The organism is Lentzea sp. NPDC003310 (assembly GCF_040610935.1).
Taxonomy (GTDB): Bacteria; Actinomycetota; Actinomycetes; order Mycobacteriales; family Pseudonocardiaceae; genus Lentzea.
Map to the genome: position 1 here is coordinate 57672 of NZ_JBEXNC010000016.1, position 114477 is coordinate 172148.

Sequence of the window (114477 nt, forward strand, 5' to 3'; positions counted from 1 at the left end):
CCTCCGCTCATCATCCGCTCACATGGCGTAATACGGCCTGATCGGAGCTGTGGTTCAGAAGTGCTTCCGCAGCGAATGCGAACGGGTCAGGCGCTCGCCCTGCGGACCAGCGACGTCGGCAGCAGCATCTGCTGCGGCAGCTTCTCCTCGCCGGCCAGTTCGGCGAGCAGCCGCCAGGTCATCGTCCGGCCGAACCCCTCGACGTCCTGGCGCACGGTCGTCAGCGGCGGCACGGCGGTCGAGGCGAGCACGGAGTCGTCGAACCCGACGACCGCCACGTCCTCGGGGATGCGGTAGCCGCGCGTCTGCAGCACCCGCAACGCGCCCAGCGCCATGATGTCCGCGGCGACGAAGACCGCGTCGAGGTCGGGTGCCCTGCGCAGCAGCTCCTCCATCGCGAGGGCGCCGCTCTCGGGCGTGAAGTCGGTGCTGTGCGCGACGAGGTCCACGGGCATGCCGTGCTCGGCGAGCCCGCACCGCCAGCCGCTCAGGCGGTCCATGCCCACTGCCATGTCGTGGGGACCGGCGATGGTGGCGATCTTCTGCCGTCCCAGGGAGATCAGGAACCGCACGGCGCCCAGAGCGCCGTTGAAGTTGTCCGCGTCGACGAACGGGACGGTGCCGCCCACGAGCGGGCGGCCGCCCACCACCGTGGGCAGCCCCGTCTCGTGCAACGTCCTCGGCAACGGGTCCTCGCCGTGCAGGCTCACGACGAGGGCGCCGTCGACGTGCCCGCCGGTGAGGTAGGCGACCTGGTCCTCACCGTCGAGCGGCTGGTTCATCATCAGCAGGAGCTGGACGTGCCGTCCCGCGAGCTCGGCGTGCACCCCGCGTAGCACGCCGGCGAAGAACGGGTCGGCCAGCACCTGGCTGCCCTGCTCCGAGATCACCAGCGCGATCGCGTTCGCCTTGCTGCCCGCGAGGGTGCGCGCGGCGTGGTTGGGGCTGTACCCGAGCATCGCGATCGCGCGGTGGACCTCCTGGCGCGACCGCTCGCTCACGTACTTCTCGCCGTTGATCACCCTGGAGACGGTGGACTTCGACACCCCGGCCACGCGCGCGACCTCCTCGATGCGAGGGCCGGGGCGCCGACTCCTGCCTTCGGTCATGAGACGGCGACCAGCGCGTTGTCGCGAGCCACCCTGCTGTACCACCTCGCACTCATCTTCGGCGTGCGGATCTGGGTGTCGTAGTCGACGTGGACGATGCCGAACCGCTTCGCGTACCCCTCGGCCCACTCGAAGTTGTCCAGCAGCGACCAGCAGAAGTAGCCGCGCAGGTCGACGCCCGCCTCGATCGCCGCGTGGGCGGCGCGCAGGTGGGACGCGATGAAACCGGTGCGGTCCACGTCGTCGATCGCACCGTTGCCCGAGAAGTCGTCGCGGAACGCGGCGCCGTTCTCGGTGATGTAGAGCGGCAGCTTCGGGTAGTCGTTGTGCACCCGCAGCAGCACGGTGGTGAGCCCGTCCGGGCGGACCTCCCAGCCCATGTCGGTGATGGGGGCGTCCCGCGGCGGGAACGACGCGCTCCGCACGCCGACCCACGGCGACGGCCCGGCCTCGCCGTTGGGCGACGAGCTGACGTAGTGCTCGGTGTAGTAGTTCACGCCGAGCATGTCCATCGGCGCGGAGATCACGTCGAGGTCGCCGTCGTGGATGTGCCCGGAGAACCCGAACGGCTCGAGGTCCTCGAGGATGTCGGCCGGGTACTCCCCGCGCAGCAACGGGTCCAGGAAGATCCGCTGCTGCAGGCCGTCGAGCCGGCGCGCGACATCGATGTCGCCGGGGTTCGAGGGGTCCACGGGGATGATCGGGTACATGTTGAGCGTGATGCCCACCTTGGCGTCCGGCTGGGCGGCGCGGATGGTGTCGGTGGCGAGCCCGTGCGCGAGCAGCAGGTGGTGCACGGCGGCGACGGCGGCCTCCGGCTCCGTGCGGCCCGGCGCGTGGATCCCCCCGGCGTAGCCCAGGAAGGCCGAGCACCACGGCTCGTTCATCGTCGTCCAGGTGCCGACCCGGTCCCCGAGCGCCTCCACGGTGGCGGCCGCGTAGTCGGCGAAGCGGAACGCGGTGTCGCGGTTCGCCCAGCCGCCGGCCTCCTCGAGCTTCTGCGGGAGGTCCCAGTGGTAGAGCGTTGGCCACGGCACGATGTCGTGCGCCAGCAACGAGTCGACCAGCCGCTGGTAGAAGTCGAGGCCCGCCTGGTTGACCTTGCCGCCGTCCGGCCGCACGCGCGGCCAGGCGATCGAGAAGCGGTAGGCCTTGATCCCCAGGTCCGCCATCATGGCGACGTCCTGCTCGAAGCGCCGGTAGTGGTCGGCGGCGGGTTCACCGCAGTCGCCGCCCACCACCTTGCCGGGCTGCCGGCAGAACTCGTCCCAGATGGAGTCGGTGCGGCCGTCGACGTCGGTCGCTCCTTCCACCTGGAACGCGGCGGTCGCGGCTCCCCACAGAAAACCCTGCGGGAAAACAATGTTCTCCATTTTCACCCCTTGACGGCGCCCTGCATGACACCGGCGACGATCTGCCGCCCGAGAACCAGGAACACGATGAGCACCGGAACCGTGGCGAGCGTGGTCCCGGCGAGGACGAGCGAGTAGTCGACGTAGTAACCGCTCTGCAGCTTCTCCAGCGCGACCTGGAGAGTCGGGTTGTCGGCGTTGAGCACGACGAGCGGCCACAGGAAGTCGTTCCAGGACTGCATGAACGTGAACACGCCCAGCATCGCGGCGGCCGGCCGGGCGGCGGGCAGCGCGACGTGCCAGAACGCGCGCCACAGGCTGCAGCCGTCCATCCGGGCGGCCTCGACGAGCTCGTCCGGGATGGCGTCGAGCAGGTACTGCCGCATCCAGAACACGCCGAACGCCGTGACGAGGTTCGGCACGATCACGGCTTCCAGCTCGCCAGCCCAGCCGAACTCGGCCATCGCCATGTAGAGCGGGATGATGCCGAGCTGGGTCGGCACCGCGAGCGTCGCGACGACGAACAGGAACAGCACGCCGCGGCCGCGGAACTTCAGCTTGGCGAACGCGAAACCGGCCAGTGTGGACAGCAGCACGACCGAGAACGTCACCGTGCCGGACACGATGAAGCTGTTGCCCAGCGCCTTCCAGAACGGGACGGTGTCGAACACGCGCACCGCGTTCGACCAGAAGTTCCCGCCGGGGATCAGCGTGAAGTCCCCGGTCAGCACCGAGTTGTCGCGGCTCGCGACGAGGAACGACCAGTAGAACGGGAAGGCGGAGCCGAGCACGAACGCGCCGAGGATCCCGTAGATCGCGAAGGACGGTCGTTTCATCATTTGACGGCCCTCCTGGTGAGGAAGAAGTTGAGGCCGGCAACGGCAATGATGATCATGAACAGCACCCAGGCGATCGCAGAGGCGTAGCCGAGGTCGGAGCCCTGGAACGCGGACTGGTAGAGGTAGAGCACGACGGTCTGGTACTGGTGCTCCGCGCCGCCGCCGCTGCCACCGGAAGGCTCGAACAGCTTCGGTTCGGTGAAGATCTGCAGACCACCGATGGTCGAGGTGACGACCACGAAGATCAGCGTCGGCTTCAGCAGCGGGAGCGTGATGCTGAAGAACCGCCGCAGCGCGCTCGCGCCGTCCACCAGCGCGGCCTCGTAGACGTCCTTCGGGATCGCCTGCATCGCCGCGAGGATGATCAGCGCGTTGTAGCCCGTCCACCGCCAGTTGACCATCGACGCGATGGCGACGTGGCTGCCGAACGTGCTGGCCTGCCAGTCGATCGGGTCGATGCCGATCAGCCCGAGCACGTCGTTCACCAGGCCGTACTGCGGCCCGAAGAGGTTGCCGAAGATGATCGTCAACGCCACGAGGCTCGCCACGTACGGGAGCAGCACGCCCATCCGCCAGCCGGTGCGGGCCCGCAGGTTCGCGTTCAGCAGTGCCGCGATCACGATCGCGACGACGATCTGCGGTGCGCTCGAGAGCAGGAAGATGCTGAAGGTGTTGAAGAGGGCGTTCCAGAACTGGTCGTCCTGGAACAGCGTGCTGTAGTTCTCGAACCCGATGAACGGCGTCTCGTCGGCGCCGATCTCCCAGTCGAACAGGGAGACGTAGGCCGTGTAGAGCAGGGGGAACAACCCGATGGCGAAGAACAGCACGAAGAAGGGCGCTACGAACAGGTACGGCGACACCTTGGCGTCCAGGTTGGACATCCGGTACCGCCGCGGAGGCCGCGGGCGAGCCTCCTGCGCTCGCCCGCGGTCGACCTTGGAGAGAGTGGCGGTCACTACTTGGCCGCCTTCTGAGCGCCTTCGACGGCGGCCTTCCACGCCTCGTCAGACGACTTGCCCTGTTCGACGGACAGCAGCGCCGGGCTGAAGACCGTCTCCTGGATCTGGCCGTCGGCCGGACCCTTGTACTGCGCGGCCTTGATCTTCTTGGCCTGCGTGGCGAACAGCGCGCCGGCCTTGACGTCACCGAAGTAGGCGTTGGTCTGGTCCAGCAGTTCCGGCGCGTCGAGCGCCTTCACCTGGCTCGGGAACGTGCCCTTGGCCTTGAACGCCTTGATCTGCTGCTCCGGCGCGGTCAGCCAGGCGGCGAGCTCGGCGGCCTTCTTGGCGTTCTTGCTCTGCTTCGGCACCGTCAGGTAGGAGCCACCCCAGTTGCCGCCACCGTTCGGGAACGCGTCGGTGACCGCCCACTTGCCCTTGTTCTCGGGGCCGGCCTGCGACTCGACCACGCCGAGCATCCACGAGGGGCAGGTCTTGGTGGCGAACTTGCCGAGCTTGAAGCCGGTGTTCCACTCGTTGCTGAACGCACCGAGCCGAGCCGACTGTCCCTTGGCGACAGCGGCGGTCACCGTGGTCCAGTTCTTCTTGATGTCGGCGTTGCTGTCCACGACCAGCTTGTCGGACTTGTCGTAGTAGCCCGTCTCGAGCTGGTTGTGCATGGCGTTGTAGACCTGGGCGGCGCTGTCGAACCAGCCGACACCGGGAACCTTCGCGATGAACTGGTCACCGGCGGCGAAGTAGCTGTCCCACGTGGCGAAGAGCGCCTTCACACCCTCGGGGTCGGACGGCAGACCGGCCTGCTCGAACAGGTCCTTGCGGTAGCACATGGCCAGCGGACCGATGTCGGTCCCGTAGCCCATGAGCTTGCCGTCCTTGGTGGTGATCGCCTCGGTCTTCCACTTCAGCCAGCGGTCGTCCTCGACCTTCGGGCCGATCTCCTTGAGATCGTTGAACTGCCCGGACTTCGACATGAACTGGCTGAGGTAGCCCTCTTCGACGCCCTCGATGTCCGCGAGGCCGGAGCCGGCGCCGAGCTTGGTGAAGAGGTTCTGGTGGTGGGGCTGGCCCTGACCGGTCTTGCGCTGCGTGATCTTGACGTCCGGGTGGGCCGCCTCGTACTCCTTGAACAGCTCTTCGTAGCCGAACTCGTTGAACGTAGCGATCGTCAGCTCGGTCTTGCCATCGGCGGACTGACTGGCCCCGCCTGACCCGCACGCTGTGGTGACGGCGGCTGTGGTGGCGGCACAGATCAGCGCACTGATCCAACGGTGTCGCACGGGAGAACTCCTCTGGTCTCGGCGGCGGGTTCTGGGAGCGCTCCCAGACGGGGCAGAGTGTCGTCCCGCTTTCGAACGTGTGTCAAGACACACTTCGGGCTGGGCCTGCGACTTTGCGGTGCGGTCGGGCGGGTGACCTCGTTGTTCATGGCTCAGGTCACAGTTTTGAAACCTGGGAGCGTTCCCGGAAATGTGGCCGTTGGGTTAACACTGCGTGCGGTGCTCGGTACTCAGCGCGTCGAGTGGGTGGGTTCGCGCTGGCTGGGTGGGGTGCGGGAACGGGGGGTGCGGTGGTGCGGCCGAACGGAGGTGTGGGCTCCGGCGGATGCGTTGTGGAGGGTGGTGGCGCGTCCGCGCGGAGGTGCCGGTTGTGGCGGTGCGCTGCGGAGGGTGGTGGCGCGGAAAGGGAAGTGCCGGCACGTCTGGCGAGGCGCGCCAGTGGCGCTCACCCGCATCACCGCCTTGGTCGCGCATCGCCGCCTCGGCCGCGCGTCACCGGCGGTGGCCGCCTCCAGCGGTTGCCCGCGCCCCACCGCGCCCGGCTGGACGTGCCGCTTCCCCGCGCGCCCGCGTCGCCTCAGCGGGCCGTCGCCCGACCGCAGGTCCGACCGGCAGCGTCAGGCGCTCGCCCGCCGCACCAGCGACGTCGGCAGCAGCAGCGACGGCGGCAGCCCCGAGTCCCCGGCCAGCTCGCCCAGCAGCCGCCACGTCATCGTGCGCCCGAGCTGCTCCACGTCCTGCCGCACCGTCGTCAGCGGCGGAGTGGCGGTCGACGCGAGCAGCGAGTCGTCGAACCCCACCACGGCCACGTCCTCGGGCACGCGCCGGCCGCGCGCGTGCAGCACCTGCAGTACGCCCAGCGCGATGATGTCGGCGGCGACGAAGACGGCGTCGATGTCCGGTGCCCGGCGCAGCAGCTCCTCCATCGCGAGCGCGCCGCTCTCCGGCGTGAAGTCGGCCTCCGCCACGAGGTCCGCGGCGAGCCTCGCCTCGCCCAGGCCCCGGCGCCAGCCGCTGAGGCGGTCGAGGCCCGCCGCCATGTCGCGCGGGCCCGCCACGGTGGCGATCCGGGTGCGGCCGAGGGAGACGAGGTGCCGGACGGCGTCGAGGCCGCCGGTGAAGTTGTCCGAGTCGACGAACGGGACGGTGCCCGCGGCGAGCGGGCGGCCGCCGACCACCACCGGCAGGCCGATCTCCTGCAGGCGGCGGGGGAGCGGGTCGTCGCCGTGCAGGCTCACCAGCAGCGCGCCGTCCACGTGGCCGCTCGCGAGGTAGGCGATCAGGTCGTCGTGGTCCTCGGGGCGGCTCAGCATGAGGAGCAGCTGGATGCGGCGGCCGGTCAGTTCGGCGTGGACACCGCGCAGGACGCCCGCGAAGAACGGGTCGCCGAGGACGCGGCTGCCCTGCTCCGAGACGATCAGGGCGAGGGCGTTCGCCTTGCTGCCCGCGAGGGAGCGGGCGGCCTGGTTCGGGCTGTAGCGCAGGTGGGTGATGGCGGTGTGCACCGCGTCGCGCGCCTTGGCGCTCACGTACTGCTCGCCGTTGATCACCCGGGAGACCGTCGACTTGGACACGCCGGCCAGCCGCGCGACCTCCTCGATGCGCGGGCCTGGCCGTCGGTGCCGGTCGATCTCCGTCATGTCGCCCATCGTAGGAGTCGGCGGGCGCCAGATCGAACGTGACGAAACGCCCTTGTGAGAGCGCTATCACATTGTGGGAACGGGGCGGGACGCCTGTGCCGCGCAGAACGTCCCGCCCCGAGGTCGGTCAGGGCTCGGTGCCCCACGCCAGGGACCCGCCGCTGTGGGCGGTGGTCCGGTCGAAGTTGGTCAGGGTGGAGCTGACCCGGTAGCTGTGGTCGTCGGCCTGGTTGAACGAGGACCAGTCGGACTTCGCCGCCCGCACCTGGACCTCGCCCGTGCTCGCGCCCGCGGCGAGGGTGCCGGACGTGAACGCGACCTCCAGGTACGCGTCGGCCCCGGTACGCGCCGCGGCGAGCCGGACCACCCGGACCTGCACGTTCGCGCAGCCGATCTGCGCCCAGTCGCACCACGTCTGGAAGTTCGCCGACGGCGCGTCGCCGGTGAACCAGTACCTGATCGTCGTGCCGGTGAGGGCGACCGGTGCCGTGCCGCGGTTCGTCAGCGCCAGGGTGGCGCCGATCTGGTTCGAGGTCGCGGCCCCGGAACCCCGGTGCTGCACGGCGAGACCACCGGACGGGCCGGGCAGCGTCCGGACGGCGACCGGCGTGCTCGCGGCCGAGACGTTGCCCGACGCGTCCCGCGCGCGGACCGCGAACGAGTACGCCGTGTCGGGCGTCAGTCCGGTGATCCGCAGGCTGGTCGCCGCGGTCGAGCCCGTGACGGTAGTGCCGTTCAGGACGTCGTAGGCGGCGACCCCGACGTTGTCCGCGGCCGCCGTCCAGCTCAGCGTGACGCCGGTGGCGTCGGCACCCGAGGCGGTCAGTCCACTCGGGATGGACGGCGGCTCGGTGTCGGCCACGCCGCCGCCGGGCTCGGTGCCCCACAGCACCTTCCCGTCCTGGCGCAGCACGATCCGGTCGGTCTGCACGACCGCGTTGCCCGTGCCGAGTCCGGTGATCGACCAGTCGTTGGACGGGTCCCACGTGCCGGTGCTGGTGATCCGGAACTGGACCTCCTTGCGGTACGCGGACTGTCCGGCCGGCGCCACGCCGGTGCACGGGATCTCCACGTAGTACACCGATCCGCTGTGCTGCACGGGCGCACTGGCCGCGCCGCACTGGTTGTAGTTCGTGGTGACCGCGATCTGGCTTGCCGTGGTGGCGCCGTCGAGCGTGAAGTAGTAGCGCAGCGTGCCGTTGAACGTCCGCGCGGGCCACGCGCTCTTGTTCAGCACGAAGGCCTTGATCTCGGTGAACTGGGCCGCGCTCTGGTTGACGGAGGCCTGCACGGTCAGCTCGGGGCCGTCCGGGGTCTCGGCCACCGGGAACGAGGTCAGGGGTGTGCCGCCGTACTCGCCGTACAGGCGCGCCAGCGCACCCGTGAAGCCCGCGTTGTAGTCGAGTGCGACCTCGTTCATCACGTAGTCGCTGCGGCTGTCGGCGTAGGCGTCGTTGTTGGTGCTCGGCCCGCCGACCAGCGCGCCGTGCAGCACGTGCCGGCTCACCGCGGGCTCCTGGATGCTGTCTGCCCACGACCCGTGCGCGCCCCGGTGGTGCGGGTTGCGCGGCGGGTTCACGCCGAACCCGACGACGTAGCTCGCGCCGCGCGGGTTGTCGCCGAGCGCGTAGTCGATCTGCCGGACCCCGAAGTCGTGGTAGGTCCTCGCCCGCGCACTGTCGCGTGTGGACAGCCAGTCCGAGTAGGTCAGCGCGGCGAACGCGGTGTTGGCCGCGTACCGCAGCGAACCCCAGCTGTCGAGCACGGCTTGGCCGCCGGGGGAGTAGCGCACCCGGTTGCCGTTGTAGCCCGTGGTCCAGAAGTCGAGCCAGCGGTTCGCGTCGGTGATGTAGGTCTGCTCGCCGGTGAGCTTGGCCATCAGCACGTAGGCGCCGTAGGACTTGTCGTCCCACGCGATGGTCCACTTGTAGGAGCGTTCGGAGCTCTGCGGCTCGGTGCCGAGCTTCTGGTACTCCGCCTTGGCCTTCGTGAGGTAGCTCGCGTCACCGGTGGCGCGGTGCAGCCAGATCGCGCCCCAGACCAGCTCGTCCTGGTAGCCGCTCCAGGAGTTGTAGAAGCTCGCGGCGTCGGTGATGCAGGAGCTGTACTTGCCGCGGTAGGTGTCCGCGAACGAGTAGAGCTGCTTGGCGTGCGTGAGGAGCGTCGCCGCGTAGGTCGGGTCGGTGGCCTGGAAGACCATCGACGCCGACGCCATCGCCGCCGCGTACTCGCCGGCGAGGTCGGAGCCGGGGCACGAGGCGTCCACCTTGTACGACGGACGGGCCATCGGCATCACCTCCGCCGACCCCCACCAGGCGTGGTCGGGGTTGCCCGCGCCGACCTGCCCGTAGACGACGTTCGGCGACGGGTGCGCCTTGATGATCCAGTCCGTGCCGTGCCGCAGGTTCGCGAGCAGGTGCGGGAGCTGGCCGGAGCTCGCGTACGCGGCGCGGTTCTCCACCGCGCCCCACGCGAGCATCGACATGCTGAACGCGAACGGCAGCCCGAACTTCACGTGGTCGCCCGCGTCGTAGAAGCCGCCGGACAGGTCGAGCCCCACGTCGGAGCCGTCGCGCAGCGCCGAGTCCGCCCGCCAGCTCACCCGGTTGCCGCTGGGCAGCCGTCCGGACCGCTGGGCGTCGTAGAACCAGACCGACTTCTGCAACGCCTCCCCGTAGTTGAACGCGGGCGCCGCGGCGGCAGGTGCCACCACCGGACCGGCCACCATGACGAGCACAGCGGCGAGCACCGCTCTCAACGCGCGACCCTGCACGACGGCCTCCGATGCCCGAGACAACTCTGGGAGCGCTCCCAGATTCAGCGACTGTAACGGTCACGAAAGCGTTGCGGCAGAGCGATTTCGCGTTCGACGTCGAATCGACTGCGCGGCCTGTCCGCTCCGGATTGCGGTGGCTACAGTGCGGCCCTCTGGGAACGCTCCCAGAATCGGGAGGTGAGTCGTGCTTGGACGACGTTTCGCCGCGCTGACAGCGGGTTTCGCCGCGGTGGCCGGGAGCATCGGGCTGGCGGTCGTGGCCCCGGCCGCCGCGGCGCCGGGCTGCAAGGTCGACTACGCGGTGCCGAGCCAGTGGCAGGGCGGGTTCACCGCGAGCGTGGCCATCACGAACGTCGGCGACCGCGTCGACGGCTGGCGCCTCACCTGGACGTGGCCGTCCGGGCAGCAGGTCACCCAGGCGTGGAACGCCACCGTCACGTCGTCCGGTGGCCAGGTCACCGCGGCGGACGCGGGCTACAACAAAGTCATCGAACCGAACGCCACGGTGTCGTTCGGTTTCAACGGCAGCTGGTCTGGCGCCAACACCGCGCCGCAGTCGTTCGCCCTCAACGGCGTCACCTGCACCGGCAACCCCGGCACGACCACGACCACCACCACGACGACGACCACGGGCAACCCGGTGCCGGGCGACGCGATGGCACAGGTAGCGGCGATGCAGCCGGGCTGGAACCTCGGCAACACGCTCGACGCCACCGGGAGCGACGAGACCTCGTGGGGCAACCCGCGCGTCACGGAAGCGTTGCTGGACAACGTGAAGGCGCAGGGCTTCAAGAGCATCCGCATCCCCGTCACCTGGGGGCAGCACCAGGCGGCGGACCACACCATCGAGGCGGCGTACCTCAACCGGGTCAAGGAGGTCGTTGGCTGGGCGCTCGCGGACGGTTTCCAGGTGATGATCAACATCCACCACGACTCGTGGCAGTGGATCTCCGCCATGCCGTCGAACCGGGCCGGCGTCCTCACCCGCTACAACGCGATCTGGACGCAGCTCGCGACCGCCTTCCGGGACTCGCCGAAGCAGCTCGTGTTCGAGAGCGTGAACGAGCCGCAGTTCACCGGCAGCTCCGGTGACGCCCAGAGCGCCCAGCTGCTGCACGAGCTCAACTCGTCGTTCCGCGACATCGTGCGGCGTTCGGGCGGCACCAACGCGACCCGCCTGCTCGTGCTGCCCACCCTGCACACGTCCGCGGACCAGGCGCGGCTCGACGAGCTGGCCACGTCGATGAGCGGCTTCAACGACACCAACCTGGTCGCGACCGTGCACTACTACGGCTACTGGCCGTTCAGCGTGAACGTGGCGGGCGGCACGCGCTACGACGCGACCGCGCAGAAGGACCTGACCGACGCGTTCGACCGCGTGTACGACACCTTCGTCGCGCGGGGCGTGCCGGTGGTCCTCGGTGAGTACGGGCTGCTCGGCTTCGACCGCCACACCGGCACGATCGAGCAGGGCGAGAAGCTCAAGTTCTTCGAGCACCTCGGCTACTACGCGCGCATCAAGAAGATCACCACGATGCTGTGGGACAACGGCCAGCACCTCGGCCGCACGTCGTTCCAGTGGAGCGACCCCGAACTGGCCGCGCAGATCAAGGCCGGCTGGAGCACCCGGTCCGGCACGGCGTCGACCGACCAGGTGTTCAGCGCCCGCTCCAGCGCCGTCACCGCGAAGACGATCACGTTGAACACCAACGGGACCACGTTCACCGGCCTGCGCCAGGGCAGCACGGACCTGGTGCGCGGCACCGACTACACGGTCTCCGGCGACCAGCTCACCCTGACCGCGGCGGCGATGACCCGGCTCAGCGGATCACGGGCCTACGGCACGAACTCCGTGCTGCACGCCCACTTCTCCGCGGGCGTGCCGTGGCGGATCAACCTGATCACCCACGACGTCCCGGTGCTCGCGGGCGCGACCGGCACCACCGCGGCGTTCGCGATCCCGACGACCTTCCGCGGCGACCTGCTCGCCACGATGGAGGCGAGGTACGCCGACGGCTCGAACGCCGGGCCGCACAACTGGACCTCCTACAAGGAGTTCGACCGGGCGTTCGCGCCGAACTACACCACTGGCGTCACGACGCTGACCCCGGAGTTCTTCGCCGAGGTCAACGACAACGCGCGGGTGACGCTGACGTTCCACTACTGGAGCGGCGCCACCGTCACCTACTACGTCACGAAGTCGGGCAGCGCGGTCACGGGAACTACGTGACCTTGAGGCCGCGGCGCAGCGCCTCCACCTCGTCCGCGAACATCCGGCGGGAGATCTCCGCGCTCTCGACGAGCGAGGACCCGTGGAACGTGCCGGGGTAGAGGCGCAGCTCGGTCGGCACGCCGGCGTGGGCGAGGCGGCGCGCGTACTCGACGCCCTCGTCGCGCAGCGGGTCGTACTGGCAGGTGGTGACGAACGCCGGCGGGAGCCCGGAGAGGTCGGTCGCGCGGGCTGGGGCGGCGTACGGCGAGACGTCGTCGCCGCCGGGTTCGGTGCCGAGGTAGGCGGTCCAGCTGTAGATGGCGTTGGGGCGGTTCCACAACGGGGTGTCGACGTAGTCGCGCATCGAGTCGGTGTCGAGCCGGTCGTCGAGCTCCGGGATGCCGAGGAGCTGGAACGCGAGCTCGGGGCCACCGCGGTCGCGGGCGAGCAGCACGGTCCCGGCGGTCAGCCCGCCCCCGGCGCTCTCGCCGCCGATCCCGAGCCGGGCGGGGTCGATGCCGAGCTCGGCGGCCTTCGCCGCGGTCCACTGCAGGGCGGCGTAGCAGTCCTCGACGGGTGCGGGGAACGGGTGCTCGGGCGCGAGCCGGTAGTCCACGGAGACGATCACGACGTCCAGTGCGTCGACGAGCTTGAGCACGTGCGCCTCGAACATCTCGACGCTGCCGACGATGAACCCGCCGCCGTGGATGTAGACCAGGCCGGGCACCGCGCCCTGCCGTTCGGCCCGCCGGTAGACCCGCACCCGCACGTCCGGGGCGCCGGACGGGCCGGGCACCGTCTCGTCGCGCACGTCGATCCGGTTCGCCGGTTCGTAGGACGGCATGAGGCCCGCGAGTTCCGCCTGCTGGCCGCGAGCCGCGACCAGGGCGTCGTAGTCGGTCATGGTCAGCTGCGGCAGCATGTCGAGCCAGGGCAGCAGTTCGGGATCCAGGTCGTAGCTCATGGACTCCATCCTCGGCGCGGGGCGGCGGTGCGGGCAGCCGACACGTGGCGGGCGCTTCGGCCGTCCGGCCAGCCACCTGTCGGGGCTATGGTGACGGGATGAAGGGCCTGCTGCTGAGGTTGTCCGGGCTGGACGCCGACGCCGAGAGCGCGGTGCGGGTGATCGGTTTCTTCGACCGCCTGATCACCGAGCGATCGGGCCTGGACGCGTTGGTGCGCAGCACGTCCGAGCTCGCCGGGTGCCCGGTCGGGCTGCACGCGCCCGGTCAGGGCCTCTGCCTGCGGGCCGACGCCGGGGGAGCGGTCACGACGGGTCCCGTGCCCGCCAAGGCCTCGGTGCGCGCCCTCGAAGGCGGCGTGGAGGTCTGGGTCGACCGTCCCGGCCCGCCCGCGCCGCTCGACGACATGCTGCTGGAACGGTTCGCGATCGCCGCCGCCGTGCTGCTCGAGCACTCCAGCGTGCCGCTGCCGGAACTGGGCGACCCCGCGCTGATCGAGCTCGTGCTGTCCGAGGGCGTGGGCACGGCGGAGCGGTCCCGCGCGCTGCACCTGCTCGGCATCGCCGCCACGGCACCGGTGCGGGTGCTGGCCGCCACCGGCGAGGTGCCCGGCCGGTCGGTGGTGCTGGGCGACGTGCGCGCGGTGCTGGCGACCGAGGTGCCCGAGGTGGCGGGCCGGCTCGGTATCGGGCCGCTGCTGCCCGCGATCGACGCGGCGAGGTCGTGGCAGGGCGCGCGCACCGCGCTGAGGTACACATCGGACGGTGAGCCGGTGGTGTGGTTCGACCGGCTCGGCAGCCTCGCACTGCTCGCCGAACGGGTCGGCAGGGCGGACGTGGCGGCGTTGCCGGACGTGCGGGCGCTCGACGGGCTCGCGGTGGACCCGGACCTGATCACGGCGCTGGACGCGTTGTGCGCCACCGGGTCGGTGCGCGGGGCCGCGGCGGTGCTGCACCGGCACCACAGCACGATGACCACGAGGCTCGCCCGCGCCGAGGCCGCGCTCGGGTTCGGTCTCGACGACGCGTCCGGGCGGTTCCGGCTGCACCTCGCGCTGATGCTGCGGCGACTGCGGGACAACACCGCCGACTAGGCCCTACGCTCGCCAGCATGATCGACTTGACGGTGGAGTCCTCGCGGCAGCTGACCGAGGGCTGGCGCGCGATGGTGCTGGACCGCGACCCGGACGCCGACGTGCGCGACCTGCCCGGAGTGGCGGTGCGGTGGGCGGACTGCCGGTTCCCGTTCTGGAACTGCGTCACCCTCACCGAGTCCGGCATCGGCGCGGACCTGCTCGCCGAGCGCTTCGCGACCGCGGCGGAGGTCATGCGCGCCAAGGAGAACTTCGGCTTCCTCTGGGTGTTCGAGGACCTGGCACCGGGCGCGGACCTGGACGAGCTCGCGGGCCGCGCCGGGTTCGAGTTCGCGTTCCCCGGCACCGGGATGGCGGGCGACCTGCTGCCGCTCCCGGAGCCGGCGCACCCCGAGCTGACGTTCGAACGGGTGACGACGGACGAGCAGCTGCTGGCGTACGCGGACATCAACTCGCGCGCGTACGGGTTCGAGCCGGAGGCCGGGCGGGACGGCATCGCCGGGTCCGCGCTGTGGAAGAGCGGCGTGCACGCGTACCTCGGGCTGCGGGACGGCGTACCCGTCACGTGCGCGGGCGCGGTCGAGACGGACGGGCGGCTGTTCGTCGTGCTGGTCGCGACCGATCCCGGCCAGGAACGCCGCGGCTACGGCGAGGCGGTGACGCGCAAGGCGCTGCACGAGGCGTGGCGCGCCACCGGCATCACCCGTGCCACGTTGCACGCCACGGAAGCGGGCGCGCCGGTCTACCCGCGGCTCGGGTTCGAACCGACCGCGCCGATGCGGTTCTACGCGCTCAAGAGCTGACCGGCGCCTGCCACAGCCCCACGAGCGCGTCCACCAGCCCGGTCGCCGTGTCGTGCCAGCTCGCGCGCGGCGTCCGGGTGCCGTCGGCCAGGGCGCGCTCCCGTTCGGCGATCATGTGCACGAGCAGCTGCCGGGCCATGTCGTGCCGCTCGGCCCGCACGTCGTCCGGCAGGTCGGTCAGGCACGCGTTGAGCCCGGCCAGGATCCGCATCTGCGCGGGGGACGACCGCGTCTCCTCGACGATGATCGGCCGCAGCGTCGGGTCGGTCATGACCTGGGCGCCGAACCGCGCGAACCACGTGGGGCTGCCCGCCGCCTCCAGGTGCTCGGTGATCGGGTGGACGAGGCAGCGCAGCCAGTCGCGCAGGCCGGGGTCGTCGCCGAGCTCGGAGACCAGGCGCTGCCGGATCTCCTCGACCTGCGCGAAGTGCTTGCGCGCGATGGCCCGGACGAGGTCGGCCTTGGTGCCGAAGTGGTAGCCGACCGCCGTGTTGTTGCCCTGGCCCGCCGCCTCGCTGACCTGCCGGTTCGACACGGCCAGCACCCCGTGCTCGGCGAACAGGCGCTCCGCGGCGGTCAGGATCAGCTCACGGGTGGCGTGGGCGCGCTCGGCTCGCGACGGGTTGTCGACCTTGCTCATCACGTCCCCATCTTCCACCGGGAGCGGTTCCGGACATCACGGACATCATCTGGCCGCTCCAGATTAAGTCAAGTGACTGACTTAGACTCGATCACGTGCTCCTCGAAGAAACGCGTCCGGTGACGCGCCCGAACCTCGTCGTGGCGGTCCTGGCGCTCGGCGGCATCGTCGTGTCGCTGATGCAGACCCTCGTCATCCCGCTGCTGCCGAGGTTCCCGCAGCTCCTGGGCTCGTCGCCGGGCGACACGACGTGGGTGATCACCTCGACGCTGCTCGCCAGCGCCGTCGCGACGCCCGTCATCGGCCGGCTCGGCGACATGTACGGCAAGCGCCGCATGCTGCTGATCAGCCTGCTGATGGTGGTCGCGGGCTCGGTGATCGCGGCACTGAGCTACTCGCTGGCGCCGCTCATCGTCGGCCGCGTCGTGCAGGGCATGGCGGTCGGCGTGATCCCGCTCGGCATCAGCATCATGCGCGACGAGCTCCCGCGCGAACGGCTGGCGGGCGCCACCGCGCTGATGAGCGCCTCGCTCGGCGTCGGTGGCGCGCTCGGCCTGCCCGCAGCGGCGTTGCTGGTCGAGCAGAGCGACTGGCACATGCTGTTCTGGACGTCGGCCGGAGCCGGGATCGTGGCACTGGCCGCGGTGCTGGTCTGGGTGCCGGAGTCCCCGGTCCGCAGCGGCGGCCGGTTCGACTTCCCGGGCGCGCTCGGGCTGTCGGTCGCGCTGATCTGCCTGCTGCTCGGCGTGTCGAAGGCGTCGGTGTGGAGTGGCGGCGCCGTCACGGGCCTGTTCGTCGTGTCGGCGTTGGTCCTCGGCCTGTGGGGCTGGTGGGAGCTGCGCTCGCCCCAGCCGTTGGTCGACCTGCGCACCACGGCCCGCCGCCAGGTGCTGCTGACCAACATCGCCTCGGTGTCGTTCGCGTTCGCCCTGTTCGCGCAGTCGCTGGTGCTGCCGCAGGTCCTGCAGTTGCCGGTCTCGGCCCACGGCCTCGGGCAGTCGCTGCTCGTCACCGGCCTCGTGCTGGTGCCGTCCGGTCTGGTGATGATGGCGACGGCACCGGTGTCCGCGCGCATCTCGAACGCGCGAGGCCCGCGCGTCACGTTGATCCTGGGCGCGCTGGTGGTCGCTTTCGGGTACGCCGCAGGGGTGTTCATGCTGACCGAGATCTGGCAGCTCGTCGTGGTCTCGGCCGTGATCGGCGCCGGCATCGGCCTCGGCTACGGCGCGATGCCGGCCCTGATCATGGGCGCCGTGCCGACGTCGGAGACGGCCGCGGCCAACAGCCTCAACACGTTGATGCGCGCGATCGGCACCTCGGTGTCGAGCGCGGTCGCGGGCGTCGTGCTGACGCAGGTGGGCGTGCCGCTGAGCTTCCAGCTGATCATGGGCCTGGGCGCCGCGACCGCGCTGCTGGCAGTCGTGGTCGCGGCGTTCATCCCCTCGGCGAGCCGGGTCAGCTGAAGAAGCGCGTGATCTCCTGGGCGACGAAGTCCGGCTGCTCCTCGGCGAGCCAGTGGCCGGACCCGTCCACCCGCACGACCTCGAACTGGTTCGCGACGTTCGGCAGCGCGCCCAGGAACTGGTCGTACGACGAGATCGAGGCGAGCCCGAGCACCGGAGGCGTCAGCTTGGCGTAGGTCTTGCCGTCCGCGATGTCCTGGTGGAAGGCCTGGTACCAGCCGTTGCTCGCACGGATGGCCTCGGGCGAGTTGTAGTTCTGCGCGTAGATCCGCCGCGCCTTCTCGTCGATCGCGGCGGGGTTGAACGCGGTGTTCGCGAACAGCCAGTCGACCAGGTACCGGAACCGCCCGGCCAGCAGCTGCTCCGGCAGGCCCACGACCTGGTTGAACGCGAACCACCACACGCTGAACATGCCGGGAGGCGGCAGCAGTGGGATCTGGTAGAAGCTCTCGTCCGGGTGCAGCACGTCCATGAAGGCGACCTTCTTCGTCGTCTCGGGGAAGTTGGCCGCGAAGGAGAACGCGGTCATGCTGCCCAGGTCGTGCCCGACGACGTTCACCTTGGCGTACCCGAGCTTCTTGACGAGCTCGTGGATGTCGGTCGCCATCGTCTTCTTGTCGTAACCGCCCGCGGGCTTCTCCGACCCGCCCTGCCCGCGCAGGTCCACCGCGATGACCCGGAACTTCGTCGCGAGCGCCGGCATGATCTTGCGGTAGAGCCACCAGGTCTGCGGCCAGCCGGGCAGCAGGAGCAGCGGCTCGCCACTGCCACCGGTGACGTAGTGCAGGCGCACCCCGTTCACCTTGGCGTAGTTGTGCTGGAAGCCGGGGAGGTCCGGCTCGCGCGCGGTGGTCCCGTCCGCCTGCGCCGCGCCCGTCCCCACACCCGCGGCGAGCGCGGCGCCCGCACCCAGTGCGAACGCTCTGCGCCTGTTCAGCTCCATGTCCCTGTGCCCCCTGTCGTCGCTCGGCGCGGACATCCGAACAAGCGGCACTTGAGGTCGGGTGGAGGTCAGGGAACGAGGTGGTAGGCGACGGTGGGCCAGACCTCGCCCTTGACCTCACGGTCCTCGTCGCGGGCGGGGTCGCGGACGAACCCGGCCCGTTCGGCCACCTTGCGCGAGCCGGTGTTGTCCCGGTGCGTCCACAGCCTCAGCTCGCGCACCGGCCGGTGCGCGAGGATCCAGGCGACGAACTCGCTGAGCGCCCTGGTCGCGAGCCCGCGGCCGCGGGCCTGCGCGGCCACCAGGTAGGAGACGTGGCCGACGCCGTCCGCGATGTCGACGGCGACGTTGCCGCAGCGCTCACCGCCGTCCTCGATGCAGAACGACGCGGTGGAGGGGTTTCCCGGCAGTGCCGCGATCGCCTCCGCGACCTGCTCCGCGGTGATCGTGGGCGGGTCGGTGGTGTAGCGCTGGACCTCGGGGTCCCTCGTCGTCTCCGCGTACCAGGCCGCGTCGTCGGCGGTCCACTCGCGCAGCCTCACCCCAGTTCCGCCGAGTCCGTGAGCCGCAGCTTGCGCCGCGCCCGCTGGTAGAACGTCGTCATCCCGAGCCGCACCACCCGCGCGGCGGCGGCCCGGCCCCGCAGCGACACCCGCTGACCCGGCTCCACGTACCCCGCGACCATCCCGTCCACCTCGACGGCCAGGCGGCCGCTCGACGGCAGCAGGTCGAGGTCCACCTCGTCGTGCACCGACAGGACGACGCCGCGGTTGTAGGCGGAGTGCGGGGAGGCCGGGGTGACCAGCAGCGCTTCGACGGACGGGCTGGTGATCGGGCCGCCCGCCGAGAAGCTGTACGCGGTGGAGCCGGTCGGGGTGGCGACGATGACGGCGTCGGAGGCGTAGCTGACGAACGGCTGGCGGGCCACGTGCACCGCCACCCGCGCGCTGCCCTCGCCCGGGATGCGGACGACGGCGATGTCGTTGAAGGCGGTGACCTTCTGGCCGAGGAACTCCGCGTCGATGGCCAGGCGGGGTTCCACGGTGAAGTCGCGGGCGTCGATGGCGGACAGGGCGGCGGGCAGGTCCGGCACGTCGACCTCGGCCAGGAAGCCGAGTTTGCCCAGGTTGACCCCCAGCACGGGGGCTTTCTCGCCGTCCGCGAGGCGCATGGCGCGCAGCATCGTGCCGTCGCCGCCGAGGCTCACCACCAGGTCGGCCCTGCGGCCCAGCTCCTCGGGCGAGACCGGGGTGGCCTCGCAGCGCAGGCGCTGGATCTCGTCGGAGATGCCGAGGATCTCGACGCCTCGGTTGGCCGCCCAGCCCAGGACGGCCTCGACGGCGTCGGCGGAGTCGCGTTGCGGGTGCAGCACCAGTCCGGCGGCGTGCACGTCAGGTCGTCCTCAGTCGGGTCACGGACGCCAGTCTGCCGAATTCCGGCGCGGCGTGTCGGTTGTCAGCCGAACGGCCGATGTTCACGTCCTCGAACCGGCCGTTCGGCGTGCCGGGGCGGCCTGGAGGAGGAGTCCCAGGTGGACGCTCGTTCCTAGGTTGGCCGCATGACGATCCTGCTAGCCGACCCGATCGTGCGTGCCGTGCGCGTGCTCGACAACGGGGATCCTTTGGTGGCACTGGACCACGCGCCCGGTGTGCTGGTGCGCGAGGGGCTCGCGCGGCGGCTCGACGTGGCCCGCGCGCTGCTCCCGTCCGGTGTGGACCTGCGGGTGGTCGAGGGGCACCGCAGCGTCGCCGACCAGAACGCGATCATCGAGCGCTACACCGCCGAACTGCGCGAGCTGCACCCGGCGGCCGACGCCGTCGAGCTCGGCCGGCTGTCGAGCCGGTTCGTGGCACCGCTGGCCGTCGCGCCGCACGTCGCGGGCGCGGCCGTCGACCTGACGCTGGTCACGACGTCGGGCGCGGAGCTGTGGATGGGCACGGCGGTCGACGCGACGCCGGAGGAGAGCGGCGGCGCGTGCTTCTTCACCGCGCCGGTCGACGAGGAGGCCCGCCGCAACCGGACGGTGCTGGCCGCCGCGCTCGGCGGAGCGGGCCTGGTCAATTACCCGACCGAGTGGTGGCACTGGTCCTACGGCGACCGCTACTGGGCGTTGCTGACCGGAGCCGACCACGCCGTCTACGGACCAGTGGAGGTGCCTGCGTGGGCGCGCGCGTGACGAGCCTGCGCCAGCGGGCAGCTGAACCCTCGCTGTGCACGGACCTCGCGGCGGTGGCCGAGAACACGAGGCGGTTCGTGGCGCTGGCGCGCGGCGAGGTCATGGCCGTGGTGAAGGCGGACGGGTTCGGGCACGGGCTCGGCGACGTCGCCCGCACGGCCGTCGCGGGTGGAGCGACGTGGATCGGGGTCACCTCGCTCGCGGAGGCGGTGCGGGTGCGGGAGTCCGGTGTGGACGTTCCGGTGCTCAGCTGGCTCAACCCGGTCGACGCCGACGTGCGGACGGCCGTGCGGCACGGGATCGACCTGAGCGTCCCGAGCCTCGCGCACCTGGCCGCGCTGGACGGCGGGGTGCGCGTGCACCTGCAGCTGGACACGGGGATGGCGCGGGACGGGGCCGCGCCGGAGTCCTGGCTGTCGCTGATGTCGGCGGCACGCCGGGCGGAGCTGGCCGGGAGGGTCTCGGTCGTCGGAGTGATGGGACATCTGCCGTGTGCGGACACTCCTGGAGCGAGTGAACCCGGAAAGCGTGCGCTGGCCAGGGGAGTCGCGATGGCGCGCCAGGCGGGCCTGCGGCCCTCGGTGCGGCACCTCGCGGCCACCAGCGCCGCGCTGACGGACCCCGGCGCCCACCTCGACGTCGTCCGGATCGGGGCCGGACTCGTGGGGATCGACCCGTCCGGCACCACCCGGCTGCGCTCCGCCCTGCGGTTCACGGCGCCGGTGGTCCAGGTGCGGCGCGTCGAGGCGGGGACCGGCGTCGGGTACGGCCACGCGCACGTCACCGACCGCGCGACGACTTTGGCGCTCCTGCCGGTGGGGTATGCGGACGGCCTGCCGCGCACCGCGTCCGGACGCGCGCAGGTGTGGCTCGCGGGACGGCGGCGGCCGGTCGTCGGGGTGATCTCGATGGACCAGGTCGTGGTGGACGCGGGGGACGACGTGGTGGAGCCGGGGGACGAGGCGGTCGTGTTCGGGCCGGGGGAGCACGGTGAACCGACGGTGGCGGACTGGGCGCGGTGGGCGGGCACGATCCCGCACGAGATCGTGACGGGCATCGGGGCGAGGGTGCGGAGGACCGTGCGATGAGGAGGATCCGCGTCGCCGTGATCGGCGGCGGGCAGAACTGCGAGCACGACGTCTCCGTGGCGTCGGCGGCGTCGGTGCGCCAGGCGCTCGACCCGGCGCGGTACGAGGCCGTGGCGCTCACGATCGGCCGCGACGGGCGGTGGCACGGGCCGGACGGCCAGGTGCTCGACACGCTCCCGTCCGGCAGCCTCGCCGCCGCGCTCGACGTGCTGGCGTCGTGCGACGTGGTGCTGCCGCTGGTCCACGGGCCGTTGGGGGAGGACGGCACGCTGGCGGGCCTGTGCGCGCTGGCGGGCGTGCCGTACGTGGGCTCGCCGCTGCGGGCCGGCGCGCTCGCGATGGACAAGTGGGCCACGAAGCTCGTCGCCGAGGCGGTCGGGGTCCGCACGGCCAGGGGAACTCTGGTCACCAAAGCGTCCACTGTGGACTTCACCGGCCCGGTCGTGGTCAAGCCGGTGGCGGCGGGGTCGAGCTTCGGCGTGCGGCTCGTCGACCGCGGGGAGGACCTCGAACCCGCTGTGCGCCAGGCGCTCGACCTGGACGACCGCGCGCTGGTCGAGGAGGTCCTGCAGGGCCGGGAGATCGACATCGCGGTGCTCGACGACCCGGACGAGGGCCGCCGGACGGGGCCACCGCTGGAGATCCACGTGCCCGGCCTGTTCGACACGACCGTGAAGTACGACGGCAGCGCCCGGTTCGTGATCCCGGCCCCGCTGGCCGACACCGAGCTCAAGGCCCTGGAGGACGCGGCGCTGCGGGTGTACGAGGCGCTGGGCTGCCGCGGCCTCGCCCGCGTCGACTTCTTCCTCACCGCGGACGGGTTCGTGCTCAACGAGGTCAACACCATGCCGGGCATGACGGCGGAGTCGCAGGTGCCGAAGATGTTCGCCGCCGCCGGACTGTCCTACCCGGACCTGCTGGACAAGCTCGTGCGGGGAGCGATGCGGTGAGGCGGATCGCCGGGCTGGACGTCTTGCGCGGCGTCGCGATCCTCCTCGTGATGCTGCGCCACGCGTTCCCCGACGTGTTCCCCGGTGCGGGTGTCGTCGGCGTGGTCGTGTTCTTCACGTTGAGCGGCTACCTGATCACCGGGGTCCTGCAGCGGGAGCTCACGAACACCGGCCGCGTCGACTTCAGGCGGTTCTACGCGCGCCGGGCCCGCAGGCTCCTGCCCGCGTTGCTGGCGCTCGTCGTGGTGTTCGTCGTCGTGACGCTCGTGTTCGACCCGCTGGGGGAGCGCGGCAAGCTGCTCAGGACGGTGGTCGTCCTGGTGACCTTCACCGGGAACCTGCCGATCGGCGGTGTGAGCCCGGCGGCGTTCCACGGCTGGACGCTCGCGACGGAGGAGCAGTTCTACCTGCTGTGGCCCGCGCTGCTCGCGTTCGCGTGGGTGCGGGGCCGCACCGGCGCCGTCCTCGTCGTCACGGCACTGGGCGCGCTCGCCGCGTGCACGGCGACGCTGGTCTGGCTGTGGCCGCACGCCGACAACGCCTACGCGCTGCCGACGTCGTGGTTCGTGTGCTTCGTGATCGGTGCCGCGACCAGGTTGAAGCTGACCACCGCGCCGCGCTGGGGCGTACCGGTCGCGCTGACCGGTCTCGCCGTGCTGTCGGTGGTCCCGCTGCGGGGCCACGCGGTGACGTACCTCGGCGCGGGACCGGCCGTCGCGGCCTGCACGGCCGTGCTGCTGCTGGTCTGGTCGGGGTGGGAGACCGTCGCGACACCGTTGCGGCCGCTGGTCGCGCTGGGCACCGTGTCCTACGGCGCCTACCTGTGGAACTACCCGCTGACGCTGTGGCTGCGCCCCGAGCTGGGCGCCGCCGCCGGACCGGTCGCGGCGGTGCTCACGATCGCGGCGGCGGCGCTCAGCTGGCGTTACGTCGAGGAACCCGTCATGCGGCGAGGTAGCCGTTCACCAGCGCGAGCCACGCCGGCTTGAGGTGCCAGCCGTCCGGCTCGGACGGGTCGGCGTAGTAGATGCCGTGCGTGTCCGGGTTCAGCCCGCTGATCCGGTAGGTCCACCACGCCCAGCCGATGCCGTTGTCGTCGAAGGCCTGCAACACCTTGCGGGCCTTCGCCTTCGCGTCGATGTCGCCGCTCTCGATGCCGACCTGGTTGATCCACACCGGGACCGTGTGGGCGGCGCGGAAGTTCGTGATCGTTCCGATCCGGTTCAGCGGTTCGCTGAAGATGAAGTAGTTGCAGGTGTAGACGACCTTCGGGTCCACCGTCGTGTACGCGCCCTCGAGGTGCGCGCAGCTGTAGTTGTCGTTGGGACCCACGACGATCGGCATCCGCCTGTCGACCGCGCGGATCACGCCGATCATCTCGTCGTAGAACGCCTTCACCCCGGCGTCGTCCACGCCGACCGGCTGGGGCTCCGGCAGGATCTCGTACATCCCCATGAACGCCTTGGTCTTGTAGCGCTTCGCGAGGAACTGCCAGACCTCCTTGAACTGCTGCTTCATCTCCGGCTTCGTCCAGAAGTTCTCGGTGTGCCCACCGGAGCCCTGGCCGTAGTCGGAGTCGACGAACAGCGTGATCCACAGGCCCGCCGCGCTCGCCCGGTCGACGGTCTCGTCGAGCAGGGTGAGATGACCCGGCTTGATGTGGCTGGGGTTCGTGGGGTCCGGGTCGCGGCTGTCGACGCCGTCCTTCCACTCGCCCCACCAGCGCAGCGGGATCCGCACCGAGTTGGCGCCCGACGCCCTGTTGGCGGGCCCGTCCTGCGCCTGGACCGTTCCCCACTGCCCCCAGTTGTAGCCCCGCAGCACGATCGGGTTCCCCGCCGGGTCGACGACGTTCGCCCCGGACACCGACAGCCGCGCGGGTGCGGTCGCGCTCGCCGGCACGCTGCCGAGCAGCAGCGCGACCGCCGTGGCTAACCCGAAGACCACCTGTCTGAGCTTCACGAGATGTCCCCTCTCAAGATCGGCAAGAACCGTTCGGGGCGATACGGTGCCGCAGCGAGGTCCGGGCGTGGTTCGGGCATTGTTCGGGGAACGTCAAGATCGTCCCGTCAGGAGCAGAAGGCCGTGATCGTGCCGGTCAGGACGTCGGTGAGCCGGTCGAGGGAGGCGAGGTCGACGTACTCGGTGGCCGCGTGCGCGCCCGCGCCGTCGACGCCGAACAGCAGGCAGGGGATGCCGGCCCGGTCGAGCAGCGCGCAGTCCGTCCAGAACGGCTCGGCGCGGATGACCGGCGGGGCGCCGAGGTGCGCGATCAGGGTGCGGACGAGCTCGGCGTCCGGGTCCGCCTCGAACGGGTCCCTGGCGAGGCCGCGGGTCAGCGTGGCCCGGAAGTCGGGGACGGTCGCGGTGAGGTGGTCGAGGATGGCGCGCAGCTCGTCCTCGGTGCGCTGCGGGGTCTCGCCGGGGGCCGTGCGGCGTTCGAGGGTGATCCGGCAGGCCGACGGGTAGGTGGAGGCCTCCTCTCCGCCGCTGATCAGCGACGCGTGCACCGTGCCGGTGCCGAGGAGGTGGTGGCGCGTCCCCTCCGCGAGGTCTCTGCCGAGCTGTTCCAGCGCGACGAGGAAGTGGCCCGCCTTGGCGATGGCGTCGACGCCGAGTTCCGGCCGTGAACCGTGCGCCGCCCTGCCCTCGATCTCGACGTCGAACCAGACGAAGCCCTTGTGCGCCAGCGTGACTTCTAGGTGGCTGGGCTCGGTGACTATGGCGGCGTCGGCGGTGAAGTGTTCGAGAACCTCTTCCGTGCCGAAGCTGCCGTGCTCCTCGTCGGCCACACACGCGACGATGACGTCGCCTCGCAGCGGACGTTCGGTGGCTCGGGCTGCGGCGACCATCATGGCCGCGATGCCGCCTTTCATGTCGAACGTGCCGCGGCCGTACATCCGGCCGTCCTCGACCCTCGGCTCCAGCGGGTCACCGTCGTAGCCCGCGAGGCCGACGGTGTCGACGTGACCGTTGAGCATCACCGACTTCCCGCCGCCGGTGCCCTTGTGCACCGCGACGATCGACGGCCTGCCGGTACGGTGTTCCAGGCGGTGCACCTCGAAGCCCCGCTCGCGGAACCAGCCGGTGAGGAAGTCGGCGATCGCCGACTCACCGGCGCCGCCGGGGACGAGGTCGGGGTTGACCGAGTCGATGGAGACCAGGTCGGCCAGCAGGTCACGTGGGTTCACGGGCGTCCTTCGGTGCTGATGAGAACGACGGTGTCGAGGTGGTCGTAGTCGTCGCGCATGGCACGCAGTCCCGCGAGAGAGGCGGCGCCGCACGGTCCGGAGTGGACGTTCAACGCGTGGAGGTCCCTCATCGCCGTGGCGCAGTCGGCTTCGGAAATCGCCACGGCGGCGTCCAGGCCGTTGCGCAGGTACGGCCACGCGGTGGCGGACGGTGTGCCGCAGTTGAGCCCGGCCATCATCGTGTCGCCGGTGGGGATGGTCGTGAGCTCGTCGGCCTCCAGGCTTTCGAGCACGCAGGCGGCGCTGTCGGGTTCGACGGCGAGGAGGCCGGTCCCGGTGCCGCGGGCGCGGTAGTGCGTGATCACGGCCTGCGCGAACGATCCGACCCCGACCGGGACGACGACCAGGTCCGGTTCCGCGTCGAGCTGCTCGTCGATCTCGTGGCAGAGCGTGCCGTAGCCCTCGACGATCCAGGCCGGGACCTCCTCGTAGCCGGGCCACCCCATGTCCTGCACCAGGACCCCGTCCGCCCGCGCCGCGGCCGCCACCGCGTCGTCGTACGTGCCGTCGACCACCGTGACCTCGGCGTTCTCCGCGCGGATGGCCTCGATCGCCGGGGCCGGCACGGTGCGGGGCACGAAGACGTGAGCCCGTCGGCCGTGCAGCCGTGCCATCCTCGCGACCGCCCGGCCGTGGTTGCCGTCCGTCGCGGTGGTGAGCGTGACCTGGCCTTTCCGGCCCTCGAGCACCCGGTGCACGGCCCAGGAGGCACCCAGAGCCTTGAAAGCGGGCAGGCCGAGCCGGGAGGATTCGTCCTTGACGAACAGGCGGCCGATCCCGAGCTCCGCCGCGAGGGCCGGCAGTTCGGTCAGCGGCGTGGGTGCGTAGCCGGGCAGTCCGGCGTGGAAGTCACGCACCCCGGCGGGTGCGGGCGGACATCGCCAGGTGCGGGCCTCTGGCCGCGAGAACTTCATGGTGGACAGCGTGCGGGTGGCTCGGATCGTCGGTCCAGCGCATGTTTTCGACGTGTACCGGTGGGAAGAACCGATGAGTGGGGGAGGTAGACGGTGACCGACGAGGAGCTGATCGTCGAGTTCGCGCTGGTCCGCCTCGACAACCCGGCCCTCGACCTCGAGGAGGTCGCCGCGCTGGTCGTGCGGCGGGTGGGGCCGGAGCGGATGGTGGAGTTCGCCGGGCAGACCCTGGTGCACCGCGACGAGCTGCGGGGAGCGGTGTTCCCGGCGGCCGTCGAGCACGTGCTGCGGGTCGTGCTGACGTTGCGCGGGCCGCGGGACTAGGCCCTGACCAGTTCGATGAACCTCGTGGCGAGAGGCGCCAGGGTCCGGTTCGCGGGCCACGCCAGGTAGATCTCGCGCGGCGGCAGGGCCGGGTCGAGGTCGTGCGCGACCAGGTCGTCCGGGCACTGGTCGAGCGCGAGCTCGGGCAGCACGGCCACGCCCAGGCCCGCGCGGACCATCGACAGCACCCCGCGGTTGTCGGAGGTGCGGAACACGATGCGCGGGACGATCCCGGCCTCGGCGTAGAGGCGTTCGACCCTCGCCTGGTCGCAGATCGGCGGCTGGGCGACCATCTGCGCGTCGTGCAGGGCCTCCAGCGGGACCGGCCCGCCCGGGAACCGGCCGCGCGGGGCGACCAGCCGGTACGGGTCGTCGCGGATCTTGACCTGCTCGACGTCGCCGTCCAGCCGGCCGTCGTAGAAGAGCAGGTCCAGTCCCTCGATGCCGGGCTGGTCGGGCTCCTCCTCGGACAGGCGGACGTCGGCGCGGGGGTGTTCGGCGAGGAGGCGGCGCACGACGGCGGGGAGGATCACGTTGGTGACGCTCTGGAACGTGCCGATGTCGATGCGGCCCTCGCCCGCTTTGAAGCGTTCGACGGCGTCCTCGGTGGCGGCGGCGCGCGCCAGCAGTTCGCGGCCGTGGGCGAGCACGACCTCGCCGAGCGGGGTGAGGCGGACCGGCCTCGGCCCTCCCGGCCGGTCGAACACGGCCCCGCCGACGGTCTTCTCCAGCGCGGCGACCTGCTGGCTCACCGCCGACTGCGTGTAGCCGAGGCGCTCGGCGGCGCGTCCGAACGTGCCTTCGGCGGCCACGGCGTCCAGCGTGGCGAGGTGGCGGAGGTCCATCACGGGCTTGATGATAAGCACGGCTTGTCGTTATGAGCAGAATCTATCGCTTTTGTTAATGCTCTCCGGTTCCTAGCGTTGGTCACATGAAACCGAGATGCGCACTGTGGCTGCCGCTGTTCGACGCGCTCGCCGACCCGTCGCTGGTCGCCCGGCTCGCCGCCGAGGCCGAGGAGGAGGGCTGGGCCGGGCTCTTCGTCTGGGACCACGTCCGCTGGCGCGAGCCGGTGACGCACGTGGCCGACCCGTGGATCACGCTCGCCGCCGTCGCGGCCGCCACCTCGGCGCTGCGGTTCGGGCCGATGGTCTCCGCGATCACCCGGCGCCGGCCGGTCAAGCTCGCCCGCGAGACCGCGTCGCTCGACCTGCTCGGCGGCGGGCGGCTCGTGCTCGGCGTGGGCCTCGGCAGCGACCGGTTCGCGGGCGAGTTCTCGCGGACCGGCGAGGAGTGCGACGACCGGGTGCGCGGCGCGATGCTCGACGAGTCGTTGCAGGTCCTGCGGGCGGCCTGGTCGGGTGAGGTGGTGCACCACCGCGGCACCCACTACACAGTGGACGGTGTGACGTTCCTGCCCCGGCCCGTGCAACGCCCCGGCGTGCCCGTGTGGGCGGCCGGCTTCCCCGGCAAGGCGCGGCCGATGCGCCGGGCCGCCGGGCTGGACGGGTTCTTCCCGGTGAACCTGGCGTCCGCCGGCGAGTTCGCCGAGGTCGTGGGGCGGATGGAGGAGCTGCGGACGGGGGACGGGCCGTTCGACTACGTCTGCGAGGTCGAGCCCGGTGCCGATGTCACGCCGTTCGCGGAGGCGGGAGCCACGTGGTGCCTCACGGCGTTCGACCCGGCCTCTCTCTCGGTGGATCACGTGCGCGGCGTGCTGCGCGATGGACCGGCGGTGCGGTGATGGACGTCAACGGAGTGGAGTTGGGTGTCGAGACGTTCGGGTCGCCGGACGATCCGGCGGTGTTGCTGATCCACGGCGCGTGCGCGTCCATGTTGTGGTGGGAGGCGGAGCTGTGCACGGCTCTCGCTGCCCGTGGGCGGTTCGTGATCCGTTACGACAACCGCGACACCGGGGTCTCGGTCAGCTATCCGCCCGGCGAGCCCGGCTATGCGCTGTCCGACCTGGTGTTGGACGCCGTGGGGATCCTCGACGCGTTGGGCGTGCAACGCGCGCACGTCGTCGGACGGTCGATGAGCGGGGCGATCGCGCTGGGGCTGGGGGTGGACCACGCGGATCGGGTGGCGTCGCTGACGTTCGTGGCCACGACGACGGGGGATCCCTCGTTGCCGCCGATGACCGAGGAGTTCCTGGCGGCTTCCGCCCAGGAATCGTCATCAGAGGTGGAGAGCATCGTGTCGGCGCTGCGCGCGTACGCGGGTGCATCGCCCTACTTCGACGAGGACGCCGTGCGGGCGTTGGCTGTGGAAGACGTCGCACGGACCGTGAACGTCGCGTCGGCCATGACCAACCACTTCTGCATCGAGTTCGACGGGCCGCGTGGTGGTGGGTTCGGTGACGTCGTCGCTCCGACGTTGGTCGTGCACGGCGCGATTGACCCCGTCTACCCGTTGGAGCACGGGGAGGCGTTGCGCGATGCCGTGCCTGGTGCCTCTCTGCTCGTGTTGGAATCCGTGGGGCATGACCTGCCACGGCCCGTGTGGCCTCTTTTCGTGGACGCGTTGATAGCGCACACGAGTTCATGACTTCGTCGGGACTGGTCCGTTCGGCTGATCGCCCGGCGCCGTTCAACGGCTCCAAACGACCTGTCGTCGCGCGCGACCCCATGGCCGGGGTGGATCACTGATCGACTTGGTCGGGTGGGTGGGATGAGTGTCGACTTCCAAGTCGTCGTGCCGGCGGAACCGGGCGTCCGGTCGGGGCTGCGCGAGTACCTGGCCGGGCGCCCGGCCTCGGCGCGGCCCCTGGTCGTGCTCGGTCCGGGCGCGTCGGTGCCGGTCGCGACGCGGGTCGACCTGTTCTCGGTCGTGACGGCCGCGGACCTGCCGGGGGACGGCGACTCGGTGCTGCTCCTCGACGGGTACGACGAGGCGTCGCCGGAGGTGCGGAGCGCGCTGCCGGAGTACGTGCGGGCGGTGGGCCGTCCGGTGGTGATCACCAGCCGCACGTGGGTGCCGCTGGACGCGGACGTCGTGCGGCTGCTGACCTCGCCGGACCAGGACGCCGAACTGCACGCCGAACTGGTGTGGTGCGCTCTTCGCGAGCGTGCGCCCGAAGGTCGTCTACGCGCGTTGCTGTCGCTGGCGCCGTTGTCCCTCCGGGTCCTGGCGGACGGGGTGGAGCACGCGGACGGGCTGGTCGACCTGGTCCGGGAGATGTTCGCGCGAGCGGGGGCCTTCGAGGCGGTCCACCGCCTCAACTTGGTGCTGCTGCACGTGGTGCTCGCGCCGTCCTGTGCCGCGCGGGACATCGGCGTGCGGGACTGGCCGCGGCTGGCGACGTTCTGGAAGTCGCAACTGTCCTCTGAGGAGTGGCGTTCGCTGATCCGCACGCTCTCCGTGCGGTGGGACGTGCCGTGCGCGCCCGTGCTGAGCGTGACCACTGTGGACAGGAAAGTGCCTGAGGCGGTGCTGGAGGCTCGTTTCACCGGTGACCCCGTGAGTTCCGAGATCAGCTCTCTGGTCGAGGCGCTGCCACCGGGCCGTTGCGACGTGGAGTACGCACGGGCCGTGTTGCAGTTGGCAGCGTCACCGGTTGCGCCGTGGGAACGCGCGGCGCACTACCTGTGGTGGGCCGACAAATACCCGGACCTGGTGCTGGACTGCCTGCGCCGGGACGTGACGGTCGGTCCGGAGACCCTGGCGAAGCTCGCCAAGACGCCGCTGGGGGAGAGCAGTGCGTTCGCCGTGCAGGTCTACGACCGGATCGGCAGGGGAGGGGCCGACGCGGAGCTGCTCGGCGTGACCGAGGTGCTGCCGCGCGCCGGTGGCCCGGCCGAGATCGCGATGCTCGACGCGTGGCTGCGGCTGCACGAGCAGGGGCACGAGCACCGGCGGGACCTGCGGGCGGTGCTGGGGTCGGTCGACTTCGCGGTGCTGCGCCGGCTGCGACCCGATCTGGTGTACCGGTGCGGGACGGTCGCTCACGAGATCGGGTTGTTCGGGTGAGTTCGAGCGGGACTCCAGCGCGGCTCCAGGCCCGACCGTCCATTTTTGTCGGTGGTCCCCGGTAACGTCCCGGCCATGAGTGCTGCTGGGGATCGGATTCAGGAGCTCGCCGCCCGGATCGTCGAGCTGCGTGACGCGTACTACCAGGGTGAGCCGCTGGTGGCCGACGCGGAGTACGACGCGATCGAGGACGAGTTCCGCGCGCTGGTCGCGGAGCACCCGGACCTGGCGCCGGCGGACAACCCGCTGGACCACGTGGGCGCGCCCTCGGTGCTGCACGCGCCCGTGCGGCACTCGCGGCCGATGCTGTCGCTGGAGAAGGCGAACAAGCCGGAGCAGGTCGAGTCCTTCTTCGCGCGCTTCCCCGGCCAGCCCGTGGTCGTCATGCCGAAGCTCGACGGCCTGTCGCTCGCGCTGGTGTACGAGAACGGCCGCCTCGCGCGCGCCGTCACCCGAGGCGACGGCACGACGGGCGACGACGTCACGTTCCTGACGCGCGCGTTGTGCGACGGCGTGCCGGACAAGGTGGAGGCGCCGGGCCGCGTCGAGGTGCGCGGCGAGTGCGTGATGCTGCGCTCGACGTTCGACACGTACAACGCGGCGCACCCGGACAAGCCGTTGATCAACCCGCGCAACGCGGCCGCGGGCACGTTGCGCGCCAAGGACCCCAAGGCCGTCGAGGGCCGCCGGATGCAGTTCTTCGCGTTCGACCTGACGACCGAGCCGGAGAGCGCCGACTCCGACCTCGACGCGGGCCTGCGCAAGCTCGGCTTCAGCGTCGCGGAGATGAAGCACTGCACCTCGGCCGCCGAGGCCCAGGAGCTGATCGGCGGCATCGAACAGGCCCGCAACACGCTCGACTACGACCTCGACGGCGCCGTGCTGCGCCTGGCGAACCGCGACGCGTTCGCCGCCGCGGGCACCCGCTCGTCGTCCCCGCGCGGCGCCATCGCGTACAAGTTCGCGGCCGAGGAGAAGACGACGGTCCTGAAGGACGTCGTGTGGGACGTGGGCAAGACGGGCAAGATCGCACCCGTCGCCTGGCTGGAGCCGGTGTTCGTGGGCGGCACCACGGTCACCCGCGCCACGCTGGCCAACCAGGAGGTCATCCGCTCGCGGGGCATCAAGATCGGCGACACGGTCCTGGTCCGCCGCGCCGGCGACGTGATCCCGTTCGTCGCGGGCGTGCTCGACGAGTCGAAGCGCACCGGCGCCGAACAGGAGATCGTGCCGCCGTCGGAGTGCCCGTCCTGCGCGCAGCCGCTCACCGAGCAGGGCAACAGCCGCGAACTCTTCTGCACCAACGCGGCCTGCCCGGCCCAGACCGTGCGCCGCCTGATCCACTGGTCGTCCCGCGCCGCCGCCGACATCGACGCCATCGGCCAGGTGTGGATCGAACGCCTCGCCGAGACCGGCGACCTGGTGAACCCGTCCGACTTCTACACCCTCACCAAGGAACGCCTGCTGGAGTTCGACCGCGTCGGCGAGGTCTCCGCGACCCGCATGATCGAGTCGATCGACCGCAGCCGCTCCGTGGGCCTGCGCCGAGCCCTGATCGGCCTCGCGATCCCGATGGCCTCCGAAGGCACCGCCGCCCGCCTCTGCCGAGCGGGCTTCGGCTCCCTGGAGGAGGTGGCCGACGCGGGCGTCGAGAAGCTGGTGGCGGTCGAGGACATCGGCCAGAAGGTGGCCGAGTCCCTGACGCACCACCTGGCCCGCCTGCGCCCGGAGATCGAACGCCTGCGAGACCGAGGCGTCTCCCTCGAAGTCCGCGACGAGGACCTGCCCCCGGTGGTCGTCGCCGGCGCACCCCTGGAAGGCAAGTCGGTCGTGATCACAGGCTCGATCAGCGACCCCCGCTCCGGCGAGAAGGTGACCCGCCCGACGTTCCAGAAGATGTGCGAACGGGCAGGCGCCACCGCAGCCTCGTCGGTCTCGGCCACCACCGACCTGCTGATCACAGGCGAGGGAGTGGGCGCGAGCAAGCTGACGAAGGCGGAGAAGCTCGGCGTCGAGGTGGTGGACCAGGGCGAGATCTGGACGAAGCTGATCGCGGCGGGCGTGGCCTGACAGCGGAGGCAACGCGAGCGGTTGGTCTGCTGCGGCCTCGCAGCTGGGAGACGGGGCTGGCTGTGGTGCGAAGCCTCAGGAGCGGCCTGGCCGGCACGGGGAGTGGCCTGACAGCCCAGAAAGCGGGAGTGGCCGGGCAGCGGGAGCCCGCGCTGCGGATCACACGGCGCACCAATTGGGGTGCGCCGTGTGACGCATCGCCTGGGCCGCATCGGCGGAGGGCTGTGTTCGGGTGGCGCGGCGCACAGGAACCCGACTGCGCTGCAGGCCCGCGTGGTCGGTACGCCGCACGAGACGCGGGATGGTGTTGCTGGCACACCGCACGCGACGTGCGGCTTCCTGCGGACCTGCCGGCCTCTCCGGCGACGCTGACCGCAGAAGCAGGAAACCGTTGTGCCGCAGCGTCCCCCGCGCGCACCTTTCCGCCTGAAGGTCGGCACCACGAGTCCCAGAGTCGCGCACCAGCGTCCCTCGGCGCCTGAAGGCCGGCACCACGGGTCCGAGAGTCGCGCCACCAGCGTCCTTCGGCGCACCTTCTACCCGAAGGGCGGCACCGCGGGCCCCAGAGTCGAGCGCCCCGGCGGTCCTCATACGCGGAAACCCCGGCATGCGAGAAGCCCCCACGCTGCCTGGGGGAGGCCGGCAGCCTGGGGGCTCGGAAGGCCTCGCACCCACCTGGGGGGTGTGTGGGCACGAGGCGTGGTCTGGGTGGTCGGCACGGCGGTCGCCTCTCGGCGGGTGGCTCGACGCGGCTCCAGCCGAACGGTGTTCCGCGAAGGCAGTGTGTTGGGGCCCGGGGACTCGTTCCGTGCCGACCATCTCTTACAACGGTGCGGGGTTCCGTTGTGTTTCCTGGTGATCTGTGTGGTGGCTCACCAGGTGTTGTTGCGGTGCAGGGTGTTCGTGGTCGGTGCGGCGGTCGCCTCTCGGCGGTGGGCACAACGCGGTTCCAGCCGAACGGTATTCCGCGAAGGCGGTTCTGTTGGGGCCCGGGGACTCGTTCCGCACCGACCACCCCGTACAACGGACCGGGGATCCGTTGTGTTCCAGGGAAACCTGTGCGTCACGTCACCGCGAAAAACCGGAAAACCAGGCAACCACAAGGGAAGCAGGTGGTCGGCGCGGCAGGAGAGGCCCGCGCCGACCGGACGTCCTCCAGCCGCCTGTCGGGGAGGCTGACGGCTGGAGGACGAGCTTGAAGGGCCGGAGCGATCGGTCGCCTCTCGGCGAAGAGCTCGACGCGGTTCCTGTGGTGTTCCGCGAAGGCGTTGAGGTGAGGCCCGGGGGACACGGATCGCACCGACCAACCTGTACAACGGTGCGGAGCGCCGCGGTGTTTCAGGAACGATCTGTGTGGTCGCTCACCGCCCGCCGGAAACGTGCGAAACCCTGGCCCCGCAGGAGAAGAGTCGCGCCGATGGGTGTGACGCCGCCGACACAGCGGAGTGGGAACCTCGTGGTGGGGTGATGTGCGTTCGTCGTGGGGGCGAGAGCACGGCCCACACGGTGGCCGGGCCAGGCGGCTCGGTATCAGACATCGGGCCACAAAGGCGTTGCGGGCGACCGACAAGGCGGACGTCGGCGCGTTCCTCCGCCCGCCGACCTGCTCGCCGCCTCCGAGGGCGTGCGGCTCTAACCCCGGCGCGCCGGCACCACCAGGCCGGACTCGTAAGCGATCACCACGAGCTGCGCTCGGTCGCGGGCGTGCAGCTTGGTCATCGCGCGGTTGACGTGCGTCTTGGCGGTGAGCGGGCTGATCACCATGCGAGCGGCGATCTCGTCGTTCGACAGGCCGCGCGCGACCAGTGTGACGGCCTCGCGCTCCCTCGACGTCAGGTCCGTGAGGGTGTGCGGCGGCTGCGGCGGCTGGCTCACATACCGGTCGATCAGCCTGCGCGTGATCGACGGGGCCAGCAGGGCGTCGCCGCGTGCCGCGACCCGCACGGCGTGCAGGAAGTCCTCCGGCAGCACGTCCTTCACGAGGAAGCCCGCCGCGCCGGCCTTCAGGGCGTGGAAGACGTGCTCGTCGAGGCCGTAGTTGGTGAGGATCACGACGTGTGTGCCGGTGAGGGACGGGTCGGCGGCGATCTGCCTGGTGGCCTCGATGCCGTCCATCTCGGGCATCTGGACGTCGACCAGGGCGATGTCCGGGTGGTGCAGGCGGGCCTGGGCGAGGCCCTGCGTGCCTGTCGCGGCTTCGGCTACGACCTCGATGTCGTCCTCGGCCTCCAGCAACGCGCGGAACCCGCTGCGGATCAACGGCTGGTCGTCCACCAGCAGGACGCGGATCACGGTTGTGCCACCGGGAGTTCGGCCTGCACGCGGAAGCCGCCCTCGGAGCGGGGCGCGGCCCTCAGGGTGCCGCCCAGCGCGGTGACGCGTTCGCGCATGCCCAGCAGGCCCACGCCCGGCTCCGGGTTCGCCTGCTGGGTCGCGCCGTCGTCGTCCACCTCGATGACCAGCGCGTTCTCGCGGTAGCCGATGCGGACCCGCGCGGACGCGGCGGCGGCGTGGCGGGCGACGTTCGTGAGCGACTCCTGCACGATCCGGTACGCCGTGCGCTCCACCGCTGCCGGGACGTGGTCCGGGCGGCCCTCGACGGTGAGCTCCGCGTCCAGGCCGGTGGCTCTGGCGCGGTCGACCAGGCCGGGGATGTCCTTGATGCCGTGCGGCGGGTTCTTGTCGTCGTCGCGCAGCGCTTCGAGGGTGGCGCGGAGTTCCCTGGCGGCCTCCCTGCCCGCGTCGCGGATCGCCAGGAGGGGTTCGGGCACGTCCTCGCCGCGTTTGCGGGCCAGGTGCACGGCGACCTCGGCCTGCAGCTTGATCACCGAGATCTGGTGCGTGAGCGAGTCGTGCAGCTCGCGGGCGATGTGCAGGCGCTCCTCGTTCGCGCGCCGCAACGCGGTCTCCTCCCTGGTGCGCTCGGCTTCGTCGGCCCGCCGCTCCGCCTGCCGCAGGGCCTCGCCCGCGGCCGCGGCGGCGATGAGCCACGCGATCTGCAGGACGTCACGGGTCTGCGCGAACGCCTCGTACGTCGTGAGGTCGCGCGGGGAGAGGAGGGCGGCGAGGGGGAGCGTGGCGAGCATCAGGACCGAGCCGGCGAGCGTGAACCACCGGTGACCGGCGCGCATGGTCGCGTAGACGGCGAACAGGAACGCGATCACCGGCACGTCCGCGCCGGTGGCCTGGTAGCCCAGGGCGAGAACGCCGGTCGCCGCGAGCACGGTCCTGGGCGCGGTCCGGCGGGCGGCGAGCACCAGTCCGCTCGCGGCCAGCAACGCGTACCCCGGTGCCGTGGCGGGGTGTCCGGCCGCGACGAGGCTCGCCGCCACCCCCGCAGCGATCGCCCAGTCCAGCCAGCGCTTGCTCATCCGTGCAGCCTAAACCGCTGTTGGTGCTGGTAGATCGTGCGCCGGGAGCATTTCCGCACTACCGCGGCCGCAGTAGTGCGGTGTCTGCGCGCGCACGACGACCGGAGGCACGCCGCCGGGTTGGCTGGTGCCCATGTTGCTCTCAGCTGCTTATGACATGACGGCCGGTCGCGTGTGGTCACTGATCGGTGTCGTCGCGGGTGTGGCAGGACTGCTGGTGCTGATCCGCCGCCGCGGGCTCTGGGCGGTGGTGCTGGGCGCGGCCGGCGCGGTGATCGGGGTGGCCGTCGTGCTGATGGCGAAGGGCGGTCCCGGGACCGGCTACGGCATCGTCGGCGGGTACGTCTCGGCCGTGGTGGGGGTGGCCGCGGTCGCGCTCGGCGGCCTGGTCATGCGAAGAGGCGCTCGGGCTGCTGCACCGCGCGCCTCGTGACGAGGCCGGCCGCGCCGCGCACGACGGCGAACTCGCCGAGCGGGGAGGCGAGCAGCCGCGTGTGCCGTTCGCCGCCCGCGAGCACCCGTCCGTCCATTTCGGACCGCACGGCCTCGTGCAGGTGGTCGTACAGCACGGCGTAGCTGCCGCCGAGCACGACGGTGGGGACGTCGAAGAGGTTCGTCAGCGTCGCGATGCCGACCCCGAGCGCCTCCCCGGCCTTCCGCACGGCGTCCAGGGCCTTCGCGTCACCGGCTGCGAGCGCCCTGCGCAACGAGTCGAGCCGCCGCCGGCCCGCCTCGCGCAGGATGACGTCGAGCCCCGCGTACCGCTCGACGCACCCGCGGCTGCCGCAGGTGCAGCGGATGCCGTCGCGCTCGATCACGACGTGCCCGAGCTCACCCGCGAACCCGCTGACGCCCCGGTAGACCTCGCCGTTCAGCACGACGCCCGCGCCGATGCCGACGTCGGCCGTGACGTGCACGAAGTCCTCGCCCGCCAGGTGCCGCGGCCACAGGTGGGCGAGGGCGGCGAGGTTCGCCTCGTTGTCCACCTGGACGTCGAGGCCCGTCTTGCGGCCCAGACCGTCGGCAAGGCGGACGCCGACGAGCTCGGGCAGGTTGGGCGTGCGGATGACGACGCCGTCGTGCACCACGCCGGGGACCGCGAGGCCCGCGCCGAGCACCTTGCGGTCCGTGGTCGCGGTGACCTCGCGGATCAGCGCGGCCACCTGGTCGAGCACCTCGTCCGCCGTCGCGCGGCGCATGTCCGCGGGCACGAGACGGCGCTCGAGCGTCTCGCCGTCGAGCCCGAGCGTCTCGACCGCGAGGTGGCTGACGTTGATCTCGGCGCCCACCGCGATCGGCCCGCCGGGGTGGAACCGCAGGGGCTTCGACGGCCTGCCCATCCCGGCCAGCGTGGCGGGTTCCTCGACGAGGATCCCGCCCGCCAGCAGCGGTTCGGTCAGGTTCGTCAGCGTCGCCTTGGTGAGGCCGGTGCGCGCCGCGAGGTCGGCCCGCGAACCGGGGCGGTCCACCAGCGCGAGCAGCACCGTGCGGAGGTTGCCGAGGCGGACCTGGCGCAGGTGGTCGACGGAGGTCATCGAGTCAGGTACCGCTGCGCCGCATCCGCGTAGCGAGCCCGGATCTCCGGCACCGCGTCCGCCTCGTACCGGGTGCTGTCCGCGAGCGTCCACGAGGGCGGGGTGGCGCCGCCCGTGAGCGTCCAGGCGGCCTGCCGCGCCGCGCCGTCCGCGACGTACTCGCCCGGCGCGGGCACCGTCACGGGCACACCGAACACCGTCGGCGCGATCTCGCGCACGGCCGGAGAGACCGCCGCTCCACCGACGAGCCGCACGCCGCTGACGTCCGCACCCTGTTCGGCGAGCGCGTCCAGCCCCACGGCGAGACCGCACAACATGCCCTCCACGGCCGCACGCGCGATGTTCGCGGGCGTGGCGTTGGTGAGCGTCAGCCCGTGCAACGCTCCCGTCGCGTCGGGCAGGTTCGGCGTCCGCTCGCCCTCGAAGTACGGCACCACCACGAGCCCCTCGGCGCCCGGCTTGGCGGACAGGGCCAGCTCGCTCAGGGTGGTGAGGTCGACGCCCAGCATGCGGGCGGTCGCGTCCAGCACGCGGGCGGCGTTCAGCGTGCACGCCAGCGGCAGGTAGCGGCCGGTGGCGTCGGCGAAGCCCGCGACGATGCCGGACGGGTCCTCCGCGCGGACGTCGGCGGTCGCCGTCACGACGCCCGAGGTGCCGAGCGACACCACGACGTCCGCGCCGCCGCCGACACCGAGCATGGCCGCGGCGTTGTCGCCCGCGCCCGCCCCGAGCCGCACCGGGCCGTCCACGAACTCCGCCGGCCCCAGCACGCGCGGCAGCACCACGTCGGAGCGGCCGAGCGCCAGCGACACCAGGTCCGGCGTGTACTCGTTCGTCGCCGAGTCGAAGTAGCCGGTGCCCGACGCGTCCGAACGGTCGGTGACCAGGTCGGCGAGCTCGCCGGTGCCGCGCAGCCGCCACGTCAGCCAGTCGTGCGGCAGGCAGACGGCGGCGGTGCGCTTGGCGTTGCCCGGTTCGTTCTCGGCGAGCCAGCGCAGCTTGGTGATCGTGAACGACGCGACCGGCACCAGGCCGATGCGCGACGCCCACGCGGCCGCGCCCAGCTCGTCGGTCAGCGAGGCCGCGGCCGCCGCGGAACGGGTGTCGTTCCACAGCAGCGCCTCGCGCACGACCTCGCCCGCCTCGTCGAGGCAGACCATGCCGTGCTGCTGACCGGCGACGCTGAGCGCCGCCACGTCGGACAGGCCGCCGGCGTCGGCCAGCGCGGACTGCAGGGCCGACCACCAGTGCGAGGGGTGCACCTCGGTGCCGTCCGGGTGGGTCGCGCGACCCTCCCGGACGAGCTCACCGGTCTCGGCGTCGCGAACCACGACCTTGCACGACTGCGTGGACGAGTCGATGCCGGCGACGAGCGTCATGTCAGCGTGCTCCCGTGAGGTGCTCGAGGGCGAGCTGGTTGAGCCGCACGAAGCCGTAACCCCGCTCACCCGCCTGGTCCGGGTCGAACCCGGTGTCCTTGATCAGGTCATCGTAGGACTCGCCGGCGTTCAGCGTGGGCTGCCCGAGCTCGTGCACGCCCGCGGTCTCCAGCGCCTCCTGCACCTCGGGGTCCGCGCGGAAGGCCTTGGCGCGGTCGCGGAGCAGCAGGTAGGTGGCCATGTTCGCCTTGGCCGAGTCCCAGACGCCGGTGTAGTCCTCGGTCCGCGACGGCTTGTAGTCGAAGTGCCGCGGTCCCTCGTACCCGGCGGTCTCCAGCAGGTCGACCAGCGCGAACGCGTTCATCAGGTCGCCGTGCCCGAACACCAGGTCCTGGTCGTACTTGATGCTGCGCTGGCCGTTGAGGTCGATGTGGAACAGCTTGCCGTGCCACAGCGCCTGCGCGATGCCGTGCACGAAGTTCAGCCCGGCCATCTGCTCGTGCCCGACCTCGGGGTTCAGGCCGACCAGCTCGGGCTTGTCGAGCGAGCCGATGAACGCGAGCGCGTGCCCGATCGTGGGCAGCAGGATGTCGCCGCGGGGCTCGTTCGGCTTGGGCTCGAGCGCGAACCGGATGTCGTAGCCGCGGTCGGTGACGAACTGGGTCAGCAGGTTCATGCCCTCGCGGTACCGGTCGAGCGCCGCTCGCACGTCCTTGGCCACGTCGTACTCCGAGCCCTCGCGCCCGCCCCAGAGCACGAACGTCTTGGCGCCGAGCTCGGCCGCCAGCTCGATGTTGCGCAGCACCTTCTGCAGCGCGAACCGCCGCACGCCGCGGTCGTTGCTCGTGAAGCCGCCGTCCTTGAAGACGGGGTGGGCGAACAGGTTCGTCGTCACCATCGGGATGACGAGTCCGGTCTCGGCGAGCGCGCCCTGCAACCGGCTGATCTGCTGGTCGCGGTGGGTCGCCTCGAACCCGAACAGGTCGTCGTCGTGGAACGTCAGCCCGTACGCGCCGAGCTCGGCGAGCCGGTGCACCGCCTCGACCACGTCGAGCTCGGACCGGGTGGCCTCGCCGAAGGGGTCGCGGCCCTGCCAGCCCACGGTCCACAGACCGAAGGAGAACTTGTCCGCCGGAGTGGGCGTGCTCATCATCCACCTCATTCGTTCAATGCTTGAACTTAGTCTGGACAGTACGACGCCAGGGCGTTGATCGCAATCGGTCAGCGCCGGGCGGCGACGGCCTCGACGGCAGGGGCGAGGGCCTCCGCGATCGCCCGGTAGCCCTCGGCGGACGGGTGGAAGCGGTCGGCGGCGAAGAGCGACGGGTCGGCGGCGAACCGGGCCGAGACGGCCTGCTCGACGTGGGCCACGACGCCACCCGCCCGGATGACGGCCTGCTGCTGCGCCAGGGCGTACTGGCGGCTCGCGGCCGACACGACGTCCCGCAGCGCCGGTGGCACGTGCGAGACGATGCTCAGGTCCGGCGCGGTCGCGACGACGACCTCGGCGCCCGCCGCCCGGAGATCGGTCACGGCGTCCTGGAGCTGTCGCGCGCCGACCTCGGGCGGGACGAAGCGGGTCAGGTCGTTCGCCCCGATGACGATCACCGCGACGTCGGGACTGCCCGCCGCCCGCACCTGGGCGCGCAGGTCGGCCGAGCGCGCGCCCGGCACCGCGTGCACACCGAGGTCGACCCGGTGGCCCGCCTTCCGGAGGCCTTCGGCGAGCAACGGGCCGAGCGTGTCCTCCCGGCGCGTGCTGCCCACTCCCGCGGCGATCGAGTCGCCGAGCAAACACAAGCGCATGACCTGCTCAACGTCGAGCATGGTGGAGGTGTTCCGCGGTAAAGCCGTTGTCGGGAACCGTTCGGGTGTCTACACTCCACGATCATCATCACCGAGACGAGAGGGGACCGGCCGTGCGTACCGCCGTTGTCGTCCTCCCGTCCCGTTTCGACGTGATCCTCGTGTCCCCGCACCCCGGTCGCCTGCTGCGCGCCGGGCGCCGGAGTGTCTGACGAACCCCTCGAAGGTGTTCGCCGGGTCATCGCGCTGACCCCGTAATTCCTTGAAAGCAAAGGCACAACAGCCATGCGCACGATCACGTTGAACGCTGTCCGCAACCTCGGCATCCTCGCCCACGTCGACGCGGGCAAGACCACGCTCACCGAACGCGTCCTGTTCGCCACGGGCAGCACGTACAAGCGCGGCGAGGTCCACGACGGCACCACCGTCACGGACTTCGACCCGCAGGAGCGCGACCGCGGCATCACGATCTTCGCCGCGGCCGTGAGCTGCACGTGGGACGGGCACCGGATCAACCTCATCGACACGCCGGGGCACGTCGACTTCGCCGACGAGGTCGAACGGTCCCTGCGCGTGCTGGACGGGGCCGTCGCGGTGTTCGACGGCGTGGCCGGCGTGGAGCCGCAGAGCGAGTCGGTGTGGCGGCAGGCGGACCGGCACGGTGTGCCGCGGATCGCGTTCGTCAACAAGCTCGACCGCGCGGGAGCCGATCTCGACCACGTCGTCGAGTCGATCCGCGCGCGGCTTCACACCGTGCCGCTCGTCGTGCAGCTGCCGATCGCCGTGGAGGACGGGTTCCGCGGTGTCGTCGACCTGGTGCGCCTGCGCGCGCTCTTCTGGGACGACGGGATGACCGAGGGTCCTGTGCCGGAAACGCTGGTGGCGGAAGCACTGCGGCGCCGCCGACTGCTCGAGGAGGCGGTGGCGGAACTGCATCCCGAGGCGTTGGAGGAGTTCTTCGGAGGAGGCCTGTCCGAGCAGGCGCTGACCGGTGCGTTGCGGGAACTGACGCAGCGCGGTCAGGCGACCGTCGTGCTGTGCGGCTCGGCGTACCGCAACCGCGGTGTCGAACCGTTGCTGGACGCGGTGATCGCGTACCTGCCGTCCCCTGTGGACGTCCCGCCGGTGCGCGGTGTCGACGGCCAGGAACGGGAGCCGGACCCGGAGGCGCCGTTCTCGGCGTTGGTGTTCAAGGTGAACGCCACCGCCACCGGACGGCTCGCGTACGTGCGCGTCTACTCCGGAACCCTCCACAAGGGACAGACGGTCCAGGTGGGCGGCCGCACCGAGCGCATCGGGCGGATCCTGCGCGTCCAGGCCGACCGGCACACGCCGGTCGACCAGGCCGTCGCGGGGGACATCGTCGCCGTGGTGGGCCTGAAGGCGGCCCGCATCGGCACGACCCTGTGCGCACCGGACGCGCCGGTGCTGCTGGAACCGCCGGTGTCGGCCGATCCGGTCGTGTCCGTGGCCGTGGAGACGCGGAGCAGCGCGGACAACGCCCGGCTGACCGAGGCGCTGGCGCACCTGGTCGACGAGGACCCGTCCCTGCGGTTCGGGACGGACTCCGAGACCGGCCAGACGGTGCTGTCCGGCCAGGGCGAGCTGCAGCTGGAGGTGGCGGTCGAGAAGGCGCGCACGGCGTACCGGATCGAGCTCGTCATGGGACGGCCGAGGGTCGCCTACCGCGAGACCGTCGCCAGCGGTGTCACGGGATTCGTCTACCGGCACGTCAAGCAGGACGGAGGTCAGGGTCAGTTCGCTCACGTGGTGCTCGACACCGAGCCGCTGGAGACCGGGTTCGAGTTCCGCTCGGCCGTCACCGGCGGGCGCGTGCCGCAGGAGTTCGTCCGCGCGGTCGAACAGGGCTGCCGGGACGCGCTGGCCGAGGGACCCCTCGGCCACCCGGTGACCGGCGTGCGGGTGACGCTCACCGACGGGTCCACGCACGTCAAGGACTCCTCGGAGATGGCCTTCCGCACGGCGGGACGGCTCGGGCTGCGCGAGGCGCTGAAGGCCGGCGCCATGACGTTGCTCGAACCGATCGCCGAGGTCGCGGTGACCGTGCCGGAGGAGTACCTGGGCGGCGTGCTCGGTGACCTGGCGTCGCGCCGGGGCAGGATCCTCGGCTCCACGGCCAGGGGCGACACGGCCGTCGTGACGGCGAGCGTGCCGATGGCCGAGATGTTCGGGTACGTGACGAGGTTGCGGAGCCGGACGCAGGGCCGCGGCTCGTTCACGAGCACGCCGACCGGCTACGCGCCGGCGTGAAGCAGCAGGTGGAAGCAGGGCCGTCCTCGGCGAGGGCGGCCCTGTGCCATGCTCGGCACGGTGTCGACCTTGAACGTCATGTCCCTGAACCTGAGGTACGCCTCGACCGCCGAGCCGAACTCGTGGCCGGTGAGACGCCCGGTGATGGCCCAGCTCCTGCTGCAGGAGCTGCCCGCCCTCATCGGCACGCAGGAGGGCCTCTACGGGCAGATCGGCGACATCGCGCACGACCTGCCCGACCACTACGACTGGATCGGCCTGGGCCGGCTGGGCGGCAGCCACGACGAGTTCATGGCGATCTTCTTCGACACGCTCCGGCTACAGCCGCTCGAGTTCGACCACGAGTGGCTGTCCGACACGCCGAAGGTCGTCGGATCCCGGTCGTGGGGCAACAACGTGGTCCGCATGGTCACGTGGGTGCGGTTCCTCGACCGCGTGACGGGCAAGGAGTTCGTGGCCGTCAACACGCACTTCGACCACGAGTCGGCCAACGCCCGGCTGCGCAGCGCCGAGGTCGTGCACGAGCGGCTCCAGGCGCAGCCGCTCCCGGTCGTCGTCACGGGCGACTTCAACGACGTCCCCGGCTCGCCCGCGCACACGACGCTGACGGCCGGGCTGGCCGACACGTGGCTCACCGGGCCGCAGAAGACGCCGGCGTACGGGACGTTCCACGGGTTCGGGCCGCTCGTGCCGGACGGCCCGCGCATCGACTGGATCCTGACGCGCGGGGTCACGGTCGAGGCCGCCGCCATCAACACCTTCCAGCGGGACGGGCAGTTCCCGACCGACCACCTGCCCGTCCAGGCGCTGGTCAGCCTTTAGGCGGTGCCCATTCGGGCGGCAGGTCGTGCGCACAGGTCGGCGCTCCAGCTGCCCGTGCCTGCCGCATCTCCAGGTACGGTCCGGCGATCTGCTCCCGCGGCACCGGGGCCAGCGCCGTGATCGCGTCGCCCGCGGCCAGCACCTGGCGCCGCATCCGCTCGTGGTCCACGGCTGCCGCGCCGAACGAGGGCGCCCAGAGCGTCCACGGCCCGGAGATCATCGCCATCGTCGGGACCAGGTGCGAGTGGAAGTGCGTGCCGATGCCGCCGAACGAGCACTGCGGCGGCACCCGGCCCGGTACCGGCGGATCGGTGCCGGGCAGGACGAAGGTGCGGTCGACCGCGCGTCCGGCCAGGGCCGTGAACGCGGCCTGAGTCAGCGCCGGACTGCCCGCGAACCAGCCCGACAGCTCGGCGAGGCCCGTCGGCCGCAGCGCGCCGTCGAGGGGCAGGTACTCGCGCGTGCCCAGGTGTTCGAGGACGAACGCGAACGCGACCGACCCCGTGTCGTACTCGGCGTCGAGGGCGCGGGCCCGGAACTCGCTGCCCTCGGCCGGCCGGTGCAGGTGGCCGGTGGCGAACACGAACTCGATCGTGCGCGGCCGGCAGCGCAGCGGCAGGCGGGCGAAGTGCTCGGCGAGCGCCAGCAGCGCGACGGTGCCGTTCTCCTGCACCCAGCCCACGCCGTCGGTGTTGGTGTCGAGGACGATCCGCTCGCTGCTCCGGCCGGGCAGGGTGGCGACCAGCGACCGGGTGACGGCCGGGAGCCGTGCCGCCAGGACGCCGATCGTCGTGCGGGTGCCGGGGACGAGCACCGCCGCCGCGTCCGCGCCGACGAACACGCCCGGCACGCGGTAGTGGGTGCCGAGGTGCGGGTCCCAGTAGCCCTTCACCTGCTCGTGCGGGAACGGGAACGCGACGACGACCCCGGCGGCGCCGGCGAGGCCCGCGTCGACCATGTCCCGGTCCAGCAGGGGTTCGGCGAGGTAGCCGCGGTCGAGGGCCGGGAAGTCGCGCAGGACGACCTTGCCGCGCGCGTTCGCGGCGGTGATCGGCGTACCGGCGGGCAGGCGGACCAGCTCGCCGGTGGCCAGTCCCGGCTCGGAGTAGGGGATCGGGCCCGCGACCGGCACGAGGCCGCCCGAGACCAGGAGGCCGGGTCCCGGTTGCCAGCGCTGGATCGCGAACGGCTCGGACCGCACGGACACGTTCGGCAGCCGGTCGACGCGGCGTTCGAGCCAGGAGATCAGGCGGTCGTGGTTCGGGCTGCCGGTGGCGCGGACGCCGAACCCGGCGACGGTCGCGTTGAGGGCGCGGAGCTCGGAGGCGGTGGCGAAGGACTGCTCGTCGACCGCGGGGGAGCAGTCGGCCGCGGCAGTGGCCGGTGCGGCCAGCTGGACGGCGAAAACCGTTACGACGCTTATGAATGCGATGCATCTGGCGGGATCCACGCAGCACACTGTGACCCTGATGCGGAGTCCTCACAATCCGCTGGCCGGGTTGCCAAGTGAGACCGGTGTCAACGGTGAAGAGAAATGGTTTATACCAATTTCCGCTACGGTCCGCCAGATGCGCCTGAAATCGACGTTCGGTCGCGTCGCGGTGTCCGCGTGCGCGCTGCTGTTCCTGGTCAGCTCGACGTCCGTCGCGAACGCCTCGCACGGCCGCGAGTGCGCCACCCCGTCCATCGACCGGTTGCAGCAGTGGATCGCCAGTGGTGAAGGTGCCACGGAGCCCGCGACCGGCAGCATCCTCGTGCCGCGGGGACGGCACGACTACTCGGCGAAGATCAAGTTCCTCGCCGACGACTGGGCCGTCATGGTCGTGTGGCTGGGCAACAAGTTCGAGGCCGAGGCCGACCTGACCGACTCGCGCGGCTTCTGGATGACCTACCGCGCCACCAGCGACCTCTACATCCAGCTGCGCCCCGCGTCGTTCTGGAGCGGTGGCGACAAGTGGGTCACCAAGGTGCCGTCCACCGGCGGCAAACTGGTGCAGCGGTTCTTCAGCTTCAAGACAAAGAACTGGACATATCTGCCGGCTCTCGGCAAGCCCTCCTACCCGTTCTCCGAGGCGCTCGACGACGCCCGTGGCCTGGTGTTCGTCGGCAACACGAAGAACGACCTGGAGTTCCGGAGCCTGGAGATCGACGGCTACCGGCCACCCTGCGTTTACTAGGAACCGGTTAGTGTCCCGGGACGTGAGAGCGCTCCCGGTCTTCCTGGTCACTGTCCTCACCGCCACGCTGGCGACCCCCGCGAGCGCGGCGGTGAGGGACGACACCCGGTTCGTCGACCCGCTGATCGGCTCGGCGGGCGGCGGCAACACCTACCCCGGCGCCGTGCGTCCCTTCGGGATGATCTCCTGGAGCCCGACGTCGACGCGCGGCGACCAGACGAACACGGGCGCCGCCAACGGGTACGCCTACGACGCGACGCGCGTGCGCGGCTTCAGCCTCACGCACGTCAACGGCGCGGGCTGCCACCCCGGTGCGGCGGGCGACGTGCCGATCATGCCGCACGCCGGGGAGATCACGTCCTCGCCGACCGCGGACACGAAGGACCAGATCTTCGCGAGCGACTTCGCGCACGCCGACGAGAAGGCCGAGGCCGGGCGCTACCGGGTGGGCCTGAAGTCGGGCGCCACGGCGGACCTATCCGTGACGACCCGCGCGGGCATCGGCGAGTTCACGTTCCCCGCCACCGGTTCGCTGCTGTTCCGCACCTCCAACTCGCTCAACGGCAGCGAGGACGCCGACATCACGATCGACCCGGCGACGAACTCCGTGTCGGGATCGGTGCTGACCGGCGCGTTCTGCGGCCGCCGCGCGAACGGCGGCACGAACAACCAGAAGACCTACTACCGGCTGCACTTCACCGCGTCGTTCGACCGCCCCATCGCGGCGTACGGCACGTGGGTGAACAGCGAGCTCAGGCCGGGCACCACGACGGCGAGCGGTGGCGAGGGCTATCTCACCGGAAGTGCCCGCGCCGGCAAGGGGTCCGGCGGGTATGTGTCCTTCGCGGACAGTTCGGTGCGGATGCGCGTCGGCATCTCCTACACGAGCCTCGACGCGGCCAAGCGCAACCTCGCGGCGGAGATCCCGAAGCGCGCCACGGTGGACAGCGTGGCCAAGGAGGCCCGCAAGGCCTGGGCGAAGCAGCTGCGCGCGGTCGAGGTCGACGGCGGCACGGCCGACGAGCGCACGGTCTTCTACACCGCGCTGTACCACTCCTTCCTGCAGCCCAACGTGATCACCGACGCCGGCCAGCCCACCCGCTACGGCAACTTCTCCGGCTGGGACCAGTACCGCGCCCACACCCAGCTGCTGGCGCTGCTGGCACCGGACGTCGCGAGCGACTACGCCCAGTCGTTGCTGGAGATCTCCAGGAAGAACGGCGGGATCTGGGACCGCTGGGTGCACATCACCGGCCCGACGCACGTCATGACCGGCGATCCGTCCGCCCCGGCGATCGCGGGCATGTACGCCATGGGCGCCAAGGATTTCGACGTCAACGCGGCCTACGACTCGTTGCTGCGCCAGGCGACCGTCCCGCACCCGGACGGCCTGTCCGACAAGGGCTGTCCCGGCCAGTGCGAAGGCCAGCGCCCGAACCTCGCCGAGTACATGCGGCTCGGCTACGCGCCGCACGACACGTGCCACTGCTGGGGCGGCGCCGCCGAGACGCTGGAGGACTCCGTCGCCGACCAGGCGCTCGCCGACCTGGGCCGCCGCCTCGGCCGCCCGAGCGCGGAGATGGAGCAGCGCGCCGGGTGGTGGCGCAACACGTTCAACCCGGCCACCGGGTACCAGCAGGCCCGCAAGGCCGACGGCACCTGGGTGACCCCGTTCAACCCGGCCTCGGACCAGGGTTTCGCGCAGGGCAGCAGCGCCACCTACACGTGGATGGTGCCGCACGACGTCCAAGGTCTCGCGGAGGTGATGGGCGGTCCCGAGGCGGCGACCGCCAGGCTCGACGCGTTCTTCAAGCGCGCCGACGGCTCGTGGGCCACCGGCGGTGACGCGCTGCGCTACGACCCGACCAACGAGCCCGGCATCCACACGCCGTGGATCTACAACGAGCTGGGCCAGCCGCGCAAGACGCAAGAGACCGTGCGCGCGATGGCCCGCCTGGTCTACAAGACCGGACCGTCGGGCCTGCCCGGCAACGACGACCTCGGCACGATGTCCGCCTGGTACGTCTTCGCCGCGCTCGGCCTCTACCCGCGCACGCCGAGCAGCGCGGAGCTGCACGTCTCCAGCCCGATGTTCCCGAAGGCGCGCATCACCGCGAAGAACATCACGGTGCTCGCCACGGGAACACCGGGCGTCCACGTGAAGGACACGCGCTGGAACGGGCGACGCCTCGACCAGCCGTGGCTGCCCGAGGCGTTCGTCCAGCGCGGGGGAGTGCTCGTGTCACGTCTTGAAGGGTGACCCGGCGCCCTCGGCACGGGTGTGGCTGCGTCGCGCGGTCGCGGACAGCGGCAGCGCGATGTCCTCCAGCGACTTGTTCTCCGCGTCCACCGCGAGGAACCGCGCGACCAGCCCGCCCGCGATCATGACCACCGCACCGACCAGGTAGCCGACGAACAGCCGCACGGGCTGGTCGCCGGTGCCGATCAACGCGCCGTAGATCACCGGGCCGAGCGCGCCGAAGCACTGGGCGATCGCGAAGAACACGCCGATCGCCTTCGCCCGCACCTCCAGCGGGAAGATCTCGCTGACGGTCAGGTAGGCCGCGCTCGCGCCCGCCGAGGCGAAGAAGAAGATGACGCACCACGCGATGGTCTGCGTGACCGCGTTGAGCACGCCGCTGTAGAACAGCACCGCCGTGACGGCCAGCAACGCGCCGGAGACCGCGTAGGTCAGGAACAGCATGCGGCGGCGGCCGATCGTGTCGAAGAGGTGCCCGATCGTGAACGGCCCCACCAGGTTGCCGACCGCGAACGCGATCAGGTACAGCGGCGTGACCTCCGACGGCACGCCGTAGAACTTGCCCAGCACCAGGGTGTAGGTGAAGAAGATCGCGTTGTAGAGGAACGACTGGGTGATCATCAGCGTCGCGCCCAGCACGGCCCGCGACGGGTACTCCCGGAACAGCACGCGGGCGAGCGCGAGGTAGCCGATCTGCTCGGCCGGCGCGACCTCGATGGCCTTCTTCTCGTCGACGGCGGGCAGCGCCGAGCCCGACTCCTTCTCGACCTCCCGCTCGATGCCCGTGATCGTCTTCTCGGCCTCGTCGGTGCGGCCGTGCATGATCTGCCAGCGCGGGCTCTCCGGCAGGTGCCGGCGCACCACCAGGATCACGAGGCCCAGCACCGGTCCGATGAGGAACCCGAGCCGCCAGCCCAGCGAGAGCTCCACCTGGTTGAGCAGGATGTACGAACCGAGCGTGCCGAGCACGGCGCCCGCCCAGTAGGTGCCGTTGACCGCGATGTCGACACGGCCGCGGTAGCGCGCGGGGATCAGCTCGTCGATCGCGGAGTTGATCGCCGCGTACTCGCCGCCGATGCCCATTCCGGCGATGAACCTGGTGAAGTACAGGAAGACGACCCAGCCGGTGTCGTTGCCGAGGGTGAACGCCGTGAGCCCGGAGCCGATCAGGTAGACGCCGAGCGTGATCATGAACAGCTTGCGGCGGCCCAGCCGGTCGGACAGGTGGCCGAACCACAGGGCGCCGACGACCTCGCCGATCAGGTACACGGTGGCGAGCAGGCCGACCGCGGTGGACGACAGCCCCAGCGTCTCGGGTTTGGTGAGGGTGTCGGCGATCGCGCTCGCGACCGTGATCTCCAGGCCGTCGAGGATCCACGCCACGCCCAGCGCGACGACCATCCGGGTGTGGAACGGGGACCAGGGCAACCGGTCGATCCTCGCGGGGATCAGGGTGCGCACACCGTCAGCCATCTTCAGCCCTTCGCCACGATGAGCGCCTGCGGAGCGCTCTGCTTGATCCGCGTCTTCAACCACGCGAGCTGCCGCGCCGTGTCCTGCTCGCAGGCGCTCACGACGTCCACGAGTTCCTTGTCGCGCAGGCCTTGTGCCGCCTGACCGACGACCGTCCAGGTGATGTCGGTGAACGACGCCAGCGCGTAGAGGTCCTGGAGGTCGCGCAAGAGCCCGACGCCGCCGCTGCGGACCTGCTCGAACTCGGCCGCGTGCAACCGTTCCGGCTCGGCCTCGCGGTGTTCGCCGTACCGTTCGACGACCGGGGCGAGCCGCTCGGCCTGGCGGTCGATGCGCGCCGCGAGCACCTCGCACGTGTGCCGGACGTCCGGTTCGTCGCCGTGCCCGTCCGCGACCTCGCGGAACGCGCCGGCCAGCGTGCCCAGCGAGGTGTGCAGCAGTCCGAGGTAGGTGGCCAGGTGCATCTCACACCTTCCTGATCCGCACGGTGCTGAGCTTGAACAGCGGCTGCTTGGAGACCGGGTCCCACTCGGTGGGCGTCAGCTCGTTCGCCGCCTGGAAGCCGTAGTGGAACGGCAGGAACACCACGCCGTCGCGGCACCGTCCTGTCCGGACAGGCACCTCGACGCCACCCTGTGCCGACTCCACGCGGACCACGTCCCCGTCGGCCAGCCCGAGCGCGGCCGCGTCACCGGGGGACATCTCGACCCACGGGTCCGGCGCGGCCTTCTCGAGTTCGGGGGCGCGGCGGGTCTTGGTGCGGGTGTGGAAGTGGTAGACCGAGCGCCCTGTCGTGCACAGGAACGGGTACTCGTCGCTCGGCTGGTCCGGCGGCGGCGCGTACTCGGCGGCCTTGAGGAACGCCCGCCCGTCCGGGCGCCGCGCCCGGTAGTCGGTCGGTGTCGTCGAGGCACCGGTCAGCAGGTCGTGGCCGTAGTCCTCGCAGTAGCCCGCCGCCGTGGGGAAAACGCCCTCGGCGTACAGCCTTTCAGGACCCCAGGGGATGCCGCTGCCGCCGCGCAACCGGTCGTACGACAGGTCCGTGTAGTCGCAGGGACGACCGCGGCTGCACTCGCGCCACGCGTCGAACGCGCCCTCGGAGTCCTTCCACTTGAGCAGCGGAGCCCCGTCCCGGTCGCGGAAACCCATGCGGTGCGCGTAGTCCAGGAAGATGTCGAGGTCGCTGCGCGCCTCTCCCGGTGGTGCGACGGCCTGCTCGGACAGGTGCACCACCCGCGACAGGTTCGTGAACGTGCCCTGCTTCTCGCCCCACAGCGCGGCCGGCAGCACGACGTCGGCCAGGTCGGTCGTCTCGGTCCGGAACGCGTCCTGCGCGACGACGAACAGGTTCTCCTGCCGCAGGATCCGCCGGATCCGGGAGAGGTCCGGCAACGACACCGCCGGGTTGGTCGCGGAGATCCAGAGGAACCGGATCGAGCCCTGCTCGGCGTACCGCCAGATCTGCATCGCGTGCGTCGGCGGCGCCCAGTGCGGGATGGTCAGCGGGTCGACGTTCCAGAGCGCCGCGAGCTCCTCGACGTGCGCCGGGTTGTCCCAGTTGCGGAAGCCCGGCAGGTCGCCGTCGGCGCCGCACTCCCGCGTGTTCTGCGCGGTCGGCTGGCCGTTCATCTGCAGCACCCCGCTGCCGGGCCTGCCGATCAGGCCGCGCAGCAGGTGCAGGTTGTTGACCTGGCACGCCGCCGCGGTCGCCTGGTGCGACTGGTAGAAGCCCTGCAGCACGGTGGAAAGGACCCGGTCCGACGTGCCGAAGATCTCGGCCGCCCGGCGGAGGTCGTCCGGCGCGACGCGGCAGATCTCCGCGACGTGCTCCGGCGTGTACGGCTCCACGGTGGCCTCGAGCTCGTCGAAGCCGAGGGTGTGCCGGTCGACGTACTCGCGGTCGACCCAGCCGTGCTCGATCACCAGGCGCAGCAACCCGTTGAGCAGCGCCTGGTTCGTGCCGGGCAACGGTGCCAGGTGCACGTCGGCGGCCTCGGCGGCCGGCGTCGTCCGGGGGTCGACGACGACCAGCCGAGGCCTGTCCGGTCCCTCGATCCGGTCGAGCACGCGGGCCCACATCACGGTCTGCGTGGCGGGCATGTTGTGCCCGTACAGGAAGAGGGCGTCGCAGAGGTCGATGTCGGCGTGGCAGGCGGGCTGGCCGTCCGACCCGAACGACTCCTTCAGCGCCGCGGCCGCCGTGGCGGTGCAGAGCCGGGTGTTGCCGTCCATGTGCGGCGTGCCGATCCCGGCCTTGCCGATCACGCCGAGCGTGTAGTACTCCTCCAGGAACAGCTGCCCGCTGGTGTAGAAGCCGTGCGACAGCGGTCCGTCCTCGGCGAGGAGGTCCTGCGAGCGCCGCACGACGGCGTTCATCGCGGTGTCCCAGTCGGTCTCCTCCAGCACGCCGTTGCGGCGGATCAACGGTGTCGTGAGGCGATCCTTCCCGTGCGCCTGCCAGGAACCGTAGAGCCCCTTGGGGCCGAGCCTGCCGCGGTTGACGAGGTCGTCCGCACGGCCGCGCACGCCGACGATCCGGCCGTCCTTGACCGCGATGTCGCAGCCGCAGCCGTTGCTGCACAGAACGCACGCCGACTGGACCCAGCGGTCCACATCGGACTCACCGACGCCGTCCGCGAGCTCCTGGTCCACCCGGACCGGCCAGTGCGTCCCGCGCTCGTGCGGAGTGCGGGCTCCCCATACGTCGGCGATGCGATCCACGAGGGGGCAGTACCCGGCGTCGCCCCGACAAAACACCAGGTAGGGCGCTTTGTCCGTTCTACGTGCCATCGTCCCGAAAGCTCAGTCGAACGGGGCGTGCGGGTTCGCTCCGGTTCTCCGGGGAAACCAGTCCACTCACGGGAGGAGCGGACATGAAGGCTGTTGTGTGGCACGGCACGGGCGACATCCGGCTCGACGAGGTGCCCGACCCGAAGATCCAGGAACCCACCGACGCGGTCGTGAAGATCACCCGCAGCGCCATCTGCGGCACCGACCTGCACATGGTGCGCGGCACCATGCCGGACATGGTCGAGGGCACGGTCCTCGGCCACGAGGCCGTGGGCGTCGTGGAGGAGGTCGGCACGGCCGTGCGCGGGTTCCGGCCGGGCGACCGCGTGGTGGTGACCTCCACGATCGGCTGCGGCACGTGCTCCTACTGCCGCGCCGGGTACTTCGCCCAGTGCGACGGCGCCAACCCGAACGGCCCGGCCGCCGGCACGTGCTTCTTCGGCGGCCCGAAGTCGACCGGCCCGGTCGACGGGCTGCAGGCCGAACGCGCGCGCATCCCGCACGCGACGATGACGCTGGTGCGGATCCCGGACGGTGTCAGCGACGACCAGGCCATCCTGCTCTCCGACATCTTCCCGACGGCGTGGTTCGGGGCGCGGCTGGCCGAGATCGGCTCGGGGGACACGGTCCTCGTGCTGGGCGCGGGCGTGGTCGGGCAGTTCGCGATCGCGTCGGCCAAGCGGCAGGGCGCCGGGCGGGTGATCGTCGTGGACGGCATCGAGTCCCGGCTGGACATCGCCCGGGAGCAGAACGCGGAGACCGTCGACTTCAACGCCGAGGACCCGGTCGAGGTCGTGAAGGACCTGACCGGTGGCATCGGCGTGGACCGCGTGATCGAGGCGGTCGGTGTCGACGCGGAACAGCCGGGGGAGCGGACCGCCGAGCAGTGGAAGCCCGGCGACGGCCCGCGCCAGGCACTGGACTGGGCTGTCGAGCTCGTCGCGAAGGCCGGCACGATCGGCGTCATCGGGGTCTACCCGCCCGGCTTCGACGAGTTCCCGATCGGCCAGGCGATGAACAAGAACCTGACGCTGCGGATGGGCAACTGCAACCATCGCCGCTACGTGCCGCGCCTGCTCGACCTCGTGCTGACCGGCGTGGTCGACCCGCTCCGGTTCATCACGAAGCACGAGGAGCCGACCGCCGCGATCGACGCCTACAAGTCGTTCGACCTGCGGGAGGACGGCTGGCTGAAGACGGTTCTCGACGTCGCCTGAGGGGTATCCGGCCAGGGCAGGTCCCCACGCGCGGAGGAGAGCCATGCCCGGACGCAAGGTCGTCGTCACCGGAGCGAGCGGCAACGTCGGAACCGCGTTGCTGCGCCGGCTCGCGCAGGAGGCGGACGTCGAGGTGCACGGCATCTCCCGGCGCCCGCCCGCGGACGCCCCGCCCTACCGCGGTGTGCGGTGGACGCCGGTCGAACTCGGCCGGGCGGGCGCGGAGGAGGTGCTGCGCACCGCGTTCGAGGGTGCGGACGCGGTGGTGCACCTCGCCTGGCTCATCCAGCCCAGCCGGGACGAGAGAGCGTTGTACCGCACCAACGTCGCGGGCTCGGCCCAGGTGTTCGGCGCGGCGGTGAAGGCCGGGGTGCCGCACCTGGTCCACATGTCGTCGGTCGGTGCCTACTCGCCCGGCAGCAAGGACCGCCGCGTGGACGAGTCGTGGCCCGTCGACGGCGTGCGGACGTCGTTCTACAGCAGGCACAAGGCCGCCGTCGAGCACATGCTGAACAAGTTCGAGTCCGACCTGCTGATCACCCGCGTGCGGCCCGGCCTCGTCCTGCAGGCCGACGCCGGAGCCGAGATCCGCGACTACTTCCTCGGCAGCCTCGTGCCCAAGGCCCTGTTCCGGCACCGGATCCCGGTGCTGCCGATCCCGCGCGACCTCGTCCTGCAGTTCGTGCACGCCGACGACGTCGCCGACGGTGTGGCCCGCGTCCTGAGCAGGCGCCCGCACGGCGGGGTGAACCTCGTCGCCGACCCGGTCATCACGCCCCGCGCGCTGGCCGAGGTGCTGGGAGGCCGGCACGTCGCGGTGCCGCCGAAGCTGCTGCGGTCGGTGGCGAGCGCGTCCTGGGGTCTTCGCCTGCAGCCCACCCCGCCCGGTTGGATCGACCTGGCCCTGAAGTCGCCGCTGCTGGACGCGTCCCGGGCTCGGGACGAACTCGGCTGGCAGCCGAAGTACGACGCCCAGGAGGCCCTGCAGGCCATCGTGCGGGGCATCGGAGAGGGCAGGGAGGTTCCGGCCAGCCCGCCGCTGGGTAGCTGAACCGCATGACAGGAGAGGACGAGCTCGACGAGGACGCGTTGCGGGACAGCGAGGTCCTGCCCACCAGACGCCCGCACCCGGTCGTCATAGCCGCCAGCGTCACCGCTCGCGGTGGCGCGTTGTGGTTACCCGTCGCGGGACTCATGGCGTTGTCCGGCAAGGAGAAGGCGGCGAAGCGCGCGCTCGCCGCCGCCGCGTTCGCCATGCCGCTCGGCCACCTCGTCAGCCTGGTGGTGCACCGCCGCAGGCCCCCGGCCGCGACCATGCCGGCGCGGCGGGCGCTGCCCGAGCACCCGGACTCGTCGTCGTTCCCGTCCAAGCACGCGGTGACCGCGGCGGCGTTCGGCACCGCCACCGCCCTGGAGGACCGCGGCGCGGCGGTGTTCGTGACACCGATGGTGCTGCTGGTCGCGTACAGCCGCCTCAGGACCCGTGTGCACTGGCCCACGGACGTCCTGGGCGGCCTCGCGATGGGCGCGCTGGTCGCGCTGGCTCAGGCCGGGATCGGGCGCTCCGCCAGGGCCAGGGCGACGGCGTGCAGGTTGGCGGCCATGGTGCGACCGGTCTTCTCCGACCACTCGTGACCCTCGTCGGTGTCGGAGTAGCTCGGGCCGGGGCCGGGGCCGCGGTTCCAGTACGTCCAGGCCTGACCGGGGATCGTGTAGCCGATGTCGCCGAGCCCGCCGCAGATCTCGCTGATCACGTGGTGCGCGCCGTCCTCGTTGCCGGTCACCACGACGCCCGCGACCCGGTTGTAGGCCACCGGCCGGTCCTGGTCGTCGGTCTCGGAGATCATCGCGTCCATCCGCTCCAGCGCCCGCTGCGCGAGCGAGGACGGGCGGCCGACCCACGTCGGCGTGGCGAACACCAGGATCTCGGCGTCGAGCAGCAGCCGGTGGATGTTCGGCCACTCGTCGCCGCCGCCGAGGTCGGTCACGACGCCGGGCGGGATCTCGTGGTCCGCCAGGCGGAACGACGTGACCTCGACGTCCTTCTTGGTCAGCTCGTCGATCACCACCTGGGCGAGCAGGTCGGTGTTGGACTGGTCGGGCGACTTCTTCAAGGTGCAGTTCAGCACCACGGCACGCATCAGATCTGCCTCCACTTCTCGTCGGTCATCAGCTGGCTCGCCTGCGGCCCCATCAGGGACATCCCGCCGTCCACGACGATCGAGGCGCCCGTCAGGTAGCTCGCGGCCGGCGTCGCGAGGAACGCGACCACCGCGGCGACCTCCTTCGCGTGTCCCGGACGGCCGAGCGGGACGCCGTGGCGGGGTTCGGTGTGCGGGTCGACGTCCTCCTGGCCGGTCATCGGCGTGGAGATCTCGCCCGGTGCCACGGAGTTCACCGTGATGCCGTGCTCGGACAGCTCCAGGGCGAGCACCTGGGTGAGCGCGCCGAGGCCCGCTTTCGCGGCGCAGTACGGCGCCGCGCCCACGCGCGGCAGGTGCTCGTGCACGGAGGTGATGTTGATGATCCGCCCGCCGCGCCCGGCCGCGATCATGCGCCTGGCCGCGCGCTGGGCGCACAGGAAGGCGCCGTCCAGGTCGACCGAGAGCACCGAGCGCCAGGTGGCGTAGTCCATGTCCAGCGCCTTCTCGCTGCTGCCGGTGCCGGCGCAGTTCACCAGGACGTCGACGCCACCCAGTTCGTCGGCCAGCTCGTCCACGACGGCGGCCGCGCCGGGCAGGTCGGTGAGGTCGAGTTGCCGCACGGCGCACCGGGCACCGGCCTGGCGCACCTCCTCGGCGGTTCTGATGGCTCCGGCGGAGTCCTGGTGGTAGGTGATGCCGACGTCGACACCGCCACCGGCCAGTGCGACGGCGATCGCTTTGCCGATGCCCGAGTCCGAGCCGGTCACCACGGCGTAGAGGGGTGCGTTCATGAGACGCGAGTACCCGTCGGTTCGGCCCGCATGCGAATGCCGAAGTGGTTCAGCGTGCCGGGGAGGGGCTCCCTGAGCACCGGGAACGAGAGGTGCTCGCTCAGGGTGTCGAGCATCGTCGCGGCCGTGGTCAGCACCAGGTCGCGGCCGGGGCACTCGCCGGGCCCGGCGCTGAACGGCACGATCGCCGGGTCGCGCGGGCCGTCCCACAGCTCGGGGGTGTAGCGGTCGGCGAACGGCAGCCGGTCCGGGTCGCGGTGGAAGAACGGCGTGAACACGACGAACTCGGTGTCCTCCGGCAGCCACGTGCCGCTCCAGCGGGTCGCGATGGTGCTCTCCCGCAGGATCACCGGCGTGGTCGGCCACAGCCGCGCGGACTCGAGCACGCCGTTGACGCCGCGGGCGCCGATCGCCAGCGCGCGCAGGGTGACGATCCCGGCGGCGTCGAACGCGAACAGCCAGTGCGGCACCTGCCCGGACAGGTCACCGGGCTGCGCGGCCAGGCTGCCCTCCTCACGGCGGGCCAGGTGCTCGTCGAGCCGGCGCTGGAAGCGTTCGCGCAGGTCGCGGCGCTTCGGGTGGAGGAACGCCCAGTTGGCGTCCTCGCGCAGCGCCAACAGGTCGTCGGTGAGCTGGTCGTCGCCGCGGGCGCCGTCGCCGAGGACGATCCTGCGCACGATCCGCCACCACGTCTGGTTGAAGGACGCCCAGGTCAGCTCGCCGGTGCTCATCACGTGCCGGGTGAGCAGGTCCGCCTCGTCGCGCACGATCGCCTCCGCCGGGACGTTCTCCGGCCGCAGAGCGCGTTCGTTGAGGGCGCGCAGCCGGTCCCGCTCCGGTCCGTCGGAGATGAGCACGCCGTGCGGCTGGAAGTGCCGCAGTGCCGCCTTCTTCTCCCTGGTGGCCAGGGCGAACGGCTCGGGTGAGCCGTCGAGCAGCCGGCCGACGTCGGCCGGGTCGAGCACGACCGCGACGCTGCGGCCGGTGATGCGCAGGCGCAGCGGCTCCGGGCCGTAGCGGTCGCGCATCTTGCGCATGGTGTCGATGGCGCGCGTGTCGGACTGAACCTTCTCGGCGGCCGCCATCACCCCCGGCCTGCGGACGATGACGCCCTTGGCGAGGGTGGGCAGCAGCACCGTCGCGAGCACGCGGGCGGTGTCGAGTCGGGATGAGATCGCCATGCCCCCGGCTACCCGGTCACCCGTGTGTGAACCTCCCTGAAAGGGGTACTCGCGGGACAGCACCGAGTCAGGAGGTCGTGATGCCCGCGGGATCGAACGCGAAACGGGAACGCCAGTACGAGCACATCAAGGACTCCGCCGAGGAGCGCGGCGCGTCGCCCAAGCGCGCCAAGGAGATCGCGGCCAGGACGGTCAACAAGAACCGCGCCCGGGCCGGTGAGTCCAAGACGGCCAGCAAGTCGTCCACTCAGGACATGTCACCGCAGAAGCGTGGCGGGCAGCGGTCCGGTACGAACCGCCCCAAGGGTCTCACCAAGGAACAGCTCTACAACGAGGCCAAGAAGAAGAACGTCAAGGGCCGGTCCACGATGACCAAGAAGGAACTCGCCGACGCGCTCGGACGCTGACGTGCAGGACGTGGACAAGGCCTCGGCGCTCACGATCCTGACCATGGAGCACAACACGCTGCAGATGATCCGCACGGCGACCATCACCGACGCGACCGGCCGAGCGGGTCACCTGCTGACGTCGATCTCCGCGTCCATGATCGCGCTGGGCTTCGTCGCCCAGGTCGTGCCGCTCACGGTGCTGCTGACGCTGGTCCTGGTCATCTTCACGGCGCTGTTCCTGATCGGGCTCGCCACCCTCTTCCGCACGGTCGAGCTGACGATCGAGGACGTCCAGGCGGGGCTGGGGATCAACCGCATCAGGGCCGTGTACGCGGAACTGGAGCCGTCCACCAGGGACGTCTTCGTGCGGCAGCTGCACGACGACACGCTCGGCGTCGAGGTCGACGGCGGTCAGACCGGCTGGCGCCACGCCCGGCGCCCGCGGTTGTTCGGCACCACGCTCGGCGTCGCCGGCCTCGTCAACCTCGTCAACGGACTCGTCGCCGGCGTCATCGCCGGAGCGGCGGCCGGCCTGCTCGGTGCCGCACTGCCGTGGGCGATCGCCGTCAGCGTGCTCGTCGGCATCGTCGTGTTCAGCGGTTTCGGCATCGCGCTCGGCCGGATCGGACGGCGCGGCATCGCGCCCATCACCACGCGCTATCCGAGAGAACACCCGAACTGAAGGAGAACCACCACCATGCAGTACGACGTCGTCGACCTGATCATGCAGGACCACCGCGAGGTGGAGCGCCTGTTCGACGAGCTCAAGAACCACCCGGAGAAACGACCTCTGCTCACCCCGGTCCTCTGCGGCCTGCTCGTCGCGCACAGCCGCGCCGAGGAGTCCGAGGTCTACCCGGCCGCCAAGGACGCCGGCGGCGACGACGAGGTCGAGCACAGCCAGGAGGAGCACGCGGAGGCCGAGCAGCTGCTCGCCAAGCTGCTCGACTGCGAGTACGACTCGCCCAAGTACGACAAGGCGTTGCAGGACGTCGTCGACTCCATCACCCACCACGTGGAGGAAGAGGAGAAGACGGTGCTGCCGGGCATGCGCCAGCGCCTCAGCGCGCAGCGCCGCTACGAGCTCGGCGAGGCGTTCGCCCGCAGCCGGGCCGACCACCTCGGTGAGATGCCCGGCCAGGCCACCCGCGAGGAACTGCTGCAGCAGGCGAAGAACATGGGCCTGGAAGGTGCGTCGAGCATGTCGAAGGAGCAGCTGCGCCGCGAACTGCAGAAGGCGGCTTCCTCCTAAGCGTCGTCCGTTCGCACTGTCTGGATGTGCACGGTGCGGGCGCCCGTGTGGGCGTCCCTGCCGTGCCAGCAGCGGTAGTTGTCGAGGACCAGCAGGTCGCCCTCGTCCAGTCGGATCCTCGGCAACGTCCGCTGCGCCCGTTCGACTTCCTCGTCGAGACGGGTGAGCATGTCGGAGACGTGCTCGGCGGCGGGGTCGCGGTGCAGGGCCGCGACCCCGTCCGTCCGCCGGGTGATGCGCCTGCCGGTGCGCGTGAACTCGATGTGGCGCCCCACCCGCGGCGTCGCGGGCAGGCCGCGCGTCTGCGCCCACTTCCCGTACAGGTCGACGTCCACGCCGGTGAGGAAGCTCCTCAGCTCCGCGTCCAGCGAGTCGGTGAACTCGTGCGCGTCGAGCACGAAGGACTGACCTCCGTACGGGGCCTGGGACGCGAGCAGCACCAGGACGTGGTCCTCATCGGGATATGCCTGCGCCGCACGGTTTTCCCGGCGATGTCGACCACCACGTCGAAGCTGTCCGCGTGCGGGCCGACGATCCCGCCGTCCACGGACCGCCGGGTCCGGTGCGGGTAGAGTTCGCGCAACGCCGTGCCGAACAGCAGGGCCGCGGCTACCGGCAACGAGCTCGGGGAGTTCGGCAGGCCGGTGAGGATGACGGCACCCTGGTCCGCCAACGCTTCGCGCGCGGCGGGGTCGAGGACCTGGTGGCGCGCGACGATCACCGGCGCGGTCCGAAGTCGCGGGACGACGGCACGAGCGCGGCCAGTGCCGGGGCGGCGAAGCAGATCACCGCGCAGGCGGCGAGCACCGCCTGGGCACCGAACTGCGCGATGGCCGGGGCGATGAGCGCCAGGCCGACCGGCGCGAGGCCGTACGACATCAGGAAGTCCAAAGAGGACACGCGGGCGAGCTTCGACGGCTCGACCTCGCGCTGGGTCGCGGTGAACCACGGCACGTTGAACAGCTCGATGCCGAGGCCCGCCACGACGTACGCGGCGATCACGACGACCGGGTGCACCGGCAGCAGCAGGCTCAGCGGCGCGAAACCGTACAGCGCCAGGCCGAACAGCGCCGTCCAGCCCGCGTGCCGCGGCCGCCAGCGCGCGATGAGCAGCGCGCCCGCCAGTGCGCCGAGCGTGTACGCGGTCAGCGCGCCCGCCAGCACGGCCTCGGTGTCGTAGCGGTCTCGGCTGACCAGGGGGAGCACCACGCCGGTCGCCGAGTAGCCGGTCGCGATCACCGCCGTGAGGGCGCCGAGCCCGGCCAGGAACCACGGGTGCCTGCGGGCTTCCCGCACGCCCTCCCAGAAGTCCGCCACGAAGCCGTTCCCGGTGTTCGGCGCCGTGGTCCCGGTGCCGGCGGGCGGCACGAGGGCGGCGACGAGCCACAGCGCGCCGATGCCGAGCAGCAGCACCTGCGTGGTCGCCACGAGCGCGAGCAGCGCGGTCAGCCCCGGTGCCACGAGCGTGGTCACCCGCACGGACAACGTCATCGCGGCGTTGGCCTGCTGCCGCTGGTCGCCCTCGACCACCTCGGCCGTCAGCGCCTGGAACGCCGGGCGGCACGCGCCCTGGCCCGCGCCCATCGCGGCCGCCGCGACGGCCGCGACCACCAGCGAGTTGCCCACGAAGGCAGCGAGCACCGGCGCGGCGATCGCGGACGTCAGACCGGACACCAGCACCACCTGGCGGCGGGCGTAGCGGTCGGCCAGCACCCCGCTGACGGGGACGGCGGCGAGGAAGCCCGCCGTGCGCGCGGCGAGCAGGACGCCCAGTTCCACGGCCGTGATCGAGCGGGAGAGCACCGCGAGACCGAGCACGAACGGCAGCGCCCAGGTCGCGATGCCGGAGGCGGTGGTGGCGGTCCAGAGGCGGAGAAAAGTGGTGCTGCGCAACACCGATGGGCTGCGCACTGTGTCGTGGACCACGCGTTCGACCTTCCGGCAGGGTTGCAATGAAAATGATTGTCGTTACAGTAGCGCACACCGTTCGAGTGAACTTCTGGAGGATCCGATGTCTTTCCCCGCCCGGCTCGGCCTGGCGCTGGTCGCGGTGCTCGCCGCCGGCTGCGCCACCCCGGGAGGCGCCCAGGCGCCGACGGCCCAGGCGGTGGAGGTGGACAGCTGCGGCAAGCGGCTCTCGTTCGCCGGCGCCCCGCAGCGGGTGGTGACGCTGGACCAGAACTCCACGGAAACGTTGCTGGCACTGGGGTTGCAGGACCGCATGGCGGGCACGGCGAACGTGAAGACCAAGGTGGCGCCGCGGTTCGCCGAGGCCTACGCGAAGATCCCGGTGCTGTCGCCCAAGGTCCTCACCTCGGAGCCGCTGCGGGCCGCCAACCCCGACGTCGTGGTGGCGTCGTTCCGGGAGCTCTTCACCCCGGACCGCGCCGGGACGCGCGACGAACTCGAGGCCCTCGGCGTGCCCACGTTCGTCAGCGGGGTGAACTGCCCGGACGGCACGACCGCGCCGTTCGACCGGCTGTTCCGCGACTACGAGGACCTCGGCAAGATCTTCGGCATCCAGGACAAGGCGAACCAGCTCGCCACCGAGCAGCGGGCCGCCGTCGCGGAGGTCCAGGCCGTCAAACGGGATCCCGTGAAGGTGGTGTGGGTCTACTCGGTGTTCAAGGGCGTCCCGTACGTGGCGGGCCGCGACAGCATGCCCAGCCAGATGAGCAAGATCGCCGGTGCCGTCAACGTCTTCGACGACGTCGCGAAGGAGTGGCCGGAGGCGTCGTGGGAGGAGGTCGCCCGGCGCGACCCCGACGTCATCGTCATCGGCGACCTGTCCGAGCGCGGCAACCCCGGCGACAAGGCGAGCGAGAAGCTCGCGATGATGCGCGAGCACCCCGCGGTGTCGCAGCTCAAGGCGTTGCGCGAGAACAAGGTGATCGAGCTGCCCGGCATCGAGATGGACCCGTCCGTGCGCACGGTCGACGCGCTCAAGGCGTTCGGCGCGGGCCTGGACAAGATCGCCGGCCGTGGCTGAGGCCGCTGTTCTCGATCCTGTCGTTCACCAGTCCCCGCAACCGGTTCGGCGTCGCGGGAACACCCTCGTCGTCGTCCTGAGCCTCGTCGTCCTCGTGGTGTCGATGGCGGTCGCCGTGCGCATCGGAGTCGGTGCGGGCTGGGCCGAGATCGGTCGCGCGGCGGGGTCCCGGCTCGGCCTCGCGGTCGTGCCGCTGCCGCGCCTGCTCGACTCCCTCATCTGGGACCTGAGGCTGCCGCGGGTGCTGCTCGCGGCACTGGTCGGCGCGGCGCTCGCGGTGTGCGGTGCGGTGCTGCAGAGCGTCACCCGGAACTCGCTGGCCGACCCGTACCTGCTCGGCGTGTCCTCGGGCGCGTCGACCGGCGCGGTCGTCGTGGTGGTGCTGGGGTTCGCCGGGTCGCAGCTCGGGATCACCGGGGGCGCGCTCGTCGGTGCGCTGGTGGCGTTCGGGCTGTTGATGCTGTTGCTGCGGCGGACCGGGCTGGACTCGTCGCGGATCGTGCTGACGGGTGTCGTCGTGGGCCAGCTGTTCGCGGCGCTCACGTCCCTGATCCTGCTGTCCTCCGGCGACGCCGACAGCATCCGCGCCGTCACGAACTGGCTGCTGGGGTCGCTCGCCTCGGCCCGCTGGACGTCGGTCGCGGTGTGCGCGGTGGTGCTCGCGGCCGGTCTGCTCGTGGTGTGGCTGTGCTCGGCGGCACTCGACGGGTTCGCGTTCGGCACGGACACCGCGTCCTCGCTGGGCGTCGACGTCCGCACGACCCGCGCCGTGCTGCTGGTGACGACGTCCGTGCTGACCGCGGTGGCGGTGGCGGCCGTGGGCGCGGTCGGGTTCGTCGGGCTGATCGTGCCGCACGGCGTCCGGTTCCTCGTGGGTTCGTTGCACCGCAGGCTGTTGCCGATGTCGGCCGTGGTGGGCGCGGTGTTCCTGGTCTGGACGGACGCGCTGACCCGCGTGGTGTTCTCGCCGCTGGAGGTGCCGGTGGGCGTGTTCACCGCGCTGATCGGTGTGCCGCTGTTCCTGCTGGTGCTGCGCAAGCGGGGTGAGCTGTGAGGATCGACGTCACGGGGCTGAGCTGGGGCGTGCCGGGCAAGACCATCGTGCGGGACGTGACGCTCGCGGTGGAGCCGGGCGAGACGGTCGGGCTGATCGGCCCGAACGGGTCCGGCAAGTCGTCGCTCTTGCGCTGCGTGGCCGGTTTGCGCGCGCCGACCGCCGGTGAGGTGCGCTACGACGGCGTGGAGATCACGTCGTGGTCCGCGCGGGAACGGGCGCGCCGGCTCGCGTTCGTCGAGCAGACCGCCGACACCGAGAGCGACCTGCGGGTGGCGGAGGTCGCGATGCTCGGCCGCACCGCGCACCGGTCGCGGTGGCGCGGGCCGGACGTCGCCGACCACGAGATCGTGACGGAGTCGTTGGCACGGCTGGACCTCACGGGTCTGGCGGACCGGCCGTGGAAGCAGCTGTCGGGAGGCGAACGGCAGCGCACGCACCTGGCGCGGGCGTTGGCGCAACGCACGTCCGGGCTGCTGCTCGACGAGCCGACGAACCACCTGGACGTGCGCCACCAGCTCGAGCTGATGGAGCTGGCGGCCACGACGCCGCAGACCGTCGTGGTGGCCCTGCACGACCTCGCGCTCGCCGCCCGGTACTGCGACCGGCTGGTCCTGATGCACGGCGGTGAGGTCGTCGCGGACGGCGCCGCAGCCGACGTGCTGACCGCGCCGCTGCTGCGCGAGGTGTTCGACGTGGAAGCAGAGATCGGGCGCGACGACCTGGGCCACCTGGCCGTCGGGTACCGCGCGCCGGTCCGCCGATGAAGGGGGAGAGATGTCCACTGTGGATGATCTGATAGCGGAGGTGCTGGACGGGCGGCACGGGCCCGATCCGGCCGCGGTGGCGGCCACCAGCGTGTTCTGGGTGCACCACGGGACCCGGCTGGCCGGCGGCGACACGACCTACCGCAACCAGTACGTGCTGGTGCGCATCGGCACCGCGTTCGGCGCGTGCGCGTTCGCGGAGGGCGACGCCGATCCCGCTGTGTGCGCGAACTACTCGGGCGCGCCCGTCGCGGAGCTGCTGACCGAGGCGCCGGCCCCGGTCCGGGTGGCGGCACTGGACGCCTACCTCGGCAACGTCCGTCCACATCGGATCTCCGACGCGGAGCGGGTCGTGCTCCCGGTGGGCACGCCCGAGGAACGGGCGCGGGCGCGCGACGCCGCCGTCGCCGGGCTGCTGGACGTGCGGCCGGGTGCCAAGGTCGCGTTGATCGGCGTGGTGAACCCGTTGGTGGCGGCCATCCGCGACCGCGGGGCCGAGTGCCTGCCGTGCGACCTGTCGTTGCGCACGACGCAGTGGGGCGACCCGGTGACGCCGGACATGCGGGACGTCCTCGGGGTCGCGGACGCCGTCGTGGCGACGGGCATGACGATCGGCAACGGCACGTTCGACGAGATCCTGCGCGCCTGCCGGTCGCGCGAGATCCCGCTGATCGTCTACGCCCAGACCGCGAGCGCCGTCGCGCGCCACTTCCTCGGCTCCGGCGTCACCGCCCTGTCCGCGGAACCGTTCCCGTTCTCCCAGTTCAGCGCCGACCAGACAGCGCTGTACCGCTACCGAGCATGAGAGAAGACGTGGACCACCACATCACCGACGCCCTCAGCCGTCCCGCCCTGGTGCGCCTCGACTCCCGCACCTTCTGCCTGCGCTTCGAGACCATGAAGGTCGCCTCCGCCCTCGAAGCGGTCCGCCACCTCCTCGAACGCGGCACGATCGCGGCCGGGGACACGCTGGTCGACAGCTCCAGCGGCATCTACGCGCACGCCCTGGCGCTCGCCTGCCACCGCCACGGCCTGCACTGCCACATCGTGGCGTCCACGACGGTGGACCTCGCGCTGCGCACCCAGCTGGAGATCCTCGGTGCCACCGTGGAGCCCATGCCGCCCTCCGCGTCGCTCAAGCTCGACCAGAGCCGCCGGGTGGCGCGGGTGCGCGAGATCCTGCGCGACCACCCGCGGCACCACTGGATGCGTCAATACCACGACGACGTCCACTACCGCGGCTACCGCTCGATCGCCGACCTCGTCCGGCGGCACGTCGACTGCTCCCGCCTGTCCGTGGTGGGCGGCGTGGGCACCGGCGCGTCGACGGGCGCCCTGACGTCGTTCCTGCGCGAGACGTCACCGGACGTGGAACTGGTGGGCGTGCAGCCGTTCGACAGCGTGACGTTCGGCAGCGAGCACGTGCACGACCCGGAGATCATCATCGCGGGCATCGGCAGCTCGATCCCGTTCGGGAACGTGGACCACACCCTCTACGACACGGTCCACTGGTTCGGCTTCGACGCGGCACTGGCGGGCGGCGTGGTCCTGCTGCGCGAGCACGCGATCTTCGGCGGCCTCTCGGCGGGCGCCGCGTACCGGGCCGCGCGCTGGGAGCAACGGCTGGACCCGGACCGGCACGTGGTGGTCCTCGCCCCGGACACCGGCCACCGCTACGTGGACGCGGCCTACTCGCGGCACGCCTCGGTGAGGCCTGCGGCGGAGTTCCGGCCGCGCGAGATCAGCACGCTGGGCGACATGGACCTGCCGTGGTCGCGGATGAGGTGGGACCGCGCCTCGGCACCGCCCGGCGCGGAGGTCAGGCCGATCCCGGTCGCTTCCTGAGGGCCGCGACGGCCCGCTGCAGGAGGGACCGCCGCAGGCCCCTGCTCAGTGCTCGGGCGAGGTCGGGGTCGGAGGCACGCAGGTGCCGCTCGATGTCGGTGAGCCGCTGCAGTTCCTGAGCACTGAGCATGTCCGCTCCCCAGGTCGGTCCGGCCTGTCGGCTCGGTGTGTACCCGGGGCCGATGCCGGCTAAACCGACTATTTCGGATTCGGTGGGAACGGGTCCGGCGGGGTGGGGTGCGGGCGGTCCGGCGCCGGTGGTTCGAACGGGTTGGGCGGTGGGGTGGGCGGCTGCAACGGGTCCGGTGGCCGCAGCGGGTCCGGTGTGGGCCTCGGCGGGCCCGGCCGCCCCGGTGCCGGCGGTTCCAGCGGGTTGGGCGGTGGGGTCGGCGGCTGCAGCGGGTCGGGCGGCGACCCGAACGGGCGCGACCGCTCAGGGCGCGGGGTGTCGAACGGGTTGGTCGGGGGCGCCGGGTGTCGCAGCGGGTCCGGTGGCGACCCGAACGGGTGTGAGCGCTCCTGGCCCGGCGGTTCCAGCGGGTTGGGCGGCGGAGTGGGTGGCTGGAGCGGGTCGGGTGAGCCCGGCCGCCCTGGTACCGGCGGTTCCAGCGGGTTCGGTGGCGGGACGGGTGGCTGCAGCGGGTCCCGTGAGCCCGGCCGCCCCTGACCCGGCGGTTCCAGCGGGAGCGGTGGTGAGCCGGGTGGCTGCAGCGGGTTGGGCAGTGAGCCCGGCCGCCCCTGACCCGGCGGTTCCAGCGGGTTCGGTGGCGGGGTCGGCGGCTGCAGGGGGTCCGGCGGCGGGCCCGGCGGGCGTGGCCGGTCCGGCACCGGCGGCTGCAGCGGGTCCGGGTTCGGGCCGGGCGGGCTCGGGTGGTCCGGGCCCGGCGCGGGCGGCTGGTCCGGGCCCGGTGTCGGCGGCACGGGGTTCGGCGGTGGCACGGGCTGGCTCATGACTCCGGGATACCCGCCGGTCAAACCTGCCGCCACGGCATTCGCCGCCGCCTCGAATTAAGTCCGTTTCCGCTAATGAGCGAACAACCTTGGCCGACAATCCGTCCAGATTCTGTTTGGGACCGGCAGAACGGGGCGAGGGGTGGCGCTGTCCAGGGTGTCTTCACGGGGGTGGTTCCTCGGTTCCGAGCAGACGCGCGGCCTGCAGTTCGGCGGGGCCGTGCAGCTGCTGCGGCTGCTGGACCGGCTGTCGGTCCGGACGCGGTGGCCCGCGCGGGACGTGCCGTTGCCGATCATCCACCTGCGGCGGCCGCCCGGGGTGGGCAGTCCGCTGGAGGCGCTGACGAACCGGCCGCTCACCGCTCGCGGGCGGCGGGTGCCGTACGCGCACGTCGACGGGGTGGCGGTGAGCGAGCGGCGGTTGCTCGACGACGTGGTCGGCCAGCTCGCGGGGGAGGTGCGGGGTGTGCCGCGGTTGCGGTTCCCGCACTACGCGCTGGTGGTGTGGTTGCTGGACCTCACGTTGCCCGCCGGGGTCGAGGCCGAGGAGGAGGAACGGGAGATCGCCCGCGAGTTCCGGCAGCACCTGCGACGGCGCGTGCGGGTGACGGCGGAGGGGGCGCAGGACTTCGCGCAGGACTTCCCCTGGTGGATCCGGCTGGTGATCGGGCTGGCGCCGCGGATCGGGCTCGCGCTGATGGCGCTGGTGTGGCGGCCCGCGACGTGGGTGGGGGAGCAGGCGCTCGGCGGGCGGTCGCGGCACGGGCTGTACCGGCTGGCCCGCGCCGTCGTGAAGGAACGGCTGGCGGAGCGGCACGCGGACGAGGTCGGCGACCTGCTCGTCAAGGCGCTGCTCGAGGACCTGCGGCGCTCGCACCGGCGGTGGACGTGGTGGGGGACCGGGCGCCGGCGGACCGGGAACCCGTGGCTGCTCGTCGACAACGCGACCGGGCCGGGGCGGTGGCTGGTCGATGCGGTCGGCCGGGCGCGCAGCGGGGTCCGGAGTGGACAGTCGTGGCGCGCGAACCCGTTGAGCCGTCCCGATCCGCTGCTGGTGATCGCGGCGGCCGAGGAGGAGGAACCGCCGAAGGTCCACGCCGCCGACGCGCTCGCCGGGTACCACGACTGGCTGCGGCAGCTGTCCCGCTCGGAGAACTGGGTGCTGGCGCTCGACACCGATGCCACGACGCCCCCGCCCGGCATCATCGGCGCGCTGTCCGAGCACCCGGACCTGCGGCTGCGGCGGGCTGTCGCGGCACCGCTCGTGCTCGTGCTGCTGGCCGCGGCGCTCGTCTCCGTGCCGTTCGTCAACCACGCCCGGTGCGACGACTGGTGGTCACCGGCGGTCCGGGCGCCGCTGCAGCGGGTCGGCGACGAGTGCATCGGGGTGTCGGCGGACCCGTTGCGGCACTTCGTCCCCGAGTCGGTGCCGGACGACATCCGGGCCGACCTGGAGGGCATCTACCGGCTGATCGTGGAGGAGAACCGCAAGACCGAGTCACGGCCGGACGCCATCACGATCGTCTTCCTGAGCGTGCTTACTCCCCGCACCTCCAACAGCTTCCACGCCCTGGTCGAGGAGCTGCGCGGCGTGTGGGTGGCGCAGAAGACCAGCGACGTGCCCATCCGGATGCTGCTGGCCAACGGCGGTGAGGGTCCGGGCGGACGCGGTCTGGCGTCGGGCGACCTCGCCGCCGACAAGATCATCGAACTGGCCGCGCGCGACCGCAGCGTCGTCGCCGTGACCGGCCTGTCGATCAGCACCGACACGGCGAAGTCCGTCGTGAAGCGGTTGGGCAGCAACGCCCTCCCGGTCATCGGCACGCTCACGTCCGCCGACGAGATGGCCACGATCAACGAGTACTACTACCAGATCGCGCCCAACAACCTGCGCGAGGCGAGGGTCGCCGCCTACTACGCGAGCACGCAGCTGAAGACGACCGACGTGGCGATCTTCTACTCCGGCGACCCGGCCGACCGCTACAGCCAGAACCTCGCCGAGGACGCCAGGGCCGCGTTCGCGGAGAGGGGCATGACCGTCAGCCAGTACAAGTCGTACCGGGTCGCGAACGACGACGAGGGGCTGGCGCCGTCGAGCCTCGGCCAGGGCGCCTGCCCCGCCGAACCCCGGCCCGGCTACGCGGTCTTCTACGTCGGCCGCTCCCAGAACCTCGCGGAGTTCCTGCGCGGCATGAACAGCAAGTGCCAGGGCCGCACGCCACCGGTGATCGCGAGCGACTCGTCCACCCGGTTCATCCTGGAGGGCACGATGGCCCAGTTCCCCAACGTGCGGCTCGACTACGTGTCGTTCGCGAGCCCCGCCGCGTGGACCGACTGCGCCAAGGTGCCGTTCTACAAGAACTACCTCGACGCGTTCCGCAAGACCTGCCAGTCGATTGGCGACGGGCGCTCGGCGTCGGCGTACGACGCGATGCAGGTGCTGGCCGAGGGCGTGCGGCAGGTGCGGCGCACCGACCCCGGCGCGCGCGTGCGGGAGGGACTGCTCGCGGGCATCGGGCGGATCAGGCCGGACAACGCGATCCAGGGCGCCACCGGCACGATCGGGTTCGAGGCGAGCACCCGGCTGCCGGCGGACAAGGCCGTGCTGGTGTTGCAGGGCAACACGGACACGACCTCGACGCCCCGGCTGCTGTGCGGCGAGCTGCCGTTCCGCGAGGACCTGGTGGTCGCGCCGGACACCGCCGGGTGCCCGCGCGACCCCCGGTGAGTCAGCGCTCGGGCCCCAGCACGGGCTTGACGTCGACGATCGGCGTGCCGTCGACGGCCTCCAGGTGCGCCACCCGCACCGCCAGGTCGTCGACCGCGGTGATCCGCACGTGGTGCAGGCCGATCGGGTTCGGCCGGTCCGGCGACCGCGTGGAGAACACGCCGGTCTCCGGCCGGTCCGGGTCGCTGCGCGGGTGCACCGCGAGCACCGACCGGTCGGCGCGGTCGAGCCAGGTGAGGACCAGGACGTCCTGGCCCGCTTCCAGTTCCCGCATCGCCCGCGCGTACTCGGGCGCGAACACGAGCACGGCCTCCGGTGCGCCCTCGTCCGCCTGCCTGGGTGCGGCGGAGCGGTCGGTGAGGGGCGATTCGACGTGGCCGATCGGCTGCAGCTTCATCAAGTCCCGCAGTAGGTCCGGTAGGTGGCACTGAAGTCCTGCGGCGCAGGAGCCGCGAAGTATTCCAGGCCGGGCCGTTCGCCGAACGGGGAGGTAACCGCTTTCAGCAGGCGGTCGAACGGGCCCAGGTCACCGTCCGCGCCGGCCGCCAGCGCCTCCTCCACGAGGTGGTTGCGCGGGACGTACACCGGGTTCACGCGCTCCATCAGCGCGGCGTCCGGGGCGAGCTCCCGCCACCGCGCGAGCCACGCGTCGATCCCCGCCAGGTCGAGGAACAGCGACCGCGCGGGTTCGGCGTCCCCGCGTGCCGCCTTGCTCAGCAGGTGGAAGAACGACGTGAAGTCGACGTGGTTCTCGTGCATCAGCGCGAGCAGGTCCTTCAGCAACGGCTTCATGTCGCCGTCGGAGAGCCCCAGCTTCGCCCGCATGCCGCCGAGCCAGGCCTCCTCGAAGTGCCCCTCGAACGTCCGCAGCGCCGCGAGGGCCAGCGCCACGGCCTCCTCCTCGTCGTCGGCGAACAACGGCAGCAGCGCCTCGGCGAGGCGGGCGAGGTTCCACTCGGCGATGATCGGCTGGTTGCCGTACGCGTACCGGCCGCGGTGGTCGATGGAGCTGTACTTCGTCGTCGGGTCGTAGGCCTCCATGAACGCGCACGGGCCGTAGTCGATCGTCTCGCCGGAGATCGTCATGTTGTCGGTGTTCATGACACCGTGGATGAAGCCGACGAGCATCCACCGGGCGACGAGGGAGGCCTGCGCGGCCACCACGTGCGAGAACAGCTCCAGGTGGGTGCTGCCGGGGTGGTGGCGGGCGATCGCGTGGTCGGCGAGGCGGCGGAGCAGGTCCACGTCACCGGTGTTGCGCGCGTACTGGAAGCTGCCCACGCGCAGGTGCGACGCCGCGACCCTGGCGAGGACCGCGCCCGCGAGCGGTTCTTCGCGCTGCACGACGTGACCGGTGGAGACGACGGCCAGGGCGCGCGTCGTCGGGATGCCCAGGGCGTGCATGGCCTCGCTGACGAGGTACTCGCGCAGCATCGGGCCGACCGCCGCCAGGCCGTCGCCGCCGCGGGCGAACGGGGTGCGGCCGGAGCCCTTGAGGTGGAGGTCGCGCAGCCGGCCGTCCTCGTCCTTCAGCTCACCGAGCAGCAGCGCGCGGCCGTCGCCCAGCCGGGGGGAGTAGCCGCCGAACTGGTGACCCGCGTAGGCCTGGGCGACGCCGGGGGCGGCGTTGCCGGTCAGGAAGGGCAGTCCCGCGGCGCGCAACCACGCGGGATCGAGGCCGAGCGAGCTCGCCAGCGGCTCGTTGAGGACGAGCAGTTCCGGTTCGGCGACCGGGACCGCCTCCCACGGCACCGCCATCTCGGGGACGGCGGTCGCGAAGTCGCTGCTCAGGCTGATGTCCACCCCTTCGAGGTTACCCGGTGGGCTCCGGAAGGCGTGTGATCGCGGTCTCAACCCGAACTTCTTCGAACCGTTCCGCCGCCGTGTGCGTGTCAGTGGCGAACAGGTTGTTGTTGAGTCCACTCAGGAATGAGAAACCAATGCGTCGCAAGCAAGTCGGGTTCGTTGCTGCCCTTTTCGCGGTCGGTGTGATCGCGCTGACGGCCTGCGGTCAGGGTGCCGCGACCTCCGGTTCCGCTTCTCCCGCACCGGAACAGGCGCAGAGCGCGGAGAACCCGGAGCCCGAGACGGACGCGCAGTCCGGTGTGGACTTCCTGCGCGGCACGGCGAACTCGAACAAGGCCGACCAGAACACCGGTGACCGCGCACCGGAAAGCGCTTCCACCGAGGTGCGGCAGAAGTGGGTCGAGCTGCGCGCCGGCAACGCCGGTGGTCTCGAACCCGCTGTGGTGAACGGAAAAGGGCTCTCCGTCTACTGGTTCAGCGACGACCCGGTGAACGGCGGGGTCTCGAACTGCAACGGCGAGTGCGCCAAGACGTGGCCGCCCATCACCGTCACCAAGGGCACCCGGCTCTTCTTGCCCGGCATCCGCCGGGAGAACATCGGTTTTATCAAGCGCCTGGACGGCCAGTTCCAGGTGACGATCGGCGGCCGCCCCGTCTACCTCTTCAACAAGGACAAGAAGGCCGGCGACATCCTCGGCCAGAACGTCGGCGGCAAGTGGTTCGTGATCAACCCCGAGGGCAAGCGCGCGGTGCCGAAGGCCGAGGCCCCCAAGCCGAACCAGCCGGCGCCGGACACCAAGCCCGCGAATTCCGTGACCTTCTTCAGCGGCAAGAACCTCAAGGACTTCGGCGACAGCTTCGCGGTCGGCGTCAAGGTCGAGGCGAAGTGCGCCGACCTGCGCGGCGGTTTCCAGTCGCTGTCCCCGGACGGCGCCGTGAAGATCTGGTCCGAGCCGGGCTGCAAGGGCAAGTCCGCGGTCGTGAGCGGGCCGGTCGACGACACGTCCGCCGCGCCGATCGGCTTCCCGGACGGCGTGAAGTCCTACATCCGCGCCTGAACCTGATCGGGTGAACGAGAAGCCCGCCAGAGCATCCCCGGCTCTGGCGGGCTTCTCGTCTCGCTACGCTGCCCGCCATGCGCTACTCCGCCATTGCGCTGGCTTTCCTCCTGCTCGGGTGCGGTACCGGGACCTCGTCCCTGCCCACGATCACCCCCGCGGCCCCCTCGGCCACCGGCACACCGCTGCCGGACCTGCAGCCCCGGCTCGACGCGATCGGCGTCCTGCTCACCGACTGCGCCGCGCGGCTGCGGGGCGAGCCGGTGGCTCCCGCCGACAACTGCACCCACGTCATGCCGGACGTGACCGGCGTCATCGACGAGGTCGAGAAGCAGTCCGCCAAGCTGCCGCCCGCGGGCCAGGCCGCCCTCGCCGAGGTGCGCCGCCGGCTCGCCGAGATCGCGCCGTGCGAGCCGTGGTTCGCGGCCGGTGGCGCGAGCGGCGACGGCCAGCTCGACGACCGGTGCCGGAAGACGTGGGACGCGCTGTACAGCGGCTACAGCGCCGTGCGCAACGCCGCCTGAGCGCTGGCCTAGAGTCTCCGCGTGCTCGAGATCGTGGTGGAGACGGAGAACTGGGAGCGGCACGTGCGCGTGTCCGCCGACGTGCTGGCGGGCCTCGTCCGCCGGATCGGCGGTGAGGGCGACCGGTTCCTGGTGCTGCAACGGGTGCCCGACCTGCCCGGCGTCTTCGCCCAGGTCTGGCACGAGAACGGCGGCGCATACTCCGTCGAGCACCGCGAGGGCACGCCCGACCGCCACTTCGAGACGACGGCCGACCTCGACGCCACCGTCGCGGCGCTCATCGGCTGGGCGCGCCAGGACCCCGGCTGGGACGGCGGGCTCACGTGGTCCTCGCTGGACCTGCCGGCCGCGCCCGAGGTGCCGGAGCTCGACCTGCCCGAGGGCGACCGCGAGCAGCTGGAGGCCCGCGTCCGCGAGGCGCTGACCGGCGGTTACTCCTCCCGCGTGCAGCTCACCGAGCTCGCCGAGGAGTACCTGGTCGCGGGCGAGAACCGGCCCGTGTCACGAGAGCAGGCGGCCGCGCTGGTCGACCGGCTGTGGCTGGACCGGGTCGCGGAGCAGGCAGGCTGGCAGGGCGAGACCGACCCCGAGCGGATCACCCGCGCGTTCGCCGAGCTGGACCGCGCGGGCATCACAGCGCGCGAGAACTTCACCTGCTGCCGCACCTGCGGGCAGGACGAGATCGGTGCCGAGAGCGCGCCGGGTGCGCGCGGGTTCGTCTACTTCCACAGCCAGTGCACGGACTCCGCCGCCGCGGGCCACGGGCTGACCCTGCTCTACGGCGGCTTCGACGGCTCGGCCGAGACCACGACGGCGATCGGCGACGAGGTGGTCGCGGCGCTGGCGGCGGCAGGCCTTCAGACGCGCTGGGACCGCGATCCCGGCCGGACGATCACGATCACGCCCCTGGACTGGCGCCGGCGGCTGGTGGGGTAGCGAAGCGGGCGGTCAGCTCGGCCGAGATCTCGTAGTGGCGCACCAGGAACGTGCGCTCGTCGAGCTTCTTGCGCCGCAGCCAGCCCGTCACCTCGGCGTTGCACTTGCTCGCGTTGCACGACCCGCACGCGGGCACGACGTTGCCGAGCGTGTAGCGGCCGCCGCGCGAGATGGCCTGCACGCAGTCCTTCTGCAACGACGACGCCGCGGCGGTGCAGTACGCGCACCCGCCCCACGACGTCTTGAGCGCGCTCCACTGCTCGTCGGTGAGGTCGTGGACGACACGAGCCATGCGCTTCTTGCGCTTGCGCGCGGCGCGAACCTGTTTGCTACCGCCGGTCGGCACGGTGGGTGAGCGTACGCGCCGCGATGGTCAGCAGGTCGGAGGCGGGGCCCCGGGGTGTCCCACCGGACGGCCAGACGGCGCGCAGGGCGCGGTGCAGGTCCACGTCGGCGACCTCGACCCGGACGAGCGTGCGGGCGGCGACGTCCGCGGCCACGGTGTGCAGGCTCAGCACCGCGGGACCGATGCCGCCGATCGCGGCCGCCTTGATCGCCGTGGTCGACGACATCTCCAGCAACGGTGGCGCGGACCCGGTGACGCCCGCGGCCGCCAGCGCGTGCTCCCAGGCCTGCCGCGTGCCCGACCCGGGCTCCCTGCTGACCAGGGGTGTCGCGGCGGCCTTCGCGGCGGTGACCTTCCTGCGCCGTGTCCACGGGTGCGCGGGGGCGACGACGAGCACGAGCTCGTCGGTGGCGACGACGCGGCTCGCGAGCCCGGCGGGCACGTCGGTGCTCTCGACGAACCCCAGGTCGGCCTTCCCCGCGAGCACCTGCTCGGCGACGTGCACGGAGTTGCCCGCCGACAGCACGGTCGCGGTGTCCGGGCTGACCGACCGCAGCGCGATCAGCCACGCGGGCAGCAGGTACTCGGCGACGGTGAGGCTCGCGGCGACGCGGAGGTGGCTCTGCCGGTCGGCGCGCAGGCTGGTGATCCCGGCGTCGAGGTCGGCCGCGCGGTCGAGCACCTGCGCGGCCCAGCCGGCCACCAGCTGCCCGGCCGTGGTGAGCCGGGCGCCGCGCGGGGTGCGTTCGAGCAGCGTGAGGCCGACGCGGGCCTCCAGGGTCCTCAACCGTTCGCTGGCGCTGGGCTGTGACATGCCGTGCGCCTGGGCCGCGCGCCCGATGCTGCCGAGCTCGGCGACGCTGCACAGGAGGTCGAAGCTGGTCAGGTCGGTGACCCTGGACGGCAGAGGCATAGGGACAGCCTATGGCCACATCGGCGATGGGCGCCTACCGAGGTGGCGCCGGTGCGGGGATCGTCATGTCGTGACCGCTCTCGCACCTCGACCACACCGTGCCCCAGAGGTGCGACGAGCGGCGCCCTTCGGCCCGAACCTCTTCGCGTCCGTGATGGGGACGGGGATCGTCGCCACGGCCGGTGCCGCGCTGCCCGGTCTGCGCACCGCCGCCACGTGCGTGTGGGCGCTGGACGCCGTTCTGCTCGCCTTGCTGCTCCTCGACGCCGCGCGCCGCTGGACGCGGGCGACCGTGCGCGCGCACCTGGCCGATCCGGTGATGGCCCAGTTCTGGGGTGCGCCGCCGATGGCGCTGATGACCGTCGGCACGGGAGCGCTGCTGCTCGGCCGGGACTGGATCGGACTGCCCGCCGCACTGGCCCTCGACTGGACACTGTGGACGGTCGGGACGGTGCTGGGGCTCGCGACGTCCGTGCTGGTGCCGGTGCGGATGATCGGCAGCGGCGAGCGCGCGTTCGCCGGGTGGCTGATGCCCGTGGTGCCGCCGATGGTGTCCGCCGCGTCCGGTGCGCTGCTGGCCGGGCACCTGCCGGACGGCCCGGGGCGGCAGGCGCTGGTGCTGGGGTGCTACGCGCTGTTCGGCGTCAGCCTCTTCGCGACGGTGGTGATCGTGCCGCAGATCTGGCAGCGGCTCGTGCAGCACGGTCTGGGCGCGGCCTCGACCGTGCCGACGCTGTGGATCGTGCTCGGCCCGCTGGGGCAGTCGATCACGGCGGCGAACCTGCTGGCGGCCGTGCCCGTGCTGCCCGGCCAGAGCGCGTTCGGCGTGCTGTACGGCACGATCACGTGGGGGTTCGCCCTGCTGTGGGTGGCGCTGGCGGCCGCCGTCACCGTGCGGACCGCGCGGCGCGGGCTGCCGTTCGCGTTGACGTGGTGGAGTTTCGTGTTCCCGCTCGGCACCTTGGTGACGGGGACCAACGCGCTCGCCGCGCAGGTGCCGTCGGCGATGTTCTCCGGTGTGGCCGTGGTGCTGTACGGGTTCCTGGTGGCCGCCTGGGTCACGGTGGCGGGTCGTACGCTGCTCCACCGGTCTGGCTGAGAGCCCGGTAGCGCTCGTAGACCCGTTGCAGCGCCTGCTGTTCCGCCTCCAGGGCGGGGAGCTCCGCGAACCTTTTGGCGCGGCCGAGGCAGTGCGCCAGGAACCGCAGCGAGTCGAGCAGGTCGGGGACCACCCACGGCTGGGACTCGCGCACGCAGCTCCGTTGCAGGGTGATCGTGCCCCGGATCGCGGACTCGGCCTCGCTCCAGCGGTCCAGGGCGGCGAAGGACATCGCCATCGACCACGTCGCGATGGCGCACTTCGCCGCGTAGGCGAACGGGAACCGGGGCACCAGTGCGTACAGGACGCGGGTCGCCGTGCGGTAGCCCTCGAGGGCGTTGGCGTGGTCTCCGCGGGCGGCCAGGCGGTTCGAGAAGTTCAGCACCACCTGCGCGTACTGCGGGCCGTGCGCCTCCGGGTCGCGCCGGTGCAGCTCCTGGACGAGCAGCAGGGCCTCCTGGCCGACCTCGAACGCGTCCTGGCCAGCCTGAGCCAGCGCGGTCGCGCAGGTGTCCAGGGCGGCGATGTAGCGCACCTGGTGGCGGCCGGGGTCGCGCTCGGCCAGGTCGCGCAGCAGGACGACGGACTCGGCGGCGAACTCGACCGCGCGGTCCGGGTCCGCCGTGTGCGCGGCGCACGCGATGCTCAGCGCGACCGCCTGCTCCTCGGGACCCATCGTGCGCGCCAGCGCCAGGAGGTCGAGTGACGCGGTGGCCGCACGGGCCTGGTCGCGCAGGGCGTGGCTGGTCGTCGCGATGCCTTGCAGCGCCTCGAAGAGCGCGTCGTCCTCGCCGAGGTCGCGGGCGATCGTCCCGGCCTCCTCCGCAGTCTGCCGCGCGTACCAGTGGTGGCCGAGAGCCGCGGACGCCCTGGACAGCAGCAGGAGCGCGCGGACGCGCAGACCGGGTGTGCCGGAGTGGTTCGCCGCGCGGTGGGCGAACGCGGCCGCGTCGTCCGGCCGGTGCCCGTCGAGCAGCCGACCGGCCAGGTCGATGTCGATCGCGGGGGAGGGGGTGCGCTCCGGATCGGGTTCGGAGCCGCCCCGGGACGCGAGCTGCAGCGCGAGTTCGGCGACGGTGGGCGCCAGCCGCGCGTCGTCACGGGGCAGGCCCAGGTACGTGTCGACGGCGGCCTCGTAGCTCGTCAGCGGGAAAGCCTGCCGCAGCAAGGCGATGACCCGGGCGGAGTCGGTGACCGCGCTCGCCGTCGTGGCCAGGGCGGGCAGGTGGTCGTCGGGGCACTCCGTCACGGCCTGTGTCAGGGCCAGCTCGGCGGCCCGCGCGGCGACGTCGTCCCCGTCGGCGAGCCGGAACAGTCCGCGCAGCGCGTGCGGGCGGTCGTCCGGGGCGACGGCGCGCAGGGCGTCGGCCAGCACGTCGGCGCCGCGGTCGGCCTCCCCGTAGGCGTTCAGGGCGGTGCGCACCAGCTCGTCCGAGTCGACCGGCGTGAGCGCCCCGGCGGTGCGGACCGGGTCGTACCTCCCGGCGGCGAAGCCCGGCAGCGCGCCGAGCAGGGTCTCGGCCGATCGCTTGTCGCGCACGGGGAACAGGGCGGGCAGCGCCAGGGTCAGCGCCAGCGTGATCGGGTCGTCGGCGAACCCGAGCCCGGCCTCGCGGACCTCGTCGCGCCAGCGGTCCAGCTCCTCCGGCATGGGATCATGCAACCACGTCCCGCACGCGCGGGGGTGCCGATCGGGGGATGCCCGTGGAACCGGTGTCGCGGCTCGCGGAGCGGGTCTGGTGGTTCACGACGGGCGGTGACCCCGGTCCGCTGCTGGAGGACGGCGCGGTCGACGAGTCGGCGGAGGTGGCGCGGGCGGCGTTGCGGACCGGTCCGGACGGCGTGGTCGAGGTCGTGGACCGCGAGGCGGTCGCGTTCCTCGCGCTGGTGCACTGGTTCCGCTACACCGCGCTGCCGAAGGGCCGCTGCGAGGGCGCGTACGTGCACAGCCGCCACTACGCCCAGCTGGCCGGGTACGAGGACCCGTCCCAGATCACGATCGGCCTGCGGGCGCGGGGAGAGGTGCTCGGGCTCGACGCCGTGCAGGCCCTGTCCGAGTGGGCCCGGCACGTGGCCGCGCGGTTCGACGCGACGGGTGAGGGGGACGAGCTCGGTCCGGCGGTCGACCACCTGCGCGCCCGGATCGCGGTGCGCGCCGATCCGCGACTGCTCGACGCGTTCGCCGCGCTGGTGTACCGGCAGTTCCTCGCCGGGCCGGACCAGGTGTGGCTGCTGGAGGAGGCGGTGGCGGCTGCCCGCCGCGCGGTCGCGTTGACGGCCGGGGACGACCCGGCACGCGACGCGCGGCTCTACGCGTTCGGTGCGCTGCTCGACGCCCGGACCAGGCTCTCGTCGCCGACCGAGGCCGTGGACCTGTTGCGGGACCTGGCTTCCCGGGCCGCAGACGACGACCCCGCCCTGCCCGCCTACCTGCTCGCGCTGGCCAGGGCGTTGAGCGATCCCGACGAGATCTACGGGGTGCTGACGCGGGCGATGGCGGTGACCCCGGAGCCCGGGCTGGAGCTGCTCGTCCGGTACGTCGCCGTGCTGCCGTCGCGCGCGCCGGAGGAGGTCCTGGAGGTGCGGCGCGCGATCGTCGACCGCGTTCCCGCCGGCCACCCCGACCGCGCCGCGCACGTGGTGGCGCTCGCGGACGTGTTGCGGCTGGCCGGTGAGCTCGACGAGGCGATCGGGGTGTTGCGCGCCGAGGACGTCCGGGGGCCGTGGCGGCCGCGGTCGTTGTCGGTGCTGAGCGGGGCGCTGGGGACGCGGTTCGACGAACGGGGTGACGCCGCGGACCTGGACGCGGCGGTCGCGTGCGCCCGTGAGGCGGAGGGACTGGGCGACGACTTCGCGGACCAGGCGATGCTGGGACTGGCCCTGCTGCGCCGGTTCGAGCACCGGCGCGACGGCCGCGACCTCCAGGAGGCGGTGCGGCACCTGCGCGACGTCGTGGCCCGCTCGCCGGAGGACTACCCCGGCCGGTCCTCGTGGCTGTCGAACCTCGCGGCGGCGTTGTCGTTCCAGGGACCTGCCCACAACGACGAGGTGGTGGACCTCCTGCGGGCCGTGCGGCCGCTCGGCGAAGCACTCGGCGCCGCCCTGGTCCGCCGCGGCGGTCCCGGAGATCTCGACGAGGCCGTCGCGGTGCTGCGGGCGGTGGACCCGACCGCGGTGCGGCTGTGCAACCTCGGCGAGGCGCTGCGGATGAACTCGGGACGGCGCAACGACCCGGAGTTGCTGAACGAAGCCGTTCGCGTGCACCGGGAAGCGCTCGGGCTGTGCGGAGAGCTCGCGCCGGAACGGGCCTGGGTGCTGGGGAGCCTGGCGTCGGCGTTGCTGGACCGGCTGGCCCGCACGCACCACCGCCGGGACCGCGCCGACGCGGTGGCGGCCCTGCGCGCGGCCGTCGAGCACCCGACCGGGCCGCCGGTGGAGCGGAGCAGGTCGGCGGTGCGCCTGGGCCGGCTCGCGGCGAAGTCGGGGGACGCGGAGGCGGCGCTCGCGGGGTTCGGCGGCGTGGTCGACCTGCTGCCGTCGCTCGCCACGGAGGAGCTGCTCGCCGGTTGGCAGTCGCTGGGCAACGACGCGGCGGCGTGGGCGGTGTCGGCGGGGCGGCCCGAGCGGGCGCTCGAGCTGGTCGAGCGGAGCCGGCTGCTGCTCTCCGGTGGCGAGGTGTCGGTGGAGGTGGGGGAGCGGACGGTCGTCGTGCTCAACGTCAGCCGGTACCGGTGCGACGCGCTGGTGGTGAGCCCGGCCGGGGTGGCCGTGGTTCCGTTGCCGGAACTGGGTTCCGCGGACGTGACCGCGCGGGCGCACGTGTTCCTGGGTGCCCAGGCGAGGCTCGAGTCGCGGTCGCTGCCGCTGCCGGAGAAGGCCCGGCTGGTCGCGCAGGTGCGGGAGACGCTCGACTGGCTGTGGCGCGCGGTCGCCGCGCCGGTGCTGGCCGCGCTGGACCCGCTGCCGCGGCGGATCTGGTGGAGTCCCACGGGATTGCTGTCGCTGCTGCCGGTGCACGCGGCCCTGTCGTTCGGCGGCGACTCGGTGCTGGACCGCGTGGTGTCGTCGTACGCGGGCAGTCTGCGGATGTTCGCGCTCACCGGCACCACGCGGCCCCGCACCGCGCTGGTGGTGGCGGTGCCGGAGGTTCCCGGGCTGCCGGTGCTGCTCGGGGTGGACGAGGAGGTCCGCGCGGTCTCCCGGGCGCTGCCGACAACCGTCCTGAGAGGACCGGAGGCGACCCTTGCCGCGGTGACCGCCGCTCTCGGTGAGCACGACGTCGTGCACTTCGCCTGCCACGCCGTGCAGGACCTGGCCGATCCTGCGGCGTCCGGGATCGTGCTGCACGACGGGACTCTCGGGCTCGCCGCGATCGCCGCCGTACCGGGTGGCGCGCACCTGGCGTTCCTGTCCGCGTGCCGCACCGGCGTCGGCGCGGTGGACCTGCCCGACGAGGCCCTGCACGTGGCGGCGGGCTTCCAGGCGGCGGGGTTCCGGCACGTCGTCGGCACGTTGTGGTCGGTCGAGGACCAGCCGGCGGCCTCGTTCACGGCGGCGGTGTACGCGCGGCTCGGCGAGGACCCGGCGGTCGCGGTGCACGAGGCGGTGCTGCTGGCCCGCGAGGAGGACCCGCACGACCCGATGCGGTGGGCCCAGTGGTGTCACTCGGGGCCCTGATCCTCCGGTTTCTCGTGCTGGTAGAGGAACCGCACCGGCCGGCCCTGCCGCCAGAACGCCGACAGCCGCCGGTTGTCCTGCTTCTCGGTCTCGACGTCGGCGGGCAACGGCAGGTGCAGCGCCCGGTAGAGGTCGAACCGGTGCAGGTCGAACGCGGCCTCGACGGCCTCGCCGTACGCGAGCGCCGCCTGCACCGCCCCGCGGTAGGCGAGCCGTGCCGCGAGCAGCAGCCCGAGCGGCAGCAGCAACCACCAGCCCGCCCGGTGCAGCAGCGCCGCCGCGACCACCGCCGTGAGCCCGAGCGTGACGGACAACCGGGCGGCGAGGTCCAGGCTGTCGCGCCGGTCCGCGACCACCGCCCGCACCTGCTCGCCCAGCACGGGGTACAGCCGCGGCCACACCACGACGGCGTCGAGCCCGTACGGCCGCCCGGCCTGGTCCTCCATCGCGGTCAGCACGTTGCCGAGCGCGGTGGGCCGCACGAGGTGCTCGTCGTGCGGGAACCGCCTCCGGAGCACCGCAGCCGCCTCACCGGCCCGCTGCACCTCGGCCGGTTCCTCGGACGACGCCACCGCCCTGCTCTTGTGACGAGCCCGCCGGCGCCGCTGCCACCACCGCGCGGGCCCGGCGGTGAACCGGGGCCACGCACCCTCCAACATCCGGACGAGCGCGAGCTGCAACGGTTGCAGCAACAGCGAAAGCAAGGTCACCGCCAGCACGAGGACGAACACCTCGCCCACCCCGACCTTGCCCGCCGTGCGCCAGGCCGCGCCGAAGTCCAGCCGGGCACCGGGAGCCCCCGCCCACACGAGCACGAGCACGCACACGGCCCCCGCCGCCGTGGGCAGGTAGTTGACCAGCACGAACCGGCCGGACAGGCCGTCACTCACCGGACGCGCGAGCTGCTCGAACCTCATCCCCGCAACTCCATCACCCCGTGCTCGGGACAGCGCGGCAGGTCGCGGTCGTCGTAGGTGAGGCGCGCCGCCCGGCGGTCGCAGCCTTCGCAGGAGAACCGGAGCAGCTCGAACTGGGTGGAGACGCCGGGCTGCCCGGCCCGGTCCGCCTCGCCCAGCCGGTGCAGCGGCTCACCGGACCTGCGCGCGAACCAGGCCCGCGTGCAGGCGCCGATCGGGCGGGCGCCGACGGCGACGGTGACCTGGTCGAGGCCGGGGTCGGCGCGGTAGAGGGCGATGAGCGCCTCAGCGGCGGCCGCCGGGGACACGTCGGTGCCGGGGAGGTCGAGCACGGTGCGTCCGTCGGGGTGGGCCCGCGGGTCCAGCAAGTACGCGAGCTGCGCTTGTCCCGCATCCATGCTGCCGATCTTGGCAGAACAGGGGGTGCAGGGGCAGGGGTTCGTGGGAGCTGCTGGGGGACGGCGGGTGGCGCGGTGTGCGGTGGCGGGAAGGCGGCGGCAGTGGTGGCGGGGAGTGAGGTGGGTGGCGGCGGTGAGTGGGGCAGGAGTTGCCGGGTGGTGCCCAAAGGCGGCTGGCGGGGCGTGCGGCACGTGGCGGGAGGTGAGGGGCGGGGCGCGGCGAGACCGTCACGGGCGGCGGTGAGCATCCCGGCGAGGCAGCGGATCTGGTCGTCGCGGCCGAACAGCGAGGGCGAGCGCGTCCACGAGGTGCACGGCAGGCGAGCCGTCCGCACCGCCGTCGCCCGTTCGGCCCACGACGTCCGGCTGGAGATCACAGTCCAATCGAGACGGACGCGGGGAAGCGGGCCGCGCGGGCCAGTTCGTCGAGCTCCGCCACCGGCAGCGGCGCGTCCGTCGACACCAGGACGACGGTGCCGGTGCCCGTTCCGGCGAGCACGCCCAGGTCCGCGATCACCAGCGGGACGCCGAACTGGGCGCCGATGGCGTCGACCAGCCTCGTGGTACCGGGCAGTCCCGGCCGGTCGACCAGGGTGACGACGTACGTGCGCGAGCCGGTCAACGTCCGGGAGACGTGCCGCTGGAACTCCGCGCTCGCGAACTCCTCCGGCACGGCACCGCCGTCGAACGCGTCCACGACGACCAGGTCGAGGTCGTGCGCCGTGCGGATGGTGTCCAGGCCGTTCCCAGCCCGCACGGAGATGCCCGTGGGCAGCGGGAGGTGGGCGCTGACCAGGTCGACCAGCTCCGCGTCGATGTCGACGACGAGCTGTTCAGAGCCCCGCCGCGTGTGCTGCACGTAGCGCGGCAGGCTGCCCGCGGCGCCACCGATGTGCAGGGCGGTCAACGGACCCGGCGGCAATGCGTCCACCACGTCCGCGACTCTGCGCAGCGCGTCGAACGGCAGGCTGGTGGGGTCCAGCAGGTCCACATAGGACTGCGGGGTGCCGTCCACGCTGATCAGCCACGCCTCGTGGCGATCGCGGTCCCGTTCCACGTCGGCCATCCCGAGGCGCACGCGACGCCGTTCGACGGTCTCGAATCGCATCCGCCCATGATGGCCAATGAGACGCTGCGCCGTTGGGCGAACAAGCGTGCCTGTGGAACCGTTGTCGGACACAAGGGGAGATCACTTCGTCGCCATCGGTCACGACCGGCGGCTCTACAGGGGGTTCGCACACCATGAAGCAGCGAAGGCTGGGCCTTGCGCTGGCGGGTGCCGCCAGCGTGGCTTTCCTCGTCGGCACCTCGACGGCCGCGCCACCACAGCCCGTCGCGGCGCAGGAGGGCGTGACGTACGTCTACCGCGTGCCCGCACCGCTCGGGCAGAAGGCGCAGGACCTGCTCGCGCGCGGGTTCGACGTGCTCGAGCAGCGCGACGGAGACGACCTGTTCGTGCTCGGCTCGAAGGAGACGCACACCCGGCTGACCGAGGCGGGGTTCAACGGCGCGGTCGAGTCCGTGATGGCACCGCCGTCGTCCACGCTGAAGACCCAGGGCCACGGCGTCACCGAGACGTACTACGGCGGCTACCGCACGGTGAAGGCGCACCACGCCCACCTCGACCAGGTCGCGCGCCGGTACGCGCACCTCGCGACCGTCGTCGACTACGGAGACTCGTGGCGCAAGACCCAGGGCGCCGGCGGCTACGACCTGAAGGCCGTCTGCCTGACCAGGAAGAGCCGGGGCGACTGCCGGCTCACCCCGGACGTCCGCAAGCCGCGGCTGGTCGTGTCCGGCCAGATCCACGCCCGCGAGATCACGACCGGCGACATGGCCTGGCGCTGGATCGACCACCTGACCCAGGGCTACGGCAAGGACGCCGAGGTCACGTCGCTGCTCGACACGACGGAGATCTGGGTCGTGCCGATCGCGAACCCGGACGGCGTGCAGATCGTCCAGTCCGGCGGCGACTCGCCGAAGCTGCAGCGCAAGAACGCGAACCACGCCAACGGCCCGAAGGAGTGCCCGACGACGCAGGACCCCGGCGCGCAGGTCGGCGTCGACGTCAACCGGAACTTCGACGCGCAGTGGGGTGACAACGGCACGTCGTCCGACCCGTGCCACCAGGTCTACCGCGGCCCGAGCCCGGACTCCGAGGTGGAGACCAGGGCGCTGGAGAAGCTCTTCCGCTCGCTCTACCCGGACACGCGCGGCCCCGCCGTGACCGACCCGGCGGACCCGAGGACGCGCGGCATGGTCGTCACCATGCACTCCGCGCTCAACGTCGTGCTGCTGCCGTGGGGCTACACCACCACGCCGTCACCGAACGACGGGCCGCTGCGGGCGATGGCGAAGGACATGGCCGCGCTCGCGGGCCCCGACTGGCAGTACGGCCAGCCCGGTGAGCTGCTCTACACCGCGGGCGGCTCGATCGACGACTGGGTCTACGGCGAGCTCGGCGTGCCGCACTACACGTGGGAGATCGGCAACTGGCAGGGCGACTGCGCCGGCTTCCTGCCCGCCTACTCCTGCCAGGACGGGCACTGGGCGAAGGTGAAGCCGATGCTGACCTACGCGGCGAAGAAGGCCGCGAACCCGTACGGCGGATGACCCGCGCGGGCGGTCCGGGGCCGACCCCGGACCGCCTGTGGGCAGGCTCACCGTACGGATGTCCTGAGAACGCGTTTGCCGACACCCCGGACGGGTATCCGACCCGCGCACGACTGGGTGGATGGAGGCTCTGCGCGCATGGACCGCGGGATGACCACTGACTTCGGCTTCGACATCGACTTCGACGACTCCGCGGTGCGCCTGATCCGGCGCTACGTCCGCGAGGTGGTCGCAGGACTCGGACTGCGCGGCGACAGCTCGTTCGTCGAGATGGAACCGCGCCCCGGCGCCTACGTGGCGCTCGACGGCCGGATGCCCGGCTACCCCGACCACTACCTGGCGCTGCAGTGGACCGAGCAGCGCGGCTGGACGGTGGCGGTCGAGGACCGGCTCGGCCAGTTGGTGGAGGTGGCGCGGATGGACGACGCCGACCCGCGGCCCGCCCCCGCCGACGTGGTGCAGTGGGTGAGGGGCTTCCTGCACGGCGGGAAGTCCGAGCCGAACCGGGACTTCGCCGCCGTGCTGCCGGTGCAGCGAGCCTCTTAGTCCGGCGGCTCGCTCGGGTCGTCGGTCTCCGCCTGCGGCACCTCGGGCTCCTCGACGTCGAGGTCGTCGAGGCTGGGCGTGCCGGGCGAGTGGGGCGCTTCGGGGTTGACGGGATCGGTCATGCCGCCCGGTTACCCGCACGGCAGGACCTCAAGCTCGAACTCGGGAAAGGCCGGTGCCCGCCGTCTCCGGGCACCGGCCTTCCGCAACTCTTACGCGGGCACGGTCCACCGCTGGTTGGCCCCGCCCGTGCACGACCAGATCTGCAGTTTCGCGCCGTCGGCGTTGTTGTTGCCGACCACGTCGAGGCACTTGCCGCTGCCGGCGTTGACGATTTGGCCGCCGGAGGCCGTCCACCGCTGGTTCGGACCGCCGAAGCAGTCCCAGAGCTGGACCGCCGTCCCGTCCGCCGTCCCGTTCCCGGTCACGTCGAGGCACTTGCCCAGGCCGCGCACCGTGCCGTCGGAGGACAGCGTCCACGTCTGGTTCGGGCCGCTGAAGCAGGTCCAGATCTGCGGCAGGTTCCCGTTCGCGGTCGACCCGTTCGTCACGTCGAGGCACTTGCCGCCCAGGCCCGTGATGGCACCGGTGCGGCCCGTCGGCGGCTGGCCGGGATCGAGCGTGCCGGGCCACGTGAACGTCGCCATCGCGCCGGCGGGGAGGGTGTAGCCGAACGTCTGGCCGTTGTACTGCACGCGGAAGTCCTGCTGGCCGCCGGTGTTCAGCGCGACGAGCACGATCTGGCCGTTCGGGTTGCGGAAGGCGACGTTCTGCACGCCGCCCTCGCCGAAGCCGGTCGAGTCGATCCGGACGGCGCCCGGCTGCACGAACTTCGACAGGTGCCCGAGGACGTAGTACTCGGCGTTGTACGTGACGTTGCCGCCGTTGGTCGTGACGACGCCCGTGCAGTTGGTGCAGCTGCCGATCACCGGGCCGTTGTTCTGGTCGAGCGCCATGTTCCAGATCGCGACGGTGCGGGCGTGGTTGCGCGTCGCGCCGATCGCGAGGTTCATGCCCTGCCAGCGCAACGTGTCGCGGAACGTCGCCGCGTCGCTGGCGGACCTCGTGCCGGAGCACTCGGTGAAGAAGACGTCCTTGCCGGGCTGGTTGTTCTTCACGATCGACTGCCGGCTGACGTCACCGCCGTAGCAGTGCCACGCGGAGCCGATCACGTTGCCGCCCGCGCCGTTGTTGACGGTCTGCGGGTAGTCGACGTTGTCCCAGTTGTGGTCGTAGCCGAGCAGGCGGGCCTGCTCACCGGCCGCGCGCAGCTTCGGCACCAGCGTGTTGATGACGTTGACCTGCTGCTGCGGCGACATGTACATGCCGGGGTAGCCCGGCGGCTCGAACAACGGCTCGTTCTGCACGCTCATGTAGTCGATCGGGATGCCGGCGGCCTTGTACGCCTGGGCGAACTTGACCAGGTAGTCGGCGTAGACCCCGATCCGGCTGTCGTTGAGCGAGCCACGGATGAGGTTGTTGTTGTTCTTCATCCACGCCGGCGCGCTCCACGGCGTCGCCATCACGGCGAGCTGCGGGTTGAGCTGCTTGGCCTGCTGCAGCAACGGCAGGATGTACGCCCGGTCGTGGTCGATCGAGAACCGCGACAGCGACGGGTCCGCCGCGCCGTCGTTGTAGGTGTAGAAGCTCCGCGAGAAGTCGGTCGCGCCGATCGGCTGGCGGATGAAGCTCATGCCGATGCCGTTGTTCTTGTCGAACAGGTTGCTCATGATCTCGTTGCGGCGCGGTGAGTTGAAGATGTTCCACGCCGCCGCGTCCGTGAACGAGGCGCCGAAGCCCACCATCGACTGGAAGGTGGAGTTCGGGTTCACCGTGATCGTCGAGCCGCTGCCGCCGGAGCCGAACGTCACGTCGGCCTGTTTGGTCAGCGCGTTCGACTTGTCCGCCGTCGTCAGCCAGACGCTCGCGTTCGTGGCCGCGGTGGCGGCGGGCGAGACCAGGGTGGATCCCGCCGTCACCACGGCCGCGGCCATCGCGATGCCGCGCCAGCGTTGTGTCACCTTTGACATAAGCGCTCCTTGCAGGGGTTGGGCGCCCGATTCAGATTCTTCAGTTGTACAAACGGAAATCGGCGATGCTCCACCAGTTGCTCGCGGGCCCGGTGGACGTGATGCGGACGTACCGCGCGCTGGTGCGACGGACGTCGACGTTCGTCAGCTGGCCCACGCCGGCGCCGGACGCGACCGTGCGCCAGCTCGTGCCGTTGTCGCTGACCGAGAGCTCCCAGGAGCGCACGAAGTCGCCGAGGTTGCCGCCGGAGTCGATCGCGACGCGGCGGAAGTCCTTGCGGCGCCCCAGATCGACCTGGAGGAACTGGCCGGGCGTCTGGGCGGCGTTGCTGGACCAGCGGGTCGACGCGTCGTCGTCGATCGCGGCCGCGCCGTCCGGGCTGGCGGTCGCGCCGGCCAGCGACACCTGGTCGTACCGGCTGCGGAGCTGGGCGGTCCAGGTGAACGTGGCCAGCGCGCCGCCGGGCAGGGTGTACTCGAACGTGCGGTCGCCGGCGTTCACCGCGAACGACCGCGGCTCGTCGTTCTGGTTGTGCACCACGAGAGCCGTGGACCCGTCCGGGTTGCGGAAGGCGGCGTCCATGACCTGGCCGTTCCAGCCGGTGGTGCCGAACGACGTGCTGCCGATGCGGCGCGCGCCGGGCTTCACGAACTTCGACAGGTGGCCGATCGTGTAGTACTCGGCGTCGGTGACGACCGATCCGTCCGGCTGCACGGTGACGAGGCCGGTGCACGTGCCGCAGCCGCCGAGGTGCGGGCCGCCGGTGCTGTCGAGCGCGATGTTCCAGTTCACGGCGCTCCTGGCCCAGTTGCGCGTGGTGCCGAGCACGACGTTGCGCGCGTGCCAGCGCAGCGTGTCGCTGAAGACCTTCGCGGGCGGGTCGGTGGCGCCCTTGGACCCCGAGCACTCGGTGAACCAGATCCCCTTGTCCGGGAAGGCGTCGCGGAGCTTGCTCTGCGCACTCGGGTCGCCGTAGTAGCAGTGGTAGGCGGTACCGGCGAGCCACCTCGCGGCCTTGCTGTTCAGCACCTGGAACGGGTAGTCGGCCTCCGCCGTGCCGTCGTTGGGGTGCGTGGCCCAGTTGTGGTCGTAGCCGAGGATCTTGGTGCGCGGGCTGGCGAGCAGCAGCTTCGGGCCGAGCGCCTCGATCACCTTGATCTGTGCTGCCACCGGCATGTCCGTGCCGGGGTAGGCGTCGGGAGTGCGGTTCTGCGGTTCGTTCTGCACGGACAGGAAGTCGATCGGCACACCTGCCCTCGCGTACGCCTGCACGAACTTCACGAGGTAGCGCGCGTAGGCGTCGTAGATCCTCGGGTCGTCCTTGAGCCGGCCGCCCACGAGCGAGTCGTTGTCCTTCATCCACGCGGGCGGGCTCCACGGCGTGGCCATGACCTTCAGCCGCGGGTTGAGGCGCTTGGCCTCGCGCAGCAACGGGAGGATCTTCGCCTCGTCGTGGCGGATGCTGAAGTGCCTGAGCGCGAAGTCGGTCTGCCCGGCCGGCACGTCGTCGTAGGTGTAGTGCTCGGCCGCCGCCGTGAAGTCGGACGAGCCGACGGGCTGGCGCAGGAAGCTCACCCCGATGCCCCGGACCGGGTCGAAGAGCTTCCGCATGGTCTCCGCGCGCACGGCGGGGGCGAGACCGGCGAGCAGCTCGGCCGACGAGTCGGTGATGGACGCGCCGAAGCCGTCGACCTCCTGGTAGCGGCGGCCGGGGTCGACCACGATCGTCGGGTGCTGCGAGGCACCGGTGCCGAACGCGACGCGCGGCCGCTCGTGCAGGAGCTCGGCGCGGTCCGGCGTCGTCACCCACACCCTGACCTGGGGCGCGCTGGAGGCCTCCGCCGTCGGCACGGCGGTCAGGCCGAGGACCAGGGCCACGATCGCGGTTCGTCTCATGTAACACCCATTCATCACTGTGAAACGTCAGCTTTCAGGATGAAACACCCGGTCGTGGCGACGGTCAATGGTCTAGCCGAGTTCCGGTACATTGACCTGGTGGAACGCAAGATCGAACACGTGAAACAGCGCGCGAGCCTCCGGGACATCGCCGCCGAGACCGGCGTGTCGATCGCGACCGTCTCGCGGGTGCTGAACGACCACGTCAACGTCGCCCCGCGCACCCGTGACCTGGTGCTGCAGGCCGTCGAACGCCGCCGCCGGGAGACGCCCGCGCGGCTCAGGACGGTCTACGTCCGCTGCCCGTACGTCCTCACCGACTACTTCGGGCTGATCGTCTCGTCGATCGCGGAGACGCTGAAGCTGCACGGCCTGCGCCTCGTGCTCGACGCGGGGGAGTCGGGCCAGCACAGCGACGCGCTCCAGGCGTTGCCGGGGCAGGCCGACGTCGACGCGGCGATCCTGATCCTGCCGCCGGAGGAGGGGGACGAGCTCGTCGCGCTGTCCCGCGCCGGCTACCCGTTCGTCGTGGTGGACCCGCGCATCCTGCCGCTGCCGGACATCGCGTCCGTGTCGGCCGCCCACTTCGCTGGGGCACGAGCCGTCGCGGACCACCTGATCGGCCTGGGGCACCGGGACATCGCCGTGATCGCCGGCCCCGAGGAGTGGCTCGCGGGGGACGCCCGGCTGGCCGGCCACCGGGCGGCTCTCGCGCAGGCGGGGGTGCTGCTGGGCGCGGACCGGTTGCGGCACGTGGAACCCACCACCGCGCACGGCAGGCAGGCGGCGGCGGAGCTGCTCGACCTGGAGCCCCGGCCGTCCGCGATCGTGTGCTTCAACGACAAGATCGCGGTCGGCACGCTGCAGGCCGCGCGCGACCGCGGTCTGCGCGTGCCGGAGGACCTGTCGGTGGCCGGGTTCGACGACATCGACCTGGCCGAGGCCACCAGCCCGCCGCTCACGACGGTGCGGCAGCCGTTGCGGGAGATGGGCCGCATCGCGGTGACGCAGGTGATGCGGATGCTGGACGGCCACCAGCCCGAGGCGTTGCACATCGAGCTCGCGACCACCCTGGTGGTGCGCGGGTCGACCGCCGCCGTCTAGTGGATCACGGCCCAGGTGCGGGTGGCGGCGTCGAGCAGCACGGTGACCCGCCCGCCCCGCTCGACGTCCGTGCACCCGGCCCGGCTGCAGCGGTGCCGGTCCTCGAAACCGCCGCCGGGCACGGGGATCCACAGCGTGAGCTCGTACATGACCGCGTCACTCGCGTCGAACACGGTCTTGCCGGTGACCTCGCCCAGGACCGCCCTTCCGGCCGCCCGCAACGCCTCGGTCTGCTCGGCGGACTCGGCCGCCGTCGTCCACAGCGCCAGCATGCCGAACACGACCACGAGGAGCCCGAGCTCCCACAGGATGATCGCCCACCAGGCCTGGCCGGAGAACGCGAGCCAGACGCCCGAGGCGACCGACGCCGCGATCGTGACCGCGGCCAGCACGCGCTGCACCCGTGCGGAACCGCGGTCGGTCAGGACGACTTCGACGGGGGACGTGGTCACCGGCCGATCGTAGAACGCCGGTGACCACGGACCCCGCCGGCGTCACGGCCGCAGCGTCACCGACTGCCCCTTCCGCAGGCTGATCCTCTTCCTCCACCTGCCGAACCGGACCTCGGTCTCCGTGCCGCCGACGCTGCGGACGGTCGCGGTGGTGACCTTGCCGTCCTTCCACGCGAGGTCGACGGTGAAGCCGCCGCGAGCACCGATCCCGGTGACCGAACCGGTCCGCCACGCCGACGGCAGCGCGGGCAGCAGTTCGATCACGCCCGGCCGCGCGTAGAGCAGCATCTCGAGCATCGCCGCCGGAGCGCCGAGGTTCGCGTCGATCTGGAAGATGGAGCGGTCGCCGAAGCTGTACATGTCGAAGAAGTTCGGCGCCGTGCCGTTCGCGTGGTCGATCGACGGCCGGATGACCTTCTGGATCAGCTCGTACGACCGGTCGGCGTCCTTCAGTCGAGCCCAGCACGCCGCCCGCCACGCGAGACCCCAGCCGAAGCTCTCCATGCCGCGCGTGATCAGGTGCTGCTTCACGCCGTCGAGGAGGGCCGCGGGGGAGTCGTCGCGGTTGATGCGGTCACCGGGGAAGAAACCGACGAGCGGCGACAGGTGCCGGTGCGTGGTCTCGCCGAGGTCGTCGGGCGACATCCACTCCTGCAGCATGCCGGTCTTCGGGCTGACGACCGGCAGGTACAGCCTGTCGCGCAGCGCCGACATCCTGCGGCCGTAGGCCTGGTCGCGGCGCAGCACCTCCGTCGCGGTCCGGTACGTGCCGAAGAGGTGGTGCACCAGCTCCTGGTTGTAGGTGTTGCCGCGGGTGTCCTGCGGGCCGTGCTCGGGGGACCAGTCGTGGTCGTCGACGAGGCCGTCCGGGGTCTCGACCAGACGCGCCTCCCAGAACTCGCAGGCGCCCTTGAGCAACGGGTAGATCTTGGCCAGGTAGTCGCGGTCGAGCGTGTACTCGTAGTGCTCGTACAGCGACATGCACAGCCACGCGTTGCCGCCGGGGTGCCACCACCAGCCGCTGCCGCCGTAGATGTTGGTGGAGAAGGCGACCGCCCACCCGGCCACGCGGTTGTTGGTGTTGCGGAACCGGTTGCGCGGGTCCTGGTACACCGCCTGCGTGGTGTTCGTCCACGCCGGCAGCTGGGCGACGCAGTAGTTCGCGAGCGCCTCGAACGTGTCCGACAGCGCGGCCCGGTCCGCGAGCCAGTAGTTCATCTGGATGTTGATGTCCGTGTGGTAGTCGCTGTACCAGTCCGGATTGTTGTTCGACAGCCACAGGCCCTGCAGGTTGATCGGCAGGTTGTCGCGCGAGCCCGTGATGGCGAGGTAGCGGCCGAACTGGAGGTAGCTTGCCTCCAGCTCCGGGTCGGGCGTGGGGTACGCGGCCCGCGCCTGGAGACGGGTCCACGTGTCCATCGCTCGCTGGGCGTCGGTGGACCGGCCGAGGTCGACCTTCTGCCGGTCGTACTTCTTGCAGTAGTCCGCGACGTGCGTGCGCAGCAACGCGTCCGCCTTCGCGCGCACGGCCGCCTTCTGCAGCGCGATCTTCGCGGGCTCGACCAGCGGGTCCATGAACCCGGCCGAGGCGTCCGGGACGTAGTTCGTGCCGCCGGAGAACACGATCACGAGGTCCGAACAGCCAGTGAATCGCAGGTTGGAGCCGTCCACTTGGACCGTTCCATCAGGACTGAACGCTGTGACGACACCGCTGTACGCCAGCTTGTTCGGCAACGAGCCGGTGAACACGGCCGCGGTGTGCGGCGCGTCGCCGACGGTCGGCTCGCCGTGCGTGCCCTGGAGGCTGATGGTGCCGGACTGGTCCGGCCCGACGAGCCGCACGACCACGACGTCGTCGGGGTGGCTGGAGTAGATCTCCCGCCGGTACTGCTTGCCGCCGTGGGTGTACCTGGTGGTGACGAGGCCGTTGCTCAGGTCGAGCTCTCGGCGGTAGTTCGTGGCGCCCGCGTGGCCCGGCACCTCGACGTAGAGCTTGGCCAGCATCGAGAACGTGCCGAAGTGCGTGTAGTCGTACGGCAGCTGGCCGTCGCCTTCGAGCGCGTCGTTGAGCTCACCGGTCCAGAGCGTGACGTCGGTCAGGTACAGGAAGTCCTTCTCGACGCCACCGCCGACGAGCGCGCCGAGGCGGCCGTTGCCGATGGGCAGCCCCTGCTCGATGATCTTCGCCTCGTCGGCGGGGGCGGGGTACCAGAGGGTGGTGGGGTTGGGCGCCAGCGGGTTGCCGGCGGGGCGGTGGGGCTCGGCGTGCGCGGAGAACGTGGGCAGGACCATGGCTCCCAGCCCTAGCGCACCCGTGGCCTTCAGGAAAGAGCGTCGTGAGGTCATCGGTGAACTCCCAAGTTCAGCGGGCGGTCAGGCTCGACACGTGCACGGCGTTGTCGGGCCCGCGCACGGCGACCCAGGACGTGCCACCGTCCCCGGCCGCCGCACCGACCGCGCCCGTCAGCGCGTTGCTGACGAACTGGTCGCGCTTCGACCACCAGGTCCCCGCGCCGTCGACGAGGTCCTGCTGCCACAGCGTGTAGTCGCTGCCGCGCACGAAGACGCTGACCCGGTCCCCGTTCGCGAGGGCCGTGGGGCTGCCGCTGATCACGCCGCCCAGCGAGGTCCACGCGGACCAGCCGTTCGCGGTGCGCCTGCGGTACCAGGCGGAGTCGTCCTGCAGCCGGACCGTGACGAACGTGCCCGCCGCCACCGTCGCCGCCGAGGGCCTGCCGTAGATCTGCTGGTTGCCGGGCGAGCCGACGGACGTCCAGGTGGCGTTGCCCTTGTCTCGCGTCCACACCCGGCCGTCGGCGCCGCGGCCGAAGAGGCTCCAGCTGTCCGGTCCGGTGAACGCGACCGACACCGAGTCGGTCAGGCTGCCGCCGAGCGAGACCCAGCCACCCCACCTGCCGCCTGCGTAGGTCCGTTGGTACGCGACGTTGTCCGTGCCGCGGACGAAGAGGTCGATGCGGCCGTTCGGGCTCGCGAACGCCGACGGCTGGCCGAGCACCTGGCCGTTCTTCGGGCCGCCGAGCACGATCCAGTTGCGCCACTGGCCGTCGACCATCGACCGCTGCGTGAGCCGCCCCGACCTGTCGCGCGCGAACGTGGCCATCGTCTTGTCGTCCCAGCGGATGAGCGCCGGGCTGGCCGAGGTCTCGCCGCCGAGGTCGGTGCCCGGGACGGCCGTCTCGCCGCGCAGCTTGAGGAACGCGGTGCCGTGCGCGGGGACCGTGACGGTGATCTTGTCGGTGGTGGTGCCGCGGTCGGAGCGGGTCCGGAGGTCGCGAATCGACACCGTGCCCTTGAGCCCGGCGTCGGCGACGGAGACCGTGTAGTCGGTCGGCTGGTCGTTGCGGTTGAGCACCGCCACGGCCCGTTCGCCCTTGCCCTGCAACACCTTGCTGTACACGTCGACGTTGTTCGAGCCCGCCACCCGCACGCCCTGGATCGCGAGCGGGTCCTGGTCGACCGCGATGATCTCGGGGTTCTTCAGCGTCTCGATCATCGACGGCGGCAGCGTCCGCGGGTCCGACCCGATGATGAGCGGCGAGGCCATCACCGACCACATGACGAGCTGCGAGGTCGACTCCTCCTCGTTGAGCTCGTACGTGCCCTGCTCGGTCTTGCGCATCGGGATCAGGTAGTCGGGGTCGTTGTAGTGACCGGGCCCCTGCGCGCCGGGCCGGTAGAGGTTGCGATCCATGTTGCGCAGCACATCGCGCCAGATGCCCTCGTACGGCGTGCCGAACGCGACGTCCGTGCTGGTGCGCCACGAGTCACCGACGCGCGGCCCGTACGTGTACGCCACGTAAGCGGTCTGGTCCCACCGGTGCGGCACGCTCCACTCGTCCGTGACGGGGTTGCAGAGGTTGAGGATCATCTTCCGCCCGGCCTTCTGCACCGCCGCGGAGAACTGCGTGAAGGCGACGGCCGGGTCCATGTTCTGCGCGATCCCGCAGAGGAAATCGATCTTGATGGCGTCGAACTTCCACCCGGCGAACTGCCGCGCGTCCGCGTCGTAGTACCCGCCACCGCTGCCCGCGGCGCAGTTCTTGCCGTCCCACGCCCCGGCGTCGGTGTAGATGCCGGCCCTCAACCCCTTGGCGTGCAACGTGTCCACCAGCTTGTGGAAACCGCTCGGGAACCGCGCGGGGTCGGGCACGAGAGAGCCTCTGCCGTCGCGTGGTGGGGTGGCGTTCCACCCGCCGTCGATCCACACGATGTCGTACCCGGCCTTCGCGAGGCCGCTGCTGACGAGGTGGTCAGCCACCCCGAGCACCTTCTCCTCCGACGCCGCGCCGACGGCGAAGTAGGAGTTCCACCCCATGTACGGGGTGCGCGCGATGCCCGAGTCGTAGTAGGTGGGCGCGCCCTGGTCGACGCCCGCGTGTTCGGGCGGCGGCGCGGACGGCGCGGCGGTGGCGACCGCTGTGGGCGCCAGCAGCGCCAGGGCGATGGTGGCCACGGACAGCAGGGTTCTCGGCATACCCGTACCTCTCGTCGTCGAGTGGCCAAAGCATGCTTCGGCCATCCGAGCACGTCAAGAATAAATACTAAATTAAGTTTAGAAACCCCTGCGCCCGCACGTACCGTAGCAGTGCTCCGACGTATGGCAACGGCCTGCGGCGGATTGGCGACGAAACCTGTCCAGTTCGGTCAAGGTCCTCCGAGGTATGCGCAGTGGCCTGGCACATCGGAACGTTGCCGCCGAGTTGCCGATAGATCAGGTGGAGGTGGGGGCGATGCCGAGGGCTCTGAGCTACGCGGATGCCGTCCGAGTGCTGGGAGGCGACCAGCCGAACAAGATCGTCACGGCGTTGGACCGCCTCTGCGGTGGCGCGTTGCTTGTCGCGTCGGCAGGGGGATCCGGGCTCGCGTTGAGCCTGTTCGACGCCAAGTCGGAGTTCTTCCGCCTGACCGACCAACTGGTGTCCGGTCTGACCGGCCGGCTGCGGAACAAGGGGCGGGCCGAGCGGGGTGACCAGGTGGCTGCCGCCCACAGCGTGATCGTGGTGGCGGCCTTCTTCGACGTGATGGCCGCAGTTCGTCTGCCGTTCGCGTTCGACGACCTCGGCTTGTCCTCGTGCGACGGCCTCACGCTTGCCTTGCTGCGTGTGCCCGTGCCCGTGCCCGCCCCGCACCGGCCGTACGAGAGGTCGATCGAGGAGCTCCGCGAGTTCTACGACGGCACAGCGCGGGAGGTGCTGGGCTACCTCGCCGGGCTTGAGGTGTGGGACCGGCTGGACGACCGCGAGCGACGGGCGGCCGAGCACGCGCTGCGCGTCGGTGAGCAGGCGGTGGTCCGGTACGAGGGGCTGTTCCGGCGGCTCGCGACAGACTTCCCCGAGGTGGCGTTCTGGGCGAACCTCGTCGACCATCAGGCGACGAGGACCGAGATCGGCCACCTGAAAACCGCGCTCGCGGGTGTCTGTGACGTGCTCGAGCAGCTCTCGGCCGGCCGGGAAGCCGATCAGCACAGGCAGCGTCTGGCGAAATATCACCAGGGGGTGCTGCGCCGTCCGCTGCTGCCGGTCGCGCCGGAAGGCGTGCGCTTGCCCCTCGTCGTCGACGCCTACGTCAATCCGCACTTCCGGGTCGCCGCGGGTGGGCCCAAGGACAGCATCGCCGACGAGGGCTGGTGGGACGAACAGCCTGTGCGGACGGATCTGCAGGAGTTCCTGATCGGGCACCTGACCTCCCCCGGAGCTGCCGAAGCTCCCCTGGTGGTCCTCGGTCAGCCCGGTGCGGGCAAGTCGATGCTGACCAAGGTGCTGGCTGCGAGGATGCCGGCGAGTGAGTTCGTCGCCGTGCCGGTGCCACTGCGTGACGTGTCCGCGGATCACGACGTGCAGACCCAGGTCGAACACGGGCTCCGCATCACGACGGGAGATCGTCCGACCTGGCGGGAGTTCGTGCGCTCCATCGGTGACGCCGTCCCAGTCGTGTTGCTGGACGGGTTCGACGAGCTGCTGCAGGCGACCAGGGTGAGCCAGTCCAACTACCTCGACACCGTCGCCGAGTTCCAGACGCGGGAAGCGTTGCTGGGGCACCCGGTGATCGTGATCGTCACCAGCAGGGTGTCGGTGGCCGACCGCACACGACCGGTGGAGGGCATGGTCACCCTGCTGCTCGAACCGTTCACCGACAGGCAGATCGAACAGTGGCTCGTTCCGTGGTGCCGCGCCAACGGCACCGATCTCACGCTCAAGGCACTGCGGCCTCATGAGCACCTGGCGAGGCAACCGCTCCTCCTGCTGCTGCTCGCGATCTACGACCGCACCGAGGAACGGCTCGCGCAACACGGAGACTCGTTCGGGCAAACGGTCCTGTACGACCGGCTGCTCAGCGGCTTCTCCAGGCGCGAGGTGAGGAAGGAGCACGCGAACGCGTCCGACGACGAGTTGGACCGGCTGGTCGACGAGCAGATGCTCAGGTTGTCGGTCGCCGCGTTCGCGATGTTCAACCGAGGACGTCAGTGGGTCAGCGAGGAGGAGCTGGACGCCGATCTCGCGGCACTCACGGACAAGGCGTTCGGCGCCAGAGTGGTGATCGGCAGCTTCTACTTCATCCACACGGCCCAGGCGATCAACGGCAGCGAAGTCCGGGTCCGCACGTACGAGTTCCTGCACCCGACTTTCGGTGAGTACCTGATCGCGCGGCTCACGGTGTTGACGCTTGTCGAGGAACCTTGGAAGGACGACGTCTTCCTGCACGCGTTGCTGTCGTTCGCGCCGTTGACGGAGCGGAAGACGGTCGCGCGTTTTGTCATCAACCTCGTCGACTCGCTGGGAAAGCCTTGTGTGCGACTTCGAGGTGTTCTCTTGTCGTTGTTCCACAACGTGCTGCTCCCGAGAGCGGCGTCCGTACCCGGCTATCAGCCCGGTAGCTGGTCGGTGCCTACCCGGTACGCCATGTACTCCGCGAACCTGTGCTTGCTGTTGGTGTGGATGGCGCCGCACGTCGTGACAGCGGACGAGTTGTTTCCGAACGCCGAGGATCCTGTCTCGGAATGGGCCAAGATGGCGACCCTGTGGATGTCCCAACTGCCCGCCGAAGGGCGGCACGGCCTCGTCGAGGCGCTTCACCTGGTGCGGTCGTGGGAGGGTGGGCGTCGGGTGTTGCACATCTCCAGCCGCGGGGACGACCGTCGGCAGCAGGCCGACCCGTTCTGGACCTACCGGATCAGCCCGCCCGAGGTGCCGCCTCGAGAGCTCAGCTATCGCGGCTGGACCCGACTGGGCTTCGAGACGGTGTCAGCGGAACTCGAGTTCCTGTGCAGCGTGGAAGGCGACACCGCCAGCCACGCGTTGTCGCCGTTCCTCGAAGAGCACGGCTCGATGGTCACGACGTTCTACGCGTTCGGCGATGCGGCGCCCGTGTCGGCTGCGCAGGCGCTGATCACCTTGTGGCTGAAGGCAGACGGGGAAGCGGGCATCGACGAGCTCACGGAGGCCTACTACCCCTGCATGATGTGGGCGGTCGACGGCTTCGCCCCGTTCGACGCCGAAGTTCGCGCGCGGTTTCGCGTGCTGTTCCTCAACCAGTTGCAGCGACTGCGCGGCCGGTTGCCGGGGGCGGCGATCGACGACACGGTCAGGGCGATGTTGCGCACCGGCGGTTCCGAGATCCCGGAGCGAGATGACCTGCTCTCGTTGACCAGGGCGATCTGCCCCGGGCTGCTGCAGTCGGGCGATCAGGGCACCACGAGCACCGGCCAGTGACCGGACTTGATCAGCCGGGTCGCCACCGACCCCGCGAACCGGTGCCCCGCCTGCTGCGACGCCCCCACCACGACCATGTCCGCCTGGCACTGGTCGGCCGACTCCCGCAGCACCGTCACCGGATCCCCGAACGCCTTCACGAACGTCACCGGCACGTCCAGTTCCTCGGCGAACGATCGCACCTGCGACGAGAGCTCCTCGTGCAGCCGGGCCGCCGCCTCGTGCTCGAACACCGACGCCACGGCCGGGCTCAGCGCCGCCAGGGCCGAGTGGCACGCCACGAACGTGACGACCAGCCGTGCTCCCTGGCGGCGGGCCAGGCCGAACGCGGCGGCGGTCGCGCGCATCGCCGTGTCGGAGCCGTCGACGCCCACCAGCACCGTGCGGGACGACGGCAGGGGTGACGGGCCGAAGCTGTCCACTGTGGACGCGAAGGCGTTGGGGCCGGCGCTCATGACTTCCCCCTCGAAACGTCAGCGTGCGACCGCTGAGTCTGCTTCCTTCTTCTCGAGATCGATCGTCGTGCGCAACGTGATCGGCTTGAGCAGCAGTGCCGCGACGATGCCGATGACGCCCACGGCGGCGGAGATCAGGAAGATGTGCGCCGTCGCGTCGCCGTAGACGGTGTGCACGATCGTCTGGACCTGGGGCGGCAGGGCCGAGAGGTTCAGGGCGCTGGTGCTGCCCGTCGACTGGCCCGCCGGCACGTGCAGCGCGGCGGAGAGGTCGGCGGTGACGCGGTTCGCGAGGACGGCGCCGAGGACCGAGACGCCGATCGTGCCGCCCAGCGAGCGGAAGAACGTCACGGACGCCGACGCGGCGCCCAGTTCGCTCAGGGGCACGCTGTTCTGCACGGCCAGCACGAGGTTCTGCATCGTCATGCCGACGCCGATGCCCACGACGGCCATCGCGACGCCGACGATCCACAGCGCGGTGGCGTGGTCGACCATGCCGAGGCCCAGGAAGCCGAGGACCAGGATGATCGTGCCGGCCACGATGTACGGCTTGATCTTGCCGGTGCGGCTGATCAGGCGGCCCGAGATCGTGGACGACACCAGCACGCCCGCCATCAGCGGGATGGTCAGCAGGCCAGCCTCGGTGGGGGAGTAGCCGCGGCCGATCTGGAAGTACTGGCCGAGGAAGACCGCGCCGCCGAACATGGCCATGCCCACGGACAGCGAGGCGATGATCGCCAGGGCCGGGGTGCGCTGGACGACGATGTGCAGCGGCACGACGGGCTGCTCGACGCGCAGTTCGACGGCGATCGCCGCGCCCAGCAGCGCGAGGCCGCCCGCGACCATGGCGCCGGTCTGCCACGAGATCCAGTCGAACGAGTTGCCGACGAACGACACCCAGATCAGCAGGACGCTCACGCCGAGGGCGATCAGCGTCGCGCCGAGGTAGTCGATCTTCACGTTCTCCCGGCGGACGGTCTCGAGCTTCAGCGTCGCCTGCAGCACCACGAACGCCAGCGCGGCGATCGGCACGGCGACCCAGAAGCACCAGCGCCAGCCGAGCCACGACACGTCCACGATGAGGCCGCCGAGCAGCGGGCCGCCGACCGTGGCCACGGCCATGACCGCGCCGAGGTAGCCGTTGTAGCGGCCGCGTTCGCGCGGCGGGATGATTGCGGCGATCACGACCTGCACGAGTGCCTGCAGGCCGCCGACGCCGAGGCCCTGGAACGCGCGGGCGGCGATGAGCTGGCCGGTGTCCTGGGCGAAGCCGGCCAGCAGCGAACCGATCACGAAGATCACGATCGCGGCCTGGACCAGCGTCTTCTTGTTGAACAGGTCGGCGAGCCGGCCCCAGAGCGGGGTCGTGGCCGTCGCCGTGAGCAGGGTGGCCGTGACCACCCAGGTGTACTGCGTCTGCGTGCCGTTCAGCGAGCCGATGATCCGCGGCAGCGCGGTGGACACCACCGTGGAGCTGACCATGGCCACGAACAGCGCGAGCAGCAGCCCGGAGAGCGACTCCAGCACCTGGCGGTGCCCCATCGCCCGAGTCTCGATCTTCACGTCCCGCCCCTTCGTCACCGCAATTCTTGCGCGTTGTGCAAGTTTGCGCAATGAGCAACTTACACCCGCTAGGCTGGGCGGCATGGAGACCCTCACCACGCTGCGCGAGCAGAAGAAGGCGGTGACCAGGCGGTCGCTGGCCGCGGCGGCGTTGCGGCTCGCGATGGAGCACGGCCTGGACGGGGTGACGGTCGAGGACATCGCGGACGCGGCGGGGGTCTCGCGCCGGACGTTCTCCAACTACTTCACCAACAAGGAGGACGCGGTCCTCGACGCCGACCGCGAGCGGATCCGGGCGCTCGTCGCCCTGGTCGCGACACGGCCGGAGGGCGAGGACGCCTGGCAGGCCCTGCGCGCCTCGACGGCCGAGCTCTACCGCGTCCGGCCCCTCCCGGACGTCGAGTGGATGGCCCAGCTGCGGCTGCTGCGCCGGCACCCGTCCCTCGTCGCACGGCAGGCGGGCGACCAGGTCGCGCTCGAACGCGACCTGACCGCCGTGCTGGTCCTGCGTGAACCGGACGAGGAGCTCGCCCGGCTGATGGCCGCGACCTTCCTCACCACGATCCGCACGGGCATCGCCCTGTGGCTGGAGGGTGCGGGCCGGCAGGAGCTGCCCGTTCTCGTCGACCGGCTGCTCGGCAGACTCCGGGTTCAGGGCACGTAGACCTGCCCGGTCTGCCGCCCCTCGATCGACCGCACGTACGCCTGCGCCACGTCCGCCAGCGGCACCGGCCTCATGCCGGGGAAGTAGTCGCCGTACACGTCCAGCGCCTCGGTGAAGACGGTCGGGCTCACGGCGTTGACGCGCAGCGGCGCGATCTCGATGGCCGCCGCCCGCACGAACGCCTCCAGGGCGCCGTTGGCCAGCGCCGCGGCCGCACCGGTGACGATCGGGTCGCGCGCCAGCACGCCCGTGATCAGCGTGAACGACCCGGTGACGTGCGCGAGGCCCTCGCGCACCAGCGCGACCTGCGACAGCACCTTGCCGGTCACGCCGGCCTGGTAGTCCGCGACCGCCAGCTCCCCGAACGGCTGGAACGGCACGTGCCCGGCCGCCGACGCGACCGCGTCCACCTGACCGACGGTCCGGTAGAGATCGGCCACCTGGGCCGGGTCGGTCACGTCGTACCTGAGGTCGCCTCCGGTGCGCGCGACCGTCACGACGTCGTGCTTGCGTTCGACCAGCACCTCGTGCACCGCGGTGCCCAGCAGGCCGGTAGCTCCAACGAGCAGAATCCTCATGCCCTCGACGCTATGGCCGGTTCCGCGTGGGGAGAAATGCCGTTCGTGCAGCACTTATGATCGGTGGTCATGAATGTCGAGCTGCGTCACCTGCGGGCACTCGCCGCGATCGGCGACCACCGGTCGATCACCGCGGCGGCCCAGGCGCTGCACCTCACGCAGCCCGCGCTGTCCCGCACGCTCGACCAGCTCGAACGGCGCGTCGGCGTGCGGCTGGTCGAACGCACCACCCGGCACGTGGCGCTGACCGAGCCCGGCCACCGGCTGTGGGAGCACAGCCACCGCATCCTCACCTCGCTCGACTCCGCGCTCGCCGAAGCCGCCGCGCCGCAACCGATCCGGCTCACGTTCGCCTGGGCCGCGCTCGGGCGGTTCACCATCCCGTTCCTGCGGGAGTGGCGGGCCGGGCACCCGGACGTCGTCGTGCGCATCCGCCAGGCCGACGACCCCGAGGCCGCGCTGCGCCGGGGCGAGGCCGACATCGCCGTCCTGCGCACCGAACCCACCGGCGCGGACCTGGGCCACGCGGCCCTGATCGAGGAACCGCGGATCGCGGCCGTCGCGGACGACCACCCCCTCGCCGCCCGCGCCGCCCTCACCCTCGACGACCTCGCGGGCGAGTGCGTCGCGGTGTGCGAGACGGCGGCGACCACGAGCGCGGACCTCTGGCCGTCCGGCGCCCGGCCGCGCACGGTCGACGTGCCCGGTGTGGTCGAGTGGCTGACCGCCATCGCGACCGGCACGGCGGTCGGGGTCACGGCGGCCGGCACGAGCCACCACCACCCCCAGCCCGGCATCACCTACCTGCCGCTGAGCGACGCCGAGCCGATCGTCGTGCACCTCGCCTGGCTCGAGGGGGCCGAGCACCCCTGCACCGAGGCGTTCACCGCGTCGGCGCGCCGCCATCTGGCCGCCAGAGCCTGAGCTGCAGCATCGCCGCGAACCGCGCGTCCGGGTCGCCGAGGTCGATCTCCCCGACCTCCGACAGCCGCCGCAGCCGGTACCGGAACGTGTTGGGGTGCACGAAGACCGCAGCGGAGGCGGCCGCGACGTCGCCGAACGCGTCGAGCCACGCGCCGAGCGTCTCGACCAGGCACGCGCTGTGCTTGCGGTCGTACGCGATCAGCCGCGCCACCGGCCCGGTCAGCGTGTCGCCGCGCTCGGCGATGAGGTCCGACAGCTCCAGCAGCAGCCCCTCGCTGTGCACGTCGGACACCCGCGCCACCGACCGGGACGCGCGTCCGGCCCGCAGCACCCGCAGCACGAGGTCGGCGCCCGCCCGCGAGCGCGACAGCGTCAGCCCGTCGGACACCTCGCCGACGCCCACCAGCACGGGGTTGCCGATGCGGGTGCGGAAGTCCGTGGCGATCCGCAACGCCCGGTCCTCCGACTCGGCGGGCAGGATCGCGTAGGCGACGTCGCCGATCAACGCGGCCGCTGCGCGCGGGTGCACCGCCGTCAGGTGCATCGCCAGCGCGTCGGCGACCTGCTGGCGTTCGGCCAGCAACCGGGCGTGCCGCGCGGGGTCGTCGCCGTGCGTGTGGGCCAGCGCCAGCACGACGCACGCCTGGTCCGCGAGCCCCAGGCGCCGCACCGCCTCCGCCGCGCCCGCGCCTCCCTCGATCGCGGTCGAGACCAGGTCCGCGCGTAGCCGCCGTTCGACGTCCGCGCCCGCCCGCTGGCGCATCATGTGCAACGCCACCAGCTTGGCCGCGTCGCGGAACGCCGCCGAGGCGTCCGGCGACAGCGGCGAGCGGACCGCCGCCCAGATCGACCCGAGGAACTCGTCGCCCGCCCGCACCGCCACGGCGACGCGGGGCAGGCAGAACGTGCCGTCACCCGCGGGCAGCTGCTCGATCAGCACGGGCTGGTCGCTGCGGTACAGGTGCTGGAAGACGCCTCGCGCCTCCAGCAGTTGCGTGTAGTGCGGCGGGACCTGCCGGCCGAGGATCGTCTCGACGCGCGACGGGTCGGCCTCGTCCTGCCGCCCCGAGAACGCGAGCACGCGCGAGCTGCGGTCCTCGATCGTCACCGGGGCGCTGATCAGCGCCCCCACCGCGTTGGCCAGCGCGAAGAGGTCCCCGGCCGGCACCCCGCCGAACGTCTCGGACGGGTCCACCTCGCCCTCGGCGAGCAGCGACCGCAGCATCGCGGCGAGCTGGGTCCACGACGCGCCCGGCGCCAGCCCGAGCAACACCACCCCGGACGCGTCGACCGCCTCGGAGACCTCCTCGGTCAGCACGACGGGACCGCGTACGACCAGCGCGGCCGCCCCCTCCTTGCCCAGCAGCGGGAGCAGCGGCGCCGGGTCGCGCACGCCGACGCCCAGCACCAGCGCCGACGGCGGCAGCGCCTGGTCGTCGTCCGGGTCGTGGATCACCACGCCCCCGATGTCCGCGGCCCGGCCCGGGTCACCACGCACGAGGTCGATCAGCGTGGTGCCTAGGTCGTCCAGCACGCGGGTGAGGCCAGTTCGCGGACTCATACCTCCACCTTGCCCACTGTCCACTGAGGAATCCACCCGCCTACAGCGGAATCCACTCCGTCTTCACCGTGACCGACTCCAGCGCGTCCGGCAGCGGGGTCACGCCGAGCCCCGGGCCGGTCGGCACGGTCAGGTGGCCGTCGTCCAGCACGAACGGCTCGGTGACGTCCATCGCGTAGTAGCGGTCCGACGCCGAGGTGTCACCGGGCAGCGTGCAGCCCGGCAACGCCGCCAGCGCCACGTTCGCCGCCCGCCCGATGCCCGTCTCGAGCATCCCGCCGCACCACACCGCGATCCCGTGCGCCGCGCAGACGTCGTGGATGCGCCTCGCCTCCAGGTACCCGCCGACCCGGCCGGGCTTGATGTTGACGATCTGGCACGCGCCGAGCTTGATCGCGTCCGCCGCCGACGACGCCGAGGTGATCGACTCGTCCAGGCAGATCGGCGTCCGCACGACCTTCGCGAGCTCGGCGTGCGCGAGCAGCTCCTCCTCGTCCAGCGGCTGCTCGATCAGCAGCAGGTCGAACGGGTCGAGCTTCGCGAGGTGCCGGGCGTCGCCGAGGGTGTACGCGGTGTTCGCGTCCACCTGCAGCAGCACGTCGGCGAACCGCTCGCGCACCGCCCGCACCGGCTCGACGTCCCATCCCGGCTCGATCTTGAGCTTGATCCGCACGTACCCCTCGTCGACGTACCCGCCGACCGCGTCGAGCAGCTCCGGGATCGAGTTCATGATCCCCACCGACACCCCGCACGGCACGCGGTCGCGGGTCGCGCCGAGCTCCCGGCCGAACGACACGCCCCGCGCCCGCAGCTCGGCGTCCAGCACGGCCATCTCCAGCGCCGCCTTGGCCATCCGGTGCCCGCGGAACCGCTTCGTCCGCTGCGCCACCGAAAGCCCGTCGACCTCCCCGGTCAGCGCGGGGACGAGGAACCGCCGCAGCACGTCCGCGCTGCCCTCCAGGTACTCCGACGAGTACACCGGGTCGGCCATCGTGACGCACTCGCCCCAGCCCTCGCCCTCGTCGGTGACCGCGCGCAGCAGCAACAGCTGCCGCACGGTCTGCGTGCCGAACGAGGTGCGGAACGGCGACCGCAGCGGCATCTCGACCCAGCGCAGCTCCACCCCGTCGAGCTTCACGAGCCACTCCTCTCCACGACGTACCAGCCGGACCTGTCGAACCCGGTGACGCGGGCGCCGTCGGCCAGCAGGCCGCCGAGCACCTCCCGCACGGCGTGGCGCCACTCGGTCGCCGCGGGCGGGTTCGCGACCCGCAGCGCCTCGATGTCGGGCGGCACCGCGACCAGCACCGTCGTGCCCGAGCACGTGCCGCGCACGGGCCGCAGGTCGTCGGAGATCCCGAGCGCGACGGCGCCCGTGGCGCTCACGACCCGAGGCTGACCGGCGCAGGCCGCGACAGCCTCCGGGGAGCCGAGCCGCCACCGGATCAGCAGCCGGTCGCTCTCCTCTCCCGCGTTGATGTCGTCGTGCATCAGCCCGTAGAAGTCCGGCAGGTACTCGGCCGCGTCCGCGCCGAGCTTGCCCAGGTTGAAGTAGGCGTTGCGGCGCACCAGCGGGTCGAACGTCCAGGTGACCTCGCGCAGCCCCCGCTCGAGCGCCCACGTCCGCTGGTGCAGCTTCAGCGCGAAGCCGACGTTGCGCCCCCGCGCGCTCGCCGCCACCCCGGCGATGTGGCTGTGCAACGCGCCCGCGTCCGGCGGGGAGCAGAACCCGATGCACGCGCCGATCAGCTCGTCGCCGTCGAACGCGCCCGCCACGTAGCTGCCCGCCTTGGTCATCGCGCGCAGCAGCTCGGCGGTGACCGGGGGAGCGTTGCCGCTCGACCGCCAGATCGACTCGTACAGTCGTTGCGTGGCCACGAGTTCGGTGAACTCGTCGAGCCCGCGGACGACGACGTTCTGCGCCACCATCGTCATGTCAGCTCCTTCACCAGCGCCGCGAGCAGTTCCGTGCGCGGAACCAGCTCCGACACCAGCACGTGCTCGTGGTCCGCGTGCGCCCCGCCCCCGACGGCACCGAGCCCGTCGAGCGTCGGCACCCCCAGGCCCGCCGTGAAGTTGCCGTCGGACGCACCCCCGACGGCGGCCTGCGCGATGCCCGGCAGCAGTCCCGCGGCCAGGTCGAACAGGGCGGAGGACGCGGTCAGCTCCATCGGCGGCCGGTTCGGTCCGCCGGCCACCTCGACCTCCGCGCCGTCGAGCACGGGCCGCAGCGCCTTCATGTCCGCGTCGACCCGGAGCTGCTCGGCGATGGTCCGCACGCGCACGTCCACCATGAACTTCCCTTGCGCGGGCACGGTGTTCGTCGTCGTGCCGGACGACAGCACGGTCGGCACGACGGTCGTGCCGGCCTCGGCGTCGGCCAGTTCCGCGACGGCCAGGACCTGGTGCGCCGCCTCGATCGTCGCGTTCACGCCGCGCTCGGGTTCGAGCCCCGCGTGCGACGCGCGACCGTGCAACGTCACCTCGTACATGGACGTGCCCTTGCGCTCGGTCTTCAACGCGCCCCCGTCCGCCGAGCCCTCGCAGACCAGCACGGCCGCGTGCTCGACGGCCTCGGCCTCGATCAGCGGGCGCGACGACGGCGAGCCGATCTCCTCGTCACCGGTGACCAGCACCGTGACGCCATCGGGGGAGCCGAGCGCCGCGACGGCGTGGAAGATCATCGCGACGCCGGTCTTCATGTCGAAGCAGCCCGGTCCGCGCAGCACGCCGTCCTCGACGCCGAACGGGATCCGCGCGAGCGTGCCGATCGGCCACACCGTGTCGTGGTGGCCGAGCAGCAACACCTTGCGCGGCCCGGAACCCAGCCGCCAGCGCAGGTGGGTGCGGCCGTCGAGCACGATCCGCTCCGGTTCGGCCCCGAGCAGCGCGGCGCCCACCTCGGCGGTGACCTCCGCGCTGCGGGCGACCGCGGCCAGGTCGGTGGACGGCGACTCGCAGGACACGAGCCGCTCGATGTCGGTGAGCAGGTTCATTCAGGACACCTTCGGCGTGGCGCGGACACCCATGTGCACGTACCGCTCCCCGGTGGGCAGCGTGTAGAACACCAGGTTCGACCAGCTCTTCGAGTCCGGCCACTTGTAGAGGAAGACGTTGCCGCCCGCCGGCACGAGGTCGACCACCGGCAGCTTGGGGAACATGCCGGCCAGCGGTCCGGTGGCGGTCACGTCCAGCTGCAGGCCCTCCTCGCCCTCGAGGACGTCGAGGATCATGGACGCCCGCTCGTAGCGGCCGACGTGCTCGGACGTGTCGACGACGGGCGGGTCGGCGTCCGGCACGCGCGGCATCGGCATCTCGATGCCCGCGAGTTCGGCGAAGATCTCCTTGTACAGCTCCAGGTACACCTCGCGGGCCGTGTCGCCGTTGGTCAGCAAGGTGACCGCGAGGTCCTGCTCCGGGAGGATGCGCAGGAACGCGGACTGGCCGATCGTGTTGCCGTCGTGGCCGACCAGCCGGGCGCCGTCCCAGCCGAACCGGATCCAGCCGATGCCCCACGAGTCGCCCAGCGCCTCCGGGTCGGGCACGTCGGTCTGCTTCTCGGTCATCGCGGCGGCTGACTCCTCGGACAGCACCCGCGTGCCGTCCCCGGCGAGCCCGCCGGAGAGGTGCATGGCGGCGAACTTGAGGACGTCGGCGGTGCTGCCGAAGATCGTGCCGGCCGGGCCGACCGAGCGCGGCAGCATCCACACCGGTGCCGGCTGGAGCTTCTCGTCCTGGGTGACGTGACCGACGGCGGCGCGGTGCATCAGCGCCTCCTCCGGCAGCGTCCCGGTGCGGGTGAGGCCGAGCGGCGCGAAGAGCTTCTCGCGCATGGCGACGTCCCACGTCTTTCCGGTGAGCTTCTCGATCACCCGGCCCGCCAGCACGAAACCGGCGTTGCTGTAGGAGAACGTCGAGCCGAGCGGGTGGTTCTGGGCGGCGTCGGCGAGGAGCTCGGTGTAGCGCTCCAGGCAGTCGTCGCCGCGGCCGGTGTCGGTGAAGTTGTCGCCGTCGATGCCGCTGGTGTGCGTGAGGAGGTGCCGCATGGTCACCTTCTGCTCCACCACGGGGTCCGAGAGCTTCAGCTCCGGCAGCACCTCGACGATCGGCGCGTCGAGGTCGAGCAGGCCCTCGTCGACGAGCCGCATGACGACGGTCGTGGTGTACACCTTGCCCATCGAGCCGATCTGGAAGATCGTGTCGTCGGTGACCTCGACGCCGGTCGACAGGTTGAGCACGCCGTGGTGCGCGTGCAGCGTCTGTCCCTTGTAGAGGATGCCGAGCGCGGCGCCGGGCAGGTCGTGCTTCTTCGCGAGTGCGGACAGCCTGCGCTGCCAGTGCTTCTGGTCCAACGGCTTGCGCTGCTCGGCGTGCTCGCGGACCCAGTCGACGACGCGCTGGTTGAAGTCCGCGCGGTGCGAGGGCTTGCCGCCGAGGATGAACAGGTGCGACTCGTCCGGGTAGAGCACGAGCTTCGCCGGCACGTCGTTCTCGCGCAGCGCCGTGAACCACTGCTCGGCCTGGCCTGCGGGGCACCGGTCGTCGGACGCGCCCTGGTAGACCAGGGTCGGCGTGCGGACGTCGTCGACGCGCGTCAGCGGGGACAGCTCGGCGAGGTGGTCGCCGCGTCCGCCGAGCTCCTGCTCGGTCAGGTAGTGGCCGCCGTCGGACGTGCCCGCCATGCTGGTCAGGTCGCTGACCACGCCGCCCGCCACCGCTGCGGCGAACCGGCTGTCGCGGCTCGTCAGGTAGCAGGTCATGTAGCCGCCGTAGCTGTAGCCCGTGACGGCGAGCCGGTCCGCGTCGGCGAGTCCCTCGGCCACCAGCTGGTCGAGCGGTTCCAGGAAGTCCTTCGCGTCGGCCTTGCCCCACGCCCCGAGCGCGGCCCGGTAGAAGGCCTCGCCGTAGCCGTCGCTGCCGCGCGGGTTGAGCAGCAGCACGGCCCAGCCCTGCTGTGCGAGGACCTGGTGGTAGAGGTGGACGGGGTCGGCGGTGCCGTTCCACGCGTTGTGCGGGCCGCCGTGGATGTCGAGCAGCAGCGGCAGCGGCCCGGTGCGCTCGGGGTCGCGGACCAGCCAGCCGTGCACGACCGTGCCGTCCGAGATCGTGAACTCGCGCTCCTCGCGGACGAACGGCTCGACCTCGTTGTGTCCGGTGTGGACGGTGGTCTCGCCGCTCGTCAGGTCGACGGTGGCGACCTCGCCGTACGAGGTGGGCGTGCTCAGGACGATCGCGGCCTTGTCACCGACGACTGACAGCCCGGACACGACCTGGGAGTCGCCACCGAGGACGAGGCGCGGACCGTCGACGTCGGCGGCGTAGAGCTGGGTGCAACCCCGGTCGCGCGCGCAGAAGTACACGGTGTCCCCGCTCTGCACGGGCAGGCCGCCGGGGTAGCCCGCCATGCCGGGCATCACGTTGCGGTCCAGGGCCGCGGACAGGTCGCGGACCTCGCCGTCGAGCGAGAGCCGCAGCACGGAGAGGTGGCCCGCGTCCGCGGTGGTGCGGCCGGTGACGAGCAACCCGTCCTCGGTCCACGCGACCGTCGCGGCCTGTCCCTCGGCGAGGCCGACGAGCTTCGGCTCGCCGCCGTCGACGTCGACGACGTGCACCGGCGCGCGGAACGTGAGGTCCGCGTCCTGGTCGCGCCCGGCGGTGAAGGCGAGCTTCGTGCCGTCCGGGGACCAGGCGGGGGTGCTCGCGTGCCAGTCGCCGCTGGTCAGCTGCCGCACCTCCCGGGTCTCCAGGTCGAGGACGTGCAGGTGGGAGCGCACGCTGCGCAGGTAGCCGGCGCCGTCGGCCTTGTGGTCGAGGCGGGTCGTGACGATCGGTGCGGAGGCGTCCGCGATGTCGACCGGAGCGGAGAACGCGAGCCTGGTGCCGTCGGCGTTCCAGACCGGGGCGCCGGCGCCGAGCGGCAGGGTCGTCAGCTGCTCCGGCTCGCCGTCGAACAGCCAGACCTGGGCCGGTCCGTCCTGGGCGCGCAGGAACGCGATCGTGGCGCCGTCCGGCGACCACGCCGGCGACGAGTCGTTCCTGCCCCTGGTGAGCCGCTTGGTGGCGCCGTTCGAGACCCGCCAGAGCGCGCGTTCGTCGCGGTCCTCGTCGCGGTTCGTGGTGCGCAGGACGTAGACGATCTCGGCACCGTCGGGCGAGAGGGCGGGCTGCTCGGGCAGCGCGTGGCCGTACAGGTCCTCGATGGTGGTCACGTTGCGGATCCCCTCAGTTCGGTGCGGAACAGGTCGAGCACGTTCTGACCGAGGACGCGCACGATGTCGTCCTCCGGCCAGCCCCTCTTCTGCAGTGCCTCGGTCACCAGCGGCAGCCCCGCCGGTCCCTCCAACCCTGGCAGGAACCGGTCGGTCCGGACGCCCTCGATCACCGGCGCCTCACAGCACGGCGGGGTGACGTCCTCCAGGACCTCCTTGACGAAGTCCGGGCCGAGACCGACGCGGTGCACGCCCATGACGCCCGCGACGTGCTCGATGTGGTCGACCAGGCGGTCGATCGTGAAGTCGGACTCGTGCAGGAACGGTGCGAAGAAGTTGACGCACACCACCCCGCCGCCCGCCGCGATGCCCCTCAGTTGCTCGTCGGTCAGGTTGCGGTGGTGGTCGCGCAGCGCCCGTGCCGACGAGTGCGTCGCCATCACCGGACGGGTCGAGAGCTCCAGCACGTGGTCGACGCCCGCCGCGCCCAGGTGGCTGACGTCGAAGATCATGCCGAGGCGTTCCATCTCGGCGTGGGCGCGCACCCCGGCCCTGGTCAGCCGGCTGCCGGTGCCGTCCTCGCCGCTGCCGTCGGCCAGCGCCGTGCGGCCGAAGTGGGCGAGGGACGCGATCCGCACGCCCAGCCGGTACAGGGTCTCGAGCAGCTCCACGTCCTCGCCGACGCCCGGCGCGCTCTCCAGCGCGAGCACCAGCGCGATCCGGTCCGCCGCCAGTGCCTCGTCGATGTCGGACGCGCTGTGGCAGAGCCGGGTCTCGGGGCTCGCCGCGGCGATGCGGTGGGCGGCCTCGATCATCCGCAACGTCTGCCGCAGCGCCCCCTCCGGGCGGAACACGTCGTCCACGAACACCGGCAGGACCTGCAGGTTCACCCCGCCCTGCTGGAGCTGGGGGAGCCAGCGCTCGCGGAAGTGCGGCACCCAGCGCTCGACCGGGCGGTGCGCGACGGCGTCCAGCAGGTCGTTGTGGGTGTCCGCGACGACGCTGCGCCCGTGCAGATCGTCGATCATGAAGCCTCCAGCCTCGTGGTGCGTCTCGGCGCGGCCGCGAGCAGCGCGCGCGTGTACTCGTGCCCGGGGTGGTCGAGCACCCGGGCGGCAGGCCCCTCCTCGACGATCCGGCCGTCCTTCATCACCGCGATGCGGTCGCTCACGTACCGCACGACGGCGAGGTTGTGCGAGATGAACAGCATGGAGAGGCCGAGCTGTCGTTGCAGGTCGCGCACCAGGTTCAGCACGGCGCCCTGCACGGACACGTCCAGCGCGGACGTGATCTCGTCGGCGATGACGACCTTCGGCCTGCCGGCGAGCGCCCTGGCCAGCGCGACGCGTTGCCGCTGCCCGCCGGACAGGCGCGCCGGCAGGTCCGCGGCCCGGCCGGGGTCGAGGTTCACCAGTTCGAGCAGCCGCGCGACCTCGGCCTTGCGGTTCGTGCCACGCGGCATCGCCTCGGCGATGGAGTTCCCGATGCTCATCCGCGGGTCGAGCGAGGAGTACGGGTCCTGGAAGACCATCTGGACCTTGCCGTCCGCCCGCACGTGGCCCGAGGTCGGCTTGCGGAGGCCGACCGCGGTGGCGGCGAGCGTCGACTTGCCGGAGCCGGACTCGCCGACGAGGCCCACGACCTGGCCGGACGGCACGGTGAGGCTGACGTCGTCGACCGCCGTGCGGTGGCCGAACCGGACGGTGACGCCGGTGAAGACGAGTTCGCTCATCGCACCCCTGCCAGTTCGCTCTCGGACTTCCAGCACGCGACCCGGTGGCCGTCGCGCAGGGTCGTGAGGTCGGGTTCCTCGGTCCGGCACTGCTCGTCGGCCAGCGGGCAGCGCGGCGCGAACGGGCACCCCGGGCCGATCTCGCCGGGCTCGGGCGGCCGTCCCGGGATGACCGCGAGCGGCGCGTCCCGGTCGGTGTCCATGTCCGGCACGGCCTTGAGCAGCGCGGTCGTGTACGGGTGGCGCGCGGCCTCGAACAGCTCGTCGGTCGGCAGCTCCTCGACGATCCGGCCCGCGTACATCACCAGCACCCGGTCGCAGGTCTGCGCGACGACCGTGATGTCGTGGCTGATCAACAGGACCGCGGCGCTGCGGTCGTGCCGGATCTGGGCGAGCAGCCGCAGCACCTCCTGCTGCACGGTGACGTCGAGCGCGGTGGTGGGTTCGTCGGCGATCACCAGCTGCGGCTCGCCCATCAGCCCCATCGCGATCATCGCCCGTTGCCGCATGCCGCCGGAGAACTCGTGCGGGTACTGGCCCGTGCGGTGCTCCGGCTCCGGGATCCGCACGGCGCCCAGCCGGTCGGCCGCCTTGCGCAGCGCGGCTTTCCGCGACATCCCCTGGTGCACCTCGGACACCTCGGCGAGCTGCCGGCCGATGCGCTGGGTCGGGTTGAACGACGTCGTCGGGTCCTGGAACACCATCGCCAGCCGCGTGCCGAGCTCCTGGTCCTTCGTCTCGTGCAGCGGCTTCCCGTTGAACGCCAAGGTGTCCGCGGTGACGGTGCCGGGGTGTTCGACGAGCCGCGACACGGCCAGCGCGGTGAGGCTCTTGCCGGACCCGGACTCGCCGACGACACCGATCATCTCCCCGTCGTGGACGGTGAACGAGACCCCGCGCACGGGCTCGACACCGCCGGGGAAGGTGACCCGCAGGTTGCGCACGGTCAGCAGGCCGTCGTGCGGTCCTTCACCCGCGGGGTGCGGGGTTTCTCCGGTCACGGCGCGCGTGCGCTGCCGGTGCCCGGCCGCCGCGGCCTCGCCGAACAGGTTGAACGCGAGCCCGGCGACCACCACGGCCACCGCCGCCCCGAGTGCGGGAGCGGGCGTGACGTAGATGCGGTTGAGCCCCTCGCCGAGCAGCCGGCCCCAGTCGTAGGACGGCGCCTGCACACCGATCCCGAGGAACGACAGACCGGCGAACGCGGTCAGCGCCGACCCCGCCGCCAGGGTGGCGTTGACGACGAGCGGCTCGGCGATGTTGGGCAGCACGTGCCGGGTGAGGATGCGGAACCCGCCCACTCCGCACACCCTGGCCGCCGCGATGAAGTCGCGCCCGCTCACCGAGGCCGTCAGCGTCTGGGTGAGCCGCGCGAACGACGGCGCGATCGCGAACCCGATCGCGAGCACCGCGCCCGTCGTGCCGGTGCCGAAGATGACCGCGAAGAACAGCGCCAGCAACAGCCCGGGGAACGCGACGGCGATGTTGACGGCCGAGGTGACCACCCTGGCCGCCCACCGCGGCAGCACGGCCGGGACCGAGCCGAGCACGAGCCCGGTCACGACGCCGATCAGCGTGGCCAGCAGCGCCAGTCCGATCGTGAGCCGGGTGGCCACGAGCACGCGGTAGAAGATGTCGCGGCCGAGCTGGTCGGTGCCGAGGAGGTGCTCGGCGGACGGCCCCTGCCCGATCGCGTCGGTGTCGATGGCCGCCGCCCGGTCGCCCCACAGCAGCGGCGCGAAG

Annotated in this window: 99 protein-coding genes and 1 pseudogene (1 of these 100 cut by a window edge); 41 read left to right on the forward strand and 59 right to left on the reverse strand. The window is 71.7% G+C overall.

The genetic code is table 11. From position 1 onward, the window contains the following. Positions 1-86 precede the first annotated feature (86 nt). The 7 genes from ABZX02_RS30560 to ABZX02_RS30590 all read right to left on the reverse strand — a co-directional run bounded on the left by ABZX02_RS30560 (position 87) and on the right by ABZX02_RS30590 (position 9973). Positions 87-1109 carry a LacI family DNA-binding transcriptional regulator gene (locus ABZX02_RS30560; RefSeq protein ID WP_355303200.1) on the reverse strand — a complete coding sequence of 341 codons (1023 nt, stop codon included), beginning with the start codon at positions 1107-1109 and terminating at the stop codon, positions 87-89. After that, a complete protein-coding gene (locus ABZX02_RS30565) occupies positions 1106-2482 on the reverse strand; it encodes a GH1 family beta-glucosidase (protein ID WP_355303202.1) in 1377 nt (458 codons plus the stop codon). The genes ABZX02_RS30560 and ABZX02_RS30565 overlap by 4 nt, the downstream gene beginning before the upstream one ends. Positions 2483-2484: 2 nt before the next feature. After that, a complete protein-coding gene (locus ABZX02_RS30570) occupies positions 2485-3300 on the reverse strand; it encodes a carbohydrate ABC transporter permease (RefSeq protein ID WP_355303204.1) in 816 nt (271 codons plus the stop codon). Then, positions 3297-4256 carry a sugar ABC transporter permease gene (locus tag ABZX02_RS30575; RefSeq protein WP_355303206.1) on the reverse strand — a complete coding sequence of 320 codons (960 nt, stop codon included), beginning with the start codon at positions 4254-4256 and terminating at the stop codon, positions 3297-3299. The genes ABZX02_RS30570 and ABZX02_RS30575 overlap by 4 nt, the downstream gene beginning before the upstream one ends. Next, the gene (locus tag ABZX02_RS30580) at positions 4256-5536 is read right to left on the reverse strand and encodes an ABC transporter substrate-binding protein (RefSeq protein WP_355303208.1); all 1281 of its coding nucleotides are present in this window, start codon (positions 5534-5536) and stop codon (positions 4256-4258) included. Before ABZX02_RS30580 ends, ABZX02_RS30575 begins: the two co-directional genes overlap by 1 nt. 617 nt (positions 5537-6153) lie before the next feature. Continuing rightward, positions 6154-7176 carry a LacI family DNA-binding transcriptional regulator gene (locus ABZX02_RS30585; protein WP_355303210.1) on the reverse strand — a complete coding sequence of 341 codons (1023 nt, stop codon included), beginning with the start codon at positions 7174-7176 and terminating at the stop codon, positions 6154-6156. 127 nt (positions 7177-7303) lie between these two features. Beyond that, complete coding sequence (locus ABZX02_RS30590) at positions 7304-9973, reverse strand: glycoside hydrolase family 9 protein (RefSeq protein ID WP_355303212.1); 2670 nt, start codon at positions 9971-9973, stop codon at positions 7304-7306. A gap of 163 nt (positions 9974-10136) precedes the next feature. Here ABZX02_RS30590 and ABZX02_RS30595 point away from each other — a divergent pair, with 163 nt between their 5' ends. Next, positions 10137-12182 carry a cellulase family glycosylhydrolase gene (locus ABZX02_RS30595; RefSeq protein ID WP_355303214.1) on the forward strand — a complete coding sequence of 682 codons (2046 nt, stop codon included), beginning with the start codon at positions 10137-10139 and terminating at the stop codon, positions 12180-12182. Here the strand turns inward: ABZX02_RS30595 and ABZX02_RS30600 are convergent. Continuing rightward, positions 12175-13128: an alpha/beta hydrolase gene (locus ABZX02_RS30600; RefSeq protein ID WP_355303216.1), complete on the reverse strand. Its 954-nt coding sequence runs from the start codon at positions 13126-13128 to the stop codon at positions 12175-12177. The two genes, ABZX02_RS30595 and ABZX02_RS30600, sit on opposite strands and share 8 nt — an antisense overlap. Positions 13129-13226: 98 nt before the next feature. Between ABZX02_RS30600 and ABZX02_RS30605 the strand changes: the two genes are divergently transcribed. Next, positions 13227-14219 carry a helix-turn-helix domain-containing protein gene (locus ABZX02_RS30605; RefSeq protein ID WP_355303218.1) on the forward strand — a complete coding sequence of 331 codons (993 nt, stop codon included), beginning with the start codon at positions 13227-13229 and terminating at the stop codon, positions 14217-14219. A 17-nt stretch (positions 14220-14236) separates the two neighbouring features. After that, a complete protein-coding gene (locus ABZX02_RS30610) occupies positions 14237-15022 on the forward strand; it encodes a GNAT family N-acetyltransferase (protein WP_355303220.1) in 786 nt (261 codons plus the stop codon). Here the strand turns inward: ABZX02_RS30610 and ABZX02_RS30615 are convergent. After that, positions 15012-15662, reverse strand: a complete 651-nt coding sequence (locus ABZX02_RS30615; protein ID WP_355303222.1) for a helix-turn-helix domain-containing protein — start codon at positions 15660-15662, stop codon at positions 15012-15014. The two genes, ABZX02_RS30610 and ABZX02_RS30615, sit on opposite strands and share 11 nt — an antisense overlap. Before the next feature lie 95 nt (positions 15663-15757). Between ABZX02_RS30615 and ABZX02_RS30620 the strand changes: the two genes are divergently transcribed. Next, the gene (locus ABZX02_RS30620) at positions 15758-17125 is read left to right on the forward strand and encodes an MFS transporter (protein WP_355303224.1); all 1368 of its coding nucleotides are present in this window, start codon (positions 15758-15760) and stop codon (positions 17123-17125) included. Here the strand turns inward: ABZX02_RS30620 and ABZX02_RS30625 are convergent. From ABZX02_RS30625 to ABZX02_RS30635, 3 genes are all read right to left on the reverse strand, one after another. After that, a complete protein-coding gene (locus tag ABZX02_RS30625) occupies positions 17118-18068 on the reverse strand; it encodes an alpha/beta hydrolase (RefSeq protein ID WP_355303226.1) in 951 nt (316 codons plus the stop codon). The two genes, ABZX02_RS30620 and ABZX02_RS30625, sit on opposite strands and share 8 nt — an antisense overlap. Before the next feature lie 68 nt (positions 18069-18136). After that, a complete protein-coding gene (locus ABZX02_RS30630; RefSeq protein WP_355303228.1) occupies positions 18137-18610 on the reverse strand; it encodes a GNAT family N-acetyltransferase in 474 nt (157 codons plus the stop codon). Then, positions 18607-19458: an NAD(+)/NADH kinase gene (locus ABZX02_RS30635; RefSeq protein WP_355303230.1), complete on the reverse strand. Its 852-nt coding sequence runs from the start codon at positions 19456-19458 to the stop codon at positions 18607-18609. The genes ABZX02_RS30630 and ABZX02_RS30635 overlap by 4 nt, the downstream gene beginning before the upstream one ends. Positions 19459-19626: 168 nt before the next feature. Here ABZX02_RS30635 and ABZX02_RS30640 point away from each other — a divergent pair, with 168 nt between their 5' ends. From ABZX02_RS30640 to ABZX02_RS30655, 4 genes are read left to right on the forward strand one after another with little or no spacing between them, the layout of a single operon-like run. After that, positions 19627-20244: a M15 family metallopeptidase gene (locus tag ABZX02_RS30640; RefSeq protein ID WP_355303232.1), complete on the forward strand. Its 618-nt coding sequence runs from the start codon at positions 19627-19629 to the stop codon at positions 20242-20244. After that, complete coding sequence (alr, locus tag ABZX02_RS30645; RefSeq protein WP_355303234.1) at positions 20229-21332, forward strand: alanine racemase; 1104 nt, start codon at positions 20229-20231, stop codon at positions 21330-21332. The genes ABZX02_RS30640 and alr overlap by 16 nt, the downstream gene beginning before the upstream one ends. Beyond that, entirely contained in the window at positions 21329-22282 is a 954-nt protein-coding gene (locus tag ABZX02_RS30650) for a D-alanine--D-alanine ligase family protein (protein WP_355303236.1), read from the forward strand. Before alr ends, ABZX02_RS30650 begins: the two co-directional genes overlap by 4 nt. After that, positions 22279-23271 (forward strand): acyltransferase, encoded by a 993-nt coding sequence (locus ABZX02_RS30655; RefSeq protein WP_355303238.1) that lies wholly within the window; start codon positions 22279-22281, stop codon positions 23269-23271. The genes ABZX02_RS30650 and ABZX02_RS30655 overlap by 4 nt, the downstream gene beginning before the upstream one ends. Here the strand turns inward: ABZX02_RS30655 and ABZX02_RS30660 are convergent. The 3 genes from ABZX02_RS30660 to ABZX02_RS30670 all read right to left on the reverse strand — a co-directional run bounded on the left by ABZX02_RS30660 (position 23225) and on the right by ABZX02_RS30670 (position 26447). Then, the gene (locus ABZX02_RS30660; RefSeq protein WP_355303240.1) at positions 23225-24244 is read right to left on the reverse strand and encodes a cellulase family glycosylhydrolase; all 1020 of its coding nucleotides are present in this window, start codon (positions 24242-24244) and stop codon (positions 23225-23227) included. The genes ABZX02_RS30655 and ABZX02_RS30660 overlap by 47 nt on opposite strands. A gap of 107 nt (positions 24245-24351) precedes the next feature. Further along, the gene (locus ABZX02_RS30665) at positions 24352-25473 is read right to left on the reverse strand and encodes an ArgE/DapE family deacylase (protein WP_355303242.1); all 1122 of its coding nucleotides are present in this window, start codon (positions 25471-25473) and stop codon (positions 24352-24354) included. Then, positions 25470-26447, reverse strand: a complete 978-nt coding sequence (locus ABZX02_RS30670; protein ID WP_355303244.1) for a pyridoxal-phosphate dependent enzyme — start codon at positions 26445-26447, stop codon at positions 25470-25472. Before ABZX02_RS30670 ends, ABZX02_RS30665 begins: the two co-directional genes overlap by 4 nt. A 93-nt stretch (positions 26448-26540) precedes the next feature. Between ABZX02_RS30670 and ABZX02_RS30675 the strand changes: the two genes are divergently transcribed. Next, positions 26541-26771, forward strand: a complete 231-nt coding sequence (locus tag ABZX02_RS30675) for a hypothetical protein (protein ID WP_355303246.1) — start codon at positions 26541-26543, stop codon at positions 26769-26771. On the opposite strand, the gene ABZX02_RS30680 is transcribed toward ABZX02_RS30675, so the two are convergent. After that, positions 26768-27616 (reverse strand): LysR family transcriptional regulator, encoded by an 849-nt coding sequence (locus ABZX02_RS30680; RefSeq protein ID WP_355303540.1) that lies wholly within the window; start codon positions 27614-27616, stop codon positions 26768-26770. The two genes, ABZX02_RS30675 and ABZX02_RS30680, sit on opposite strands and share 4 nt — an antisense overlap. A gap of 86 nt (positions 27617-27702) precedes the next feature. Here ABZX02_RS30680 and ABZX02_RS30685 point away from each other — a divergent pair, with 86 nt between their 5' ends. From ABZX02_RS30685 to ligA, 4 genes are all read left to right on the forward strand, one after another. Continuing rightward, positions 27703-28515 (forward strand): LLM class flavin-dependent oxidoreductase, encoded by an 813-nt coding sequence (locus ABZX02_RS30685; RefSeq protein WP_355303248.1) that lies wholly within the window; start codon positions 27703-27705, stop codon positions 28513-28515. Continuing rightward, a complete protein-coding gene (locus ABZX02_RS30690) occupies positions 28515-29318 on the forward strand; it encodes an alpha/beta hydrolase (protein WP_355303250.1) in 804 nt (267 codons plus the stop codon). Before ABZX02_RS30685 ends, ABZX02_RS30690 begins: the two co-directional genes overlap by 1 nt. A gap of 123 nt (positions 29319-29441) precedes the next feature. After that, complete coding sequence (locus tag ABZX02_RS30695; RefSeq protein WP_355303252.1) at positions 29442-30740, forward strand: hypothetical protein; 1299 nt, start codon at positions 29442-29444, stop codon at positions 30738-30740. 75 nt (positions 30741-30815) lie between these two features. Continuing rightward, complete coding sequence (gene ligA / locus ABZX02_RS30700; protein WP_355303254.1) at positions 30816-32810, forward strand: NAD-dependent DNA ligase LigA; 1995 nt, start codon at positions 30816-30818, stop codon at positions 32808-32810. A gap of 1632 nt (positions 32811-34442) precedes the next feature. On the opposite strand, the gene ABZX02_RS30705 is transcribed toward ligA, so the two are convergent. Both ABZX02_RS30705 and ABZX02_RS30710 read right to left on the reverse strand, forming a co-directional pair. Continuing rightward, the gene (locus tag ABZX02_RS30705) at positions 34443-35102 is read right to left on the reverse strand and encodes a response regulator transcription factor (RefSeq protein ID WP_355303256.1); all 660 of its coding nucleotides are present in this window, start codon (positions 35100-35102) and stop codon (positions 34443-34445) included. Further along, positions 35099-36181: a histidine kinase gene (locus tag ABZX02_RS30710; RefSeq protein WP_355303258.1), complete on the reverse strand. Its 1083-nt coding sequence runs from the start codon at positions 36179-36181 to the stop codon at positions 35099-35101. Before ABZX02_RS30710 ends, ABZX02_RS30705 begins: the two co-directional genes overlap by 4 nt. 133 nt (positions 36182-36314) lie before the next feature. Between ABZX02_RS30710 and ABZX02_RS30715 the strand changes: the two genes are divergently transcribed. After that, a complete protein-coding gene (locus ABZX02_RS30715) occupies positions 36315-36614 on the forward strand; it encodes a DUF6223 family protein (RefSeq protein WP_355303260.1) in 300 nt (99 codons plus the stop codon). Here the strand turns inward: ABZX02_RS30715 and ABZX02_RS30720 are convergent. From ABZX02_RS30720 to ABZX02_RS30735, 4 genes are all read right to left on the reverse strand, one after another. Continuing rightward, on the reverse strand, positions 36571-37716 hold the full coding sequence (locus ABZX02_RS30720) for an ROK family protein (protein ID WP_355303262.1): 1146 nt from the start codon (positions 37714-37716) through the stop codon (positions 36571-36573). The two genes, ABZX02_RS30715 and ABZX02_RS30720, sit on opposite strands and share 44 nt — an antisense overlap. Continuing rightward, on the reverse strand, positions 37713-39095 hold the full coding sequence (gene xylB, locus ABZX02_RS30725) for a xylulokinase (protein ID WP_355303264.1): 1383 nt from the start codon (positions 39093-39095) through the stop codon (positions 37713-37715). Before xylB ends, ABZX02_RS30720 begins: the two co-directional genes overlap by 4 nt. A 1-nt stretch (position 39096) precedes the next feature. After that, entirely contained in the window at positions 39097-40248 is a 1152-nt protein-coding gene (xylA, locus tag ABZX02_RS30730; RefSeq protein WP_355303542.1) for a xylose isomerase, read from the reverse strand. Between the two features lie 68 nt (positions 40249-40316). Next, on the reverse strand, positions 40317-40922 hold the full coding sequence (locus ABZX02_RS30735) for an SGNH/GDSL hydrolase family protein (RefSeq protein ID WP_355303266.1): 606 nt from the start codon (positions 40920-40922) through the stop codon (positions 40317-40319). A gap of 264 nt (positions 40923-41186) precedes the next feature. On the opposite strand from ABZX02_RS30735, the gene fusA reads away from it, so the two are divergent. Continuing rightward, positions 41187-43172, forward strand: a complete 1986-nt coding sequence (gene fusA / locus ABZX02_RS30740) for an elongation factor G (protein WP_355303268.1) — start codon at positions 41187-41189, stop codon at positions 43170-43172. Positions 43173-43232: 60 nt separating this feature from the next. Beyond that, positions 43233-43994 (forward strand): endonuclease/exonuclease/phosphatase family protein, encoded by a 762-nt coding sequence (locus ABZX02_RS30745; RefSeq protein ID WP_355303270.1) that lies wholly within the window; start codon positions 43233-43235, stop codon positions 43992-43994. Here the strand turns inward: ABZX02_RS30745 and ABZX02_RS30750 are convergent. Further along, positions 43984-45444 (reverse strand): hypothetical protein, encoded by a 1461-nt coding sequence (locus ABZX02_RS30750; RefSeq protein ID WP_355303272.1) that lies wholly within the window; start codon positions 45442-45444, stop codon positions 43984-43986. The two genes, ABZX02_RS30745 and ABZX02_RS30750, sit on opposite strands and share 11 nt — an antisense overlap. Before the next feature lie 118 nt (positions 45445-45562). On the opposite strand from ABZX02_RS30750, the gene ABZX02_RS30755 reads away from it, so the two are divergent. Beyond that, positions 45563-46171: a hypothetical protein gene (locus ABZX02_RS30755; protein WP_355303274.1), complete on the forward strand. Its 609-nt coding sequence runs from the start codon at positions 45563-45565 to the stop codon at positions 46169-46171. 22 nt (positions 46172-46193) lie between these two features. After that, complete coding sequence (locus tag ABZX02_RS30760) at positions 46194-48431, forward strand: GH92 family glycosyl hydrolase (protein WP_355303276.1); 2238 nt, start codon at positions 46194-46196, stop codon at positions 48429-48431. On the opposite strand, the gene ABZX02_RS30765 is transcribed toward ABZX02_RS30760, so the two are convergent. Genes ABZX02_RS30765 through ABZX02_RS30775 form a run of 3 tightly spaced genes read right to left on the reverse strand, consistent with a single transcriptional unit; the run spans position 48414 to position 52625 of the window. Continuing rightward, positions 48414-49904: an MFS transporter gene (locus ABZX02_RS30765; RefSeq protein ID WP_355303278.1), complete on the reverse strand. Its 1491-nt coding sequence runs from the start codon at positions 49902-49904 to the stop codon at positions 48414-48416. The two genes, ABZX02_RS30760 and ABZX02_RS30765, sit on opposite strands and share 18 nt — an antisense overlap. Positions 49905-49906: 2 nt before the next feature. Beyond that, positions 49907-50368: a hypothetical protein gene (locus tag ABZX02_RS30770; protein ID WP_355303280.1), complete on the reverse strand. Its 462-nt coding sequence runs from the start codon at positions 50366-50368 to the stop codon at positions 49907-49909. Position 50369: 1 nt separating this feature from the next. Next, positions 50370-52625, reverse strand: a complete 2256-nt coding sequence (locus tag ABZX02_RS30775) for a nitrate reductase (protein ID WP_355303282.1) — start codon at positions 52623-52625, stop codon at positions 50370-50372. A 152-nt stretch (positions 52626-52777) separates the two neighbouring features. On the opposite strand from ABZX02_RS30775, the gene ABZX02_RS30780 reads away from it, so the two are divergent. Genes ABZX02_RS30780 through ABZX02_RS30790 form a run of 3 tightly spaced genes read left to right on the forward strand, consistent with a single transcriptional unit; the run spans position 52778 to position 55546 of the window. Further along, entirely contained in the window at positions 52778-53911 is a 1134-nt protein-coding gene (locus ABZX02_RS30780; protein ID WP_355303284.1) for a zinc-dependent alcohol dehydrogenase, read from the forward strand. 43 nt (positions 53912-53954) lie between these two features. Beyond that, a complete protein-coding gene (locus ABZX02_RS30785) occupies positions 53955-54962 on the forward strand; it encodes an NAD-dependent epimerase/dehydratase family protein (RefSeq protein WP_355303286.1) in 1008 nt (335 codons plus the stop codon). Between the two features lie 5 nt (positions 54963-54967). After that, entirely contained in the window at positions 54968-55546 is a 579-nt protein-coding gene (locus tag ABZX02_RS30790; protein WP_355303288.1) for a phosphatase PAP2 family protein, read from the forward strand. Here ABZX02_RS30790 and ABZX02_RS30795 read toward each other — a convergent pair. Genes ABZX02_RS30795 through ABZX02_RS30805 form a run of 3 tightly spaced genes read right to left on the reverse strand, consistent with a single transcriptional unit; the run spans position 55456 to position 58027 of the window. After that, positions 55456-56052 (reverse strand): NAD(P)H-dependent oxidoreductase, encoded by a 597-nt coding sequence (locus ABZX02_RS30795; RefSeq protein WP_355303290.1) that lies wholly within the window; start codon positions 56050-56052, stop codon positions 55456-55458. The two genes, ABZX02_RS30790 and ABZX02_RS30795, sit on opposite strands and share 91 nt — an antisense overlap. Then, positions 56052-56846, reverse strand: a complete 795-nt coding sequence (locus ABZX02_RS30800) for an SDR family oxidoreductase (RefSeq protein ID WP_355303292.1) — start codon at positions 56844-56846, stop codon at positions 56052-56054. The genes ABZX02_RS30795 and ABZX02_RS30800 overlap by 1 nt, the downstream gene beginning before the upstream one ends. Next, positions 56843-58027, reverse strand: a complete 1185-nt coding sequence (locus ABZX02_RS30805; RefSeq protein ID WP_355303294.1) for a cytochrome P450 — start codon at positions 58025-58027, stop codon at positions 56843-56845. The genes ABZX02_RS30800 and ABZX02_RS30805 overlap by 4 nt, the downstream gene beginning before the upstream one ends. Before the next feature lie 80 nt (positions 58028-58107). Between ABZX02_RS30805 and ABZX02_RS30810 the strand changes: the two genes are divergently transcribed. From ABZX02_RS30810 to ABZX02_RS30820, 3 genes are read left to right on the forward strand one after another with little or no spacing between them, the layout of a single operon-like run. Then, positions 58108-58434 carry a plasmid stabilization protein gene (locus ABZX02_RS30810; protein ID WP_355303296.1) on the forward strand — a complete coding sequence of 109 codons (327 nt, stop codon included), beginning with the start codon at positions 58108-58110 and terminating at the stop codon, positions 58432-58434. Between the two features lies 1 nt (position 58435). Beyond that, on the forward strand, positions 58436-59098 hold the full coding sequence (locus ABZX02_RS30815) for a hypothetical protein (protein ID WP_355303298.1): 663 nt from the start codon (positions 58436-58438) through the stop codon (positions 59096-59098). 15 nt (positions 59099-59113) lie between these two features. Next, a complete protein-coding gene (locus ABZX02_RS30820) occupies positions 59114-59668 on the forward strand; it encodes a hemerythrin domain-containing protein (RefSeq protein ID WP_355303300.1) in 555 nt (184 codons plus the stop codon). Here the strand turns inward: ABZX02_RS30820 and ABZX02_RS30825 are convergent. The 3 genes from ABZX02_RS30825 to ABZX02_RS30835 are packed head-to-tail and all read right to left on the reverse strand — an operon-like array spanning position 59665 to position 61564. Then, positions 59665-60066 (reverse strand): TauD/TfdA family dioxygenase, encoded by a 402-nt coding sequence (locus ABZX02_RS30825; protein ID WP_355303302.1) that lies wholly within the window; start codon positions 60064-60066, stop codon positions 59665-59667. The genes ABZX02_RS30820 and ABZX02_RS30825 overlap by 4 nt on opposite strands. After that, complete coding sequence (locus tag ABZX02_RS30830; protein WP_355303304.1) at positions 60021-60389, reverse strand: hypothetical protein; 369 nt, start codon at positions 60387-60389, stop codon at positions 60021-60023. The genes ABZX02_RS30825 and ABZX02_RS30830 overlap by 46 nt, the downstream gene beginning before the upstream one ends. Continuing rightward, positions 60386-61564: an MFS transporter gene (locus ABZX02_RS30835; protein ID WP_355303544.1), complete on the reverse strand. Its 1179-nt coding sequence runs from the start codon at positions 61562-61564 to the stop codon at positions 60386-60388. The genes ABZX02_RS30830 and ABZX02_RS30835 overlap by 4 nt, the downstream gene beginning before the upstream one ends. Positions 61565-61679: 115 nt before the next feature. Between ABZX02_RS30835 and ABZX02_RS30840 the strand changes: the two genes are divergently transcribed. From ABZX02_RS30840 to ABZX02_RS30860, 5 genes are read left to right on the forward strand one after another with little or no spacing between them, the layout of a single operon-like run. Then, positions 61680-62657, forward strand: coding sequence for an ABC transporter substrate-binding protein (locus ABZX02_RS30840; protein WP_355303306.1), 978 nt, complete (start codon positions 61680-61682; stop codon positions 62655-62657). After that, positions 62650-63711, forward strand: coding sequence for an iron chelate uptake ABC transporter family permease subunit (locus ABZX02_RS30845; RefSeq protein ID WP_355303308.1), 1062 nt, complete (start codon positions 62650-62652; stop codon positions 63709-63711). The genes ABZX02_RS30840 and ABZX02_RS30845 overlap by 8 nt, the downstream gene beginning before the upstream one ends. Continuing rightward, complete coding sequence (locus ABZX02_RS30850) at positions 63708-64478, forward strand: ABC transporter ATP-binding protein (protein WP_355303310.1); 771 nt, start codon at positions 63708-63710, stop codon at positions 64476-64478. The genes ABZX02_RS30845 and ABZX02_RS30850 overlap by 4 nt, the downstream gene beginning before the upstream one ends. A 10-nt stretch (positions 64479-64488) precedes the next feature. Then, positions 64489-65283 (forward strand): DUF364 domain-containing protein, encoded by a 795-nt coding sequence (locus tag ABZX02_RS30855; RefSeq protein ID WP_355303312.1) that lies wholly within the window; start codon positions 64489-64491, stop codon positions 65281-65283. After that, a complete protein-coding gene (locus ABZX02_RS30860; RefSeq protein WP_355303314.1) occupies positions 65280-66323 on the forward strand; it encodes a pyridoxal-phosphate dependent enzyme in 1044 nt (347 codons plus the stop codon). Before ABZX02_RS30855 ends, ABZX02_RS30860 begins: the two co-directional genes overlap by 4 nt. On the opposite strand, the gene ABZX02_RS30865 is transcribed toward ABZX02_RS30860, so the two are convergent. Together ABZX02_RS30865 and ABZX02_RS30870 are read right to left on the reverse strand one after the other, a co-directional pair. Beyond that, complete coding sequence (locus tag ABZX02_RS30865) at positions 66298-66453, reverse strand: DUF3040 domain-containing protein (protein WP_355303316.1); 156 nt, start codon at positions 66451-66453, stop codon at positions 66298-66300. The genes ABZX02_RS30860 and ABZX02_RS30865 overlap by 26 nt on opposite strands. 68 nt (positions 66454-66521) lie before the next feature. Beyond that, complete coding sequence (locus ABZX02_RS30870) at positions 66522-67274, reverse strand: hypothetical protein (protein WP_355303318.1); 753 nt, start codon at positions 67272-67274, stop codon at positions 66522-66524. Positions 67275-67431: 157 nt separating this feature from the next. Between ABZX02_RS30870 and ABZX02_RS30875 the strand changes: the two genes are divergently transcribed. After that, complete coding sequence (locus ABZX02_RS30875) at positions 67432-70002, forward strand: ABC transporter substrate-binding protein (protein ID WP_355303320.1); 2571 nt, start codon at positions 67432-67434, stop codon at positions 70000-70002. Between the two features lies 1 nt (position 70003). On the opposite strand, the gene tsaA is transcribed toward ABZX02_RS30875, so the two are convergent. Further along, positions 70004-70399, reverse strand: a complete 396-nt coding sequence (gene tsaA / locus ABZX02_RS30880) for a tRNA (N6-threonylcarbamoyladenosine(37)-N6)-methyltransferase TrmO (RefSeq protein ID WP_355303322.1) — start codon at positions 70397-70399, stop codon at positions 70004-70006. Next, a complete protein-coding gene (locus ABZX02_RS30885) occupies positions 70399-71805 on the reverse strand; it encodes a protein adenylyltransferase SelO (RefSeq protein ID WP_355303324.1) in 1407 nt (468 codons plus the stop codon). Before ABZX02_RS30885 ends, tsaA begins: the two co-directional genes overlap by 1 nt. A gap of 137 nt (positions 71806-71942) precedes the next feature. Between ABZX02_RS30885 and ABZX02_RS30890 the strand changes: the two genes are divergently transcribed. From ABZX02_RS30890 to ABZX02_RS30900, 3 genes are all read left to right on the forward strand, one after another. Beyond that, positions 71943-72866 carry a hypothetical protein gene (locus tag ABZX02_RS30890; protein WP_355303326.1) on the forward strand — a complete coding sequence of 308 codons (924 nt, stop codon included), beginning with the start codon at positions 71943-71945 and terminating at the stop codon, positions 72864-72866. A 77-nt stretch (positions 72867-72943) separates the two neighbouring features. After that, positions 72944-73390, forward strand: a complete 447-nt coding sequence (locus tag ABZX02_RS30895) for a hypothetical protein (protein ID WP_355303328.1) — start codon at positions 72944-72946, stop codon at positions 73388-73390. A 21-nt stretch (positions 73391-73411) separates the two neighbouring features. Then, a complete protein-coding gene (locus ABZX02_RS30900) occupies positions 73412-74326 on the forward strand; it encodes a hypothetical protein (protein WP_355303330.1) in 915 nt (304 codons plus the stop codon). On the opposite strand, the gene ABZX02_RS30905 is transcribed toward ABZX02_RS30900, so the two are convergent. Both ABZX02_RS30905 and ABZX02_RS30910 read right to left on the reverse strand, forming a co-directional pair. Beyond that, complete coding sequence (locus tag ABZX02_RS30905) at positions 74289-74672, reverse strand: HNH endonuclease (protein ID WP_355303332.1); 384 nt, start codon at positions 74670-74672, stop codon at positions 74289-74291. The genes ABZX02_RS30900 and ABZX02_RS30905 overlap by 38 nt on opposite strands. Further along, positions 74656-75585 (reverse strand): LysR family transcriptional regulator, encoded by a 930-nt coding sequence (locus ABZX02_RS30910; protein WP_355303334.1) that lies wholly within the window; start codon positions 75583-75585, stop codon positions 74656-74658. Before ABZX02_RS30910 ends, ABZX02_RS30905 begins: the two co-directional genes overlap by 17 nt. A gap of 109 nt (positions 75586-75694) precedes the next feature. Between ABZX02_RS30910 and ABZX02_RS30915 the strand changes: the two genes are divergently transcribed. Continuing rightward, on the forward strand, positions 75695-76684 hold the full coding sequence (locus ABZX02_RS30915; RefSeq protein WP_355303336.1) for a TDT family transporter: 990 nt from the start codon (positions 75695-75697) through the stop codon (positions 76682-76684). Here ABZX02_RS30915 and ABZX02_RS30920 read toward each other — a convergent pair. Further along, a complete protein-coding gene (locus ABZX02_RS30920) occupies positions 76644-78335 on the reverse strand; it encodes a hypothetical protein (RefSeq protein WP_355303337.1) in 1692 nt (563 codons plus the stop codon). The two genes, ABZX02_RS30915 and ABZX02_RS30920, sit on opposite strands and share 41 nt — an antisense overlap. Before the next feature lie 47 nt (positions 78336-78382). On the opposite strand from ABZX02_RS30920, the gene ABZX02_RS30925 reads away from it, so the two are divergent. Next, on the forward strand, positions 78383-81361 hold the full coding sequence (locus ABZX02_RS30925; RefSeq protein WP_355303339.1) for a CHAT domain-containing protein: 2979 nt from the start codon (positions 78383-78385) through the stop codon (positions 81359-81361). Here the strand turns inward: ABZX02_RS30925 and ABZX02_RS30930 are convergent. The 3 genes from ABZX02_RS30930 to ABZX02_RS30940 form a co-directional block, all read right to left on the reverse strand. Further along, positions 81346-82278: a hypothetical protein gene (locus tag ABZX02_RS30930; protein WP_355303341.1), complete on the reverse strand. Its 933-nt coding sequence runs from the start codon at positions 82276-82278 to the stop codon at positions 81346-81348. The two genes, ABZX02_RS30925 and ABZX02_RS30930, sit on opposite strands and share 16 nt — an antisense overlap. Continuing rightward, positions 82275-82676 (reverse strand): hypothetical protein, encoded by a 402-nt coding sequence (locus tag ABZX02_RS30935; RefSeq protein WP_355303343.1) that lies wholly within the window; start codon positions 82674-82676, stop codon positions 82275-82277. The genes ABZX02_RS30930 and ABZX02_RS30935 overlap by 4 nt, the downstream gene beginning before the upstream one ends. Before the next feature lie 373 nt (positions 82677-83049). Further along, the gene (locus ABZX02_RS30940; protein WP_355303345.1) at positions 83050-83784 is read right to left on the reverse strand and encodes a fused MFS/spermidine synthase; all 735 of its coding nucleotides are present in this window, start codon (positions 83782-83784) and stop codon (positions 83050-83052) included. A gap of 134 nt (positions 83785-83918) precedes the next feature. Here ABZX02_RS30940 and ABZX02_RS30945 point away from each other — a divergent pair, with 134 nt between their 5' ends. Next, positions 83919-85289 carry a M14 family zinc carboxypeptidase gene (locus ABZX02_RS30945; RefSeq protein WP_355303347.1) on the forward strand — a complete coding sequence of 457 codons (1371 nt, stop codon included), beginning with the start codon at positions 83919-83921 and terminating at the stop codon, positions 85287-85289. Between the two features lie 150 nt (positions 85290-85439). Then, positions 85440-85835, forward strand: coding sequence for a DUF6292 family protein (locus ABZX02_RS30950; protein WP_355303348.1), 396 nt, complete (start codon positions 85440-85442; stop codon positions 85833-85835). On the opposite strand, the gene ABZX02_RS30955 is transcribed toward ABZX02_RS30950, so the two are convergent. The 3 genes from ABZX02_RS30955 to ABZX02_RS30965 form a co-directional block, all read right to left on the reverse strand. After that, positions 85832-85957, reverse strand: coding sequence for a hypothetical protein (locus ABZX02_RS30955; RefSeq protein WP_355303350.1), 126 nt, complete (start codon positions 85955-85957; stop codon positions 85832-85834). The two genes, ABZX02_RS30950 and ABZX02_RS30955, sit on opposite strands and share 4 nt — an antisense overlap. Before the next feature lie 90 nt (positions 85958-86047). Beyond that, entirely contained in the window at positions 86048-87865 is a 1818-nt protein-coding gene (locus tag ABZX02_RS30960; RefSeq protein ID WP_355303352.1) for a lectin, read from the reverse strand. A gap of 40 nt (positions 87866-87905) precedes the next feature. Continuing rightward, positions 87906-89762, reverse strand: a complete 1857-nt coding sequence (locus tag ABZX02_RS30965; protein WP_355303353.1) for a discoidin domain-containing protein — start codon at positions 89760-89762, stop codon at positions 87906-87908. A 99-nt stretch (positions 89763-89861) separates the two neighbouring features. On the opposite strand from ABZX02_RS30965, the gene ABZX02_RS30970 reads away from it, so the two are divergent. Beyond that, entirely contained in the window at positions 89862-90866 is a 1005-nt protein-coding gene (locus tag ABZX02_RS30970; RefSeq protein ID WP_355303355.1) for a LacI family DNA-binding transcriptional regulator, read from the forward strand. Here ABZX02_RS30970 and ABZX02_RS30975 read toward each other — a convergent pair. The 3 genes from ABZX02_RS30975 to ABZX02_RS30985 are packed head-to-tail and all read right to left on the reverse strand — an operon-like array spanning position 90863 to position 95813. Further along, the gene (locus tag ABZX02_RS30975; protein ID WP_355303357.1) at positions 90863-91318 is read right to left on the reverse strand and encodes a hypothetical protein; all 456 of its coding nucleotides are present in this window, start codon (positions 91316-91318) and stop codon (positions 90863-90865) included. The two genes, ABZX02_RS30970 and ABZX02_RS30975, sit on opposite strands and share 4 nt — an antisense overlap. A gap of 42 nt (positions 91319-91360) precedes the next feature. Beyond that, complete coding sequence (locus ABZX02_RS30980; protein ID WP_355303359.1) at positions 91361-93664, reverse strand: glycoside hydrolase family 95 protein; 2304 nt, start codon at positions 93662-93664, stop codon at positions 91361-91363. A gap of 16 nt (positions 93665-93680) precedes the next feature. Continuing rightward, positions 93681-95813, reverse strand: a complete 2133-nt coding sequence (locus ABZX02_RS30985; RefSeq protein ID WP_355303360.1) for a hypothetical protein — start codon at positions 95811-95813, stop codon at positions 93681-93683. 256 nt (positions 95814-96069) lie between these two features. Here ABZX02_RS30985 and ABZX02_RS30990 point away from each other — a divergent pair, with 256 nt between their 5' ends. After that, on the forward strand, positions 96070-99048 hold the full coding sequence (locus ABZX02_RS30990) for a hypothetical protein (RefSeq protein WP_355303362.1): 2979 nt from the start codon (positions 96070-96072) through the stop codon (positions 99046-99048). Here ABZX02_RS30990 and ABZX02_RS30995 read toward each other — a convergent pair. Together ABZX02_RS30995 and ABZX02_RS31000 are read right to left on the reverse strand one after the other, a co-directional pair. Continuing rightward, complete coding sequence (locus ABZX02_RS30995) at positions 99021-99503, reverse strand: universal stress protein (protein WP_355303364.1); 483 nt, start codon at positions 99501-99503, stop codon at positions 99021-99023. The two genes, ABZX02_RS30990 and ABZX02_RS30995, sit on opposite strands and share 28 nt — an antisense overlap. An 18-nt stretch (positions 99504-99521) precedes the next feature. Continuing rightward, entirely contained in the window at positions 99522-101045 is a 1524-nt protein-coding gene (locus tag ABZX02_RS31000) for an MDR family MFS transporter (protein ID WP_355303546.1), read from the reverse strand. Between the two features lie 103 nt (positions 101046-101148). Between ABZX02_RS31000 and ABZX02_RS31005 the strand changes: the two genes are divergently transcribed. Next, positions 101149-101730 carry a TetR family transcriptional regulator gene (locus tag ABZX02_RS31005; protein WP_355303366.1) on the forward strand — a complete coding sequence of 194 codons (582 nt, stop codon included), beginning with the start codon at positions 101149-101151 and terminating at the stop codon, positions 101728-101730. On the opposite strand, the gene ABZX02_RS31010 is transcribed toward ABZX02_RS31005, so the two are convergent. Then, positions 101718-102308, reverse strand: coding sequence for a short chain dehydrogenase (locus ABZX02_RS31010; protein WP_355303368.1), 591 nt, complete (start codon positions 102306-102308; stop codon positions 101718-101720). The genes ABZX02_RS31005 and ABZX02_RS31010 overlap by 13 nt on opposite strands. A gap of 69 nt (positions 102309-102377) precedes the next feature. Here ABZX02_RS31010 and ABZX02_RS31015 point away from each other — a divergent pair, with 69 nt between their 5' ends. Next, the gene (locus ABZX02_RS31015) at positions 102378-103232 is read left to right on the forward strand and encodes a LysR family transcriptional regulator (protein WP_355303370.1); all 855 of its coding nucleotides are present in this window, start codon (positions 102378-102380) and stop codon (positions 103230-103232) included. On the opposite strand, the gene ABZX02_RS31020 is transcribed toward ABZX02_RS31015, so the two are convergent. The 8 genes and pseudogenes from ABZX02_RS31020 to ABZX02_RS31055 all read right to left on the reverse strand — a co-directional run. After that, the gene (locus tag ABZX02_RS31020; protein ID WP_355303372.1) at positions 103192-104793 is read right to left on the reverse strand and encodes a helix-turn-helix domain-containing protein; all 1602 of its coding nucleotides are present in this window, start codon (positions 104791-104793) and stop codon (positions 103192-103194) included. The genes ABZX02_RS31015 and ABZX02_RS31020 overlap by 41 nt on opposite strands. A 40-nt stretch (positions 104794-104833) precedes the next feature. Beyond that, complete coding sequence (gene menC, locus ABZX02_RS31025) at positions 104834-105931, reverse strand: o-succinylbenzoate synthase (protein WP_355303373.1); 1098 nt, start codon at positions 105929-105931, stop codon at positions 104834-104836. Then, a complete protein-coding gene (locus tag ABZX02_RS31030; protein WP_355303375.1) occupies positions 105928-106728 on the reverse strand; it encodes a GNAT family N-acetyltransferase in 801 nt (266 codons plus the stop codon). The genes menC and ABZX02_RS31030 overlap by 4 nt, the downstream gene beginning before the upstream one ends. Continuing rightward, positions 106725-107789, reverse strand: coding sequence for a M20 family metallopeptidase (locus ABZX02_RS31035; RefSeq protein ID WP_355303376.1), 1065 nt, complete (start codon positions 107787-107789; stop codon positions 106725-106727). The genes ABZX02_RS31030 and ABZX02_RS31035 overlap by 4 nt, the downstream gene beginning before the upstream one ends. Next, positions 107790-111002: a serine hydrolase gene (locus tag ABZX02_RS31040; RefSeq protein WP_355303378.1), complete on the reverse strand. Its 3213-nt coding sequence runs from the start codon at positions 111000-111002 to the stop codon at positions 107790-107792. Beyond that, positions 110999-112030 carry a membrane dipeptidase gene (locus tag ABZX02_RS31045; RefSeq protein ID WP_355303380.1) on the reverse strand — a complete coding sequence of 344 codons (1032 nt, stop codon included), beginning with the start codon at positions 112028-112030 and terminating at the stop codon, positions 110999-111001. The genes ABZX02_RS31040 and ABZX02_RS31045 overlap by 4 nt, the downstream gene beginning before the upstream one ends. Positions 112031-112056: 26 nt before the next feature. Next, a pseudogene (locus ABZX02_RS31050) lies at positions 112057-112734 on the reverse strand (ATP-binding cassette domain-containing protein); the annotation flags it as partial. After that, a protein-coding gene (locus ABZX02_RS31055) for a dipeptide/oligopeptide/nickel ABC transporter permease/ATP-binding protein (RefSeq protein ID WP_355303382.1) crosses the window boundary here: on the reverse strand, positions 112731-114477 show its 3' portion. The gene runs 80 nt beyond the window's last position; the window shows 1747 of its 1827 coding nt (coding positions 81-1827); the start codon falls outside the window, past its right edge; it ends in the stop codon at positions 112731-112733. The gene ABZX02_RS31055 and the pseudogene ABZX02_RS31050, both read right to left, overlap by 4 nt.

Bases quoted from the DNA above. Each gene is read 5' to 3' on its own strand.
- ABZX02_RS30960 (WP_355303352.1), bottom strand. From the start codon at position 87,865: ATGTCAAAGGTGACACAACGCTGGCGCGGCATCGCGATGGCCGCGGCC.
- ABZX02_RS30820 (WP_355303300.1), top strand. From the start codon at position 59,114: ATGCAGTACGACGTCGTCGACCTGATCATGCAGGACCACCGCGAGGTG.
- ABZX02_RS30865 (WP_355303316.1), bottom strand. From the start codon at position 66,453: ATGCTCAGTGCTCAGGAACTGCAGCGGCTCACCGACATCGAGCGGCAC.
- ABZX02_RS30840 (WP_355303306.1), top strand. From the start codon at position 61,680: ATGTCTTTCCCCGCCCGGCTCGGCCTGGCGCTGGTCGCGGTGCTCGCC.
- ABZX02_RS30860 (WP_355303314.1), top strand. From the start codon at position 65,280: ATGAGAGAAGACGTGGACCACCACATCACCGACGCCCTCAGCCGTCCC.
- ABZX02_RS30870 (WP_355303318.1), bottom strand. From the start codon at position 67,274: ATGAGCCAGCCCGTGCCACCGCCGAACCCCGTGCCGCCGACACCGGGC.
- ABZX02_RS30585 (WP_355303210.1), bottom strand. From the start codon at position 7,176: ATGACGGAGATCGACCGGCACCGACGGCCAGGCCCGCGCATCGAGGAG.
- ABZX02_RS30805 (WP_355303294.1), bottom strand. From the start codon at position 58,027: ATGGCGATCTCATCCCGACTCGACACCGCCCGCGTGCTCGCGACGGTG.
- ABZX02_RS30795 (WP_355303290.1), bottom strand. From the start codon at position 56,052: ATGCGTGCCGTGGTGCTGAACTGCACCTTGAAGAAGTCGCCCGACCAG.
- xylA (WP_355303542.1), bottom strand. From the start codon at position 40,248: ATGATGAGCACGCCCACTCCGGCGGACAAGTTCTCCTTCGGTCTGTGG.
- ABZX02_RS30710 (WP_355303258.1), bottom strand. From the start codon at position 36,181: ATGAGCAAGCGCTGGCTGGACTGGGCGATCGCTGCGGGGGTGGCGGCG.
- fusA (WP_355303268.1), top strand. From the start codon at position 41,187: ATGCGCACGATCACGTTGAACGCTGTCCGCAACCTCGGCATCCTCGCC.
- ABZX02_RS30790 (WP_355303288.1), top strand. From the start codon at position 54,968: ATGACAGGAGAGGACGAGCTCGACGAGGACGCGTTGCGGGACAGCGAG.
- ABZX02_RS30890 (WP_355303326.1), top strand. From the start codon at position 71,943: ATGCGTCGCAAGCAAGTCGGGTTCGTTGCTGCCCTTTTCGCGGTCGGT.
- ABZX02_RS30670 (WP_355303244.1), bottom strand. From the start codon at position 26,447: ATGAAGTTCTCGCGGCCAGAGGCCCGCACCTGGCGATGTCCGCCCGCA.
- ABZX02_RS30610 (WP_355303220.1), top strand. From the start codon at position 14,237: ATGATCGACTTGACGGTGGAGTCCTCGCGGCAGCTGACCGAGGGCTGG.
- ABZX02_RS30770 (WP_355303280.1), bottom strand. From the start codon at position 50,368: ATGCACCTGGCCACCTACCTCGGACTGCTGCACACCTCGCTGGGCACG.
- ABZX02_RS30695 (WP_355303252.1), top strand. From the start codon at position 29,442: ATGAGTGTCGACTTCCAAGTCGTCGTGCCGGCGGAACCGGGCGTCCGG.
- ABZX02_RS30965 (WP_355303353.1), bottom strand. From the start codon at position 89,762: ATGAGACGAACCGCGATCGTGGCCCTGGTCCTCGGCCTGACCGCCGTG.
- ABZX02_RS30680 (WP_355303540.1), bottom strand. From the start codon at position 27,616: ATGGACCTCCGCCACCTCGCCACGCTGGACGCCGTGGCCGCCGAAGGC.
- ABZX02_RS30780 (WP_355303284.1), top strand. From the start codon at position 52,778: ATGAAGGCTGTTGTGTGGCACGGCACGGGCGACATCCGGCTCGACGAG.
- ABZX02_RS30995 (WP_355303364.1), bottom strand. From the start codon at position 99,503: ATGAGCGCCGGCCCCAACGCCTTCGCGTCCACAGTGGACAGCTTCGGC.
- ABZX02_RS30560 (WP_355303200.1), bottom strand. From the start codon at position 1,109: ATGACCGAAGGCAGGAGTCGGCGCCCCGGCCCTCGCATCGAGGAGGTC.
- ABZX02_RS30950 (WP_355303348.1), top strand. From the start codon at position 85,440: ATGACCACTGACTTCGGCTTCGACATCGACTTCGACGACTCCGCGGTG.
- ABZX02_RS30715 (WP_355303260.1), top strand. From the start codon at position 36,315: ATGTTGCTCTCAGCTGCTTATGACATGACGGCCGGTCGCGTGTGGTCA.
- ABZX02_RS30955 (WP_355303350.1), bottom strand. From the start codon at position 85,957: ATGACCGATCCCGTCAACCCCGAAGCGCCCCACTCGCCCGGCACGCCC.
- tsaA (WP_355303322.1), bottom strand. From the start codon at position 70,399: ATGAAGCTGCAGCCGATCGGCCACGTCGAATCGCCCCTCACCGACCGC.
- ABZX02_RS30855 (WP_355303312.1), top strand. From the start codon at position 64,489: ATGTCCACTGTGGATGATCTGATAGCGGAGGTGCTGGACGGGCGGCAC.
- ABZX02_RS30690 (WP_355303250.1), top strand. From the start codon at position 28,515: ATGGACGTCAACGGAGTGGAGTTGGGTGTCGAGACGTTCGGGTCGCCG.
- ABZX02_RS30910 (WP_355303334.1), bottom strand. From the start codon at position 75,585: ATGCCTCTGCCGTCCAGGGTCACCGACCTGACCAGCTTCGACCTCCTG.
- ligA (WP_355303254.1), top strand. From the start codon at position 30,816: ATGAGTGCTGCTGGGGATCGGATTCAGGAGCTCGCCGCCCGGATCGTC.
- ABZX02_RS30735 (WP_355303266.1), bottom strand. From the start codon at position 40,922: ATGCTCGACGTTGAGCAGGTCATGCGCTTGTGTTTGCTCGGCGACTCG.
- ABZX02_RS31005 (WP_355303366.1), top strand. From the start codon at position 101,149: ATGGAGACCCTCACCACGCTGCGCGAGCAGAAGAAGGCGGTGACCAGG.
- ABZX02_RS30570 (WP_355303204.1), bottom strand. From the start codon at position 3,300: ATGATGAAACGACCGTCCTTCGCGATCTACGGGATCCTCGGCGCGTTC.
- ABZX02_RS31010 (WP_355303368.1), bottom strand. From the start codon at position 102,308: ATGAGGATTCTGCTCGTTGGAGCTACCGGCCTGCTGGGCACCGCGGTG.
- xylB (WP_355303264.1), bottom strand. From the start codon at position 39,095: ATGACGCTCGTCGCCGGCATCGACTCGTCCACGCAGTCGTGCAAGGTC.
- ABZX02_RS30755 (WP_355303274.1), top strand. From the start codon at position 45,563: ATGCGCCTGAAATCGACGTTCGGTCGCGTCGCGGTGTCCGCGTGCGCG.
- ABZX02_RS30640 (WP_355303232.1), top strand. From the start codon at position 19,627: ATGACGATCCTGCTAGCCGACCCGATCGTGCGTGCCGTGCGCGTGCTC.
- ABZX02_RS30565 (WP_355303202.1), bottom strand. From the start codon at position 2,482: ATGGAGAACATTGTTTTCCCGCAGGGTTTTCTGTGGGGAGCCGCGACC.
- ABZX02_RS30985 (WP_355303360.1), bottom strand. From the start codon at position 95,813: ATGCCGAGAACCCTGCTGTCCGTGGCCACCATCGCCCTGGCGCTGCTG.
- ABZX02_RS31000 (WP_355303546.1), bottom strand. From the start codon at position 101,045: ATGGGGCACCGCCAGGTGCTGGAGTCGCTCTCCGGGCTGCTGCTCGCG.
- ABZX02_RS30925 (WP_355303339.1), top strand. From the start codon at position 78,383: ATGCCCGTGGAACCGGTGTCGCGGCTCGCGGAGCGGGTCTGGTGGTTC.
- ABZX02_RS31045 (WP_355303380.1), bottom strand. From the start codon at position 112,030: ATGATCGACGATCTGCACGGGCGCAGCGTCGTCGCGGACACCCACAAC.
- ABZX02_RS30765 (WP_355303278.1), bottom strand. From the start codon at position 49,904: ATGGCTGACGGTGTGCGCACCCTGATCCCCGCGAGGATCGACCGGTTG.
- ABZX02_RS31030 (WP_355303375.1), bottom strand. From the start codon at position 106,728: ATGACGATGGTGGCGCAGAACGTCGTCGTCCGCGGGCTCGACGAGTTC.
- ABZX02_RS30605 (WP_355303218.1), top strand. From the start codon at position 13,227: ATGAAGGGCCTGCTGCTGAGGTTGTCCGGGCTGGACGCCGACGCCGAG.
- ABZX02_RS30895 (WP_355303328.1), top strand. From the start codon at position 72,944: ATGCGCTACTCCGCCATTGCGCTGGCTTTCCTCCTGCTCGGGTGCGGT.
- ABZX02_RS30800 (WP_355303292.1), bottom strand. From the start codon at position 56,846: ATGAACGCACCCCTCTACGCCGTGGTGACCGGCTCGGACTCGGGCATC.
- ABZX02_RS30810 (WP_355303296.1), top strand. From the start codon at position 58,108: ATGCCCGCGGGATCGAACGCGAAACGGGAACGCCAGTACGAGCACATC.
- ABZX02_RS31035 (WP_355303376.1), bottom strand. From the start codon at position 107,789: ATGAACCTGCTCACCGACATCGAGCGGCTCGTGTCCTGCGAGTCGCCG.
- ABZX02_RS30650 (WP_355303236.1), top strand. From the start codon at position 21,329: ATGAGGAGGATCCGCGTCGCCGTGATCGGCGGCGGGCAGAACTGCGAG.
- ABZX02_RS30930 (WP_355303341.1), bottom strand. From the start codon at position 82,278: ATGAGGTTCGAGCAGCTCGCGCGTCCGGTGAGTGACGGCCTGTCCGGC.
- ABZX02_RS30785 (WP_355303286.1), top strand. From the start codon at position 53,955: ATGCCCGGACGCAAGGTCGTCGTCACCGGAGCGAGCGGCAACGTCGGA.
- ABZX02_RS30990 (WP_355303362.1), top strand. From the start codon at position 96,070: ATGCCGAGGGCTCTGAGCTACGCGGATGCCGTCCGAGTGCTGGGAGGC.
- ABZX02_RS30685 (WP_355303248.1), top strand. From the start codon at position 27,703: ATGAAACCGAGATGCGCACTGTGGCTGCCGCTGTTCGACGCGCTCGCC.
- ABZX02_RS30940 (WP_355303345.1), bottom strand. From the start codon at position 83,784: ATGCGATTCGAGACCGTCGAACGGCGTCGCGTGCGCCTCGGGATGGCC.
- ABZX02_RS30625 (WP_355303226.1), bottom strand. From the start codon at position 18,068: ATGGAGCTGAACAGGCGCAGAGCGTTCGCACTGGGTGCGGGCGCCGCG.
- ABZX02_RS31015 (WP_355303370.1), top strand. From the start codon at position 102,378: ATGAATGTCGAGCTGCGTCACCTGCGGGCACTCGCCGCGATCGGCGAC.
- ABZX02_RS30945 (WP_355303347.1), top strand. From the start codon at position 83,919: ATGAAGCAGCGAAGGCTGGGCCTTGCGCTGGCGGGTGCCGCCAGCGTG.
- ABZX02_RS30615 (WP_355303222.1), bottom strand. From the start codon at position 15,662: ATGAGCAAGGTCGACAACCCGTCGCGAGCCGAGCGCGCCCACGCCACC.
- ABZX02_RS30935 (WP_355303343.1), bottom strand. From the start codon at position 82,676: ATGGATGCGGGACAAGCGCAGCTCGCGTACTTGCTGGACCCGCGGGCC.
- ABZX02_RS30980 (WP_355303359.1), bottom strand. From the start codon at position 93,664: ATGACCTCACGACGCTCTTTCCTGAAGGCCACGGGTGCGCTAGGGCTG.
- ABZX02_RS31020 (WP_355303372.1), bottom strand. From the start codon at position 104,793: ATGAGTCCGCGAACTGGCCTCACCCGCGTGCTGGACGACCTAGGCACC.
- ABZX02_RS30720 (WP_355303262.1), bottom strand. From the start codon at position 37,716: ATGACCTCCGTCGACCACCTGCGCCAGGTCCGCCTCGGCAACCTCCGC.
- ABZX02_RS30600 (WP_355303216.1), bottom strand. From the start codon at position 13,128: ATGAGCTACGACCTGGATCCCGAACTGCTGCCCTGGCTCGACATGCTG.
- ABZX02_RS30920 (WP_355303337.1), bottom strand. From the start codon at position 78,335: ATGCCGGAGGAGCTGGACCGCTGGCGCGACGAGGTCCGCGAGGCCGGG.